Source organism: Ruegeria aquimaris (genome assembly GCF_025751555.1).
Lineage (GTDB): Bacteria > Pseudomonadota > Alphaproteobacteria > Rhodobacterales > Rhodobacteraceae > Ruegeria_B > Ruegeria_B aquimaris.
In genome coordinates this window covers 111313-224611 of sequence record NZ_JAOWLB010000001.1, presented here as the reverse complement: position 1 = coordinate 224611, position 113299 = coordinate 111313, and the positions used below count along the sequence as shown (strand labels likewise).

111 protein-coding genes, 1 tRNA gene and 1 other RNA gene (2 of these 113 running past the window's edge) are annotated in these 113299 nt (G+C 61.8%); 61 read left to right on the top strand and 52 right to left on the bottom strand.

The genetic code is table 11. The features are described 5' to 3' along the window. From ccmE to OE747_RS01090, 7 genes are all read left to right on the top strand, one after another. Positions 1-30 carry the 3' portion of a cytochrome c maturation protein CcmE gene (gene ccmE, locus OE747_RS01120; protein WP_263826769.1) on the top strand. It extends 414 nt beyond the left edge of the window, so the window shows 30 of its 444 coding nt (coding positions 415-444); its start codon lies beyond the left edge, outside the window; it ends in the stop codon at positions 28-30. Positions 31-162: 132 nt separating this feature from the next. Beyond that, a complete protein-coding gene (locus tag OE747_RS01115; RefSeq protein WP_263826768.1) occupies positions 163-774 on the top strand; it encodes a holin-associated N-acetylmuramidase in 612 nt (203 codons plus the stop codon). Continuing rightward, on the top strand, positions 765-1343 hold the full coding sequence (locus tag OE747_RS01110; RefSeq protein ID WP_263826767.1) for a holin family protein: 579 nt from the start codon (positions 765-767) through the stop codon (positions 1341-1343). Before OE747_RS01115 ends, OE747_RS01110 begins: the two co-directional genes overlap by 10 nt. 75 nt (positions 1344-1418) lie before the next feature. After that, entirely contained in the window at positions 1419-3383 is a 1965-nt protein-coding gene (locus OE747_RS01105) for a heme lyase CcmF/NrfE family subunit (protein WP_263826766.1), read from the top strand. Further along, positions 3380-3832 carry a cytochrome c-type biogenesis protein gene (locus OE747_RS01100; protein WP_263826765.1) on the top strand — a complete coding sequence of 151 codons (453 nt, stop codon included), beginning with the start codon at positions 3380-3382 and terminating at the stop codon, positions 3830-3832. Before OE747_RS01105 ends, OE747_RS01100 begins: the two co-directional genes overlap by 4 nt. A gap of 76 nt (positions 3833-3908) precedes the next feature. After that, positions 3909-4685, top strand: a complete 777-nt coding sequence (locus OE747_RS01095; RefSeq protein WP_263826764.1) for an enoyl-CoA hydratase-related protein — start codon at positions 3909-3911, stop codon at positions 4683-4685. A gap of 49 nt (positions 4686-4734) precedes the next feature. Continuing rightward, positions 4735-6288, top strand: coding sequence for a S1 family peptidase (locus tag OE747_RS01090; RefSeq protein WP_263826763.1), 1554 nt, complete (start codon positions 4735-4737; stop codon positions 6286-6288). A gap of 2 nt (positions 6289-6290) precedes the next feature. Here the strand turns inward: OE747_RS01090 and bmt are convergent, their stop codons facing one another. Both bmt and OE747_RS01080 read right to left on the bottom strand, forming a co-directional pair. After that, on the bottom strand, positions 6291-7307 hold the full coding sequence (bmt, locus tag OE747_RS01085) for a betaine--homocysteine S-methyltransferase (RefSeq protein ID WP_263826762.1): 1017 nt from the start codon (positions 7305-7307) through the stop codon (positions 6291-6293). A gap of 246 nt (positions 7308-7553) precedes the next feature. Further along, a complete protein-coding gene (locus tag OE747_RS01080; protein ID WP_263826761.1) occupies positions 7554-7874 on the bottom strand; it encodes a DUF1476 domain-containing protein in 321 nt (106 codons plus the stop codon). Positions 7875-8034: 160 nt separating this feature from the next. Here OE747_RS01080 and purC point away from each other — a divergent pair, with 160 nt between their 5' ends. The 6 genes from purC (at position 8035) to OE747_RS01050 (ending at position 13993) form a co-directional block, all read left to right on the top strand. Further along, on the top strand, positions 8035-8793 hold the full coding sequence (gene purC / locus OE747_RS01075) for a phosphoribosylaminoimidazolesuccinocarboxamide synthase (RefSeq protein ID WP_263826760.1): 759 nt from the start codon (positions 8035-8037) through the stop codon (positions 8791-8793). An 84-nt stretch (positions 8794-8877) separates the two neighbouring features. Continuing rightward, positions 8878-9108, top strand: coding sequence for a phosphoribosylformylglycinamidine synthase subunit PurS (gene purS / locus OE747_RS01070; protein ID WP_263826759.1), 231 nt, complete (start codon positions 8878-8880; stop codon positions 9106-9108). 3 nt (positions 9109-9111) lie between these two features. Then, positions 9112-10155 carry a zinc-dependent alcohol dehydrogenase family protein gene (locus OE747_RS01065; RefSeq protein WP_263826758.1) on the top strand — a complete coding sequence of 348 codons (1044 nt, stop codon included), beginning with the start codon at positions 9112-9114 and terminating at the stop codon, positions 10153-10155. A 12-nt stretch (positions 10156-10167) separates the two neighbouring features. Then, a complete protein-coding gene (purQ, locus tag OE747_RS01060; protein WP_263826757.1) occupies positions 10168-10836 on the top strand; it encodes a phosphoribosylformylglycinamidine synthase subunit PurQ in 669 nt (222 codons plus the stop codon). 36 nt (positions 10837-10872) lie between these two features. Next, positions 10873-12645 (top strand): sensor histidine kinase, encoded by a 1773-nt coding sequence (locus OE747_RS01055; protein ID WP_263826756.1) that lies wholly within the window; start codon positions 10873-10875, stop codon positions 12643-12645. 13 nt (positions 12646-12658) lie between these two features. Further along, entirely contained in the window at positions 12659-13993 is a 1335-nt protein-coding gene (locus tag OE747_RS01050; protein ID WP_263826755.1) for a sigma-54-dependent transcriptional regulator, read from the top strand. Here OE747_RS01050 and OE747_RS01045 read toward each other — a convergent pair. Beyond that, positions 13984-14727 (bottom strand): alpha/beta hydrolase, encoded by a 744-nt coding sequence (locus tag OE747_RS01045; RefSeq protein WP_263826754.1) that lies wholly within the window; start codon positions 14725-14727, stop codon positions 13984-13986. The genes OE747_RS01050 and OE747_RS01045 overlap by 10 nt on opposite strands. Before the next feature lie 462 nt (positions 14728-15189). On the opposite strand from OE747_RS01045, the gene OE747_RS01040 reads away from it, so the two are divergent. Further along, positions 15190-18021, top strand: coding sequence for an Rne/Rng family ribonuclease (locus OE747_RS01040; RefSeq protein WP_263826753.1), 2832 nt, complete (start codon positions 15190-15192; stop codon positions 18019-18021). 33 nt (positions 18022-18054) lie between these two features. On the opposite strand, the gene OE747_RS01035 is transcribed toward OE747_RS01040, so the two are convergent. After that, positions 18055-18288, bottom strand: a complete 234-nt coding sequence (locus OE747_RS01035; protein ID WP_263826752.1) for a sulfurtransferase TusA family protein — start codon at positions 18286-18288, stop codon at positions 18055-18057. A 125-nt stretch (positions 18289-18413) separates the two neighbouring features. Here OE747_RS01035 and OE747_RS01030 point away from each other — a divergent pair, with 125 nt between their 5' ends. From OE747_RS01030 to OE747_RS01015, 4 genes are all read left to right on the top strand, one after another. After that, positions 18414-19166, top strand: a complete 753-nt coding sequence (locus tag OE747_RS01030) for a cytochrome c biogenesis CcdA family protein (protein ID WP_234136592.1) — start codon at positions 18414-18416, stop codon at positions 19164-19166. A gap of 154 nt (positions 19167-19320) precedes the next feature. Continuing rightward, positions 19321-20553, top strand: a complete 1233-nt coding sequence (locus tag OE747_RS01025) for a hypothetical protein (RefSeq protein ID WP_263826751.1) — start codon at positions 19321-19323, stop codon at positions 20551-20553. Further along, the gene (locus tag OE747_RS01020) at positions 20550-21902 is read left to right on the top strand and encodes a cytochrome P450 (protein ID WP_263826750.1); all 1353 of its coding nucleotides are present in this window, start codon (positions 20550-20552) and stop codon (positions 21900-21902) included. The genes OE747_RS01025 and OE747_RS01020 overlap by 4 nt, the downstream gene beginning before the upstream one ends. A 68-nt stretch (positions 21903-21970) precedes the next feature. Further along, positions 21971-22852, top strand: coding sequence for a fructose bisphosphate aldolase (locus tag OE747_RS01015; RefSeq protein WP_263826749.1), 882 nt, complete (start codon positions 21971-21973; stop codon positions 22850-22852). A gap of 45 nt (positions 22853-22897) precedes the next feature. Here OE747_RS01015 and OE747_RS01010 read toward each other — a convergent pair whose 3' ends face one another. The 6 genes from OE747_RS01010 to fumC form a co-directional block, all read right to left on the bottom strand. Beyond that, a complete protein-coding gene (locus OE747_RS01010; RefSeq protein ID WP_263826748.1) occupies positions 22898-23506 on the bottom strand; it encodes a DNA-3-methyladenine glycosylase I in 609 nt (202 codons plus the stop codon). Next, the gene (locus OE747_RS01005) at positions 23503-23802 is read right to left on the bottom strand and encodes a YciI family protein (protein ID WP_263826747.1); all 300 of its coding nucleotides are present in this window, start codon (positions 23800-23802) and stop codon (positions 23503-23505) included. The genes OE747_RS01010 and OE747_RS01005 overlap by 4 nt, the downstream gene beginning before the upstream one ends. A gap of 12 nt (positions 23803-23814) precedes the next feature. Further along, positions 23815-24390 (bottom strand): TetR/AcrR family transcriptional regulator, encoded by a 576-nt coding sequence (locus OE747_RS01000; protein WP_263826746.1) that lies wholly within the window; start codon positions 24388-24390, stop codon positions 23815-23817. A 66-nt stretch (positions 24391-24456) separates the two neighbouring features. Further along, on the bottom strand, positions 24457-24678 hold the full coding sequence (locus tag OE747_RS00995; RefSeq protein ID WP_263826745.1) for a ribbon-helix-helix domain-containing protein: 222 nt from the start codon (positions 24676-24678) through the stop codon (positions 24457-24459). Continuing rightward, positions 24675-24851, bottom strand: coding sequence for a DUF4169 family protein (locus OE747_RS00990; protein ID WP_263826744.1), 177 nt, complete (start codon positions 24849-24851; stop codon positions 24675-24677). The genes OE747_RS00995 and OE747_RS00990 overlap by 4 nt, the downstream gene beginning before the upstream one ends. After that, a complete protein-coding gene (gene fumC / locus OE747_RS00985; protein ID WP_263826743.1) occupies positions 24851-26245 on the bottom strand; it encodes a class II fumarate hydratase in 1395 nt (464 codons plus the stop codon). Before fumC ends, OE747_RS00990 begins: the two co-directional genes overlap by 1 nt. Positions 26246-26420: 175 nt before the next feature. Here fumC and OE747_RS00980 point away from each other — a divergent pair, with 175 nt between their 5' ends. Then, the gene (locus tag OE747_RS00980; protein ID WP_263826742.1) at positions 26421-26984 is read left to right on the top strand and encodes a hypothetical protein; all 564 of its coding nucleotides are present in this window, start codon (positions 26421-26423) and stop codon (positions 26982-26984) included. A gap of 60 nt (positions 26985-27044) precedes the next feature. On the opposite strand, the gene OE747_RS00975 is transcribed toward OE747_RS00980, so the two are convergent. The 6 genes from OE747_RS00975 to OE747_RS00950 all read right to left on the bottom strand — a co-directional run bounded on the left by OE747_RS00975 (position 27045) and on the right by OE747_RS00950 (position 31460). Beyond that, positions 27045-27500, bottom strand: a complete 456-nt coding sequence (locus OE747_RS00975) for an SspB family protein (protein WP_263827083.1) — start codon at positions 27498-27500, stop codon at positions 27045-27047. Positions 27501-27580: 80 nt separating this feature from the next. Next, entirely contained in the window at positions 27581-28828 is a 1248-nt protein-coding gene (gene chrA, locus OE747_RS00970; RefSeq protein WP_263826741.1) for a chromate efflux transporter, read from the bottom strand. Beyond that, the gene (locus OE747_RS00965) at positions 28825-29640 is read right to left on the bottom strand and encodes a sulfurtransferase/chromate resistance protein (RefSeq protein ID WP_263826740.1); all 816 of its coding nucleotides are present in this window, start codon (positions 29638-29640) and stop codon (positions 28825-28827) included. The genes chrA and OE747_RS00965 overlap by 4 nt, the downstream gene beginning before the upstream one ends. Positions 29641-29780: 140 nt before the next feature. Continuing rightward, positions 29781-30212: an ester cyclase gene (locus OE747_RS00960; protein WP_263826739.1), complete on the bottom strand. Its 432-nt coding sequence runs from the start codon at positions 30210-30212 to the stop codon at positions 29781-29783. Positions 30213-30313: 101 nt separating this feature from the next. Beyond that, positions 30314-30663, bottom strand: a transfer-messenger RNA (tmRNA) gene (ssrA, locus tag OE747_RS00955). Positions 30664-30713: 50 nt separating this feature from the next. Then, entirely contained in the window at positions 30714-31460 is a 747-nt protein-coding gene (locus tag OE747_RS00950) for a FadR/GntR family transcriptional regulator (protein ID WP_263826738.1), read from the bottom strand. Between the two features lie 126 nt (positions 31461-31586). On the opposite strand from OE747_RS00950, the gene OE747_RS00945 reads away from it, so the two are divergent. The 4 genes from OE747_RS00945 (at position 31587) to acuI (ending at position 35369) form a co-directional block, all read left to right on the top strand. Then, entirely contained in the window at positions 31587-32357 is a 771-nt protein-coding gene (locus OE747_RS00945) for a DUF2182 domain-containing protein (protein ID WP_263826737.1), read from the top strand. A gap of 18 nt (positions 32358-32375) precedes the next feature. Then, the gene (locus OE747_RS00940; protein WP_164132512.1) at positions 32376-33008 is read left to right on the top strand and encodes a DUF1326 domain-containing protein; all 633 of its coding nucleotides are present in this window, start codon (positions 32376-32378) and stop codon (positions 33006-33008) included. A 163-nt stretch (positions 33009-33171) separates the two neighbouring features. Continuing rightward, positions 33172-34275 (top strand): dimethylsulfoniopropionate demethylase, encoded by a 1104-nt coding sequence (locus OE747_RS00935; RefSeq protein WP_263826736.1) that lies wholly within the window; start codon positions 33172-33174, stop codon positions 34273-34275. 101 nt (positions 34276-34376) lie between these two features. Next, positions 34377-35369, top strand: a complete 993-nt coding sequence (gene acuI / locus OE747_RS00930; protein ID WP_263826735.1) for an acryloyl-CoA reductase — start codon at positions 34377-34379, stop codon at positions 35367-35369. Positions 35370-35419: 50 nt separating this feature from the next. Here acuI and OE747_RS00925 read toward each other — a convergent pair whose 3' ends face one another. Beyond that, a complete protein-coding gene (locus OE747_RS00925; RefSeq protein ID WP_263826734.1) occupies positions 35420-35803 on the bottom strand; it encodes a VOC family protein in 384 nt (127 codons plus the stop codon). A 128-nt stretch (positions 35804-35931) separates the two neighbouring features. Between OE747_RS00925 and OE747_RS00920 the strand changes: the two genes are divergently transcribed. The 11 genes from OE747_RS00920 (at position 35932) to OE747_RS00870 (ending at position 47604) form a co-directional block, all read left to right on the top strand. Continuing rightward, complete coding sequence (locus OE747_RS00920; protein WP_263826733.1) at positions 35932-37155, top strand: aminotransferase class V-fold PLP-dependent enzyme; 1224 nt, start codon at positions 35932-35934, stop codon at positions 37153-37155. Between the two features lie 47 nt (positions 37156-37202). Next, the gene (locus OE747_RS00915; RefSeq protein ID WP_263826732.1) at positions 37203-38651 is read left to right on the top strand and encodes a cryptochrome/photolyase family protein; all 1449 of its coding nucleotides are present in this window, start codon (positions 37203-37205) and stop codon (positions 38649-38651) included. 50 nt (positions 38652-38701) lie between these two features. Further along, positions 38702-39916, top strand: a complete 1215-nt coding sequence (locus OE747_RS00910; protein ID WP_263826731.1) for an SAM-dependent methyltransferase — start codon at positions 38702-38704, stop codon at positions 39914-39916. Positions 39917-39928: 12 nt separating this feature from the next. Beyond that, positions 39929-40369: a TrgA family protein gene (locus tag OE747_RS00905; RefSeq protein WP_263826730.1), complete on the top strand. Its 441-nt coding sequence runs from the start codon at positions 39929-39931 to the stop codon at positions 40367-40369. 30 nt (positions 40370-40399) lie between these two features. After that, positions 40400-41515, top strand: a complete 1116-nt coding sequence (locus tag OE747_RS00900) for an NUDIX domain-containing protein (protein ID WP_263826729.1) — start codon at positions 40400-40402, stop codon at positions 41513-41515. A 74-nt stretch (positions 41516-41589) separates the two neighbouring features. After that, positions 41590-42624 (top strand): cysteine synthase A, encoded by a 1035-nt coding sequence (locus tag OE747_RS00895; protein WP_263826728.1) that lies wholly within the window; start codon positions 41590-41592, stop codon positions 42622-42624. A 3-nt stretch (positions 42625-42627) separates the two neighbouring features. Continuing rightward, a complete protein-coding gene (locus OE747_RS00890) occupies positions 42628-45048 on the top strand; it encodes a DUF3772 domain-containing protein (RefSeq protein WP_263826727.1) in 2421 nt (806 codons plus the stop codon). Further along, positions 45038-45760: an alanyl-tRNA editing protein gene (locus tag OE747_RS00885; RefSeq protein ID WP_263826726.1), complete on the top strand. Its 723-nt coding sequence runs from the start codon at positions 45038-45040 to the stop codon at positions 45758-45760. Before OE747_RS00890 ends, OE747_RS00885 begins: the two co-directional genes overlap by 11 nt. A 58-nt stretch (positions 45761-45818) precedes the next feature. Further along, positions 45819-45908, top strand: a tRNA-Ser gene (locus OE747_RS00880). A gap of 123 nt (positions 45909-46031) precedes the next feature. After that, complete coding sequence (locus tag OE747_RS00875) at positions 46032-46736, top strand: IS6 family transposase (RefSeq protein WP_263826725.1); 705 nt, start codon at positions 46032-46034, stop codon at positions 46734-46736. 337 nt (positions 46737-47073) lie between these two features. After that, positions 47074-47604: a PQQ-dependent catabolism-associated CXXCW motif protein gene (locus OE747_RS00870; RefSeq protein WP_404818285.1), complete on the top strand. Its 531-nt coding sequence runs from the start codon at positions 47074-47076 to the stop codon at positions 47602-47604. Positions 47605-47610: 6 nt separating this feature from the next. Here the strand turns inward: OE747_RS00870 and OE747_RS00865 are convergent, their stop codons facing one another. The 5 genes from OE747_RS00865 to OE747_RS00845 form a co-directional block, all read right to left on the bottom strand. Next, the gene (locus OE747_RS00865; protein WP_263826723.1) at positions 47611-48564 is read right to left on the bottom strand and encodes a quinoprotein relay system zinc metallohydrolase 1; all 954 of its coding nucleotides are present in this window, start codon (positions 48562-48564) and stop codon (positions 47611-47613) included. After that, positions 48564-49346, bottom strand: a complete 783-nt coding sequence (locus OE747_RS00860) for a quinoprotein dehydrogenase-associated SoxYZ-like carrier (RefSeq protein ID WP_263826722.1) — start codon at positions 49344-49346, stop codon at positions 48564-48566. The genes OE747_RS00865 and OE747_RS00860 overlap by 1 nt, the downstream gene beginning before the upstream one ends. A 75-nt stretch (positions 49347-49421) precedes the next feature. Then, entirely contained in the window at positions 49422-52634 is a 3213-nt protein-coding gene (locus tag OE747_RS00855) for an efflux RND transporter permease subunit (RefSeq protein ID WP_263826721.1), read from the bottom strand. Then, positions 52627-53610: an efflux RND transporter periplasmic adaptor subunit gene (locus OE747_RS00850; RefSeq protein WP_263826720.1), complete on the bottom strand. Its 984-nt coding sequence runs from the start codon at positions 53608-53610 to the stop codon at positions 52627-52629. Before OE747_RS00850 ends, OE747_RS00855 begins: the two co-directional genes overlap by 8 nt. Positions 53611-53762: 152 nt before the next feature. Continuing rightward, complete coding sequence (locus tag OE747_RS00845) at positions 53763-55505, bottom strand: GMC oxidoreductase (RefSeq protein WP_263826719.1); 1743 nt, start codon at positions 55503-55505, stop codon at positions 53763-53765. Between the two features lie 107 nt (positions 55506-55612). Between OE747_RS00845 and OE747_RS00840 the strand changes: the two genes are divergently transcribed. Further along, positions 55613-56743, top strand: coding sequence for a DegT/DnrJ/EryC1/StrS family aminotransferase (locus OE747_RS00840; protein ID WP_263826718.1), 1131 nt, complete (start codon positions 55613-55615; stop codon positions 56741-56743). Positions 56744-56750: 7 nt separating this feature from the next. Here the strand turns inward: OE747_RS00840 and OE747_RS00835 are convergent, their stop codons facing one another. The 6 genes from OE747_RS00835 to OE747_RS00810 all read right to left on the bottom strand — a co-directional run bounded on the left by OE747_RS00835 (position 56751) and on the right by OE747_RS00810 (position 64229). Further along, on the bottom strand, positions 56751-57536 hold the full coding sequence (locus OE747_RS00835; RefSeq protein ID WP_263826717.1) for a sulfotransferase family protein: 786 nt from the start codon (positions 57534-57536) through the stop codon (positions 56751-56753). Between the two features lie 69 nt (positions 57537-57605). Next, entirely contained in the window at positions 57606-58877 is a 1272-nt protein-coding gene (locus tag OE747_RS00830; protein ID WP_263826716.1) for a lipopolysaccharide biosynthesis protein, read from the bottom strand. A gap of 13 nt (positions 58878-58890) precedes the next feature. Continuing rightward, positions 58891-59790 carry a glycosyltransferase family 2 protein gene (locus OE747_RS00825; protein WP_263826715.1) on the bottom strand — a complete coding sequence of 300 codons (900 nt, stop codon included), beginning with the start codon at positions 59788-59790 and terminating at the stop codon, positions 58891-58893. A 160-nt stretch (positions 59791-59950) separates the two neighbouring features. Further along, positions 59951-61300: an O-antigen ligase family protein gene (locus OE747_RS00820; protein ID WP_263826714.1), complete on the bottom strand. Its 1350-nt coding sequence runs from the start codon at positions 61298-61300 to the stop codon at positions 59951-59953. Further along, positions 61297-63576, bottom strand: coding sequence for a GumC family protein (locus tag OE747_RS00815; RefSeq protein WP_263826713.1), 2280 nt, complete (start codon positions 63574-63576; stop codon positions 61297-61299). The genes OE747_RS00820 and OE747_RS00815 overlap by 4 nt, the downstream gene beginning before the upstream one ends. Next, positions 63543-64229, bottom strand: coding sequence for a sugar transferase (locus tag OE747_RS00810; RefSeq protein WP_263826712.1), 687 nt, complete (start codon positions 64227-64229; stop codon positions 63543-63545). The genes OE747_RS00815 and OE747_RS00810 overlap by 34 nt, the downstream gene beginning before the upstream one ends. A gap of 178 nt (positions 64230-64407) precedes the next feature. Between OE747_RS00810 and OE747_RS00805 the strand changes: the two genes are divergently transcribed. Further along, positions 64408-65631 (top strand): glycosyltransferase family 4 protein, encoded by a 1224-nt coding sequence (locus OE747_RS00805; RefSeq protein ID WP_263826711.1) that lies wholly within the window; start codon positions 64408-64410, stop codon positions 65629-65631. Between the two features lie 14 nt (positions 65632-65645). Next, positions 65646-66530, top strand: a complete 885-nt coding sequence (locus OE747_RS00800) for a sulfotransferase family protein (protein ID WP_263826710.1) — start codon at positions 65646-65648, stop codon at positions 66528-66530. Here the strand turns inward: OE747_RS00800 and OE747_RS00795 are convergent, their stop codons facing one another. Further along, a complete protein-coding gene (locus OE747_RS00795) occupies positions 66531-67736 on the bottom strand; it encodes a glycosyltransferase family 4 protein (RefSeq protein WP_263826709.1) in 1206 nt (401 codons plus the stop codon). Positions 67737-67886: 150 nt separating this feature from the next. Between OE747_RS00795 and OE747_RS00790 the strand changes: the two genes are divergently transcribed. Together OE747_RS00790 and OE747_RS00785 are read left to right on the top strand one after the other, a co-directional pair. Continuing rightward, positions 67887-68249 carry a hypothetical protein gene (locus OE747_RS00790; RefSeq protein ID WP_263826708.1) on the top strand — a complete coding sequence of 121 codons (363 nt, stop codon included), beginning with the start codon at positions 67887-67889 and terminating at the stop codon, positions 68247-68249. A 146-nt stretch (positions 68250-68395) separates the two neighbouring features. Continuing rightward, positions 68396-69541, top strand: a complete 1146-nt coding sequence (locus tag OE747_RS00785) for an acyl-CoA dehydrogenase family protein (protein WP_263826707.1) — start codon at positions 68396-68398, stop codon at positions 69539-69541. Positions 69542-69560: 19 nt separating this feature from the next. Here OE747_RS00785 and OE747_RS00780 read toward each other — a convergent pair whose 3' ends face one another. The 16 genes from OE747_RS00780 to OE747_RS00705 all read right to left on the bottom strand — a co-directional run bounded on the left by OE747_RS00780 (position 69561) and on the right by OE747_RS00705 (position 86086). Continuing rightward, entirely contained in the window at positions 69561-70718 is a 1158-nt protein-coding gene (locus tag OE747_RS00780; protein ID WP_263826706.1) for a BamA/TamA family outer membrane protein, read from the bottom strand. A gap of 163 nt (positions 70719-70881) precedes the next feature. Next, the gene (locus OE747_RS00775; RefSeq protein WP_263826705.1) at positions 70882-72009 is read right to left on the bottom strand and encodes a mandelate racemase/muconate lactonizing enzyme family protein; all 1128 of its coding nucleotides are present in this window, start codon (positions 72007-72009) and stop codon (positions 70882-70884) included. Continuing rightward, entirely contained in the window at positions 72006-72611 is a 606-nt protein-coding gene (locus tag OE747_RS00770; protein ID WP_263826704.1) for a LysE family translocator, read from the bottom strand. The genes OE747_RS00775 and OE747_RS00770 overlap by 4 nt, the downstream gene beginning before the upstream one ends. After that, positions 72605-73603: a Gfo/Idh/MocA family protein gene (locus OE747_RS00765; protein WP_263826703.1), complete on the bottom strand. Its 999-nt coding sequence runs from the start codon at positions 73601-73603 to the stop codon at positions 72605-72607. The genes OE747_RS00770 and OE747_RS00765 overlap by 7 nt, the downstream gene beginning before the upstream one ends. Further along, entirely contained in the window at positions 73596-74633 is a 1038-nt protein-coding gene (locus tag OE747_RS00760; protein WP_263826702.1) for a Gfo/Idh/MocA family protein, read from the bottom strand. Before OE747_RS00760 ends, OE747_RS00765 begins: the two co-directional genes overlap by 8 nt. After that, on the bottom strand, positions 74630-75532 hold the full coding sequence (locus OE747_RS00755; protein WP_263826701.1) for a sugar kinase: 903 nt from the start codon (positions 75530-75532) through the stop codon (positions 74630-74632). The genes OE747_RS00760 and OE747_RS00755 overlap by 4 nt, the downstream gene beginning before the upstream one ends. Beyond that, entirely contained in the window at positions 75529-76422 is an 894-nt protein-coding gene (locus tag OE747_RS00750) for a DMT family transporter (protein ID WP_263826700.1), read from the bottom strand. Before OE747_RS00750 ends, OE747_RS00755 begins: the two co-directional genes overlap by 4 nt. A gap of 3 nt (positions 76423-76425) precedes the next feature. Next, positions 76426-77313: an NAD(P)-dependent oxidoreductase gene (locus tag OE747_RS00745; protein WP_263826699.1), complete on the bottom strand. Its 888-nt coding sequence runs from the start codon at positions 77311-77313 to the stop codon at positions 76426-76428. A gap of 1 nt (position 77314) precedes the next feature. Then, the gene (locus tag OE747_RS00740; RefSeq protein WP_263826698.1) at positions 77315-78208 is read right to left on the bottom strand and encodes a phytanoyl-CoA dioxygenase family protein; all 894 of its coding nucleotides are present in this window, start codon (positions 78206-78208) and stop codon (positions 77315-77317) included. Continuing rightward, entirely contained in the window at positions 78208-79047 is an 840-nt protein-coding gene (locus tag OE747_RS00735; protein WP_263826697.1) for a shikimate dehydrogenase family protein, read from the bottom strand. The genes OE747_RS00740 and OE747_RS00735 overlap by 1 nt, the downstream gene beginning before the upstream one ends. Continuing rightward, the gene (locus OE747_RS00730; protein WP_263826696.1) at positions 79044-80045 is read right to left on the bottom strand and encodes a Gfo/Idh/MocA family protein; all 1002 of its coding nucleotides are present in this window, start codon (positions 80043-80045) and stop codon (positions 79044-79046) included. Before OE747_RS00730 ends, OE747_RS00735 begins: the two co-directional genes overlap by 4 nt. After that, a complete protein-coding gene (locus OE747_RS00725; RefSeq protein WP_263826695.1) occupies positions 80042-81547 on the bottom strand; it encodes a UxaA family hydrolase in 1506 nt (501 codons plus the stop codon). Before OE747_RS00725 ends, OE747_RS00730 begins: the two co-directional genes overlap by 4 nt. 14 nt (positions 81548-81561) lie before the next feature. After that, entirely contained in the window at positions 81562-82497 is a 936-nt protein-coding gene (locus tag OE747_RS00720) for a phytanoyl-CoA dioxygenase family protein (protein WP_263826694.1), read from the bottom strand. Between the two features lie 11 nt (positions 82498-82508). Next, entirely contained in the window at positions 82509-84131 is a 1623-nt protein-coding gene (locus OE747_RS00715; RefSeq protein WP_263826693.1) for a TRAP transporter large permease, read from the bottom strand. Next, the gene (locus OE747_RS00710) at positions 84131-84976 is read right to left on the bottom strand and encodes a TRAP transporter small permease subunit (RefSeq protein WP_263826692.1); all 846 of its coding nucleotides are present in this window, start codon (positions 84974-84976) and stop codon (positions 84131-84133) included. The genes OE747_RS00715 and OE747_RS00710 overlap by 1 nt, the downstream gene beginning before the upstream one ends. Before the next feature lie 93 nt (positions 84977-85069). Next, positions 85070-86086, bottom strand: a complete 1017-nt coding sequence (locus OE747_RS00705) for a TRAP transporter substrate-binding protein (protein ID WP_263826691.1) — start codon at positions 86084-86086, stop codon at positions 85070-85072. 269 nt (positions 86087-86355) lie between these two features. Between OE747_RS00705 and OE747_RS00700 the strand changes: the two genes are divergently transcribed. Further along, a complete protein-coding gene (locus OE747_RS00700) occupies positions 86356-86994 on the top strand; it encodes a GntR family transcriptional regulator (RefSeq protein WP_263826690.1) in 639 nt (212 codons plus the stop codon). Here the strand turns inward: OE747_RS00700 and denD are convergent. From denD to OE747_RS00685, 3 genes are read right to left on the bottom strand one after another with little or no spacing between them, the layout of a single operon-like run. Continuing rightward, positions 86991-87962 (bottom strand): D-erythronate dehydrogenase, encoded by a 972-nt coding sequence (gene denD / locus OE747_RS00695; RefSeq protein WP_263826689.1) that lies wholly within the window; start codon positions 87960-87962, stop codon positions 86991-86993. The genes OE747_RS00700 and denD overlap by 4 nt on opposite strands. After that, a complete protein-coding gene (locus OE747_RS00690; protein WP_263826688.1) occupies positions 87959-88840 on the bottom strand; it encodes an NAD(P)-dependent oxidoreductase in 882 nt (293 codons plus the stop codon). The genes denD and OE747_RS00690 overlap by 4 nt, the downstream gene beginning before the upstream one ends. A gap of 13 nt (positions 88841-88853) precedes the next feature. Beyond that, positions 88854-89615: an SDR family oxidoreductase gene (locus OE747_RS00685; protein ID WP_263826687.1), complete on the bottom strand. Its 762-nt coding sequence runs from the start codon at positions 89613-89615 to the stop codon at positions 88854-88856. 95 nt (positions 89616-89710) lie between these two features. Here OE747_RS00685 and OE747_RS00680 point away from each other — a divergent pair, with 95 nt between their 5' ends. From OE747_RS00680 to OE747_RS00645, 8 genes are read left to right on the top strand one after another with little or no spacing between them, the layout of a single operon-like run. After that, the gene (locus tag OE747_RS00680) at positions 89711-90742 is read left to right on the top strand and encodes an L-idonate 5-dehydrogenase (protein WP_263826686.1); all 1032 of its coding nucleotides are present in this window, start codon (positions 89711-89713) and stop codon (positions 90740-90742) included. Next, a complete protein-coding gene (locus OE747_RS00675; protein WP_263826685.1) occupies positions 90739-91482 on the top strand; it encodes an SDR family oxidoreductase in 744 nt (247 codons plus the stop codon). Before OE747_RS00680 ends, OE747_RS00675 begins: the two co-directional genes overlap by 4 nt. Before the next feature lie 17 nt (positions 91483-91499). Continuing rightward, positions 91500-93281, top strand: coding sequence for an IlvD/Edd family dehydratase (locus OE747_RS00670; RefSeq protein WP_263826684.1), 1782 nt, complete (start codon positions 91500-91502; stop codon positions 93279-93281). 15 nt (positions 93282-93296) lie between these two features. After that, positions 93297-94142 (top strand): fumarylacetoacetate hydrolase family protein, encoded by an 846-nt coding sequence (locus tag OE747_RS00665; protein WP_263826683.1) that lies wholly within the window; start codon positions 93297-93299, stop codon positions 94140-94142. After that, positions 94135-95097 carry a 2-hydroxyacid dehydrogenase gene (locus OE747_RS00660; RefSeq protein ID WP_263826682.1) on the top strand — a complete coding sequence of 321 codons (963 nt, stop codon included), beginning with the start codon at positions 94135-94137 and terminating at the stop codon, positions 95095-95097. Before OE747_RS00665 ends, OE747_RS00660 begins: the two co-directional genes overlap by 8 nt. Then, complete coding sequence (locus tag OE747_RS00655; protein ID WP_263826681.1) at positions 95094-96185, top strand: mandelate racemase/muconate lactonizing enzyme family protein; 1092 nt, start codon at positions 95094-95096, stop codon at positions 96183-96185. The genes OE747_RS00660 and OE747_RS00655 overlap by 4 nt, the downstream gene beginning before the upstream one ends. Positions 96186-96213: 28 nt before the next feature. Next, complete coding sequence (locus OE747_RS00650) at positions 96214-97032, top strand: HpcH/HpaI aldolase family protein (protein ID WP_263826680.1); 819 nt, start codon at positions 96214-96216, stop codon at positions 97030-97032. Positions 97033-97043: 11 nt separating this feature from the next. Then, complete coding sequence (locus OE747_RS00645; protein WP_263826679.1) at positions 97044-97847, top strand: NAD-dependent epimerase/dehydratase family protein; 804 nt, start codon at positions 97044-97046, stop codon at positions 97845-97847. 4 nt (positions 97848-97851) lie between these two features. On the opposite strand, the gene OE747_RS00640 is transcribed toward OE747_RS00645, so the two are convergent. Continuing rightward, positions 97852-98763, bottom strand: coding sequence for a LysR substrate-binding domain-containing protein (locus OE747_RS00640; RefSeq protein WP_263826678.1), 912 nt, complete (start codon positions 98761-98763; stop codon positions 97852-97854). Between the two features lie 111 nt (positions 98764-98874). Between OE747_RS00640 and OE747_RS00635 the strand changes: the two genes are divergently transcribed. The 12 genes from OE747_RS00635 to OE747_RS00580 all read left to right on the top strand — a co-directional run bounded on the left by OE747_RS00635 (position 98875) and on the right by OE747_RS00580 (position 110211). Further along, positions 98875-99933, top strand: coding sequence for a dipeptidase (locus OE747_RS00635; protein WP_263826677.1), 1059 nt, complete (start codon positions 98875-98877; stop codon positions 99931-99933). 50 nt (positions 99934-99983) lie between these two features. Continuing rightward, positions 99984-101588, top strand: a complete 1605-nt coding sequence (locus tag OE747_RS00630) for an ABC transporter substrate-binding protein (RefSeq protein ID WP_263826676.1) — start codon at positions 99984-99986, stop codon at positions 101586-101588. After that, positions 101589-102647 (top strand): ABC transporter permease, encoded by a 1059-nt coding sequence (locus OE747_RS00625; RefSeq protein WP_263826675.1) that lies wholly within the window; start codon positions 101589-101591, stop codon positions 102645-102647. It begins immediately after the preceding gene. Next, the gene (gene nikC, locus OE747_RS00620) at positions 102644-103558 is read left to right on the top strand and encodes a nickel transporter permease (RefSeq protein ID WP_263826674.1); all 915 of its coding nucleotides are present in this window, start codon (positions 102644-102646) and stop codon (positions 103556-103558) included. The genes OE747_RS00625 and nikC overlap by 4 nt, the downstream gene beginning before the upstream one ends. Further along, a complete protein-coding gene (locus OE747_RS00615; RefSeq protein ID WP_263826673.1) occupies positions 103555-104409 on the top strand; it encodes an ABC transporter ATP-binding protein in 855 nt (284 codons plus the stop codon). Before nikC ends, OE747_RS00615 begins: the two co-directional genes overlap by 4 nt. Further along, positions 104406-105170 carry an ABC transporter ATP-binding protein gene (locus tag OE747_RS00610; RefSeq protein WP_263826672.1) on the top strand — a complete coding sequence of 255 codons (765 nt, stop codon included), beginning with the start codon at positions 104406-104408 and terminating at the stop codon, positions 105168-105170. The genes OE747_RS00615 and OE747_RS00610 overlap by 4 nt, the downstream gene beginning before the upstream one ends. Positions 105171-105295: 125 nt before the next feature. Beyond that, positions 105296-105526 carry a hypothetical protein gene (locus OE747_RS00605; protein ID WP_263826671.1) on the top strand — a complete coding sequence of 77 codons (231 nt, stop codon included), beginning with the start codon at positions 105296-105298 and terminating at the stop codon, positions 105524-105526. Beyond that, positions 105523-106617, top strand: coding sequence for a TRAP transporter substrate-binding protein (locus tag OE747_RS00600; RefSeq protein WP_263826670.1), 1095 nt, complete (start codon positions 105523-105525; stop codon positions 106615-106617). Before OE747_RS00605 ends, OE747_RS00600 begins: the two co-directional genes overlap by 4 nt. Positions 106618-106695: 78 nt before the next feature. Further along, entirely contained in the window at positions 106696-107304 is a 609-nt protein-coding gene (locus tag OE747_RS00595) for a TRAP transporter small permease subunit (RefSeq protein ID WP_263390045.1), read from the top strand. Next, positions 107297-108658, top strand: coding sequence for a TRAP transporter large permease (locus tag OE747_RS00590; RefSeq protein ID WP_263826669.1), 1362 nt, complete (start codon positions 107297-107299; stop codon positions 108656-108658). The genes OE747_RS00595 and OE747_RS00590 overlap by 8 nt, the downstream gene beginning before the upstream one ends. 1 nt (position 108659) lies before the next feature. Continuing rightward, entirely contained in the window at positions 108660-110015 is a 1356-nt protein-coding gene (locus OE747_RS00585) for an amidase (protein ID WP_263826668.1), read from the top strand. 1 nt (position 110016) lies between these two features. Then, positions 110017-110211: a DUF2244 domain-containing protein gene (locus tag OE747_RS00580; RefSeq protein WP_164126987.1), complete on the top strand. Its 195-nt coding sequence runs from the start codon at positions 110017-110019 to the stop codon at positions 110209-110211. A 4-nt stretch (positions 110212-110215) separates the two neighbouring features. On the opposite strand, the gene OE747_RS00575 is transcribed toward OE747_RS00580, so the two are convergent. After that, positions 110216-111232: a hypothetical protein gene (locus OE747_RS00575; protein WP_263826667.1), complete on the bottom strand. Its 1017-nt coding sequence runs from the start codon at positions 111230-111232 to the stop codon at positions 110216-110218. A 118-nt stretch (positions 111233-111350) separates the two neighbouring features. Between OE747_RS00575 and OE747_RS00570 the strand changes: the two genes are divergently transcribed. After that, the gene (locus OE747_RS00570; protein ID WP_263826666.1) at positions 111351-111911 is read left to right on the top strand and encodes a hypothetical protein; all 561 of its coding nucleotides are present in this window, start codon (positions 111351-111353) and stop codon (positions 111909-111911) included. A gap of 25 nt (positions 111912-111936) precedes the next feature. Here the strand turns inward: OE747_RS00570 and OE747_RS00565 are convergent, their stop codons facing one another. Together OE747_RS00565 and OE747_RS00560 are read right to left on the bottom strand one after the other, a co-directional pair. Next, entirely contained in the window at positions 111937-113196 is a 1260-nt protein-coding gene (locus tag OE747_RS00565) for a TRAP transporter large permease (protein ID WP_263826665.1), read from the bottom strand. After that, positions 113193-113299: the final stretch of a TRAP transporter small permease gene (locus OE747_RS00560; protein WP_263826664.1), read on the bottom strand. 436 nt of this gene lie beyond the right edge of the window; 107 of the gene's 543 nt are visible here — the last part of the coding sequence; its start codon lies beyond the right edge, outside the window; the stop codon is at positions 113193-113195. Before OE747_RS00560 ends, OE747_RS00565 begins: the two co-directional genes overlap by 4 nt.

Sequence of the window (113299 nt, the reverse complement as noted above, 5' to 3'; positions counted from 1 at the left end):
CAGGGCGTCTATCAGGCGCCGGAAAGCTGAACGCGCGCCTCCGGCGGGAGTATTTGAAGCGAAATGAAGACAGGGGCGTTGCGCAAGCGGCGCCCTTTGGTGTTTCGCAGGCTTAATTCTTTTGTCGCCTCATCAGGACGGTTCTGATGGAGGTCGAGGCCAATGCAGACGGTACGACAGATCGCCCAGGAGATCGTGGCGCGTGAAGGAGGGTTCGTGAACGATCCCGATGACCCGGGCGGGGCGACCAATTTTGGGGTGACGATCCACACGATGCGGCGGTTGGGCCTGGATGTGACTGGTGACGGCGCCGTGGATGTGGCGGATGTGCGGGGGCTGAGCCGGGAGCAGGCGGTCGAGATTTTCCTGACCCACTACTATGCCCGCCCGCGGATCGGCGACATGCCCGAGGCCGTGCAGGCGTCGCTGTTCGATATGTATGTGAACGCGGGCGGCAATGCTGTGAAGATCCTGCAACGGCTCTTGCGCGACATGGGCTATGATGTGGCGGTGGATGGCGCAATCGGGCCGCAGACCCTGCGCGCGGCGCAGGATGCGGCGGTTCCGCGTCCCGAGGCGCTGCGCGATGCCTATGGGGTGGCGCGGCGGAACTACTACTTCCGTCTGGCCGACCGGCGCCCGGCCAGCCGCAAGTACGCTCGCAGCCGCAAAGGGGGCAAGGGTGGCTGGATCATCCGGGCGGAGGAATTCATCTCGCCGACCTATCACATGAGCGAAGCCGAGTTTCAGCGGAGGGTATCGGGATGGGTCTGATCGGTGGGTTGATCGAGCTGTTGTTCGGTGGCGGGCGCAATGTGGTGCGCGAGACCGCAGAAGTATTTCGCGAGAATGCCGAGGCCGGGGCCGAACGGGCGCGCGATGTGCAGATGGGCGCGCTGGACCAGTTTGCGGCTGAGTTTACCGTGTCCCGGCGGGGCGGGTTCGACCGGTTCATGGATGGGCTGAACCGGCTGCCGCGCCCGGCGCTGGCCTTGGGGACGCTGGGCCTGTTCGTCGCGGCGATGACCGACCCGATCTGGTTTGCCGAGCGGATGCAGGGCCTCGCCCTGGTGCCGGAACCGCTTTGGTGGCTGTTGGGGGTCGTCGTGTCGTTCTATTTTGGTGCCCGGCATCAGGCCAAAGCGCAGGACTTCCAGCGTGACCTGGCCAGCACCATGGCTCGTGTCCCGCAGGCGGTCGAGAACATCCGCGCCCTGCGCGCGCTGCGCCACGACAGCCCTGGTGTTGCGGATGTTGGACCCGACGCGCGGCTGGCGCTGGCCGCGGCCACGCCCGAGGCAAACCCCGCGCTGGAGGCGTGGCGCAGCCTGAAGCGGGCCTGACGGCGCGACACTATGCGCCGCCGATCCGACCAAAAGGGATTGGCGGTGCCGGGACCGGGGTCTATATCTCGGACCATGATTACGGAACTCGGTCACTTTGCCCTCATCCTCGCCTTCATGGTTGCCATCGTACAGATGGTGGTGCCTTTGGTTGGCGCTCAGAAACGCTGGACTTCGTGGATGGCGGTTGCCGAACCGGCTGCGGGAATCCAGTTCCTGCTGACTGCTTTTGCGTTCGCCGCGCTGGTCTGGTCTTTTGCGACCTCGGATTTTTCGCTTCGCGTAGTGACCCTGAACAGCCATTCGGCGAAACCGATGCTGTACAAGATCAGTGGTACATGGGGCAATCACGAAGGCTCGATGCTGCTCTGGGTGCTGATCGTCACCCTCTTTGGCGCCATGGCGGCCTGGTTCGGCGGCGGATTGCCGCCCGCGCTCAAGGCCCGGGTATTGGCGGTGCAATCGGCCATCGCCGTCGCGTTTTTCGCCTTCATCCTGTTCACATCCAACCCGTTCCTGCGGCTGGCCGTGCCGCCGTTTGACGGGCAGGATCTGAACCCGCTGTTGCAGGATCCGGGCCTCGCATTCCATCCGCCCTTCCTCTATCTCGGTTATGTTGGCCTCAGCATGGCGTTCTCCTTTGCCGTGGCCGCCCTGATCGAGGGGCGCGTCGACGCCGCCTGGGGGCGCTGGGTGCGGCCCTGGACGCTGGCGGCGTGGATTTTCCTGACCATCGGCATCGCGCTGGGGTCCTGGTGGGCCTATTACGAACTGGGCTGGGGCGGCTTCTGGTTCTGGGATCCGGTGGAAAATGCCTCGTTCATGCCCTGGTTGCTGGCTGCGGCGCTATTGCATTCGTCCATTGTGGTGGAAAAGCGCGAGGCGTTGAAAAGCTGGACCATCCTGCTGGCGATCCTGGCCTTTGGTTTCTCGCTGATCGGGACCTTCATCGTGCGCTCCGGCCTTTTGACCAGCGTGCACGCCTTTGCAAACGACCCCGAGCGGGGGGTTTTCATCCTGATCATCCTCGGCGTGTTTACCGGCGGGGCGCTGACGCTCTTTGCCGCGCGGGCGCAAGTGATGGAGGCCAAGGGCGTGTTCTCGGTCGTCAGCCGCGAAAGCGCGCTGGTCCTGAACAATATCCTGCTGGCGGTCGGGTCGTTCGTGGTGTTCTTTGGGACCCTCTGGCCGATCGTCGCCGAGATGTTCTTTGATCGCAAACTCTCGGTTGGCGCGCCGTTCTTCAATGCGGCCTTTACACCCTTCATGGTGGTTCTGGGGCTGGCGCTGCCTATTGGCGCCATCCTGCCGTGGAAGCGTGGCAAGCTGGCGCGTGCGGCTTACAGCCTGAGGTTCGCCTTCTTTCTGGCACTTGCGCTGGCCATGCTGGTCTGGGCGATGCAGACGGGGCGCAGCGCCTTGGGGCCCGTGGGTCTGTTCCTGGGAGCGTGGATTACGTTCGGAGCCTTTGTCGACCTGTGGAGTCGCACCGGGCGAACCGGCAAGTTTGCCAGGGTTCTGCGGCTTCCTCGCGCGGATTGGGGCAAGGCGGTTGCCCATACCGGTCTCGGCGTCACGATGTTCGCCATTGCCGGGCTGATGGCCTGGGAAGTCGAAGACATTCGCGTCACGCGCATCGGCGAGTCGTTCCAGGTGGGCGGGTTCACATTGACGCTGGACGCGGTCGAGCGGGTGCCCGGGCCCAATTACTTCTCGACCATGGCCACCGTCCGACTGGAGAAGGATGGCCGCCAGGTGGCGCTCCTGCATCCTGAGAAGCGCGAGTATCCGGTGTCCCGGATGCCCACGACCGAGGCTGCTATCGACTACCGTTTCCTGCGGGATGTCTATGTGGTGATCGGCGATCGTCAGGATGACGGCGGTTGGACCATGCGGACCTATATCAAACCCTTTGCGAACTGGATCTGGGCCGGGTCGCTGTTGATGGCAATCGGTGGGCTGCTTAGCCTCAGCGACCGGCGGTTCCGGGTGGCCGCAGGCGCGCGCAAGGCACCCACAGGCGGAGTGCCGGCAGAATGAAGCGGCTGATTGTGATCCTGTCGCTATTTGCGGCCCCACTCTGGGCGGTGCAACCCGACGAAGTGCTGGATGACCCGGCGCTGGAATCGCGGGCACGGGAACTGAGCAAGGAGTTGCGCTGTCTGGTTTGCCGAAACGAGAGCATCGACGAATCGAATGCCGACCTCGCCCGTGACCTGCGGCTGCTGCTGCGCGAGCGTCTGGTGGCCGGGGATAGTGATACGCAGGCCATTGACTATATCGTCGACCGGTATGGCGAGTATGTGCTGCTGAAACCCACGACATCTGGCGCGAACTGGCTGTTGTGGCTGGCCGGGCCCTTGATGTTGCTGACGGCTGCCGGCATGGGCTGGGCCTTTGTGCGGAACAGATCGACCGCGACGACCTCCGCCGAAGAGGCGCTGAGCACCGACGAACAGGAGCGTCTGCGTCGTATTCTCGGCGAGTGACGCGCGGTTTCCCTTTTCGAGCGGTCCGAGATACGCCAGTTTGCCGATATTGAAGCTGCGACCGAGGGCCACGGAAATGGAATACGATACGATAAAATTGGACATCGCCGATGGCCTTGCGGTCTTGACCCTGAATCGCCCGGACAAGATGAACGCCTTGACCGGTCGGATGCGGGCGGAAATCACTTTTGCCATGCGGGCGGCGGCAAAAGAGGCACGCGCCGTCGTGCTGACCGGATCGGGGCGTGCCTTCTGTACCGGGCAGGACCTGGGCGATGCCGCCAGTTCGGGCAAGATCGACCTGGAACGGACCCTGCGCGACGAATACAACCCCATGCTGGAGGCGATCTATGATTGCCCGGTGCCGACCATCGCTGCGGTCAACGGCCCGGCGGCGGGGGCGGGGGCCAACCTTGCGCTGTGCGCCGACGTGGTGATCGCGACCGAAAGCGCCTATTTCTTGCAAGCCTTTGCACGGATCGGCCTGATGCCCGATGCCGGTGGCACCTGGTTCCTGCCACGGCAGATGGGACTGGCCAAGGCGATGGGGGCGGCTCTGTTTGCCGACAAGATCACCGCGCGTCAGGCCGAAAGCTGGGGCATGATCTGGGAAGCGGTCGCCGATGACGAGTTCGACGCCCATTGGCGCAAGCGCGCGGCCTATCTGGCCGACGGGCCGACTGCGGCGTTTGCCAATATCAAAAAGGCGATCCGGTCGAGCTTTGGCAAGTCGCTGCCGGATCAACTCGCGTCCGAGGCGCATTTGCAAGGCGAGTGCGGACGCACGCGCGACTTTCAGGAAGGCGTGGTTGCCTTCATGGAGAAGCGTGCCGCGAAGTTTGAAGGCCGGTGACCAATCGCCGAGTTGACAAGACAGGGGCGTGAGGCGGCATCATGTCAGCATGAGCGCGCCAACCCAACACCCGGATGCTGCCGTCCTTGAACATCTGACAGGACGCAATCGGGGACTGTATTCCTGGATCACCTCGGATGCGGTCGATATCATGCTGGATGACGACGGGATCTTACGCGCGCTGGCCGCGGGCGATATCCGGGTCTCGGGACAGGTCGTCGCCCGCATTCTGAGGCAAAAGAACGGGTTTCATCTGGTCGCGGCACCCGGTGCCCGGATCTGGGTCAACCGGCAGCAGGTCGAGGCCGTCGACCTGAGCCAGGGCGACGTCATAGAGTTCGAGGAACACGGACCGCTTTCGCGCATTCGCATCTACGATGCCCAGCACCATCGGCAAATCTCTCTGAACGATATCCTGGGCGACGCCGCAAGCTATCTGCGGACCAGTCGGCGCCCGCTCTTGCGCCGACTGTCCCGGGCCGCTGGAATGACGCTTAGCCGCGCCCTCGGCAGCCCGTCAATCCTGTTCCGCATCGGGGTTCTGATCACGCTTGGCGTCCTCGCGGTATCGGCTGGGTGGCAGTACGTTTCGGGTCGAGCCTTGCAGGAGCAGATCGAAGGCGGGCGCCTTCAGGTCGATGCTTTGGCCTCGGCCCTGGAAAAAGCCCAACGAGAGGCGATCCGGCCCGGCGATCTGAACGCGCTTCAGGACGAGATCGGGGTTCGCCTGCGCCTGAACGCAGAACGGATCGACACGCTCGAGGATCAATCCACCGCCGGGACGCGGGTCGTCTCTCTGGCAACCGGATCGGTGGTGTTCCTGCAAGGTGGATATGGGCTGCGGGTGCGGGAGACCGGGCAGATGCTGCGGCATGTCCTGGGCCGGGACGGAAACCGGTTGATTTACCCCAATGGCCAGCCTGTGCTTTCGCCGGACGGCGAGGGCCCGGTGGCCGAGGCCCAGGTGACCGGGACCGGCTTTGTCCTGCGCGGGGCAGGGGTGATTGTAACCAACCGGCATGTCGCCGCCCCGTGGGAGCAGAATTCGGCGCTTCAGTTTGGTGGTGATACGTTGGAGCCGGTGCTGACCCGGTTTATCGGCTATATGCCCGGCCGACCTGACGCGATCAATCTTTCCATACTCGCGCTCAGCGACACTGCGGATCTGGCCCTGGTGGTGCCCACGGACGTGTCGTCCTTGCCCGATGGGTTGGATCTGGCCGGAACGCTGCCGGTGCCGGGTCAGGAAGTGCTGGTGATGGGTTATCCGACCGGGCTGATGTCGATGCTCGCGCGGTCCGGCGAGCAATTTGTCGAGGAAATGCGCCTCTCCGGGCGGACGGGGTTCTGGGAAGTGGCCGAGCAACTGGCGGCCGCCGGTCTGATGTGGCCGTTGTCGAGCCGGGGGATCGTTGGGCAGATAACCCAGGCCTCGGTCGTATATGACGCCGAAACCACGCATGGTGGCAGCGGCGGACCGGTCCTGAACCTGCAAGGGCAGGTGGTGGCGGTCAACACGGCCATACTGCCGGATTTCGGCGGCTCGAACCTGGGCGTGCCGGTGGCCGAGGTGAGGGTGCTGTTGACAGCGCCCTCTCGATAAGCTCAGGCGCGGCGGCGGCGTCCGCCGCGGGCGCGTCGTTCGCCACCATCATCGCCGGTGCCGTCCGAGGCGGAGGTGAAGGCGCCCAGCGCTTCGACAATCTGCTCCAGCGTGGGCCGCTCGCCGCGCGGGGTTGAATCAAGCGCGGCCCGCATCTTGACCAGATGCTCGGGCATGGTGCCACAGCAGCCGCCGATGATCTTGGCCCCGGCATCGCGGGCCATGGTGGCATAGACCGCCATCAGATCCGGCGTGCCGTCATAGTGAATATGGCCATCAACATATTTTGGGATGCCTGCGTTGCCCTTGGAAATGATCGGCCGCTCGGTCCCCTGGGCCGCGAACCCCAGAACGGTGCGCAGGATGTCTGACGCCCCGGTGCCACAATTCGCACCAAAGGCCAGCGGCGGGTTGGGGAGACTTTCAACCAACTGGACCATATCGGCCGAGGTTACGCCCATCATGGTGCGGCCGGCGGTGTCGAAACTCATCGTGCCGCACCAGGGCATGTCCGCCAGCGCAAAGGCCTCGGCCGCGGCGCGGTATTCCTCGGGGGCGGAAATCGTTTCCAGCCACAGGACATCGACACCGCCTTCTTTCAAGCCTTCGGCCTGCTCGTGAAACATCTCGACCGCTGCGGCATGGCTCAGGTTGCCGACGGGCTGCATGATCTCGCCGGTGGGGCCGACCGAACCGGCAACGATCACCTTGCGGCCCGCCTTGTCCGCGATCTCGCGGCCCAGTTCCGCTCCGGCCCGGTTAAGTTCGCGCACACGCCCCTGCGCATCGTGCAGCTTGAGCCGCGCCGCCGTTCCGCCAAAGGTATTGGTCAGGAACAGGTCGCTGCCTGCGTCGACAGAGCCCTTGTACAGCGCGCGGATCTTGTCCTGTTCCGTTGTGTTCCACAACTCAGGCGCGTCACCCGATTGCAAACCCATCTTGAACAGGTTCGTGCCGGTGGCCCCGTCGGCGAGGATCACGTCATGGCTGGAGAGCATTGCAGAAAAGGCGTTGGTCATGTCGTTCAAGTTCCATTTCCACGGCGCCGGCGCGGCGCGATCAGACAGGAACCTGTGTCACGAATGCGTGAAAGAGGCAAACGCAAACTTCTCATCATGATGATGAAACGGGTTCAGCCCGCTGTGTTGCACCCACCATCCTGCTGGCGTGCGGTGCCGTTTCACGGACGCCTGCGCAATGCGCAAAAAGGAAAACCCGCAAAGGTCTGTCCGCGGGTTTTCTGTCAATCGGCCATGTGAGGCGATTCAGTTGCCGGCTTCGCTCATGATCTGGGCCTTGGCCGCGGGCAGCAGCTCGGCCATCTTGGCGCGAACGGTATCGGCATCCACCACGCCCTCAAGATCCTTTGCGACCTTGCGCACCACGTCTTCGTGGCCAGCTTCCTCGAAATCTGCCAGAACCACGGATTTGGCATATTCCGCGGCTTCCGCTTCGGACTTGCCCATCAGGCCCGCAGCCCAGAGGCCGAGCATCTTGTTGCAGCGGGCTTGCGCCTTGAACTGCATTTCCTCGTCATGAGCGAATTTGGCTTCGAATGCGTGTTCGCGATCGTCGAAGGTGGTCATGGGTTGCGTCCCCTGCATGAAGTGTCGTTCTTTTCTGATATGCCGCCCGACCGCCGGAACCGCAAGAGGCAGTGGTATGCTTGCGACACTGCGGCGCTTGCCTTATGAGGGCGCCATGAGGGGGGACTCATTCCCCCGTCCCAGCCTGGAAAGGTCGCACATGGCGCGTCGCAACAAGATTTACGAGGGCAAGGCCAAGATCCTCTACGAAGGCCCCGAGCCGGGTACCATCGTCCAGTATTTCAAGGATGACGCCACCGCCTTCAACGCCCAGAAGAAGGATGTGATCGAAGGCAAGGGCGTGTTGAACAACCGCCTCAGCGAGTTTTTCATGACCGGTCTGAACCAGATCGGTGTGCCGACCCATTTCATTCGCCGCCTCAACATGCGCGAGCAACTGGTGCGTGCCTGCGAGATCATTCCGCTGGAAATCATCGTGCGCAATTTTGCCGCGGGCTCGATGTCCAAGCGCCTGGGAATCGAAGAAGGCACCCAATTGCCGCGTCCGATCGTCGAGTACTGTTTCAAGAACGACGAACTGGGCGACCCGCTGGTGACCGAAGAGCATATCGCCGCCTTTGGCTGGGCCAGCCAGCAGGATATGGACGATATCCTCAGCCTGGCGCTGCGCGTAAACGACTATATGTCGGGGCTGATGTATGGCGTCGGCATCAAGCTGATCGACTTCAAGATCGAGATCGGCCGGGTCTATGAAAACGACTATCCCCGCCTGATCGTCGCCGACGAGATCAGCCCGGACAGCTGCCGTCTGTGGGATATCGAGACCGGACAGAAGCTGGACAAGGACGTGTTCCGCCGCGATCTGGGCAGCCTGACGGATGCCTATTCCGAAGTGGCACGCAGGCTCGGGGTGATCCCCAAGACCGCCAACGTGATCAAGCCGACGCTGATCAATTGAAATCACCGCCCGGGATCTGGGCTGGTTCTACCTTTCATACGCCGGGCGGGTGGTCCGGCACGCAACACCGGGGAATAGGACGAGATGAAGGCACGCGTGCATGTGATGCTCAAGAACGGGGTTCTCGATCCGCAAGGCGAGGCGGTGCGCCACGCGTTGGGGGCGATGGGGTTCGACAAGGTGACAGGTGTACGGCAGGGAAAGGTGATTGACCTTGAACTGGCAGACGGCGCAACCGAGGCCGACGTGACCGAAATGTGCGAGAAGCTTCTCGCCAACACTGTCATCGAACGTTACGAGATCGAGCTGGTCTGACCGATGCGCGCCGCGCAGCTGACCGCATGGCGCCAGCCGCTGGCGCTGACCACGCTTCCCGACCCGACGCCGGGCAAGGGCGAGGTCGTGTTGCGCGTTCTGGCCTGCGGCGTCTGTCGGTCGGACTGGCATGCCTGGACGGGTTCGGATCCCGATGTGGTATTGCCGATGGTGCCGGGGCATGAGTTCTGCGGCGAGGTGGTTGCAACGGGCACCGATGTCACGCGCTGGCGCTTGGGGGACCGGGTGATCGCCCCCTTCATCCTGGCCTGTGGCCGCTGCGGTGACTGCGCGGCGGGGCATCAGACCATCTGCGCCAATCAGCAGGTTCCGGGGTTCACCCGCGACGGTGCCTTTGCCGAGTTCATCGCGGTTCCCTTTGCCGATACCAACCTCACCGCACTGCCCGACAGCTTGCTGCCCCATGTTGCCGCGGGCCTCGGGTGTCGCGTCACCACCGCCTGGCAAGCGCTGGTGGGCCGGGCGGAGTTGCGTCCGGGCGAATGGCTGGCGGTGTTTGGTGCGGGCGGTGTCGGGATTTCGGCATTGCTTCTGGGCCGCGCACTTGGTGCGCGTGTCGCGATGGTCGACGTGGTACCCGAGAAGCTGGCCTATGCCAGCGCTCTGGGCGCGGATGCCGTGATCAACGCGTCGGACGTCGACGCCGCGCAGGCGGTGCGCGACCTGACCGGCGGCGGCGCCCATGTCGCCATCGAGGCGCTGGGGATCGCCGCCACCATGACCGGCGCCATGCGGGCCCTGCGCAAGCTGGGCCGGCTGGTGATGATCGGCATGCCGGCCGGCGAGCATACGGCCATGACCCTGCCGATGGATGTGCTCTATTCCGGGCAACTGACCCTGCAAGGCACCCGCGGCATGCCGGCCTGGCGCTATCCCTCGCTGCTCTCTTTGATTGAGGGCGGTCATCTGGATCTGTCACCGCTGGTGACCCGCACCATCACCTTGTCCCAGGCAAGCGACGAGCTTGCCGCCTTTGACCGTCCCGCCCCGCCGGGCGTTGCGGTCATTACCGATTTTCAGACCTAGGAGGTCCCGCTCATGCGTGCTGCTGTTGTCGTTTTCCCCGGATCGAACTGTGACCGGGACTTGGCCGTGGCCTTTGAACAGGCCGGATTCGATGTCACCATGGTGTGGCATAAGGATGCCAGCCTTCCGGCGGGGCTCGATATCGTCGGGGTGCCCGGCGGTTTCAGCTATGGCGACTATCTGCGTTGCGGTGCCATCGCGGCCCAATCTCCGATCTGCAAGGCCGTTGTCGAGCATACCGAACGTGGCGGTTACGCCATCGGCGTCTGCAACGGTTTCCAGATCCTGACCGAGACGGGCATCCTGCCGGGTGCTTTGCTGCGTAATGCTGGCCTGAAATACATCTGCAAGACTGTCGGGCTGAAAGTCGCGACCTCGGACAGTGCGTTCACTCAGGGCTACAATGCGGGCGACGTAATCGGTATTCCGATCGCACATCATGACGGCAACTATTATGCTGACGACAAGACGTTGGCGATGCTGCGCGATCAGGATCGCGTAGCGTTTACCTATGCCGAGAACCCCAATGGCTCGCGCGGGGATATCGCCGGTATCCTGTCCGAAAACCGCCGGGTGCTGGGAATGATGCCGCATCCCGAACGGGCGGCGGATGTCGGCCACGGTGGCACGGACGGAGCGGCGCTCTTCCGCGCACTGGCAGGCGTGCTCACGCCCGCATGACTTGAGATGCGCCCCGTGCAGGCGTAGCTTGGGCATATGAACAAGCCACACCGTCCAAATGGTGACAACACCAGCTGGATTCGCTCCGGTCAGCTTAGCTGGCGGGTTCGGCTTGCATTGGTGTTTCTGCTGGTGTCCGCCACTGCTACGGTTTGGGTCACCAACCGGCTGTTGACCGACCGTTTTACCGAAAGCACCCGCAATCGGGCCGAACTGCGACTTGCGCTCTATTCAGGCAACCTGCTGAGCGAATTGCGCCGCAACGCCATCGTGCCCCAGCTGCTGGCGCGAGATCCGACGCTGATCTCGGCGCTGCAATCCAGCAATTACTCGCAGTCCACACAGCGCCTGATTTCCTTTGTCGAGGAGATCGGTGCCGCTTCGTTGATGCTTCTCGACCGGGACGGGCGCGCGGTTGCCGCCACCGACCGCAACCGGTTGGGAGAACTGCATCGCTCCGCTGCCTATTTTGTTGAGCCGGTGCGCTCGAACGCGACGGTTTTTACCGCCTATCAACACGAGGCGGGAGGATACCGGTTCACCTATTCCCGCAGGCTCGAAGACAGTTCCGAAGTTCTTGGTGTCATCGTCGTTGAAGTGGACCTGCAAAAATTCGAGCGCGCCTGGTCCGGGATTTCGGACGCGGTGTTTGTGACCAATACCGAAGGCACCATCATCCTGTCCACCGAACCCCGCTGGCGTGGCCTGAAAGAGACCGAGGCGCTGCGCCGCCAGACGCCGGAGAATGCAATCGAGCGGGCGATACGGGTTACGGCGGATTGGACCGCGCTGCCGCCCGATGCCTATCTGCGCGGCGAGGCGGTGATGCGGATGGACAGCCGTATTCCATTTCGGGGCTGGCAGATGACGTCGTTTTCGACCTACTCGTCGATCCGGGAGCGGGTGAACGGCGTGCTGGCGCTTGAGATCATGGGATTCGCGATTCTTCTGGCGCTCAGCTTCTATGCACTCAGTCGCCGCACCGCGTTTCGCATGGCGCTGTTCCAGCGCGAGTCGGCGGAGCTTCGCGCGCTTAATGCGCGGCTACAGCGGGAAATCGCCGAGCGCGAACGAGTGCAAAAGACACTGGAAGTCGCCGAGCAGACGCTGGCACAAAGTTCGAAACTGGCGGCCCTGGGTGAGATGTCGGCGGCGGTCAGCCACGAGTTGAACCAACCGCTGGCGGCGATGAAAACCTATCTGGCGGGTGCCCGCCTGCTGCTGCGCCGCAACCGGCCTGAGGAAGCCCTGGCCAGCTTTGGCCGCATCGACGACCTGATCGAGCGCATGGGCGCGATCACCCGGCAATTGAAGTCATACGCGCGCAAGGGGCAGGAAGCGTTTTCGCCAATAAACATGGGTGAGGCATTGACCACATCGCTGTCGATGATGGAACCGCAGCTCCGCCAGAGACAGGTGCAGATCACCCAGATCCTGCCGGATCGCCCTGTGCTGGTCATGGGGGATCGGATGCGGATCGAACAGGTGATGGTGAACCTCTTGCGGAACGCTCTGGATGCCACCAAATCGGTTCGTAATCCCGAGGTCGAGATCATTCTGGCCGCAGGTGAAACCGCGACCCTGACGGTGCGGGACAATGGCGATGGCATCAAGGATTTCGAAAATATTTTCGAGCCGTTCTACACGACCAAGCAGCCGGGCGACGGAGTCGGTCTGGGGCTTGCAATCTCTTCGGGGATCGTCAACGACCTTGGTGGCCGACTGACGGCGCGCAACGGGCAGCATGGGGGCGCGGTTTTCGAAATGCAGCTCCCGATCCTGGAAGACGGTCTCGAGGCCGCAGAATGACGAGGTAACAGCGATGGCACAGGCCATGAAGATTGCGATTGTCGATGACGAGCAGGATATGCGCCAGTCGATCAGCCAGTGGCTGGCCCTGTCGGGATACGACACCGAAACCTTTGCCAGCGCCGAAGAGGCGCTGAAGATTCTTGGTCCGGATTATCCGGGGATCGTGATCTCGGACATCAAGATGCCCGGGATGGACGGGATGCAGTTCCTGCGCAAGCTGATGGGCGCCGACAGCTCGCTGCCGGTCATCATGATCACCGGTCACGGCGATGTTCCGATGGCGGTCGAGGCGATGCGCGTGGGCGCGTTCGATTTTCTGGAAAAACCGTTCAATCCGGATCGGATGTCGGACCTGGCCAAGCGCGCCAGCAATGCCCGTCGGCTGACACTGGACAACCGGGCACTGCGGCGAGAGCTGAGCGACGGGTCCCAGATCATCAAGAAGCTGATCGGGACCAGCCCCGTGATGGAGCGTCTGCGCGAGGATATCCTGGACCTGGGGCAGGCTGATGGCCATGTGCTGATCGACGGCGAGACCGGGACCGGCAAGACGCTGGTGGCCCATGCGCTGCATGCCGTGGGCAGCCGGGCGGGCAAGAAATTCGTTCTGGTTTCCTGTGCTGCTCTCGAAGAAGAGGCATTGGCAAAGCGGCTGTTCGGCCCGATGAACCCGGAGGACGCGCAATTGCCGGCGATCGAGGAAGCGCGCGGTGGAACGCTGGTGCTGGAAGACGTGGAATCCTTGAGCGATACGCTTCAGGCTAAGCTCTTGTCGGTGATGAACGAGCAAGGGACCCCCGCCGAGACACGGATCATCGCGATTTCGAACCTGCAAGAGGCCGGAAAGACCAGCGAGGATGTGTTGCGTCCGGATCTGTTCTACCGGCTTGCGGCGCTGCGCCTGACGATGCCGCCGCTGCGCCAGCGGGGCGAGGATATCCTGACGCTATTCACCCGGCTCAGCGAGCAGTTCGCCGAGGAATACGGCTGTGACGCGCCGCAGGTCAGCGCGCAGGAGGCCGCGCAGCTGTTGCAGGCCCCCTGGCCGGGTAACGTGCGCCAGCTGATCAACATCGCGGAACGTGCTGTGTTGCAGGCGCGGCGTGGCTCGGGGACAATCGCCTCGCTTCTGATGTCCGATCACGAGGACATGCAGCCGGTGATGACGACGGAGGGCAAGCCGCTCAAGGAGTATGTTGAGGCCTTCGAGCGCATGCTGATCGACAATACGATGCGCCGCCACAAGGGCTCGATCGCGGCGGTGATGGACGAATTGTGCCTGCCGCGCCGGACGCTGAACGAAAAGATGGCGAAATACGGTTTGCAGCGGTCAGACTACCTCTGACCAGCGCCTTCGGCGACGGCTTCAAGGAGGTCAGTCAGAGCATCCGGGGCGCTGTTCGCCACATCATGGGTGCCCGGCAGAGTCAGATGGGTCCAACCAGCAATCCCCTGGGCGTTGCGCGCCAGTCCCGCCAGCGGGCTGTCGCTCATTGATACCGCGTAGCGCGCCGGTTCGGGCGGGAGGGCGCCGTTGATCAAAACGACGGCCCCCGTGAGACTGGCCAGGCTTTGCGGCCGGATCCGGTCGCCATAGCGGTTGCGCAACGCCGCCGGGGCGGGCCACAGACCGGCGTCGACGATACCCGGGGCGTTGACGACCAGGTACTCCAGCGTTTGCGTATCGGCCGGGATCACCTTGGGTGGCGAGGCAATCGGCAACGGCCCCTCGATCATGACGACCGAACGGACAGTGGCGCGCGTCCGGTCCCAGGCTGCGGTTGCGATGCGCACCCCGGCGCTATGGGCCGCCAGAACAACCGGCCCGCCGGCAGCCTTGATGACCCGCGCCAGTCGATCCGCCAAAGCGTCAACGCCGATTGCAGCATCTGTCGCCGGTAGATCCGGGGCATGGGTGGCGATCCCGCGCGCGTTCAGGCGTGCCTCTACCGGTTGCCAGTACCAACCGCCAACCCAGGCGCCGTGGACAAGAACAATCTCGACGGGCGCCATTGCGCGAGGCAGGCGCGGCAGGACCAGCGCGGCGGCCCCGGTAACAATAACCGATCTTCGGTCCATCGCCCCATGCTTGTCCGAGAGTCTGCCCGGGTCAAGCGGGCGTCGATGCAAAGATGCACTTTGCCCATTGTCTTTTCCACAGCTCTGCTTTTAATGTGGTCGGACGGGCCGGGCGCTTTGAGACCACGCGCCCGCACCCTGAGAGTTTCGCTGCTCTGCCCCCGTTGGCACAGATCCCGGAGACAAAGCAGACCGATTGGCCCCGTGAAGGGGCGTGCAAATACCTTCGCCCAGAAATCGGGTGACGGGAATTAACGGGCGGGTCTGGAATGTTCCGGCCTGTCGGAGAAGAACCGCGATGACGCGCGCGCGAAGAGTCAATGGACCAGCAGGGGGCCTCACGGCAATACCTTGCCGCGCGCGGTCGCTTATCGCCCAGACAAGACACCCCTCAGACATTGTTCGCTTGGCAACCGCAAGGCCGCCCGGGCGTTCAGTTGTGACCGGGTGCATCAAGGACACATGGCAAAGAAGATGCTTATCGATGCCACCCACTCGGAAGAGACCCGGGTTGTGGTGGTTGATGGAAACAAGGTCGAAGAGTTCGATTTTGAATCCGAAAACAAACGTCAGCTAGCTGGCAATATCTATCTGGCAAAAGTAACGCGGGTCGAACCCTCGCTTCAGGCCGCATTTGTAGACTATGGCGGAAATCGCCATGGCTTTCTGGCCTTCTCTGAAATCCATCCTGACTACTATCAGATTCCGGTCGCCGACCGTCAGGCCCTGATGGAAGAGGAGCGCGCCTATGCCGAGGCGCAGCGCGCCCGCGACGAGGACGAGGACAAGCCCAAGCGCAGCCGCAGCCGGTCGCGCAGCAAGGCCGCTGCTGTAAAATCCGACGACCCGGTCGAGGTCATGGAACTGGCCGAGGCCGAAATCAGCGGCATGGAAACCATCGACCTGAGCGACGAGGGCACCGACGAGATCGACGTGCCCGAGGGCGAGTCGCCGATGGAGCGTGTGGCAGAAACCCCGGTCGAGGAACCGGAAGACGCTGGCGCCGATGCGCGCGACGTCGAAGACACCGAGGACGATCACGATGCCGACGAGGGCCAGGCCCCGTCGGACGCCGCCTCAAAGGATGACAGCATCGAATCCATCGCGGAAGAGGATGATGTCGAAGACCTGCGCCCGCCGCGCAAACCGCGCCCGCGCAAGTACAAGATTCAGGAAGTGATCAAGGTCCGCCAGGTCATGCTGGTACAGGTGGTCAAGGAAGAGCGCGGAAACAAGGGTGCCGCGCTGACGACATACCTGTCTTTGGCAGGCCGCTATTGCGTCCTGATGCCGAACACGGCGCGCGGCGGCGGGATCAGCCGCAAGATCACCAATGCCGTTGATCGCAAGAAACTGAAAGAGATCGCCGCCGAGATGGACGTGCCCCAGGGCGCGGGCCTGATCGTGCGGACCGCGGGCGCCAAGCGCACCAAGGCCGAGATCAAGCGTGATTATGAATACCTTCAGCGGATGTGGGAACAGATCCGCGAACTGACGCTGAAATCCATTGCGCCCGCCAAGATCTATGAAGAGGGCGACCTGATCAAGCGTTCGATCCGCGACCTTTACAACCGCGATATCGACGAGGTTCTGGTCGAGGGCGAAGGCGGCTACCGCATCGCCAAGGACTTCATGAAGATGATCATGCCGAGCCACGCCAAGAACGTGCAGCGGTACGAGGATCAGTTGCCGCTGTTCGCGCGCTTCCAGGTGGAAAGCTACCTGAACTCGATGTTCAACCCGACGGTGCAGTTGAAATCCGGTGGCTATATCGTGATCGGCGTGACCGAGGCGCTGGTGGCGATTGACGTCAACTCTGGCCGGGCCACCAAGGAGGGTTCGATCGAGGAGACCGCGCTCAAGACCAACCTGGAGGCTGCTGACGAAGTGGCCCGCCAATTGCGCCTGCGCGATCTGGCCGGTCTGATCGTGATCGACTTCATCGACATGGACGAGCGCAAGAACAACGCCGCCGTCGAAAAGCGCCTGAAGGACAAGCTTAAATCCGACCGTGCCCGCATTCAGGTGGGCCGGATATCGGGCTTTGGTCTCTTGGAGATGAGCCGCCAGCGTCTGCGCCCCGGCATGATCGAGGCCACGACGCAGCCGTGCCCTTCGTGTCACGGCACCGGACTGATCCGTTCCGACGACAATATGGCGCTGAGCATTCTGCGTCAGATCGAAGAGGAAGGCACCCGCCGCCGCTCGCGCGAGGTGCTGGTGCGTTGCCCCGTTGGCATTGCCAACTTCCTGATGAACCAGAAGCGCGAGCATATTGCGCAGATCGAGGCGCGCTATGGCATGTCCGTGCGCATCGAAGGCGATCCGCATCTGGTCAGTCCGGATTTCAGCCTTGAGAAGTTCAAGACCGCGACCCGGGCGGTACCACAGGTGCAGGCGCCGGTCGTTTCGGTCGATACCAGGCTGATGGAGCAGATCGACGCGGACGAGGCCGCCGAGGACGAGGACGACAACGACGAAGTGCGGACCGAAACACCGGGCGAAGGGGACAGCGAAGGCAAACCCAAGCGCAAACGGCGTCGGCGGCGTCGGCGCAAGAGCGGTGGCAACGGGAATGAAGACAGCACTTCCGAAACAGAAAACGGTGACGACGAGAGCGAGGACGTAGGTGCAAGCTCTGAGATTGAGGCCGAAGGCGAAGCGGCTGAAGCAGAGACCGGGTTGGATGCCACATCGGGCACAGACGACACCGTCGAAAGCAAGACCACGGCGCCGCGCAAACGTACCCGCAGCCGCAAGAAATCGACCAAGGCCGAAGCAGCGGTTGACGAGGCAGTGACGGAGGAGGCCGCGATCGCGGCAAATACCGAGGTCGAAGAGGAGGCCGCGCCCAAGCCTGCGAAGAAACCCGCCAAGCCGCGCAAACCACGCAGCAGCAAGAAGGCAGAGACCCCGGCGGGAGCCGATGATGCAGACGCGGCGGTTGAGGCCCCCGTGGAACCGGCGTCGGTCGAACAGAATGCCGTGGTCGAAACCCCAGCGGGCGAGACCGAGGCCGATGAACCGCCGGTTGTCGAGGCCGCGTTGGAACCGACCGCGTCCGGGACCGAAACTGTCGAGGCAACCTCCGCGCCGGAACCCGTTGCGGCTCCTGCCGAAGTTCTGGCGGAAGATGTATCACAGCCTACCGGAGACGCTCCGGCGGCATCTGCCGAACCGGTCATCGCGAAAGAGGAACAGGCTGAGCCGGAGCTGGTTGCGGCCGAAGCTGAAGCTGAACCCGAGAGCCCGCCGAAACCCAAACGGCGTGGGTGGTGGTCTCTGGGCCAATAAGACTGCAAAGGCGGGCTCTCGGGCCCGCCTTTTTCATTCCGCCCGGCGGATCAGATATACTTGGTGACCGGAAGACTCGTCCTGTGCGATCAGCACATGACCCGCTTCGGTGCAGAAATGCGGCACGTCGATCACCGCAGCCGGGTCGTCGGCCAACAGCCGCAGCACCGCGCCCGGCGCCATGGATTTCAGCCGCTTGCGGGCCTTGAGCACGGGCAGGGGGCAGAGCAACCCGAGCGCGTCGAGGGTCTCGATTTCTTCGGTCATGCTTAGCAGATACGCCCGGCCCGCGCGCCTGTCCAGCGCCGGGTGTTAAGCTGAAACATATTGGCCACGAGGATGTGACCGCATGGCCCCGTGACGTGGCGCGCGCGATACCTTATGTGCAGATCATGTTTGGAATAGAGATCATCGATGCGGGGCTATTGCCCGCCATGTTCGTGGCGCTCCTTGGCGGGATCGTCAGCTTTCTCAGCCCCTGTGTGCTGCCCATCGTGCCGCCCTATCTGGCCTATATGAGCGGGGTAAGCCTGGGCGAGATTCAGGATCAGGCTGCCGCCCGGCGCAAGGCGACGCTGGCGGCGCTGTTCTTTGTGTTGGGCCTGTCGACCGTCTTTCTGCTCTTGGGGTTCACGGCTTCGGCCTTTGGTGCCTTTGTGCTGTCCAATCAGGAACTGTTCGCAAAGGTCTCGGGCGTGGTGGTCATCGTCTTTGGCCTGCACTTCCTGAGTGTCTTTCGCATTCCGTTGCTGGATCGCGAAGCGCGGATGCAGACCGGCGATGCCGGTGGTTCGGTGTTTGGGGCCTATGTGCTGGGTCTTGCCTTTGCCTTTGGCTGGACCCCCTGTATCGGGCCGCAGCTGGGCGCGATCCTGTCGCTGGCGGCGTCCGAGGCCTCGGTGGCGCGCGGCACGCTGTTGCTGGGTGTTTATGCGGCGGGGCTGGGGGTGCCATTCTTGCTGGCGGCCATGTTCCTCAGCCGCTCAATGGCGGTGATGAACCGGATCAAGCCGCATATGGGGCTGATCGAAAAGGTGATGGGCGGGCTGTTGCTGTTTGTCGGCATCATGCTGGTCACGGGCCTCTTCACCCAGTTCAGCTGGTGGCTACTGGAGACCTTTCCGGCGTTGGCGGTGCTGGGCTGAGCGGGGCCGGGGGGCTGTCTGCCCCCCGCCGTCGGGCCGTTGGCCCGCCGCCCCCCGAGAGTACTTGCAACCAGAAAGAAGCAGCAGGATTGTCACCGCGTGGGCTTAATCTTGCCCCAGTGATCGGCTAGGCTCGGACCAAAGAGGTCGAGCCATGAGCAGTGTTCCATCCGCAGGTCAGGTGCGCCGACGCCGGGTGTTCTATATCCCCGGCTACGATCCGATTCATCCCCGCCGTTATCGCGAGCTCTATCGCAAGGAAAGCGCCGAGCAGGCGCGGATCTCGGGTTATTCCGTGACGCTGAAGCCCAAGACCACCAAGGGTCCTTATGGCTGGCATGTCAGCTCCGAACAGGAGGGTGGGGCGGTTGAGGCGGATGTGGAGGTGCTGGTCTGGTCCGATATCGTGCGGGGCAGCATGTCGAACTCGATCCCGGCCACCTATGCGCAGCTGGCCCGCACCGCTTGGACCTATATCGCCTCGGGCGTGCTGTGGCGGTTGATGCGGCTGCGGAAGGGGCCGGTGATTGCCGCGCTTTACCCGGTCGGGATGCTCTTGGCGCAGCTACTGGCGGCGCTGCTGCTGGTCTGGCTGGGTTGGCGGCTGGGCGGGGTGACCGGATGGCCGTTTGCCGCACTGGCCGGTATGGCAGCTGGCGCGGGCGCGGGGGTCTACCTGCTGCGCTGGTTTCGATCCAAGGACGGCACCTTCTTTGCCTATTACCTGATGCATGACTATGCCTATTCGGCGCGCTGGCGCGGTGCCAACCCGCCCGAACTGGAGGCGCGGATCGGTGATTTCGCCGAGCGGATCGCCGGGGCGCTGGCCAGCGATGTGGACGAGGTGCTGGTGGTGGGTCATTCCTCGGGCGCGCATGTGGGCGTGTCGGTGCTGGCCGATCTGATCCGCGCGGGAAGGGTGCCCGCGGACGGTCCGGCGCTGGGGTTTCTGACCCTGGGGCAGGTGGTGCCGATGGTGTCGTTCCTGCCCGAGGCGCAGCGGCTGCGCGCCGATCTGCACTTTCTCTGCACCCGCGACGAGCTGGCCTGGGTCGATGTCTCGGCCCCGGGCGATGGTTGTGCATTCGCGCTGTGTGATCCGGTTGCGGTCAGCGGCGTTGCCCCGGTAACGGGCAAGCGCTGGCCGCTGGTGCTGTCGGCGGCCTTTACTCAGACGCTCAGCCCGGCCCGTTGGTCCGAGCTGCGCTGGCGCTTTTTCCGGCTGCATTTTCAGTATCTCTGCGCCTTTGACCGGGTTGGGGATTACGACTATTTCCGCATCACCGCCGGGCCGGAGACTTTGGCCACGCGCTATCGCAACCGGGCGCCGTCGAAATCGCTGATCGACCGGGCGGTGAGCAAGTATACCGATATGGGCGCCGCATGATCCCGCCCAAACCCCCCGCGCGTCCGGACAAGGTGTCGCTCTGGCGGTACCTGAAACTGTTCCGCCAGGACCTGTTGTCGGCGCAGCCCGCGCGGCTTTACCGCGCCTGGATGGCCGAGTTCCGCACTCCCTTCTTTCGCTCGTATCTGGTGAACCAGCCCGATCTGGTGGACACGGTGCTGAAGGGGCGGCCTGACGATTTTCCCAAATCCAACCGCATCAGCGAAGGGTTGCGGCCGCTGTTGGGCAATTCGGTCTTTCTGACCAATGGCGCGACCTGGAAACGCCAGCGGCGCATCATCGACCCGGCATTTGAGGGCGGGCGCCTGCGCGATACCTTTCCCGCTATGTGGGCGGCGTCCGAGGCGGCGGTGAACCGGCTGGCGGAACAAGCCGGACAGGAGACCGAGATCGAAGAGGTCACCAGCCACGCGGCGGCGGATGTGATTTTCCGCACCCTGTTCTCGATCCCGATCGAACATGAGGTGGCGGCGCAGGTGTTCACCCGGTTTCGGGCCTATCAGCGGGCGCAGCCGCTGCTGAACCTTGCGGCCTTTGTGCCGGTACCGCGCTGGGTGCCCCGGTTCCATTCGCGAGAGACCCGACGGAACGCGGCGGTGATCCGGGGGCTGATCCGGCAGTTGACCGATACCCGGATGGAGGAGATCCACGCCGGTACCGCGCCCGACGATCTGGCCACCAAGATCATGACCACAACCGATCCGCAGACCGGCGACCGGTTCGACACGGACGAGATGGTCGATCAGGTGGCGATCTTTTTCCTGGCCGGGCATGAAACCAGCGCCTCGGCGCTTGCCTGGACGCTGTACCTGATGGCGCTTTACCCTGACTGGCAGGAGAAACTGGCGGAGGAGGCGCGGGTACTGGACGGCGCGCCGGATTTCAGCGTGATGTCGAAACTGCGCCTCAGCCGCGATGTGTTCCGGGAGGCGCTGCGCCTGTATCCGCCGGTGCCGATGATGGTGCGCGAGACGACTTGCGCTGAGCACTTTCGTGACCGCGATGTGCCCAAGGGCGCGCAGATCGTGCTCAGCCCCTGGCACCTGCACCGGCATGAGCGCCTGTGGGAGCGGCCCGACGACTTCGACCCCACCCGCTGGCAGACCGAGAATGGCAAGACCTGCCAGCGCACTGCCTATATGCCGTTTTCGGCCGGGCCGCGTGTCTGCACCGGGGCGGGGTTTGCCATGGTCGAGGGGCCGTTGATCCTGTCGATGCTGCTCAGCCGGTTCCGGTTCGAGCGGATCGCGGGGCGCGAGCCGGTTCCGGTGGCGCATCTGACCGTGCGGGCCGCGGATGGTATCTGGCTGCGCGTCCTTGAGCGCTAACATCCTACCATCCGTCAGAACCATGATATATGCCGTGCCAAACGGAATCATTTAGACGGGAAAGACATATGTCCAAGGCACAAATGCACGAACAGATGGCAAACGGTGCGGGTTTTATCGCGGCCCTGGATCAGAGCGGCGGATCGACCCCCAAGGCGCTGGCGCTTTATGGTGTGGACGCGGCGCAATACGGATCCGAGGAAGAGATGTTCGCCGAGATCCAGCGCATGCGCGCCCGGATCATCCTGGCCGACGATTTCACCAGCAAGAAGGTGATCGGCGCGATCCTGTTCGAACGCACCCTGGGCGAGAGCATCGAGGGCCGTAAGGTTGCCGATTACCTGTGGAACGTCAAAGGTGTCGTGCCCTTCCTCAAGATCGACAAGGGGCTTGAGGACGAGGCCAACGGCGTGCAGCTGATGAAGCCGATCCCGGGTCTGGCCGCGACCCTGGCCAAGGCCGAAGGCGTATTCGGCACCAAGGAACGCTCGGTCATCCACGAGGCCAATGCCGAAGGCATCGCCGCCGTGGTGGCGCAGCAGTTCGACGTGGCGCGTGAGGTGATCGCCGCCGGCATGGTGCCGATTGTCGAGCCCGAGGTGAACATTCACTCGACCACCAAGGCGCAGGCCGAGGAGATGCTGAAGGAGGAAATCCTGAAACATCTCGATACGCTCGCCGAAGGGCAGGACGTGATGCTGAAGCTGACCATTCCCAGCACCGCCAACCTGTATGACGCGCTGGCCGATCATCCCCGTGTTGTGCGGGTGGTGGCGCTGTCCGGCGGCTATTCCACCGATCAGGCCTGCGACCTGCTCAGCCGGAACGGCAAGATGATCGCCTCCTTCTCGCGCGCGCTGACCGAAGGCCTCTCGAAACAGCAGTCGGATGCCGAGTTCAACGCGGCCCTGGGCAGCAATATCGACAAGATCTATCGCGCCTCGCTGTAAGAGCCGCGAAATACGGGAACCGGGCCGCGACATCGCGGCCCGTTTTCATTTGGGCGGCGTGAATTCGGCCCGCATCCGCGCCGCCTTGTCCCGCATGACGCAGCCGCTCGCATGGTCGTTGACCAGCCCCATGGCCTGCATGAAGGCGAACACCGTGGTGGGGCCCACGAATTTCCAGCCGCGTTTCTTCAGGTCCTTTGACAATGCGGTCGAGGCGGGGATGATGCTGGCTGTCTGCGGCTCGGGCAGGTCCTCGGGCGCAGGCTCATAGGACCAGACATAGGCCGCCAGACTGCCATGTTCGGCCAGCAGATCGCCCATCCGGCGGGCATTGTTGATCACCGCCTCGATCTTGCCGCGATGACGGATGATACCGGCATTGCCCAGCAGCCGGGTGATATCCGTGTCGTCATAGGCGGCGATGCGGGTCCAGTCGAACCCGTCGAACGCGGCGCGGAAATTCTCGCGCTTGGCGAGGATGGTGCGCCAACTGAGGCCGGATTGAAAGCTTTCAAGGCAGAGCTTTTCGAACAGGCGCTGGTCTTCACCCACCGGATAGCCCCATTCGCGGTCGTGATAGTCGAAGAATTCCGGCGCCGCATTGCACCAGCGACAGCGCGGCTGCCCGTCAGGGCCGGGGATGGTGGTGCTCATGCCGCCGCACCGGGCAGCAGAAAGGCAAAATCGGCGCTGGTGCGTGACGGGGTGAGTTCGAGGATCTCGGCACTCACCACATCCTCGATTACAAACGGATCGGCGGCGACGCGGGCCTCGACCTCGGCCCGCGAGGCGGCACGGGCAAGGATGCCGCCGCCCAGTTGCGGCTGAAGGCTGCCCGCAATGTCAAAGACGCCGTTGTCAAACCCCTGTTTCAGCCAGTCCACATGGCCTGCGATGAACTCGGGTGCGCGGGATTTGTTGGTCGAGAATTTCATAAATATCATAAACATCTGGTCATTTCCTCAAGTTTTCCTGGAAAGCGTGTTGTCGAGCCAGCGGTGCATTTCGTCCACCTCGGCGCGCAGGAACCCCTCGTCATGAAAGCTCTGCGCCAGCGTGGCGGCACCCTGGCTGCGCGCCAGCAGATGCATCGCCAGCGCGGGTGCCTCTGTGCTGTGGCCGGCCTCGGCGAACTGGCGCTGCAACCAGTTGCGAAACAGGGTGAACAGCCCGTTGGCCTGCCCCTGCGCGGAATGGTCAAGCTTGCTGAGTTCGGTGCAGAGCGAGCCCACTGGACAGCCGTAACGGGTGATCTTGGCCTGGTTCATGATCATCAGGTCGATGAAACTGGCGATGCGGGCGCGGGGGCTGTCACCATCGCCCTGCCAATTTTCCAGCATCTGCGCGGTGCGGGCCAGTCGCAACTGGATCACCTCGGCCAGAATCTCGTCCTTGGTCTTGAAGTGATAATAGAAATTGCCGCGCGAGATAGCCACCGCTGCTGCGATATCGGCGAATGAGGTCTGCGCAAAACCCTGCCGGTAGAACAGATCATCGGCGGCGGCGACGATCTGTTCGCGGGTCTGTGCCTGTGCCATATCCAACCTCTAGGATGCGTGTCCTAGAGGTTGTAGGGCGAGCGTCCTAATCTTGTCAACCCGTGTTCAGCACCGGCTTTGATACCAGGTCAGGACATAGACGCGGATGGCCGAGGCAAGGCCGGTCTCGGGGTCACGCGCGGCATCAATATCGCCTGCCAGAACGTTGATTGGTATATCTTTTTCTTTTGCAATTTCGCGAAACGCCCGCCAGAACGCATCCTCGAGCGAGACCGAGGTGCGGTGCCCTCTCAGCGTCAGCGAGCGTTTGACGGGGCGGCCGCTCATTCCTCGACCTCGTGGCCGTCGTGATCGCGCCGGGCCTTGTCGGCACGGGCGCGGTCCAACTGTTTGGCGGCCTTGCTGCGGCCGAATTTCGCGGCGTTCTCGTCCGCACGCGCCTTTTTCTCGGCGCGCGCCTTCTGTTTGCGGAACTGGTTGAGGTTGACCGGCTTGCCCATCAGTCGCGCGGGCCGATCATCTGTTCGGGGCGTACCACCCGGTCAAAGGTCTCAGCGTCGACAAAGCCCAGCCGCACCGCCTCTTCGCGCAGGGTGGTGCCGTTCTTGTGCGCGGTCTTGGCGACCGTGGTGGCGTTGTCATAGCCGATGGTCGGCGCCAGCGCGGTGACCAGCATCAGGCTTTCGCGCATCAACTGGTCGATCCGGGCGGTGTTGGCGCGGATGCCCAGTAGCATCCTCTGGGTGAAACTGTCCGTCGCATCGCCTAGAAGTTGCATGGATTGCAACAGATTATAGGCCATCATTGGATTATAGACATTGAGTTCGAAATGCCCCTGCGAGCCTGCGAACTTGATTGCCGCGTCATTGCCCATCACATGGGCAGCGACCTGGGTTAGCGCCTCGGCCTGGGTCGGGTTGACCTTGCCGGGCATGATCGAACTGCCGGGTTCGTTTTCCGGCAGGACCAATTCCCCCAGGCCCGAGCGGGGGCCGGAACCCAGAAAGCGGATATCGTTGGCGATCTTGTAGCAGCTTCCCGCCACCGTCGCGAGCGCGCCGGACAGAAAGACCATCGCGTCATGGGCGGCCAGCGCCTCGAACTTGTTGGGCGCGGTGACCAGCGGCAGGCCGGTGATCCGGGCCATGTTGGCGGCGACCGCCTCGGCCCAGCCCGCGTGTGTGTTCAGGCCGGTGCCCACGGCGGTGCCGCCCTGGGCCAGCTCGTAAATGCCGGGCAGGGCCAATTCGATCCTGGCCAGCCCCATGCGGAGCTGGTGGGCATAGCCCGAAAACTCCTGTCCCAGGGTCAGCGGCGTTGCGTCCTGGGTATGAGTGCGGCCGATCTTGATGATATCGCCGAATTCTTCGGCCTTCTGTTCGAGCCCGGCCAACAGGGCGCGCAACCCCGGCAGCAGGATGTCGCGCGCGGTCATCGCCACCGCCACATGCATTGCGGTGGGAAAGGTGTCGTTCGACGATTGCCCCATGTTCACATGGTCGTTCGGGTGCACCGGATCCTTGCTGCCCAGCTGGCCGCCCAAGAGTTCGATGGCGCGGTTGGCGATCACCTCGTTGGCGTTCATGTTCGACTGGGTGCCGGAACCGGTCTGCCAGACCACAAGCGGAAAATGGTTGTCCAGCTTGCCCTCGATCACTTCGCTCGCCGCGGCGATGATCGCATCCGCGAGGTCCGGGGCCAAAGCGCCGGTTTCGCGGTTGCGCAGGGCGCAGGCCTGTTTCACCACACCCAGCGCCCGGATGATAGCGACGGGCTGACGCTCCCACCCGATGGGAAAATTCTGGATCGAGCGCTGGGTCTGCGCCCCCCAATACCGGTCGGCCGGCACCTCAAGCGGGCCAAAACTGTCTGTTTCTATTCGCGTTCCCGTCATGTGTGCCTCCGATCTGGGGTTCGCTTCAGATTTCACCGGTCTCTGCCTGGGTGCAAGAGAGATAGGGTTACCATCAGGGATCGAAACAGGTTTTTTCCGACTGCGCAGACTCATGCGTTGTTCCCTGCTCAGAGCGCGCTAATATGAGATGATCTGTCAGCCGTAGGAGGCAACAATGCGCGCCGTGAGCCTTAGCCTACCATTCCGCAGGATATGGCTGCTTTCGTTTTTAGCACTGTCCGTATTGCTTGTGCCCGATCCGGTCAGGGCAGCCGAAATAGAACAATTCGTCGGTGAGTACGAAGGCAATGCGGACCTGATCCGCGCCGATGGCAGTATCGAACCCCGAGACATGAGCGTTTCCATTCAAGAGACCAAGGACGGATTTAACGTCAGTTGGTCGACGACGATCCAGAAACCGGACGGCAGGATCAAGGAGAGCGACTATTCGGTCGATTTCCTGCCCAGTTCCAGAGAGGGCATTTATTCAGCGGCCATGACCCGGAACGTGTTCGGCCATGCCGTGCAACTCGACCCGATGAAGGGCGAACCCTATGTCTGGGGGCGGATCGTCGGTGACACCATGACAGTCTATTCGCTTTTCGTAGCGGATGACGGTGGTTACGAGATGCAGCAGTTCGACAGGACGTTGGCTGATGGAGGATTGATGCTCAAGTTTTCACGGCTGAAGAACGGCGTCATGGAGCGCTCTGTCGAAACTTTTCTGCAAAAGCAATAGCGGCTGATCGGTGCGGCAAGCATTGGCCGGGGCAATACATGTACCGGCTATATGCAGTGATCAGTGCTTGCGGAAACTGTCCAGAGAAACCACTTCGGCATCCGAATGGCGTTCTTCGTCGTCATCCTGCTCGTCTTCATCCATCTCATCGGAGTCGTCCGCGTCCGGGCTTTCAAAACGCAAACCGAACTCGACCGATGGATCAACAAAGGTCTTGATCGCGTCGTAAGGAATGTAAAGCGGTTCGGGGGTATCCCCGAAGTTCAGCGTGATCGAGAACCCGTCGTCGTCGACATGGAGGTTTTCGTACCAGTGCTGCACCACGATCGTCATCTCGCCGGGATAGCGATCGGATAGCCAGTCTGCCAGACCGGCATCGGGATGCCGGGTATCGAAGGTGATGAAAAAATGATGAGCCCCGGGAAGCCCTTTGTGTTCCACGTCGCTCAGGACTGTTTTGATCAGCCCGCGCATGGCGGTATGCATCAGATTGCCGTAGTCGATGCCTCGCGACATGTTGTGTCCCCATTCAAAATCGAGCTTCAGCATAAAAGATTCGGACGGAAACAAAAGAGACTGCACGCGGCTATTTTCGATCACACGAGATAGCTGGCCATGCCTGCCGCAGTCATGAGTATCAAGGTCTCTCCGATTCCTCGTTTGAAGAGGAACATCAATGTCGCGGCGAACACCGACAACAAGGCCGCCAGAAAGTCGAAACTCGCCCAGACCGGAGACCAGAACGATGCCGGGCCAAGGCTTGACAACGTGACCTCAGCGAAAATCACATGCATGCCGAACCACAAGGAGAGGTTCAGGATGACCCCGACCACGGCGGAGGTAATGGCTTTCAGCGCAGCTGCGGGTTTGGGCCGGTCGGCGATCTGGTCGAGGATGGGCGCGGTGGAAAAGATCCAGAGAAAGCAGGGTACAAATGTTGCCCAAAGGGCGACAATACCGGCGGCCAGCGCCATTGCCGGGCCGTCAGCCATGTAGCCGGCAAGCATGGCAACGAACTGTGTGACCAGTATCAAAGGCCCCGGTGTGGTTTCGGCCAGTCCCAGGGCGTCGATCATCTGTGTCGTCGAAATCCATTGATGGTGGTCGACGACCGTCTGCGTCATATATGCCAAGACCGCATAAGCGCCGCCAAAAGTAACCACCGCAAGCTTCACGAAAAACCAACCAAGATCGGCCAACAAGGTCGGGCCAAGGAATGTCAGCGCAACAATGGGGCCCAGCCACAGCACCAGCCAGGTGACCAGTGTTCCGGTCGCGGGGTACTGCCATTCGGATCGGGGGCGGGGGATGTCGGCAGGTTTGGCGCTCAGGTAACCCCAGAGGCCAGCGGCGCCGACAATCAGGGGGAATGGCAGAGAAAGCGCAAAGATCGAGAAGAATGAAAGGCCCGCGATAACCCATGCAGAACGGCTTGTCAGCGCTTTGGAACTGAGTTTGCGCAATGCCTGCACGACGATGACGATCACGGCAGCCTTGATTCCCAGAAAAGCCGACTGAACCAGAGGCAGATCGCCGAAGGATACGTAAAGCGCCACAAGCGCCGAGATCACAACGGCACCCGGCAAAACGAAAAGTCCGCCCGAGATCAGGCCGCCTGGTACGCCTCTCATCCGCCAACCGGCATAGGTGGCAAGCTGCATCGCCTCTGGCCCCGGCAGCAGCATGCACAGCGAAAGCGCGCGCAGGAACGTCTTTTCATCCAGCCAGGGTCGCGTTTCAACCAATTCCCGGTGCATGAGGGCGATTTGTGCGGCTGGTCCGCCAAAGGACAGCAAACCGATCCGCCCAAAGACCCGGACAAGCTCCGACCACGACGGCGTCATGACCGGCGGTCCGCGGGCCAGTCGTGGCCTTCGTTATGCCCATCGCGCGCCCAGCGATAGAGCGCGTCATAAAGCACCATACCGGCGGCCAATTGGTCGTGATCGTCGCGGAATTGACGCGACAATCCGACCGAAATCGCAAGCAGTCCTGCCGCCTGCGGTGAGATTTGGTGCCGGTCGGTGTCGGCGCCGCGCACAACTCGCGATAGCCGGTCAAGCGCCGCGGTTCGCAATCCGAATTCATCGAGCATGGTGTCGAAGCTGCATCTGTCGTCCCGGTGTGACCAGAAGACGTTTTCCACGTCGAACGGTGTTGCGCCGTAGCGGTCCGCGACGCCCAGGACCTGGTCGGGCGAGACGAACAGAAACCTCGCCGCAGGGTCCACGAAACGCCGGATCAACCAGGGGCAGGCAATCCGGTCGACCTTGGGCCGGTGGCGGGTGACCCAGAGCGTGGCGCCCTCTGCTGGTGCAGGGATCGCTGTTGCGGGGATACGGGGAGCGCCATGATTGTCGCGCCAGCCATGGTTGCCGCCCTGAAGGTACTCGGCCGAATGCCCGTCGTCGCGCAGGCGCGCGACCAGACCTTGGCTGAGCTTGATGCCCTGCTGGCAGATGACAACGCAGCGCCGTCCGGCGAGACGCGAGACGAGACCGGCATAGTCTGTGTGCGGATGGCGGAAGGCGCCCGGAATCAGGAGCGGATCCTCGGTGAAATCCGCATCTATGGAGATATCCACCAGAACCGGACAATCCGGCGTGCCTATCAGGCGCAGCAATTGGGGGACGGTGATTTCACTTGGCGCAGCCATGGCATGCTCCTCTCGTCAAAGGATACATGCGAAACTTGGGCCGAGGCCTCACGGGGCGTTCGCAAGCGACCCCATGAGCCTATCGCTAGTGCAACTCGGCAGGGGATGTCAATGCACCTGCCAAGTGCCGCCGCAGCAGTCTATGCCCACTCCAGGCGCTGACCCGTCATGCAGATCGGTAGTGTGTCGGCCGGCATCTGACCCAGTTGTTCGAACAGCGAGATCAGGTCGAACTGGTTGTATGCTTCGACAATCTTGCCGTCTTTGTACCGGACCATGACCTGACCGGTGACCTCGATTGGCGCTCCGTTGTCGGCCCTTGACGTGTGGACATGCAAGATCGCACTGGCCCAATCGCCGTTCTCGATGATCTTTGGGATATCCACGCGAATTTCGCCCAGATGATATTTAAAGGCGGAAACGAAATCCCTGAAATCGTCGGCGCCAACCTGCATCTCGGGAATCAAGCCGTCGGCCATCGTGTCGGCCGCGAAAAACTCATCAATCGCGTCGATGTTTCCCTGCTCCCAAACCTGGGAATACCATTCCTTCAACAACTCGGACTTGTCCATCTGATCCTCCATCGCTGACAGCTACAGCATTGGGGGAAATGATGAATGAAAACTGAACAATAGTCGGATAAGTGGCCAAAAGTACAAACATATAAACAGAAAATGCAGGTTTCTGTTGCCAGGTACCTGCGAACCCCGCCTTACGCTGCTAGGCGCAAGGGCTTAAGTTTCGGTGTTTCGGACTGCTTACGCAGCCAGAGCAACCGGAGCACGATTGTCGTTGGCAATTATGCTTTACGGACCGATAACGGTGGTACCCCGCCGAGACAAAGCAAACCCCTTTAGACGTCCGTCGATCCTATTTCGGCCCCATTGTCCCCCAACGAGGGTTCTTGGTGGAGCCGCCGGGTACCGCCCCCGGGTCCGATCCGCGTATTACGAGCGCGTTTATGTCCATAGTTCCCGAGGGAACATGCCGAATATAGTCGCTTGGTGCGCAAGTGCAACGGGATCCCGACTTGCCCAGGCGGAAATCATGCCTCGGCGATTAAACAGGGGGGATCAGCCGCTCAGGGTTCCGCGTGCCGCCGCACGCGCGGCCATGACGCTGTCCTTGAGGGTCATTGTATAAGTGGTCAGTTCGACCAGGGCCGCATCGGCGACCGCGGCATCGCGGGCCTCGATCGCGTCGGCAATCCGCGTATGCAGCCCCACGATCACTTCGCGCGAGCGGGCGGTGAAGGTGATCATGTTCATCAGCGGCTGCATGGCCTCGACGGCTCCGGCCAGCTGGTAGGACAGCACCGGGTTTCCGGCCCCGTCCACCAGCGCCCGATGAAAGGTGACGTCCGAGGCGCAGAAACTCTCGTCACTCAGCCCCGGCTGGCTCTGGCGTACGATCTCGGCCCGCATGGTGGCCAGGTGATCCGGGCTGCGCCGTTGTGCCGACAAGGGCGCGCAGGCGCGCTCCAGCGCAAAGCGCGCCTCGCAGGCGGTGTCGAAGCTGACCGCGTTCATCGAGAGGAGCAGGGTCGAAGTGGTGATCTGCTGGGAATAGGCATCCTCGAAACTGATCCGGTTGACAAAGGCCCCGCCAAACGCACCGCGCTGGGTCCGGATCAGCGATTGCGCCGCCAGCCGCTTGAGCGCTTCGCGCACAGTGGGGCGTGAGACCTGGAACTGGTCAGCCAGTTCCGCCTCCGAAGGCAGGCGCTCGTCCACGATCAACCGACCCTCGACGATGGCATCCTTGATCGCCTGGGCAATCTGCGCCGAGAGATCGGCGGAACTGTTGGGGTCGATTTTCATGGCGCGTTCCTGGTGTTCTGGCTAGGCGGATCTTCGCGGTCGGAACATTTTATTTGTCTGACATTTAAAAGTCTGACATTTAGGTGTCAACGCGCGAGTCGCCTAAGCTGATAGCTGGAGTGCGGAATGAAAGCCATCGTTGCCGAACGGATCAGATCGATGACAGGAGGGCACTGGGTTTTCCTGTTCGCTCTTGTCCTAGCCGCATGGTCGGTTCTGTTCCTGATGGCGATTCCTGCCGAAATGCGGGCTGCGGATGCTGTCTATGGCGCGGATTTCTGGCGCGACCTCTGCACTCTGACGCCCGACGCGGCCGGGTTTGGGCGAATGGTTGTCATGTGGGCGCTTATGTCCGCTGCGATGATGGCCCCCACTGCGCTGCCTGCGCTGGCCATTTACGAGGATCTGTCCCATTCCGCCCCGGGCACGCGGTTCGGCGCGCTGGTTTGCGGTTATCTGCTGGTCTGGCTGGGGTTTTCTGTATTGGCGGCCGGGATTCAGTTCGCCTTGTTCAGTGCCGGACTGCTGGGCGGTTTTGGCGACAGCCGGTCGGCGCTTTTGTCGGCGGGCCTGCTGATTGGCGCGGGTACCTATCAATTCACGGCAATCAAGGCTGCCTGTCTCAGCAAGTGTCGGCAACCGCTGACCTTCTTCATGCAGTATTGGGACGAGGGACCGTTGCGCAACGGTATTCGGTTGGGTCTGGTTTGCCTTGGCTGTTGCTGGGCGCTGATGCTGCTGGCTTTTGTCGGCGGGGTCATGAACCTCGCCTTCATGGGCTTGGCCACCGTGATCATGGTGCTGGAGAAGCTGCCCGATGTTGGCCGCCATGTAACACGGCCACTGGGATATGGCCTGTTCGCCTGGGCAGGTTGGATCATCTGGATGACGATATAGGGAAAAGGGAGATATCACATGGCTTTGGACGAATTGGGCACGGTGCCCTGGACGGTCAAGGGAGAGCTGATCCTGAACTGCAACTGCACGGTGTTCTGTCCCTGCGTGATCAGCCTGGGCAAACATCCCCCGACCGAGGGGCACTGCCAGACCTGGGGCGGTGTGCGTATCGACCAAGGTGCTTATGGCGACATTGACCTCAGCGGTCTGAACATCGGTCTGATGATCGAAATCCCGGGTATGATGAGCCGTGGCAACTGGAAGGTTGGGTTGTTCATCGACGACCGTTCCACGGATGCGCAATACGACGCGCTGGTCGCGATCTTCTCGGGTGCGGCCAAAGGGACAACAGGCCTGTTCCAGATCCTCGTCGGTGAAATCCTGGGGCACGAGCGTCAACCGGTGACCTACGAGACCGAGGGCAAGACGCGTCACATTACCGTTGGCCGCAAGATCCAGGGTGTCGTAGCTCCGGTTGCTGGAAAGGATCCCGAAACGGATCTGGTCGTGACCAACACCCAGTACTGGATGGGGCCGGACATCACGGTAGCCACTGCCTCCAAGGGCAAGCTGCGCGCCTATGGTCGCGTGTGGGATTTCGATGGTCGCTCCGCCGAAATCTGCCAGATCGACTGGCACGGCCCGCGTTGATGTTTTGAACGACCCGGTTGGGCGCAGCTGCGCCTGACCAAGCTTTGCCTGGCGAACAGACGGCAATCCTTTGCAGGAGGCAGCACAAGCCGGGTTCTGATATTGTCCAACCGGTTCCGACCGTTGGATCAAGAAACGAAACTTATGCCGGAGGACGCCTAATATGGCGATGATCTCTCCCTCGCGCCGGGTCAGGCGCACCCCCTTTTCCGACGGTGTCGAAGCCGCCGGTGTCAAAGGCTACACGGTTTACAACCGGATGCTACTGCCGACGGTTTTTGAAAGCGTCGAAGCGGATTACCACCACTTGAAGAAATCGGTGCAAGTCTGGGACGTTGCCTGTGAACGGCAGGTGGAGTTGCGCGGACCAGATGCTGCGCGGCTGATGCAGATGCTGACCCCGCGCGACCTGCGCGGCATGTTGCCGGGGCAGTGCTATTACGTTCCGATCGTCGACGAAACCGGCGGCATGCTGAACGATCCCGTCGCCGTCAAGCTGGCCGAAGACCGCTGGTGGATCTCGATTGCGGACAGCGACCTGCTGCTCTGGGTCAAGGGCATTGCCAATGGCTACCGGTTGGATGTTCTGGTGGACGAACCGGATGTTTCGCCCCTGGCCGTGCAGGGGCCAAAATCTGATGACCTGATGGCGCGTGTATTCGGCGACAGAGTGCGCGATGTCCGCTTCTTCCGGTTTGGCATGTTCACTTTCGAGGGGCGCGATATGGCTATTGCACGGTCGGGCTATTCCAAGCAGGGCGGTTTCGAGATCTATGTCGAAGGTGGCGACATGGGAATGCCGCTTTGGAATGCCTTGATGGCGGCGGGTGAGGATCTGGACGTGCGCGCGGGCTGTCCCAACCTGATTGAGAGGATCGAAGGTGGTCTGTTGTCCTATGGCAATGACATGACTGACGACAATACCCCGCATGAATGCGGGCTGGGCCGGTTTTGCAACACGCATACCGCAATTGGCTGTATCGGCCGGGATGCGCTGTTGCGCGTGGCCAAGGAAGGCCCGGTTCAGCAGATCCGCGCTATCGACATTGGCGGTGATCGCGTCCCGGGATGTGACAGGGTTTGGCCGTGCTACGCCGATGGCCAGCGGGTGGGTCAGGTGACCTCGGCCGCGTGGTCGCCCGATTTTCAGACAAATGTTGCCATCGGTATGATCCGGCTCAGCCATTGGGCCGACGGAACACGTCTGGAAGTCGAGACGCCGGCCGGCATGCGTCCGGCAACGGTACAGGAGAAATTCTGGGCCTGAACGGGCAGGGCGCGGCGCTGTCGCGCGCTGATCGCTGCGCCTGCGGCCTATTGTGGTTATGAAATCGATGGCCCTGATTTGGGTCGCGGAAGGAGAAAGAGATGTTCAACGCACTGGTGGTCGAAAAGGACGAAGAAAGCGGCAAGACTCAGGCTCAGGTCAAACAGCTCGGGCTGGATGATTTGCCACAAGCCGAGGTCACGGTCGCGGTCGAGTATTCGACAGTGAACTACAAGGATGGTCTGTGCATCGGTCCCGGCGGCGGGCTGGTGCGCAAGTATCCTCATATTCCCGGTATCGACTTTGCCGGAACCGTCGAGGCCTCGTCGGATACCCGGTACAAGCCCGGCGACAAGGTCGTTCTGACCGGCTGGCGTGTGGGCGAGGCCCATTGGGGAGGATACTCCCAAAAGGCGCGGGTCAAGGCGGATTGGCTGGTGCCGCTGCCAAAGGGGCTCGATACCCGGCAGGCGATGGCGGTGGGGACCGCGGGCTTTACAGCGATGTTGGCCGTCATGGCGCTGGAGGATCACGGCCTGAAACCGGGACATGGACCGGTGCTGGTGACTGGCGCTGCGGGCGGCGTCGGTTCTGTGGCGACCGCCATTCTGGCCAACCTGGGTTACGAAGTTGCGGGTGTAACCGGGCGCCCGGAAACCGCCGACTATCTCAAGTCGCTTGGTGCGACCATCATCGTGCCGCGCGAAGAGCTGAACGAAACGGTCAAACGTCCGCTCGAGTCCGAGACCTGGGCCGGATGCGTGGATGCCGTGGGCGGCGCCATGCTCGCGCGGGTTCTGGGCCAGATGAAATATGGCGCCTCGGTCGCTGCGGTTGGTCTGGCCGGTGGTGCCGGCCTGCCGGCGACCGTGGTTCCCTTCCTGCTGCGCGGCGTCAACCTGTTGGGTATCGACAGCGTGATGCAGCCCTATGACAACAGGCAGCGCGCGTGGGAGCGTATTGCCAAGGATCTGCCGATGGACAAGCTAGAGGCGATGATCCAGCCCGCAACCCTGTTGGACCTGCCAAAGCTTGGCAGTGATATCCTGAAGGGGCAGGTCAAGGGCCGCGTCGTCGTAGACGTCAACGCCTGATCCGGTCGAAATTGGTCCGGCCCCCGGCAGAGCGCCGGGGGCCGTTTCCGTCAACTGGCTCGGGTTTCAAAAAAACCGACGGAGTTCCCGTCGGGATCCTTGGCGTAGAAGAACCGTCCGGCCGGGATGGTGACGACGGGTGAGATCACTTCGCCCCCGGCCTGCGTTACGCGGGACATGGTGTCTTCCAGTGCACCTTCGGCTGCCAGGTGCAAGGTCGGCCCACGCCCGTCGCCCGCCGGTGTGCCGGGATACAGATGCAGGGCAACGCCGGTTTCGACCGCTGCGGGGTTGAATACCGCCATCGGGTTCGGGCCGCCGGTGTCTATTGTCAGTTTGGCACCGGTGACCTTGGCATAGAACGCGACGCTGCGATTCATGTCGGTCACGGGCAATTCTCCCCAGACCAGAAAATGTTCGGGCTGATAGCTCATCTGGTTACCTCGTTGTGTTCGATGGGGACTGTATCACCGACGTTGATGACAAATTCTGTCATCAGCCTGAGACCTTGACCCGCGCTCCGCCAGCGGGCATCCATTTGCCAACAGATACGAGGGTCAAGATGGCGTTGGATATCGACTTTGTTCGCAAACAGTTTCCCGCATTCGCCGAAGCATCGCTGCACGGCCAGGCGTTCTTTGAGAACGCCGGCGGATCCTATACGTGTCAGCCGGTGATCGACCGCCTGACCCGGTTCTACACCCAGCGCAAGGTACAGCCCTATGCACCTTACGAGGCAAGCCAGCTCGCCGGCGCCGAGATGGATGAAGCGCGGGCGCGGATGGCGGCGATCCTGGGGGTGGAGACCGACGAGGTGAGCTTTGGCCCTTCGACTTCGCAGAACACTTATGTTCTGGCGCAGGCGTTCCGGCAGTGGATGCAACCAGGGCAGGCAATTATCGTCACCAATCAGGATCACGAGGCCAACTCGGGCCCCTGGCGGCGGCTGGCCGAAGCGGGGATCGAGATACGCGAATGGCAGATCGACCCGGATACGGGGCATCTGAATCCCGGGGAACTGGAGAGTCTGCTGGACGAGAACGTGCGGCTGGTCTGCTTCCCGCATTGTTCCAATGTGGTGGGCGAGATCAACCCTGTGACCGAGATCACCGCCATCGCCCATGCCGCCGGTGCCTTTGTTTGCGTCGATGGCGTGTCCTATGCGCCGCATGGCTTTCCGAATGTCGGAGAACTGGGACCGGACATCTACCTGTTCTCGGCCTACAAGACCTATGGCCCGCATCAGGGCGTGATGGTGATCCGGCGTGCGCTGGGCAACATGCTGCCGAACCAGGGGCACTATTTTAACGGTGACGTTCTCTACAAGCGGTTTACCCCGGCAGGTCCCGATCACGCCCAGGTGGCCGCAAGCGCGGGCATGGCCGACTATGTCGATCTCTTGGCGGCGCACCATGGGTGCAAGGCTGCTGATGCGACGGCCCGGGCGTCCTTTGTCCATGACCTGATGCGAGCGCAAGAAGTGGAACTGCTGCAACCGTTGCTCGACGCAGTCGCGGACCGCAATTCGGTCCGTCTTCTCGGGCCAGACAAGGCCGAGCTTCGCGCGCCGACGGTGGCGCTGGCGCTGAACCGTCCGGCAGAGCCGGTCGCCGCCGAGTTGGCGAAGTACGGCGTGATGGCGGGTGGCGGGGATTTCTACGCCGTGCGGGCCTTGCAGGGGATGGGGGTCGATCCGGATCAGGGTGTTCTCCGGCTCAGCTTTACCCACTACACCGCAAAATCAGAAATCGACCAGCTTTTGCAGGCTCTTGACCGGGTATTGTGATCCAGGAACAGGCCAGCCTCGTAATCTGAAAAAGACCGGGGCAGCCTATGACCAATTCAGACAGTCCGATTATCTTCTGGTTTCGCCGTGATCTGAGGATCACAGACCATCCCGGCTTTCACGCGGCTTGCGCGACCGGCCGCCCGGTGATCCCCGTATTCCTTCATGACGAAGGGGTCGAGCGGCTTGGTGCCGCGCCCAAGTTTCGACTTGGTCTGGGGCTCGCGGCTTTTGCTGCCGAACTGGAGAGGCTGGGAAGCGCGCTGATCCTTCGTCGCGGACCCGCCTTACAGTCGCTTCAGGCGTTGGTCGAAGAAACGGGCGCCGGAGCTGTCTGGTGGACGCGCGGGTATGACAGTGTGACCATTGATCGTGATACCGGCGTGAAGACATGGTTCAATAGCAATGACATCGACGCCCGGTCGTTTCCGGGGCATCTGCTGTTCGAACCCTGGAAGGTGACGACGGTCACTGGAGGCTACTACAAAGTCTATTCGCCTTTCTGGCGGGCAGTATGCCAGCGGGATGTTGGCCCTGCTTTGCCGGCTCCTTCGCGGTTCGTGAAACCGGCATTTTGGCCCGAGACCGAGGCGTTGAGTTCATGGCAGATGGACGCGCCCGTCAATCGTGCGGCCCCAATCTTGAGAAGACATCAGTCACCCGGCGAAGTTGCCGCTCTGGCCAAACTGGATCGATTCATCGGTGACCGCATCGGCAGCTACAAGAACAACCGGGATTTTCCGGCCCTGGATGCCACTTCGGAACTGTCCGACCATTTCAGCCTCGGCGAGCTTAGCCCACGGATCGCCTGGCATCGAGCGCAAGAGGCGATGCGCGCGGGGTCTGCGGGCGCGGAGCACTTTCTAAAGGAACTGGTTTGGCGTGAGTTTGCCTATCACCTGATGTTCAACAGCCCTCGTATTCTCGATCGGAACTGGCGGGAGGAATGGGATAACTTTCCGTGGTCCGAAGACCCAGAAAATCCAGGCTTTGTGCGTTGGTGCCGGGGACAGACTGGTGTCCCGATGGTCGATGCCGCCATGCGCGAGATGTATGTGACCGGACGCATGCACAACAGGGCGCGGATGATCGCGGCAAGTTATCTGACCAAGCACTTGATGATACACTGGAAACTTGGGATGGACTGGTTCGCGGAATGCCTGACCGACTGGGATCCGGCTTCGAATGCCATGGGGTGGCAGTGGGTTGCGGGATCTGGCCCCGATGCGGCACCCTACTTTCGGGTGTTCAACCCTGAAACCCAGGCCGCGAAGTTCGATCCTGACGGCGCCTATGTAAATCGTTGGGTCGCCGAAGGACAGGCGCGCCCTGCGGCAACGGCTTTGGAATTCTTCGATGCCATCCCACGCGGTTGGGGCCTGAGCCCGGAGGGGACTTATCCAATACCCGGAATTGCACTGGATGCGGGCAGAAAGCGGGCGCTTGCAGCGTATTCTACCGCGTTCCCTCCGAGAAACGACGCAAAACTTGCCTGAATTAAGGTCTCGAACTAGCCTGTTTGGCAAACCGCAATGGGGAGAAGCGGATGATTTTGACATCAACAGATGGTCAGGAGAACCTGCCGCGGTATTTTCCGCAAGTCATGAAGATGCTGACCAAGATGGAGGCAGGTCGTCTCGACATTCGCCTGCCCGACGGACGTCTGTTCCGCTCCGAAGGTCCGAAGCCCGGGCCAGTGGCGCAGGTCGACATTCACGATCCCGATGTCTTCGCGCGCCTGATCCGCGAGGGTGAGCTGGGCTTTTGCGATGCCTATCTTGAACAGGACTGGAGCACTCCGGACCTCCGGGCTTTCATGGATTTGGTGCATCAGGGTGATGAAACCGTCTACGACGGTTTTCCCGGGCAGTTTCTGGCGCGCGCCTATGAACAGCTACGGTTCTGGTTGCAACGTAATCACAAGGAGCAAGCGAAGAAGAACATTTCGTACCACTACGATCTGGGTAACGATTTCTATGCTCTCTGGCTGGACGAGACCATGACTTATTCCAGCGCGCTGTTCGAAACCGGACAGGAAAGTTTGGAAAAGGCACAAATCACCAAATACGCAAGCCTGATCGACGAAATGGGGGCCAAACCCGGCGATCACGTTCTGGAGATCGGATGCGGTTGGGGGGGCTTCGCGGAGTATGCGGCACAACAAAGAGGATTGCGTGTGACCGGCCTTACCATCAGTAAGGAACAGTTAAAGTTCGCGCGGGAGAGAATTGAAAAAGCAGGACTTTCTGAACTTGTCGAGTTCAAGTTGCAGGACTATCGAGACGAGCGCGGCAGCTATGACGGCATTGCTTCAATCGAGATGTTCGAAGCCGTCGGCCAAAAATACTGGCCGACTTACTTCAACACGGTGCGCGACAGGCTGAAACCGGGCGCCCGCGCCACGTTGCAGATCATCACTGTGGCTGACAAGAGGTGGGACGTGTACCGCAATGGCGTGGACTTCATTCAGAAGTACATCTTCCCCGGTGGGATGTTGCCCGCCCCCAAGATCCTGCGAGAGCAGTTTTCGCGCGCGGGTCTGGAATTCGTGAACTCAAAGGAGTTCGGAAAGAGTTACGACCTGACGCTCAGACGCTGGTACGAGACCTTCAATGAGAAATGGGACCAGATCGCGGAAATGGGGTTCGATGATCGATTCCGCCGCATGTGGAATTTCTATCTCACCTCGTGTGGCGCTGCCTTTGACTCAGGCACCTGCGATGTGACACAGGTAACAGTGGCAAGACCACAACAAAGCTGAGTTCACCTGCCCATGCCCACAGCAGCCCGTCTCGTCGCCGCGATTTGCCTTGGCATCCTTGCATATCTGGTTTCAGAGATGATCAAGCCCCGCATGCCCGAGGGCACCGATTTTGGCTATTTCAACATGGTCAATGCAGGGTTGGGAATTCTATGCGGGTGGTTTGTCATGGGGCCAAGGGCGGGCAGGGGGCTGTCGGCGGCGGTCACCAATGGTTTGACCGGGGTTGCCGCGCTCGTTTTCTGGGGGCTCTTCGTGCAGGGCTGCTACGAGATGTTCCGATTGGCGATGCGCAACCGCTATGATGGCCCTTTCGAAGCGGTGCTGGCGATTTTCGAGAAGAGTGTCGAATTCGGCGCTGTGCTGCTCGCGGTAAATATCATCTCGACATTGCTCGTAGGAGCGGTGATATCCGGTCTGGCTACCGAAAGCGCCTGGCGCAGATGGCGTTAGTTTCCCTTTTGCGATGGATACCTACCCGCAGTGAGCAATCTTTTCTTCTATGGTACGCTGCGGTATCGGCCGCTATTGGAACTGGTGCTATGCGAGGCTGGTGTCTCGCTTGACATGGTTCCGGCCGAATTGCCCGAGCACCAGGTGTACGGGGTTCAGGATCAACCCTTTCCGATGATCATGCCCGCACCGGGTCAGTCTGCAAACGGCGTGCTGGTGCGTGGCTTGAGCACTGACCAAATCGAGCGCCTCAACTTTTATGAAGGCGGATTTGACTACGACCTGCGGCCTATGACATTGCGAGTTTCCGGTGGTCAGACCATAGAAGCGCTGGTTTACTTCCCCCGGGAAGGGACGTGGACGCCCGGCGATATCTGGAACCTTGAAGGCTGGGCGCAGGAGTGGGGGGAATTGACCCTGCACGCGGCGGCCGAAGTAATGGCGTTCTACGGTCGTCTTACCCCTGTCGAGATCGCGGCAAACTTTCGTCCCATACGCATAAGGGCCGCGGCCAGGATTGCGGCCGCGGCCCGTGCTCCTGATCCGGATCACGACCTGACGCGGGATGTTGTGGTTGAGAAGCATAATCGCGGCTATCTCAACCACTTTGCGATGGACGATATGGTTTTGCGTCATCGCCGCTATGACGGCACAATGAGCGACAGTCTCAGCCGTGCCGGGCTTATGACAGGTCAGGCTTCTGTCATCCTTCCCTATGACCCGCGGCGAGATCAGGTGCTGATTGTCGAACAGTTCCGCGCACCCGTTTACATGATCGGTGATCCTGCACCTTGGATGTGGGAGGCGGTGGCTGGTATGATCGACCCAGGCGAGACACCGGAACAGGCCGCCTTGCGCGAACTTCGCGAAGAGGCGCATCTGGAGGCACGCGCGCTCGAACCCGCTGGCAAGGCCTATTCCTCGAGCGGGTCCTCGACGGAGTTTGTCCATCTTTTCGTGGCTTTGGCGGACATCATCAAAGAAACCTCCGCAGGTGGTTTGGCGTGCGAGGGCGAGGATATCCGCAGCCGGATCCTTTCCTTCGATGCGCTGATGGCGTTGGTCGACGCTCAGGAGATCAAGGACCTCCCGTTGCTGTCTCTGGCAAATTGGCTGGCCCGGCACCGCGCGCGTTTGCGCGGCTGACTATGGTTCCTTGCTTGAGCTTGAGCCCTCGCAGGGCTACATCAAATCAAACAAGATAACCTTGCGAGGACATTATGCGCATTGCACGCGACTTGGCTGACGCCGTAGGACACACACCGCTGATCCGGCTGCGCCGTGTCAGCGAAATGACCGGATGCGAGATCCTCGGCAAGGCAGAGTTCATGAACCCCGGCCAATCGGTCAAGGACCGGGCGGCGCTCTATATCATCAAGGACGCGATTGCCCGCGGCGATCTCAAGCCCGGTGGCACGATTGTCGAAGGCACGGCGGGAAACACCGGCATCGGCCTGGCGTTGGTCGGTGCTTCGATGGGTTTCAAGACGGTCATCGTGATCCCCGAGACCCAATCCGAGGAAAAAAAGGACATGTTGCGCCTCGCGGGCGCGGAGCTGGTTCAGGTTCCGGCGGCACCGTATCGCAACCCGAACAACTTCGTGCACTACTCGCGCCGGTTGGCAGAAGAGCTGAACAAGTCGCTGCCAAACGGAGCCGTTTGGGCGAACCAGTTCGACAATACCGCCAACAAGCAGGCCCATATCGAGACCACGGGCCCCGAGATTTGGGAGCAGACCGAGAGCAAGGTAGATGGGTTCATCTGTGCTGTTGGGTCGGGCGGGACGCTGGCCGGTGTCGCTGAGGCGCTCCAGCCCAAGGGCGTAAAAATCGGTCTGGCGGATCCGATGGGGGCGGCTCTCTACAGCTACTACACCACGGGAGAACTGGCCATGGAGGGCGGTTCGATCGCAGAAGGCATCGGTCAGGTCCGCATCACCAAGAACCTTGAAGGCTTTACACCCGATTTCGCCTGCCAGGTGCCCGATGGCGAGGCACTGCCCTATATCTTTGACCTGCTGCGCGATGAAGGGTTGGTTATGGGCGGCTCGACGGCGATCAACATCGCAGGTGCCGTGCGCATGGCGCGCGACCTGGGACCGGGTCATACGATCGTCACCATGCTCTGTGACTATGGCACCCGCTATCAGTCGAAGCTCTTCAATCCCGAGTTCCTGCGGGAAAAGGGCCTGCCGGTCCCCGATTGGATGACGCGCGGGCCCAGCTCCATTCCCGGCGTGTTCGAGGACGTCTGAGAAATGCAATATCCTCGCCTAATCCGCAGCCTGTTGGCGGTCATTCTGATTGCTTTTGCCAGCATGACGGTCGCCCAGCTGAGCGACGAGGGGCGGGCCTACTACGAACGCTGGCAGGCGACTGCGGAGCGAGCCGAAGAGGTCATCGAAGTGAATCGCGCTTCGGATGTCGCCTTCGAACAGTTGCGGGCGGAGTTGGCCGGGTACAGGGATATCTTCAACCGCGTTCGAGGCGAGAACTCGGACCGCATCAAGACGCTGCAAAGCCAGCTAGCGGCCCTAGGACCAGCACCCGAGGAAAGCAGTGCCGAGCCGGAAGACATTGCCAAGCTGCGTGCACATCTGGAAGACCAGCTCTCGCAACTGACAGTTCCGAGGATCGTGTCGGAAGAAGCCTTTAGCCGGGCAAACGGTCTGATCGCCGAAATCGACCGGATTCTGAGAAGCCGACAGAAAAAAGAGCTGCTCGCCAGAGGGCCATCGCCGCTGAACCCAAGCTATTGGCCAGACGCTTGGAGCGATATCAACCGCGCGCTTTCGGCGTTGGTCAACGAGTTGGCCTTCAGCATCCGCTCCGATGTCGTGCGCGAGCAGCTACGCCACAAAGGGCCCGCCATTCTGTTTCTGACGTTTGTCGGCGTTGTGTTTCTGATACGGGGGCGGCGCTGGTCCGAAAGGGCCGGGGACTATCTGCGCGCACTCGGCGGGATCGGTAGCGGCGTATGGACCTTCATCGTGTCCTTGTTGCGGATTCTGGTGCCTTGGATCGGTGTCATCTTGCTGGTCAGTGCTCTGTCGATGACAAGCATTGCGGGCGTTCGTGGAACTTTGCTTCTTGAACAGGTTCCTTATTGGGCTGCCGCGATCCTTTACTTCAACTGGATCGGCAGGCAGTTCTACCTGGCCAGCGCTGCAAACGGGTTTAGACGGGTTTCTCAGTCGCGTGTAAAAGAAATCCGGCTTTACATAGATTTGCTTGCCGTTTCGCTTGTCTTGTTCGAACTGGTCACTCTGTTTGCACGTGTCGAAAACGTGTCGGCCGAAACGCGTTCGGTTGTTGGATTCCCCATAGTCGCGCTTGCCTCGCTGCTGTTGTTGCGCTTGCGCCGAGCCCGTGAAACGTCGCAGGACTCTACGGTTACTACCACGGGAGAGCCTGTGCGTTCCGCCGGTTTCAGCCGTTTGGTCGAAGGTATCCGGAAAGGACTCTACCTGCTTGGCATAGCTTCCCCATTGCTGGCGATCATGGGGTACAACAATGCGGCAGAGGCGCTGATCTATCCGGCGATCAAGACACTCGCGCTTATTGCGGCATTAGTCATTCTGCAAAGGTTCATTAGCAACTTGTATGGATTGATTACCGGGCAAGGTGGCGATGCTGAAGACTCGTTGTTCTCAGTCATTGTCGGGTTCGTTCTGGCGATTCTGGCCCTGCCTTTCCTGGCGCTCTATTGGGGCGCGCGGGAGTCGGACCTGACGGAAATCTGGGCAAGGATTATCCAAGGATTCGACATTGGCGGCGTAACCATATCCCCGTCCAACTTCCTGACATTCGTGGTGATTTTCACTGTCGGATACACGATGACCAAACTCTTGCAGGGCGGGTTGCGCAACTCGCTCTTGCCCAAGACGCGCATTGATGCCGGTGGTCAGAATGCGATCGTGGCGGGAACCGGGTATATCGGGCTGTTTCTGGCGTCTCTGGTGGCGATAACGGGGGCTGGGTTTGACTTGTCTTCCCTTGCGATTGTCGCGGGCGCGCTCTCGGTTGGTATCGGTTTTGGTCTACAGACCATCGTGTCGAACTTTGTCTCGGGCATCATCCTGCTGATCGAGCGGCCGATCTCCAAGGGGGACTGGATCGACGTCAACGGGCAGATGGGCTATGTGCGGGACATTTCGGTTCGCTCGACCCGGATTGAAACCTTTGACCGCACCGATGTCATCATCCCGAACTCGGACCTGATCAGCGGTAGTGTCACCAACTATACGCGCGGTAACACCGTGGGCCGGGTGATCGTGCCGGTCGGCGTGGCCTATGGTACCGATACACGCAGGGTTGAGGCGATCCTGCGCGAGATTGCCGAGGCGCATCCCATGGTGCTCGCCAACCCGGCGCCCAATGTGGTGTTCCAGCGTTTTGGGGCGGATTCGCTCGATTTCGAGATCCGGGCCATCCTGCGTGATGTGAACTGGGCGTTATCGGTGAAATCCGACATGAACCACGAGATCAACCGGCGGTTCGCCGAAGAAGGGATCGAAATACCCTTTGCCCAACGTGACGTGTGGTTGCGCAATCCCGAGATGTTGACCGGGGCGGCGGCGACCGCGAGCGTGGCGGCGACCGAAGCGGAGGTTGATGCATCGTCCCCAGTGACGCTGACCGAAGCCGATATGGATGAAGGAACGGAAGATGAGCACTGAACCCCTCTTCATGCTTGATGCCTATTGCCGCCAGGCGCCGGCCCGGGTGTCTGCCCACACGGCCGAAGGCGGCGTGATCCTGGATCGGTCGTTGTTCTATGCCACTGGCGGCGGTCAACCCGGTGATAGTGGGCGGCTGAACTGGGACGGGGGTGAAATGATCGTGACGACCACGCTCAAGGTCGGCGAGGGCGCAATTGCCGTTATCCCCGGCGAAGGTGCGACGCTGCCGGAGGTCGGCACAGAGGTGATGCAGCATCTCGACTGGGACCGGCGCTATGCCCATATGCGGGTCCATACCGCGCTTCATTTGTTGTCGGTCGTGATCCCGCTTGAGGTTTCGGGGGGCGCTATTGCGACCGACAAGGGGCGGCTCGATTTCAACATGCCCGAAGCGCCCGAGGACAAGGCAGCCCTGGAACAGGCGTTGCAAGCGTTGATCGACCGCGATCTGCCGGTCACCGAAGACTGGATCACCGATGCCGAACTCGAGGCCAATCCGGCCCTAGTCAAAACCATGTCTGTTTCGCCACCGCGCGGCAGCGGCCGGGTGCGGCTGGTGCGGATCGGACAGGGTGCAGATCAAGTCGACCTGCAACCCTGTGGCGGCACCCATGTCGCCCGCACTGGCGAGATCGGGCGCGTCCGGCTGGGCAAGGTCGAGAAGAAAGGCCGTCAAAACCGCCGTGTCTATATGCATCTGGACGGGTAGAGATAAAGGGAAAAACCCCCTTGCAAATCTTAGCGTGATAGTCGAAACACCCCGTCACGGACAGTTGGCCGAGTGGTCGAAGGCGCACGCCTGGAAAGTGTGTAGGCGGGGAACCGTCTCGAGGGTTCGAATCCCTCACTGTCCGCCATATATCATTGATAATATTAGATAATTTCAGGGTGAATTGAGTTTACCCGCCAAAAAGCCCGCCAACGGTACTGTCAGAGCAAACCAGCTTGAGATGGGTAGGGCGGTTTTGTAGCTTTGCCGGATGACCAAACCTGATCCATTTCGTTATTTCAAAACGAGCCGGGAGATCATCCGCCTGGCGGTTATGATGTACGTTCGTTTCCCTCTGTCCCTTCGCAATGTGGAAGATTTGCTCCACGAACGTGGCATCGATGTCAGTCATGAAGCTGTGAGATTTTGGTGGCATCGGTTCGGTCCACTGTTCGCAGCCGAGATCCGAAAGCGCCGAATTGCAAGCATGAAATCCAGCCGATGGCGCTGGCATCTGGACGAGATGTTCGTGAAGATCAACGGCGAGAAACACTATCTTTGGCGGGCCGTGGACCACGAAGGTGAGGTTCTCGAAAGCTTTGTGACGAAGAGACGGGACAAGAAGGCCGCCTTGAAATTCTTAAAGAAAGCAATGCGTAAACATGGCTGCCCGGAAGAATTTGTCACGGATCTGCTGCGCTCCTACAGCGCGGCGTTGAAAGACATCGGCTTGGCCAACAGACAGGAAACCGGCCGTTGGTTGAACAACCGGGCGGAGAACTCGCATTTGCCATTTCGACGACGGGAGAGGGCGATGCTTCGCTTCCGGCGCATGCGAAGTTTGCAGAAATTCGCCTCCGTCCACGCCTCAGTTTACAACCTCTTCAACTCGGAAAGAAGCCTTTACTCACGACCCAATTTCAAACTCAAACGTGCCGCCGCGCTTGCTGAATGGCGCGGTCTCGGCACGGCATAACGGACAGTTCCACTGTCCTTGTGGAGACTGGTTCGAATTCGTCTGACACCACCGCAAGGTTTGACAAAGGGTTCGATCTGCGCCGGGATCAGAAATTTCGCTCTGGCCGCCGTCGAGAGGCAAATCGTGATCAGGCAGAAGAGCAATGCGCGCAGGGTCGAAAGCTAGCCAAAGCCGCGAACCGGCGACATTGGACAAAGGTCTAATCCGACACCTTGCAGCTTGACAGGTCGTCCCGCCGGGTCACCAAAATGGGCCGGAAACCCCGGAGGAAATGGTAATGCGCGTGATCGCTGCCGTGATTGGTCTTTTGCTCGTATGGCTGGCCGAAGTTGGCGTGGCGGAGAGCTACGGCGACATTCGCGAACGGCGGTCCGATCTGTTCCATCCCGAGACCGGATACAGGATCGCCCGCCACCGGGCACCTGTGCCGGATGATATTCCGATGCCTGTGCGCCGGGTTTCGGCTCTCCGGGCAAAGATGCTCCTGGACCGTGGGGCGCTGGCGCTGGATGTGTACGGGGCGTCCCAGTCCCGGTTTGACGAACTGGATGGCACCTGGCTGGTATCCGAGCCGCGCATGAGCCTGCCGGGGGCGGTCTGGCTGCCCGAGGTTGGGCGCGGCGTGCTTGAACCGGTGATCGAACACTACTTGCAACTGGAACTGGAGCGGGCGACCGGCGGCAAGAAGGCCCATGCAGTTGTTGTTTTCTGTGTGGCCGATTGCTGGATGAGCTGGAACGCGGCTCAGAGGATCGCGGCCCTGGGGTACTCGCGGGTTCATTGGTACCCGCACGGCACCGATGGTTGGGCGGACCTCGGTTGGCGTTTGGACCCGGTTGAGCCGGTTCCTGTCGGGGTCCAATGACGCCGCTCAGTTCGCGCGCGGCAGGATCATCCGTTCGATCTCGGGATACAGATGGCTGATCGAACGGTGAAACTCTTGCGGCTGCGCCCCCATGGAGGCGAACTGGTCGGGTAGGGGTGATTCCATGATCTCGATCATGTCGAGGCCCATGCCAGCAGCCGCGACCAGCCTGTCATTCAGCCAGGTCAGATACGCGCTGGTCTGCCGGATCGCGATGCCCGCGCGGTCGAGCGGGCCATGGCCGGGAAGGACTGCCGGTGCCTGTACCGCCGCAAGCGTTGTCAGCGCATCCTGCCAGCGTTCCAGATCGGCATGTGGCGTTGTGGGCGCGCGGTCGAGAAACACCAGATCGCCCGTGATCAGCAGGCCGGTTTCGGCGTCGATCAAGGCAAGATCGCTGGCGGTATGGCCGCCAAGGGGCAGGGCGGTCAGGCGACGGCCGTCCACGACGATGTCACCGGTTCCGATCTCGACGCTCGGGGGCACCGGTTCGGTGCCGCGCATCCAATCGCCCAGCAGCCGATACATGTTGTCCGAAAATCCGTCTTGCTCGGTGCGGGCGGCGGCAATGGTGTCGGCAAGCGCCAGGATCGGCTTGTCGGCAAAGACCTGATTGCCAAAGTAATGGTCCGGGTGGTGATGGGTGTTGATCACTGTCGAGACGCCGCGCAGGTCCAGTTTGCGCAGTGCCAGATTCAGTGCTTCGCCGTATCGGCGGGATGAACCGCTGTCGATCAGGATCAGCCCGCTCTTGCCTTGCAGGATAGCGCAATTGACGATGGCGCCGCCATTGTCGCGGGAAAAATACTCGGTCGCGCCCTCGATCATCCAGACCCCGGAGAGAATGGGAACTGGGCGCAGGTCATAGCTGTGTCGCGCCTCCGCCCAGAGCGGCGAGGTCTGGGCGACATGCGCCACACCGCCCGCCAACAGTCCAAGCGCCGCCCGGCGGGTGGTCATCAGTTCACTTCCTCATCGGTCAGGATGCCTTCGATCTCGTTGCCATTGTTGTCGCGGCCGCGCACATGCAGCAGGGACGGCATGGTTTCGGGATCGAAATAGAGGGTAAAGGCAGGATCCTCGTTCACCGGTTCACTCAATGCGATGCGGGCAACTTCATGGCCATCGTCGGTGCTGAAGGTGAGATCGCGGATGATGAAGACCGGAATGCCATCGGCCAGCCCGGTGTCCATCGGGTGATCGACAATCACCCTGGCGCGCCCCGAGGAGCGCCACAGCCTGCCATGCATCTCGCCCAGCTTCTCCTCCCAATCGTCGGAGGCATAGGCCAGCGCCGGTGCGGTGCAGCCGCCGCCTGCCGCATCGATCAGCGTGCCGCCGACGTGCCAGCCGTCCGTCCGGGTGCGGACCGAGGCCCGGATCGCGGTCGCCTGATCGATCTTGAACCGCAACGCAAGTTTTGGTTCGGCATCGCCAGGGAAAAAGCTGAGGATCTTGGGGATGGGGCCATAGTCTACCGAAATCACGATCTCTTCCACATCGCTCAGCGCGGTAGCATCGACCAGCAGCGGCACGTTGAACGCGTCCTCGGCCGTGTCTGGTGCAATGACCCGAACACGGTCATCGAACCGGATCTTCGCCGGGTCGCCCAAGAGTGCCTCCTGGTGATAGTCCCACATTCCCGATGAAAAGGGATCCTCCAGTTGCACCTGTGGCGCACCAGAGACCGATCCGGCCACCAGGCTAATGGCGACGGCAAGTGCACTGCTGCGTGTGAACATCGGCTCCTCCTCCGTCTCGCATTGGGCCATGCGCGACGGAGGAGGGCAATTGCACTTTGGTCTATGCCCGCGTGCTCAGGTCTTGAACACGCGATAGATCGCCGGGATCACCAGCACCGTCAGCAAGGTCGAGCTGAGCAGGCCAAAGAGCAGCGACAGCGCCAGACCCTGAAAGATCGGATCGGTCAGAATAACCGCGGCGCCGATCATCGCCGCAACGGCTGTCAGCAGGATTGGTTTGAATCGGATCGCGCCTGCCTCGATCAAGGTCTCGATCTTGTCGAGCGCGGGGTCGGCATGGCGGATGAAATCCACCAACAGGATCGAGTTTCGCACGATGATGCCTGCAAGCGCGATGAACCCGATCATCGACGGCGCCGAGAAGGGTGCACTAAACAGCCAGTGCCCGGCAATGATACCGAGGAATGTCAATGGCACCGGGGTCAGCACGACCAGCGGCAAGCGGAACGACCCGAACTGCGCCACCACCAGGATGTAAATGCCCAAGAGCGCCACGGCAAAGGCCGCACCCATGTCGCGGAAGGTGATCCAGGTCACCTCCCATTCGCCATCCCAGAGAAGCGTGATCTTGCTTTCATCCTCGGGCTGTCCGTTCAGGCGGATCTCGGGTTTCTCGCCTTCGGGCCACTCCATCTGCTCCAAGGCGTCGGCCACCGCCAGCATGCCGTAAAGCGGTGCTTCGAATTCGCCCGCAAGCTCGGCCATCACCATTTCGGCAGCACGACCGTTGTGACGGAAGACCGGGAAAGAGGCATGTTCCTCGCGCATTTCGATCACGTTGCCCAGTTCGACAACACCGCGCGCACCCGGAAGCACATTGGCGGGCACCGGGGTGGAGAGGAAGCGCTCGTCGACCACGCGGTTGGCCTGGTCCCGTTCAACCCGGATCGGGATCGGATAGCGGCCTTCGCCCCGGTGCGAGTAACCGACTGTTTGACCGGCATTCAGGATCGCCAGCGTGGTGAACACATCCTGTTCCTCGACGCCGAAGAAATCGAGCTGGTCGGTCGAGACGGTCGCACGCAAGCGGCGCGGCTGGGTGCCGAAACTGTCGTCGACATCGACGATATAGGGCACGGATTCGAACGCTTCACGGATGCGGGTTGCCGCGGCGCGGCGGCTTTCGCCATCGGGGCCATAGACCTCGGCCAAGAGCGTGGCGATGACCGGCGGGCCCGGTGGCGGTTCGACCGTCTTCAGACTGGTGCCCGCAGGCACGTCAATCTCTGCGATCCGTTGCCGGATCTCCAGGGCGATGTCGTGGCTGGTGCGGTCGCGCTCTCCCTTTGGGGTCAGGTTGATCTGAACGTCGCCCATCTCTGGCCGCGCGCGCAGGTAGTAGTGACGCACAAGGCCGTTGAAATTGAACGGTGCCGCATCGCCCGCATGGGTCTGGGCCGAGATCACTTCGGGCAGCTCCAGAACTGCGGTCGCCACAGCCTGCGCCACGGCATCCGTGGCCTCGACCGAGGATCCCTCGGGCAGGTCGATGACCACTGAAAGCTCGGATTTGTTATCGAACGGTAGCAGCTTGACCGTCACGTCGCGGGTGTAGAGCGCGCCGAGAGAGCCAAAGGAAAGCACCGCCGCCAGTAGCAGGAACAGCCCGCTGCCGCCCTTGGTCCGCAAAAGCGGACGCGCCACAGCGCGATATAGCCGCCCCAGCGCCCCGCCGTGTTCGGCATCGTGCCCGCCGCCATGGCCATGGGCCGGGGCGCGACCGGCGATCTTGGCCATCAGCCAGGGGGTGATGATCACGGCGACAAAGAAGGAAAAGATCATCGCGGCAGAGGCGTTGGCTGGGATCGGGCTCATATAGGGGCCCATCAGCCCCGAGACAAAAAGCATCGGCAATAGCGCTGCCACCACGGTGAGCGTGGCGACGATGGTGGGGTTACCCACCTCGGCCACGGCACGGATCGCCTTTTGCGACCGGCTGGCCTCGTCCGGCATTGCCCAGTGGCGGGCAATGTTCTCGATCACAACGATAGCGTCATCGACCAGAATGCCGATGGAGAAGATCAGCGCAAAAAGCGACACCCGGTTCAGCGTGTAGCCCATGATCCAAGCCGCAAAAAGCGTCAGCAGAATGGTGACCGGGATGACAACGGCGACGACGATGCTTTCCCGCCAGCCAATGGAAAACAGGACCAGAACCACGATGGACACCGTGGCAAGGCCGAGGTGAAACAGCAACTCATTGGCCTTTTCATTTGCGGTCTCGCCATAGTCGCGGGTGACCGTAACCTTGACGCTATCGGGGATCAGGCTGTCTTCGAGCGCATGGACCTTGTGCAGGATTTCCTCGGCTACGATCACGGCGTTCGCGCCCGCCCGCTTGGCGATGGCCAGAGTGACGGCAGGGGTCCGTTCGATGGTGCCATCCGGTCCACGGGTCACATTGGCGACGATCCGGTCCGAGGTATCGGGTACAAAACTGACATCCGCCACATCGCGCACATAGACGGGCCGGTTGTCGCGGGTGGTCAGCAAAAGATTGGCGATTTCAGCGGGCGCTTGCAGGGTTTCCCCTGCAACCAGCGCGATTTGTTCGCCCCTGTCGCGGACATAACCGGTCGCCAGCGCGCGGTTCGCGCCCTGCACCTTTCCGGCCAGTTGTTGCAGGGTCACGCCATAGAGCGCCAGCCGTTCGGGATCGGGGGCGATGCGGATCGCCTCGGGGGCTTCGCCCACCAGATAGGTCAATCCGACATCGGCGATCTTGGCCACCTGCACCTGCAATTCACGTGCAATCCGCGTCAGGTCATTGGCGGCAATCCCGCTTGCGGGGTCCTTTGGGCTGAGCGTCAGCGAGACAATTGCCACATCGTCGATACCGCGTCCGACGATCAGTGGTTCGGGTATGCCGACCGGGATGCGGTCGATATTGGCGCGAACCTTGTCATGTACCCGCAGGATGGCGTTGTCTGCTGGCGTGCCAACCAGGAAACGGGCCGTGACCATCGCATAGTCGTCGCTGGTCTGGGAGTAGACATGTTCTACCCCGTTGATGCCTTTGACGATGGTTTCCATCGGCTCGGTCACCAGCTTGACCGCGTCCTCGGCCCTCAGCCCGGGGGCCTGGATGTGGATATCGACCAGCGGTACCGAGATCTGCGGTTCTTCCTCGCGTGGCAGGCTGATCAGGGCGACCAAGCCCATGGCAAGGGCGGCCAGAATCATCAGTGGCGTCAGAGCCGAGCCGATAAAGGCCCGGGTCAGCCCGCCGGCAATGCCGAGGCCGCCTGGCGTCTTGGGATCATTCATGACCGGTCACCAGCGTTTCGCCGACACGAAGGCCGGACAGGACCTCGAACATTCTGGTTCCAGCGACATCGAACGGTTCGCCGACCATCACGACCCTTTCGGATGCCTCGCCGTTGGCAGAGGTCACACGGACGAAATCGAGCCCCATCCGGGTTTCAACTGCATCCACCGGGATCGCGATGGTTTCGGATTGGCCGACCGGCAGCCGCACCAAGACCCGGCGCCCGATGAAATCTGCCGAGAGGTTTGCCACCTCAACATCGGCAATCACCCGTCCGTTTTCGATTTGCGGGTAAAGCTTGGCCAGGGTCCCGGTTTCAGTGCCCTCAGTACCGCCGATCTGGATTGTGTCTCCTTCGTTGAGGAAATCCGCATGCCTTTCAGGAACCGCCAGGCGCAGAAAGAAGCCGCCGCCACCGATGGCCGCGATCATCTCGCCAGGGAGCACAACCGAACCTGCGGTTACCGGCACCGAGATCACGGTGCCGGAGATGGGGGCGAGGATCCGGCCTTCGTCCGTGCGTTGCAGCAACACGTCCTTTTGCGCCGCAGTCGCACCGATCCGGCCCTGGATCACTTCGACCTTGGTGCGCAGGCCGTCAACATTCTGCTCGGTCGTTACACCGCGTTCCAGCAGGTTCAGACCGCGCGCAAGCTCTGCCTGGGCATTGGTCAGTTCCGAGTTCAGGGACATCAACTGCGCATCAATGGCGCGCAGTTCCAGCACCAGTTTTTCGTCAACCGTGGTGCCGATGTGCTGACCTTGAGTGACTTGCGATCCCTCGACAACCGAAATCTCTTCGAGTGTCCCGCCCAAGCGCGAGCGTGCAGGGATGTTGTTGCGCGCCTCCACCTTGGCGAACACCGCCTTCCATTCTGTTTTTGTCACGTGCTCCACAGTCGCCTCGGCGGCGGCTGTGAATTCGGCATTTAACGCGAGAAGACAGGTCGCGGCGGCGAAGACAATCGGTTTCATGGGGCACCTTTCGGGTCGCATTCCAACAGGACCGCGTCTCATGCGCAGCCCGGCATCTTATATATTCAATATTTTGATTGTGTTTGCAATGGCCATTCCGCAGATTGGTCGATGGCGCGCCAATCTGCCGCTTGTTGGCATGGCCCGACCGCTTAGTCCTGTCTCTTTTTCAGGTGTTCCGCCAGGCGCAGCGACAAGGCCAGCATGGTAAGAGTGGGATTGGCATGACCCGAGGTTGGAAAGACCGAGCCTCCGGCGATGAAAAGCCCAGAGACGTCATGCACCTCGCAATTTCTGTCGACAACACCGGTCGCAGGGTCGTCGGACATCCTGGTCGTTCCCAGAGAGTGACCCAGGTCCATGACCGTGGCGTCACCCGGCAAGCCCTGACTGATCCAGGGGGCGGGGGCCAGGGGCGGCAAGCCGGCTGAGTCAAAGCTGTCACAGAGGTGTCTGCCGATCCGCAACAGGTTGCTGCGGGCTTCGGCGCCCGGTGTCCAGATCGCGCGGGGAACCGGAAGCCCGAAGGGATCGCGCCGGTCCGACAGAATGATCCGGTTTTGAGGGCAGGGGGGCTGTTCGGTCGTTGCTTCGAACCGCAAACCCGCCAGTTTGACCGGCAGTCGCCCGTTGCTGAAATCGCGCGCCACCGTGTTGGGGAAAAACCGCAGTGCCGTGTCGGCAAGCATCTTCGCCACGGGTTCGGGAATGTATCCGCGATCCAGTGCGCGTGTCACCGACCCACGGGCCAAGAGCACCGGGTTTCTCAGCACCAGGCTTGCATCGGACAGGCGGGATTTGCTCTGCCGTCGAAGCAAACGCCGGAGGGCGGCAAACGGGTCGTCCGGCATGCGCTCCTCGGTGACAAAAACGGCGCCGTTCAGGGTGTGTTCAGCTTTTTGAAACCCCTCGGTCAGGGCGACACCGTACATGTGAACATGTATGCGCCCTCCCTCGCGATGCCCAAAAAGACCGAACCTTGCCGCCAGTTCCTTTGCCTGCCCCGGCGCGGCATGGGCAACCGTTGCCGTCGGATGATCCATCAGATAGCGCCCGACCTGATCGCGGGCGTTGCCAACGCCGTTGGCATGCCGGTCGCGCGACATCAACAGCAGGCGGGCGTTCTCGATAGCGCCGGCTGCAAGAACGCAAATGGGGGCGTGCAGGGTGGCCTTTCGCCCCAACAAGCTCTGTGTCTCGACGCCGGTTATCGCCCGGCCATTTTCCGTACACAGCAGGTTTGTCACTGTCGCATTCAGGAGCACCTTGACATCCGGTGGCGGGTTGGCGCGAAAATCGGAACCGAACCGCATCATGTCGGTCTGCCGATATCGAGAGCGCGCGAACTGCCAGAAAATGGTGCGAAACACCTCTCCTTCTATGCGAGGAGAAGGGATACGCCGTCCAAGCATCTCCCAGACACGTTCATCAAAGACCGGTTGTCCTAGGTTCAAGAGTTTGGCCGCCGCTTCGACATAAGGTTGCAATTCCACAGCCGCAAATGGCCAGCCGGAATAGGGAATCCAATCCCGTTTCTGGTAGTCCAGCGAATCCAACGGCACTGACTTTCCGGCCCAGGCCTGTGTCGAACCGCCCAAGCCCCTACATCGGACGCCATACCCCTGGTTTTCGCCCGCCCAAAGACCTGTCAGGTTCGCATGATACCGTTCCCGCATCGACAACTCGGCGCTGGACCAGCCATCCATCTCCACCCTGTTCAAGGCTTCATGATCAGCGTCCTCGGCCCATCCGCCACTTTCCAGCAGGATGATCCGCTTGCCCTGTCCCGACAAGGTACGGGCGAGGGTCAACCCACACGCACCACCGCCGACGATCAGAAGGTCGGCACTCAACCGGCTGCCGTTTTCGAGTTCATTGAGACTTTGAAAGGGCATGGAAAATTTGCTTAGATGCTTCATGATGCGACAACGAGTGTCACATTAACCAAACCGTGCGGCAACCGGTTGTTGACCGGATTCCCGGTTTACAGGATGGGGGCCGAATGTCTCGTCTAGGGGTGCGTGAATGGCTTGCGGTCGGTCGGGTTTTTGCCAACGGGACCTTGCTGCGGACCGATGACGGGCTGCATACCTGTCTGAATTTCGAGAAGGAACTTGCGGTCTACACCGGCGCCGGCCAGGCGCTGGCCGTGAGCAGCGGAACGGCGGCATTGATTTGCGCCTTGCAGGCTTGTGGCATCGGTCCTGGTGACGAGGTGCTGGTGCCTGCGTACACGTGGATGGCAAGCGCCGGGGCTGTCTTGCTGGTGGGCGCGGTTCCGGTGTTGGTCGAAGTGGACGACACGTTGTGCATGGATCCCGACGATCTTGTCGCCAAAATTACGCCGCGCTGCCGCGCTGTCATTCCTGTCCATATGCTCAACCGCCCCTGCGACATGGAACGCATTATGCCGGTCGCCCAGCAGTACGGTTTGCAGGTGATCGAGGATGCATGTCAGGCGGTGGGTGTCCGGTACAAGGGCCGTTTTTGTGGCACTATCGGGGATATCGGAACCTTCAGCTTCAACCAGCACAAGAACATGACGTGCGGCGAAGGCGGGGCGGTCTTGTCTAACACCAGCGGCCTGATGGCCCGGGCGCGCAACGCGCATGACATGGGTATCGGCTTTCGGACTGCGGGCGTGCCGGACCGCGATGCCATTTTTCTTGGCAGTAACTATCGTATCAGTGAAATCCAGGGAGCGATCCTGCGGGTGCAGCTAAAGAAACTTCCCCGTCGACTGAGCAAGACGCGATCCCGGGTGGCCATATTGACGAAAGCGCTGAAAAAGGCGGGATATCCGGTCGCGCCCCACAACGACCCCGACGAGGTTGCCGGGTTGGTACTGACCTTTGACACCGAGGCAGAGGCTGTCAAGTTCGCCGCGCGCCGGGGCGCAAGACGGATCTTCGACAACTCGAAACATGTTTACACCGAGTGGGGGCCAATCCTGAACAGGCGAATGGCGCATCCGGGGTTTTCGCCCTGGGAGTGGATTGGCGGCTCGAACGGCCCGGCGCCTGACAGCTGTCCGAAATCTCTGGATCTGCTAAGGCGCAGTTGTGCGGTAAACGCCATGACAGACGCCCCCCTGCCGCTTGTCAGGTATCTGGCGCGCAAGCTGGCTGCATAGGTCTTGTTCAATTGGGGCCGAACAGCGCGTTCCAGACCGCGATATCCGGCGCGCAAATCTCACAGATCTTTTCAAGCTGCTCGGGGCCAATATCCCTGGCTGTGACTTGCGCATCGCCTAGGGTCTTGTTTGCATGGCCGATTTTCACCCGAACGCCCAGGGCCGTGTGGATATCCCTTGCAAATCCTTCCAGATCGTCCAGACGCCCTATGACATCGAACTTTGCCAGATTGGAGGTCGCCATTTCGACAGCATCCGCGGTGCGAATATCCGCCGAGTTCGGCAGATCTGCGAACATCTCGACATACTCCGCCCCCATCCGCTGGGCGCGGTCGGAGTCCAGAAATTCGTTGAAATCCTCCTCGATGAACCCGTGGGAACCGGGGCGGCGGCTGCTCCAATTGTAGTGAGAGATGAACCGCGCGACCGGTTCGCGCAGAATGGTTATGAACTTGTAGGTCTGGTGAAACTCGCGATATGCGGCGCTGGAAAAGGGCGCATGCAGTGAAACGCACCGCACGTCGTCATAGAGCAGATACAGCATCATCTGCTTACGCAGGTCGTTCGCGTCGAGCAGCATTTGTTCGGTGTCGGTTCGACCTGAAAAAGCCTTGTAGGCTTGGAAGCTAGGTTCGGGTTTAACCGTGGCCTGACTGGTCAAGTACCGCATCCGGAGCGCGCGCCCGACCGAAGTACCTCCGCATTTGGGAACGTGATGAAAGACGAACCGCTGCTTCGCGAACCTGTCAAGAAATGAATTGTTCAGTCGCCGAACGCGATCAATCAGGTTCATATCAGAGCTTGCTCCTCATAGTACTTCGACTGCCCAAACACGGGATTACCGGGATTTTGCCCTATGTGCTCATGGATTGCTCATCGGTCGAAACACATGCGTCTTGACCGCGCGAACCAGCATGAGCAGAAACACGGTAAGGGCAGTGCACATTCCAATGGCAACCCCCACAAGGCCACCAAGAATCCCGCCAAGAGTACAGGCTGACAGCATTACCGCCATGGATACCATCCGCATTTGCAGCACGATCGAAAACGCGCGCCCGGCCATCAGGCTCCCCTGGAGAACCAGAGTGGACGCGCGCAGTAATCCGGCAAGAACGCAAACCGCCAAGAGTGCCCCAAGATCCACGTAGTCAGGTCCGAACACGGTTTGGACCAGCCAGTCGCCAATCAGGACCGACACACCGACACAGACGAGCCCTATCAGGGTCAGACCGGCAAACAGGCGGATGAAGGTCTTTGTCAAAGCGTGGCGGCGCGATGCCGCGATATACTCGCGAAAACGGGCCACCAGTGACTGGACTGCGGCCATTGTCACCGTTGTGATCGCCTGCATGGCATAGGCAACGGCCGTGAACTGCCCCAGTGCCGCTGTTCCCAGAAGCCATGCGATCACATATCGGGGCATGTTTCCCTGCAAAGCGGACAGCAATCCATTTGCGGCCAGCGGGATTGATTCCCTGGCCAGCCTGTAAACCCTGTCCGAGCGATGTGAGCTGGTATCCTGATTTGCCCGGGAAAGTGTTGTTGCAACCCGCAGGTCGAGCAGCAAGGCGACTGTTGACCAGACAAGAAGCTGTGCCGAGAACGCCCAGACTACGGGCAGGCCCGAAACAAGAAGCGCGACAAACAGCGCGGTTCCGGCGGCGCTTCGCAAAACGATCGAACCTGCGACGAGGTTCATCCGGTCGTATCGCTGGAAAACCCCGTAGCAGAGTTCAGACAGGCACTCGGCGGATTTGGTCGCTGCCAGGATGAGCAAGATCAGAAGTTGACTACCGCTGAACGAGAGCACACCGATAGCCGAAACCAATGCCAGCCCGGCTGCCAGCGAGACCGATAGAAGAAACAGGAAATCGCGAAACGCGTAATCCGATTGCAGCGACGACGCGACGTTGACCCGCATGCCGAGACCAAAGAAGAAGAAGACTGGTATCACAATCGCCGAGGCAAGCCCGAACATGCCGACTTCCGAGACTGTCGCGAACCGGGTCAATCCAATCAGTGTCACGAACTGGCAGGCGACGTAGATCAGTTGCGCTGAAACTCCCCAGCCCATCAGGGAACGAATACGCATTCGGGGGCCGCTTTGGGGCTGCTGCACAGTCTTATCCGTCATCGGCGCATCCGGGTCATTTCTCATACCGGAAATCCAGGATACGGGTCGGCGAGGATCGTCCTTGGGCGAGGTCGGCGAGAGCGATGAAGTTTCCATGCAAACGGCCCCGACGGTCGACCCATGGCGCCGGCCGAAGCGAGCCGACGAGATTGGCCAGGATATTCCGGGTCATCAATCGCAAGGCATGTGGCCAGCCAACGGTTCCCTTGCGACACAGATAGATCGGGTTGGCGATTTGTGAGTAACCCAGCATCTTGCCTTTGGTGCGACCGATCTTTGTTCCCAGGTGGACGCCGACCAGCGTATCGGCGCGGATAACCCGACCGCGTCGCGCCACCCGCCGCGAGAAGTCAAGATCTTCAAGCCAGCCGTACAGGGGCAGGGTCTCATCGAACAGCTCTACCGGTTCGCCTGAAACCGGCAGGCGCAGCGCCATGTTGCAGCCGTAGGCCGATCTGACATCGCTGATCATGTTGCCGCCAATCTCGGTAGATGCGCTGCGAAGGATGCGCAGACCTTCGGAGAAATCCAACCCGGGGCCTCGGGCGCCATCTTCGACTACACGACCGGTGGCAAGAACGACATTGCTGTGTTCGGTGAAAAGTTGGCGCAATTCCGTCAGAAAACCATCGGCGATCAGATAATCATCGTCCAGAAACAAGACGATGTCCCGGTCTCTCTCGTGTTTCAGGATCGCGTTCCGCTGCGCGCAGGACCCCTTTTCCGAGCGTATGACCTCAAGTTGAAAGGGAACCTCCGGGAAGGACGTGGGGTCGACGTCTTTGGCGTCCGAGATCGAGAGCATGACGCGATCCGGTGCATCGGACAAGGATGCGAGATAGCGGATCAACTCAGCCACCACCTGAGGACGGTTCGCTGTTGCTACACCAACCGTGACCGTCGGCGATGGCATTGTTCTCCCCTCTTTCATTGCCGATCCAGTGTCTTTCCCAGTGTGGCGCTGCCTCTTTGCCGCCGATCGGGTGTGGAGGATCTCTGGTCCTTTTCACGTTGTCTACTTTGCTGAGACAGGCGCGCGGCGAATGCGCTGCCCGGTGTATTGGCAATCACTGTCATGTCACCACGAGGTTGATGCCGGACGGCCGTTTAGCATTTCGGGAAGAGGCGTTTTGGGCCAGTCGATTGGCCGCGACGAGTCCAAAAAACGCGCCCAGCGCGATCCACTCGCCAAATCCAGGGTGCCCTGCGTCTCCGGCCACCCACACCCTGAACAAGGGAAGCATGGGAAGAATGGCCACCCATTCGGCACGAAGCGGCAGAACCCAGAGTGCTGGCCGGAAAACGATAGCCGCCACAAATCTAAGCCATGACAAGACGATCAGCAGATAGGTGGAGACGACAAGAAGAAAGGGCGCAAGTCCGGCGTGCAGCCACGCGCCCAGGAATAGATTGTGGACGAGTTGTCCTTTGAGTTCGATCAGGCCGGACCCGAGCAGCGGATTTCGCTCGATCTGGGACAAGGCCCAACTGTATTGTGAGAGCCTGCCTTCGGTCGAATTGTCATTGAATGACAATCGCGCTTCCAATTCATCCATCGCGGCCGATCCGGCCGATAGCAACAGGATCAGCACTATTAACAGAGCCAGGATGGCGAAGGATTTGATGTAGAATTCGCCCGGATTACGAACGCCTTCGCGCAATAGCCTGATCCAGGCAGCGGTCGGAATGCCTAGGGCCGAGATCATGAGTACCGAGCGGGTGTTGAATACCACCAGGACACCGAGAAGGAACAGTGTCAACGCGATGCCGAGAATATCGGGCTTGGCGCTTGTATGCCCCGATCTGAACAAGATGAGGGCAGTAAACACGCATACTGCAACAATGTTTTTCTCAGAGGCCGGGACCTCGACTCCGGCAGGGGCCACCGTTTGGAAGATCTCCCGCAGGAAATGATAGAAAATGTAGTCCAGATCTCCGGTTGTCGCGAAGCGGATTATGGCGGTGATCCAGCTTAAACCGATTTGGCGTGCCAGGTATTCGGTTACCACAAAGAAAGAAACGATCGCCAATGCGCCGCCGCGCCGCAAGATGCGATTATCGGCCGTGGCAGCGACCAAACTCACCGCGAAGGTCAATCCGCAAATCACAAAAAAAACCTGTCGCAGCACGATCCCCTTGGATGGGGCGCCGGCGAGGTTGATCGACAGAAGGGCCAAGTAGATCATGTAGACAATTAGCCAGGGGAACACTGCTGGCAGCAACGCGTTGAGTCCGGTCGCAAAACGGCTCGGAGAGCCGCACAGCACGATCCCCAGAGCTATGGTGGCAACATAGGGAACCTTGAGTTGAAAGCCTGCGGCGGATGCCACCTGTATCCAGGTCAATGACAGCGTAGCCAACAGAACCGTGGTCGCCCAAAGCAACATCCGGGGCGTTGTTGCCCTGGGTGTTGCGGACGTCATGCCCTTCGCCCCCAATCCGCAATCGAGGTCACTTTCCCGGTACGTGGTTTCTTGGACGTGGCATGTGGCCGGTCATAAAGGCGATAGGTTTCACCGAGCCAAGGGTCATCGTCCAACTCGCTGAAGTTAATCACCGCGCCGACGATTTTCCGGCGGGAGAGACGAGTCAAAGCCCGTTCCGCCGCCGAGAACTCGGTCTGCCCCCAGCGTACGACAAACACTACCTTGTCGCTGTTCTGGGACAGGATAGCTGAGTCGGCGGCATTGGCCGCCGGTGGGCCGTCGATGATGATCATGTCGTAGTCGCGGCGAGCTCGGTCGAGCAACTCGCCCAGTCGGGGCGACTCCAAGGCATTGATCGGCATGTCCGTGAGGATTCCGGCAGGCAAGATGTCCAGAACCCCATCGGTGCCAGATGGTGCCGACTTCCACTCGCTGCCTTGCAAGATGTCGGCAAGACCAACTTCATCTTCCAGGCCGAACTGTGCCGAAAGACCGGCGCGCCGAAGGTCCCCGTCGATCAGGAGCACGCGTTGCCCTGTAACGCTGCCCGAGGTGGCCATGGCCGCGGCGATAGAGGTTTTTCCCTCTTGTGGGGTGGTCGACGCAAGGCAGATGACCGGGGCAAGGTTATCGCCCGAGCGATCATTGCGAAGCGAATAGCGCAGCGCCGCAATTCTCTCGGTATATGGGGCGAGCGGTTCCTGCTCGATGATATCGGGAATGCGCTGTGTTTTCGAAAGCTTGGGCAATTGCACCAACACCTTGAGGCCCAGAACGCTTTCGACCTGTGCCGAGGTCTTGAACGTGGTGTCAAGCGCCTCACGGGCCAGTCCCCACAGAATGCCAGCGATATTGCCCAGCATGAAGCTGAGGATCACAAAGACCTTCACCGGCGGGTATACAGGCTCCAGCGGGACAGTCGCCGAAGTCACCACCTGTGTGCCGCTGGTCGAGAAAGAGGTGATTTCCTCGGCAAGGCCCGCATTGTTCAGGTAGCGCTCATATCTGATCCGGTAGGCTTCGGCCACGCGCTCAAGCTGTTGCAGGTCGACATTGTTGCGGATTTCGATGCTGGATTGACCGCCGACCAGGCTAAGCGCGTCGGTCAGAAGCTTCACATGGTTCTCGGCCGTTTCGACCTCGTTGGCAAGAACGCCGATCATGCGGTTTACCTGATCGCCAATCTGCCTTTCGATGGCCGCCTTTTGTTCGCGTACTTGTTGCAGCCTTGTATTGTTGCTGCCTGATGTCGCGCTCAGATCGCGTTCGCGCAACTCGATTTCCAGAAGCTGTAGCCGCAGTTCCGTCAAGATTTCCGAGGTCTGAACCTCGGGAAGGTTCAGGATATCGCCACCCTGCTGCTGCAAGGCACGTGCCCGCTCCAAAGCGGCTTGCTTGAGCGCCAGATTGGCATTGGCCGCCACCAGTTCGGCATTCAACTCGGTCATTTGCTGGTTGCTCAGCGTGACGCCACCGGCCTCGCCGATCAGCCCGTGCTTGACCCGGAAATCGGTTACGGCTTGTTCGGCGCGGGACACCTCCTGCCTGAGTTCCTCGGCCCGGGCATCAATCCACTTGCTGATCTGTCTTGCGTCCTCGCGTCGTTGATCCAGACGCAGTTCGACATAGGTCGCCGCGACCGCTTCGGCCACCCGGCGCGACAGAGAGGGGGAGTTTGCACGGATATCAATGGTGATGACGTTGGTTTCGCCCTCGCGGCTGACAGTCAGGGCCTCGGACAGCTTGTTCTTGGCGTTGAGGGTTGGTCGGTCCGGTGCGCCCTCGGGCAATGCCTTTTCGTTTTCCTCCCTTGCCAGCAGCAGTGATTTCAGCGCCGCGATGCCTTGATCCAGAATTCCGGGGGGCTGCGACTGAAAGAATGGTTCCGAGGTCAAATCCGCGTCCCGCACGACCTTGATCAAGGTATCATCCGCTTCGATCAGCAGGATCTGACTATCGACGTAGCCGGTACCGGTCGTCGGAAAAGTGGGGTTCTCCGCTTCGATCGGATTGGTTGCGGGACGTTCTATCAAAAGTTGGGCGGAGCTCTTGTACAGGCGCTCCATCTGCTGAACCGCAAGGATCATAAGCGCAGCGCAAACAAACCCCAAAAAGAGAATGCGAACGGCATGTCGCCTCAAGAAGGCGAATGATTGCCGAAAGATATCGGCCAGTGATACCTCGCCGTTCATGGACCCATTCCTTTGCTTGCGGGTCGTGCTAGTTGCGTTGTCTTCATTTACCGACCACGACACTGAAACACCACCAAGCATGTCTTGAGCATCAAACCCAGATCTCCAAGAAAGCTTAGCCCGTAGAAATAAGCCGCGTCCATCTTCACGCGCTCTTCATATGAAACCCGTCCCCGCCCGTTTACTTGCCACAACCCGGTAACACCGGGACGCAGGGCGAGGTATTTGGGCAGGTGGGCACCGTAACGTCCAAGCTCTTCGTCGGTCACCGGCCTCGGCCCGACAAAGCTCATATCGCCGGAAATCACGTTCAGCAGTTGTGGGAGTTCGTCCAGGCTGGTACGGCGCAGAAACCGGCCAATCGAGGTGACCCTCGGGTCTTTGGAAAGCTTGTGATGCTCTTCCCATTCCTTTCGCGCCGCCGGATTATCGGCCAGGTACTCTTTGAGTGCCACGTCGGCATCAACACGCATTGTTCTGAATTTCAAACACTTGAACCGCTGGTGGCCCTTGCCGACACGTTCATGAGCGAACACCGGAGGTCCCCCATCCAACATCGTGATGATCATCAGCAACAGCATAATCGGCAACATCGCTACCAGTATCAGAATGCTCAAACTTACATCAAAACCGCGCTTTCCGACACTCCGATAGAACCCTGTTCGCTCTGGAAGTACGATGGCCTCCATGCACCGGCTGTCGGTCAGCGGCAGCTGAACCTTTCCCAACTTCATTCGGAGCCCCCCAGCCCAAAAAAACCCTACGAAACTCAAAAAAGATATCCACGAAACTTAGAGGTACCACATTCATATGGATTTTCGCATAATTTGAGACAGTCGGCTAAGTTCCAACCTGGAAACAGTCTGTTTCTGTTAAATGTTTGGCAACAGTTGCAACCTGAGAAGCCGAATCTTGCGTGATTTCGGAACAGTATCGTTGAGCAAGACAAATATGGTTAACCAAAGAAGCGAGAATCATCCGGGGGACGCGGTAGGAAAGGGGAGAACAGCGGGCGTTTCGGGCGGTGTTGAAAAGCCGGGCGACGCGACGACCAGGATCTTGAGTGTCTGCGAAACCGCTCAGGGCGGCGTCGGCCGTTACCAGGACCTGCTGGAGTCACTGGTGCCTTTCGGATTCTCGCTTTCGGTTCTGTTACCCGAATCCGACAAGGGAATTCTGCGCGACGCCACGCGCGCCATCACTTTTGCAAGAAACCGGCGCGGACCGGTGGCGATGTGGAACCTTGTGCGCGCCTTCTGGCGGCAAAAAAGACTGTTGCGCCCCGAACTCTACTTCTTCCACAGCACGTTCTCGCTATTGCCTCTGACGCTTCTGCGTTTGTCAGGAGATAGAACGCCCGCGGTGTATTGTGCTCATTGCTGGGCAGCGAATACGCTACAAACCGATGGTTGGAAGTCACGCATCATTCGGTTTGTAGAGGGCAACCTGTGCGGACTGGCGGATCTGGTTGTCAACGTTTCTGCCTCGGATGCTGACACTGCTCAGAGGTTTGCCTATCGCGGGCGTCACGTCATTGTCGAAAATGCGGTGGATCCTCCTGAACCAGAGGCTCGGGCGGATCGGTTCGAAACGCCTGGATCGAGCCGTGTGAATCTCTTGTTTGTCGGCAGGTTCGATCATCAAAAAGGGTTGGATCTGCTCCTGCCAGCATACGATCTTGCCCGATCCAGCAACAGCGACTTGCGCTTGCACATTGTCGGGGCTCCGGTGCGAGGCTCTGAACTACCGGTGTTTGGAGAAGGTGTAACCTATCACGGCTGGGTCGGGCCGGGTGAGATCGACAGTTACTATCGATCTGCCGATGCCCTCGTGGTCCCGTCCCGTTGGGAAGGATTGCCGCTGGTGGTTCCCGAGGCCTACCGGAACGGTACGCCGGTGATCGTCGCGCGGCGAAGCGGAATGCACGAACTGGTTGACGAAGGTAGAACTGGCTGGTCCTTCCCGCTGGAAATCGAGGCGCTGGCGGATCTGTTGTCGCGCGTTGGCCGAGAGGATCTGGCCAAGATGAGACCTCTGGCGGAAGAGACGTACAGGGAGCGCTTTTCTCGAGGGCGTTTTGCAGAAGAGATGGCAGAGAACCTGCGCGCGCTGTTGGGCGGAAAGCGGGCCGGATGAAAACGGATCAACGAATGCCGGATCTGATCATTGCGGGGGTCCCAAAGGCCGGGACTTCCTCGTTCTTCGACTGGCTTGACGATCATCCAATGGCGCAGGGTTCGACGCCAAAGGAAACCTGCTTCTTCATGGATCCCGACAGTCACGCCTTTCGTTCCGATTTCAATTTCAGCCTCGGCCTCCAGCACTATCACAAGGCGTTTGCGCCTTCTGATCGACCTGTTCGCCTGCTGTTCGAGGCGACGCCAGCGTACATCTACAGCCAGACAGCGCTGGCGGAGATCCCAAGGCTGGAAAACGCGCCCAAGTGCCTGTTTGTCTTGAGGGAACCTGCATCGCAGATCCGGTCCGTCTATCACTATTTCAGCAACAATTGGGCCTATATCCCGGCCGAGATGAGCTTTGCCGACTTTCTCGAGGCTGCGGAGCGCGGCACTCACGATTTCGGCGGCAACGAATTGGCGCGCCATGCGCTGGACTTTGCAGATTACTTGCCATGGCTGCGACGGTGGCGCGACCGGCTGGGGGACGAGCGGATGAAGATCTGCCTGTTCGAAGACCTGAAGCGCGACCCCGCCGCGTTCATGTCCGGGATTGCCACCTGGTGCGGCATCGATCCGCGTTTCTACGATGACTACGCATTCGAGGCGAGCAACGAAAGCTATGAGGTGGTCAACCGCCGCCTTCACCGATTGAACATGGCGATCAGAGATCGCCTTCCCAAAGGGCCGACATATGAACTCGTGCGGGGGATTTACCGCCGCTTCAATACGCGTCCGGCGAAGAAGGGTCAGACAGATGACGTATTCCTTCGTCTGCGGGAAAAGTTCGAGGCCACTTATGATCCGCTCGAAAGTGAATTCGGGTTGGATTTGTCTGCCTGGCGGGAGCGGGGGTAATCAACGCCGCCGTTGTAACATTTCCTCGTATATCGAGAGTAACCGGGACAAGTGATTTTCCGGGGATACCTGGCGCTCCAGATCGGAGGTATCAAAATCTCCGATAGAGAGAACCTTTCTGAGGCTATCGGCCAGTGTTTCAACGTCTCTGGTATCGTGCAGAACTCCGTTCACACCGTGTTTGACCACTTCCGAAGCGGCGGTCCACCTGCCACACACCACCGGAACACCGCGGAGCAGCGCCTCGATCGGCACAAGCGGCTGACATTCGTACCATTGGCTGGGAAACACCAGCGCACGCGCTTTTTCCAGGCACTTCTGTACCTCTTCGGGGGTGACCCATCCAGTGATCTCCGCCTCGGGGTATGCTTCTCTGATGCTTTGCGCTTCTGGCCCGTCGCCGACAAAGAGCGCGGGGAAACCTGCCATCTTTGCTGCCTTGGCAAACAACAATCCGCCTTTCTCAGGGGACAGCCGTCCGACAAAGACGAATGTGTCGTTGCGGGTCGAGGCAATCTTGGCGCCGCCTGTTGCCACTGGATTGGGAAGCGCGTGCAAATTCACGTCGTCGGCAAGGTAGGGCCGCATCGCTCTCAACTGGGTTTCAGAAATATAAGCGATATCGCGCAAGTGGCGCGGAATGCGCCCGGGCCCCCTAGCTATTGCAGAACGGGCGACACGCCAGACCTTGTGGTTGACGTGGCGAGCGTCGCAGTTTGTCGTCAGGCAGGTGGCAGAAAGCGGCTTTCGCGTGCAGATTTCGTTGGCGCGGTAATCGTAAAATCCGCCGTTCGGGCAGGCCAGAAAGTACTCGTGCATCGTATAGAGCACGGGCAGCCGTCCGTCGGTCAAAGCCCGGCCGACAGACGGGGACAGCGCTTTGGCCCAGCCATGACAATGTAGAACTGTCGTCGCCGGGTCATGTCTGCGCATTTCTTCTCGCAGTGCGTTGAGCGCATCGAAGTTCCACAAACCGGTGGTCATCGCATTGAGTCTGCTGGGATTGTCGGCCAGCGTTTTCTGATCAAGGCAGATGGTCCGGATGTTGGGATGCTCCAAAAGCGTACTGACAGGCCCGGAAGCGGCAAAAAAGCTGACCTGAATACCGGCATCGGCCAACAGGCGGGCGCTGTCTATGGCGACCTTGGCCTGACCGCCGTTGACCTCGGCAAAATCTCCAACGATGAGTGTGTTCCGTATAGGCATCCGTTTTTCCCCGGGACAGGCTGTTCAACAACCTAGGGCGGGGAACATGGTTGTTTCAACGATGTTTCTTCGATCGAGGATGGTGGTGACTTTGGCGCGGGTCCTCCCCGACCATCCTGCTCGGGCAACGCCGTTCCAGGGGCTCGGGGCGTGATGGTTGCCGCCCGGGGGCTGGACGGTCTGTTACATCGAACGATCCGCGGTCGAGGTAAAGCAATCCGGTACCGGTTTGCTGTCACCTTGCCGGAAGGCCAGACATTTGGCTTCGATCAAGTCACCCCCGAGAGCGGTCGGCTGGTTTTCGAGGCGAATGGGATATGGCATGATAACGGCGTGACGGCGGATGAGAGCGGAATGACGATGGCGCCTGAACACCGATTCCCGGTGGCCGTTCTGCCATTCGAACGCGCCTTGCTCGACCGCCCGGCTCGGGGTGATGAAGCCGCCACCGAGGTCCGTGCGTTGGTGCCGGGCCTTGTTGTCGAGGGCTGCACCCCAAGAGTGCCCACCTGAAGCGGGGCGAACCGGCCGCGCTGCCGGAAGCAATGAAACTGAGGCAGACTGTGAGTGCACCGTGTGACCGAGAACTGGCCAGCGCACCCGGCGACCGCCAAGACACATACGCTGTTGGCTGCCATGACCCGCGAGGAGGAGAGCCCATGACCCGACACCTGTTTCTGGAACCCGAGCACGAGTTGCTGCGTGACCAGATCCGCCGATTTGTCGCCGAGCGGGTGCATCCCGAAGCGGACCGGTGGGAAGAGGAGGGGGCTGTTCCCCGCAAGATCCTGCGCGAAATGGGCGATCTGGGCTTTCTCGGTATCCGCTATCCCGAGGAGTATGGGGGCAGCGCGATGGACACCCGGGCCACGGCCGTTCTGGCCGAGGAACTGGGGCGGTCGACCTATTCGGGTTTTGCCATCACGGTGCTGGTGCATACCGACATGGCCTCGGTCCATCTGTACAATGCCGGCACTCCAGAGCAGCGGGCCGCGTGGATGCCGGACATCATCGCCGGACGCAAGATCGTCGCCGTCGCCGTGACCGAGCCCGACGCCGGGTCGGACGTGAAAGGCATCCGCACCAGCGCGCGGCGGGAAGGGGACTCCTATGTTCTCAACGGCTCCAAGATGTTCATCACCAACGGGGTGCATGCCGACCTTTACTGTGTGGCGGCCAAGACCGACTCTGGCGGAGCGGCCAGCCAGTCGGTCACGATGTTTCTGGTTGAGAAGGGCGCGCCAGGCTTCACTGTTTCGCGAGCGCTGGACAAGCACGGCTGGCGGTCATCTGACACGGCCGAACTGTCATTTTCCGAATGCCGGGTGCCCGCCGTCAATGTTCTGGGCCAAGAAGGGCGCGGCTTCTATTCGATCATGAAGAATTTTCAGAACGAACGGATCGTGCTCGGTGCGATGGCGATGGGCGAGGCGCAGGCGGCGCTGGATCTGACGCTCGACTATGTTAAGACGCGTCAGGCATTCGGCGCACCGCTCTGGTCGAAACAGGCGATCCGTCAGCGGTTGTCGATGTTGTCTGCACGGGTCGCTGCCGCGCGCCAGTTCGTCTATGCCACCGCCGCCCGCGACGCGGCGGGCGAGGAAGTGGTGCGCGAGGTGTCGATGCTCAAGGCGCTGTGCGGTGAACTGGTCAATGAGGTGATGTACGATTGCGTCCAGTTCCACGGCGGCATGGGATACATGCGCGAAAGCACGATCGAACGAATGGCGCGCGATGCGCGGGTTCAGTCCATCGGTGGCGGAGCGACCGAGGTGATGCTGGAAGAGGTCGCCAAGCGGCTTTGAGGTTCGCTCGGCCAGATGGTCAGAACCGCTGCCCGAGAGAGACGTATAGAAAATGATCTCCGGCGTTGTTCATGGCGGCGTCGAGGGCATAGTCCAGACCGAATTTTTTGGAGAGCCTGAACCGCAATCCGGCACCGACGGCGGCCCCACCTGCATTGTCCGACATGCTACCCAGATCGCTGCCGCCAATTCCGTAGCCGCCAAAGAGAACATAGCCAAACCGGCTCTGCCCGAAACGGGCACGGTACTCGGCCTGGATCGAGGCCGAGTAATCGCGGATGTTGTCAGTCGCTGGGAAACCGCGCATACCATCCACCATCCCGACGCCGCAGGAATCGAAGAAGGGCGCGGATTTGGATGCGCCGCAGACCACGCTGCGCGCCGCGATCACCGCATCGTTGCCAAGCTGCCAGTAGTGTGACGCCGACAGAACGGTTTTGGAGTAGAGCCGGTTCGAGGTCGTCAATTGGCCTCCGAACAGGCTATCTACGTCGCGCGCGTGGCTCAACGACAGGCTCGCCACGCCCCCTCTTGTCGGGTAGAACGTGTCGTCGCGATCATCCCACTTGAATTTAAGGCCGATTATCCCGACCGCGACGCCAAGATCCGGCAAGAGCGCCGGCGGTATCGTGGTCGAATTGAACGTGATATCCGAATCGAGATGGGTGAACGATCCTGTCACCGAGAACTCGGGCGAGAAATTGTAGCCGACTTCCATAACTGCGATCTTGGCCGTTTGCGCCAGCGGCAGCCGAAAGGCTCCGACGACCGGTAGAGTGGCCGGAAGATCGTAATTCAAATCCGCATCGCCATAAAGAAGGCCGAGAGTCCAGCGGCCGTCGGCGAAATTGACGACTCCGCCAAACCCGTAGCCCTCGCTGCCATTGCTGGTCTTCATCTTTGCCGCCCCGAAGCCCGACGGGCGCGATCCGGGCAACGTAAAGAGATACCCCGCCCCAAGTGTCAGGCCGCTTTCGAGGACCGGGTTGGAGAATGGGATGGGGGCAACGATAAAAGACCCTGCCTTGACGCCGGTCTCGGTGCTCACGACATCCGAGACCGTGCCTCTTTCCAGGCCGCTGATCGTGTTGGCCTGGGCCACGGATGACGTGGCTGCCGTCCAGAGGAAGAAGAGCGTAGTCGCAACCCTTGCCGAAAGAACCCTCAATACTGTCATGCCGGTTGCCTATCGGTTGCCCAGAAGCCATATCCTGAACACTTCAGGATGCAGTATATCAGAGAACGCCGGTTGATGAAGGGGCACGTGGTTCAAGAAAGGACAGGTGAGGACCCTATGACATCGAAGGCCAATAGTTCCGGACAGCGTCAGAGTGGCGGATTCAAGCGCGGAAAGCCATCAGGGCGTCGCGGTCGACCTCTATCCCCAGGCCGGGGCCGTCGGGCACCGTCAGCACACCCTGCACTGCTTCCAGCGGGCGGGTCAGGATCGCCTGACGGAACGGCATCTCGGTGCGGTCGAATTCCAGCATGGGCGCGCGCGGTTCAGGGCGGGGCGGGTTTGGCGGCAAGGCAGCGATATAGTGCAGCGAGGCGGCCAGTTGTACGCCGGTGCCCCAGACATGCGGCACAAGGCGTATCCCGTGCAGGGCGCACATGTCGGCGATGCGGCGACCTTCGGTAAAGCCGCCGGTGCCGCAGATGTCGGGTTGCAGGATATCGACGCAGCGGCGTTCGACGGGATCCTTCATGCCCCAGCGCCCATGCCATGTTTCGCCGCCCGCGACCGGGATCGGCTGGCCGTTGCGGACATCAGCATAGGCGTCGAGTTGTTCGGGCAGGACGGGTTCTTCGAACCAGTCGATGTCATAGGGTTCGGCCAGACGGCCCAGCCGGATCGCCTCGATCATGTCATAGCCGTGATTGGCGTCGATCATCAGGCGCATCTCAGGGCCTATGGCGTCCCGGCAGGCGGCGATGACCTCGAGATCCTCGTCCACGTCGAAACCGATCTTGATCTTTGCGGCTTTGAACCCGTCCGCCTTGTAGCGCGCTACCTCGGCCGCGATATCTGTCACACGGTCGCGGCCAGGCTTGCGGAAACCGCCAGTGGCATAGGCGGTCACCTGTTCGCGGAACCGCCCGCCCAACAGGGTCGAGATGGGCGCGTTCCAGGCCTTGCCCTTGATATCCCACAGCGCGATATCGATGCCAGACAGCGCAGTGATCGTCAGGCCACGCTGACCCTGATCGCGCAAAGCGTGATAGACCTCGATCCAGCGTCTCTCGGTCTCCAGCGGGTTTTGCCCGATCAGCAGCGGCGCCATACCCTGGACCAAAGCGGCGTTCAGCCGGGCCGGGCCAAGGCATTCGCCCCAGCCAGTCAGCCCGGCGTCGGTGGTTACTTCGACCAGCAGATGGGAGCGCCGGTCGAAGCCCGACGAGGCGCTTTCGAAACGCTGCTCCAGCTTGTGGTCGAGCAGGTGGGTGGTGATTGCGCTGATCTTCATGGCCGTATACCGGTGAACTGATAAGTGAGCGCCAATGCCACAACGATCAGCATCGAAGCGCTCATGCCGATGTTGATGGCCCGGTGGGCGCGATGGCCGAGGTCGAGCCGGCGCAAGGTGATGCCCAGCCAAAGCCACAGGAAGTGGATGGGAATCCAGATCGCGTTGACGATCAGGAACTTGAGGAGGGTTTCCGCCAACAGGCTGTTCCCGCCAAAGGCAAAGCCGGAGAACAGGGTTGTGTTCACCGCATAGGCCTTGGGGTTGATCATTTGCAGTGCGATCCCGTCCAGAACGCCGGGCGGGCGGGCGGCCTCGATAAAGGCGATCCGGCTTCCCGCTGTGGCGATCCGAAGGGCGAGGTACAAGAGATACGCGGTCGAGGCCACAAACAGCAGGGTGCGGATGCGTGGATCGGCCAGCAGTATGGCGGCGAGGCCCGAGACCACCGCCAGCGCCACCATGTTGGTGCCGATGAAAAGTCCCAGCACATAGCGCGTGCCGGGCCGCGCGCCGAAGGCCGAACCGACACCGGCGGTCGAGAGCACGCCGGGTCCGGGTGTGATGATCAGGAAAAAGACAGCGGCGGCGAAGATCAGCATTCGGCCATCCCCTGTGCCTGAATGGCCAGATCGCAGACGGTAAACACGCGTTCCTGTGGCATGGCGGTTTCCGTCCGGTGACGGATGTCATGCGCGAGTGCGGCAAAGAAGGTCAGACCAGCGTCGGAGGCTTGCTGCTTGTCGCAGACCTCGCCGTTGACCAGGATCAGGTGGTCGGTCCCTGGCGTGCCGCCCGGATCGACATATTTGCGCAACTCGATGGTGCCGGTGGTCCCGGTCACAAAAAGCCGCCCGTCACCCCAGTTGGGTAGCGCATCGGGCGTGTACCAGTCGACCCGGATATAACCGCGTGCGCGCCCGGCCTGGAGAACGATTTCGCCAAAGTCCTGAAACCCCGGTTCGCGAAGACAGGCGGCATGGGCCATGACCACATCTGCTGTCTCCTGTCTAGTCAGGGCCAGAAACTGGTCGATCTGGTGTGACCCGATATCGGCCAGAATGCCGCCGTTGCGGTCACGGTCCCAGAACCAGTCGGGCCGGGTGGCAGCGTTCAGGCGATGCGGGCCAAGGCCGACAGTGCCGATCACCCCACCAATCGCACCCTCCGCGATCAACTCCAGCGCGCGGGTCATCGCAGGCACTTCGAACCGTTCCGAGAAATCCACCGCCCAGATGCGCCCGGTCTCGTCAACCGTTCGGCGCAGTTCGGCCACGTCGAGCGCATGCAGCGCGCCGGGCTTGTCGCTGAGCACGTCTTTGCCTGCCCGCATCGCCCGAACGGAAATACCCGCGCGGTCCGAAGGCACGGCGGCGGTCAGGATCAGGTCGATTTCGGGGTCGTCGATCACATCCTCGGCTCGGTCCCGTCGCGGCGCGTCGGGAAAGCGCGCCAAGAACCCATCCAGAGTGTTCGGCGCGCCATCGGTCTGCCAACCCGTCAGCACGCAGCCCGCCGCCAGCATGTGTTCGGTCATCGTATAGATATGGCGGTGGTCGATGCCCACGACGCCCATCCGGATCGGTTCAGCCATCAACCACCTCCTGCCGTTGCCCGGTTCTTGCCGAGCGTTCGATTGCCGCGATCAGTGCTTGCACCGGCAGGGCCGAGCGCCCGGTGATTGCGGGTTGCCTGCCATTGCGCAGTGCCTCGGCGAAATCGGCGATCACCGCTCGGTGCCAGTCGTGCGAGAAGGCCATCGGATCGGCGCCGCCGCCGGTGCCGGATAATGCGCCGATCTCTTCTGCCGGGTACCCGTGCCGATGGATTAACAGCCGGTTTGCCGCCAGATACGCCGACCCAGCGGAGCCGTTCAGGATGATTTCCTCGGCGCCGCCGGGGTAGTGGGTGACCGAGGCCATGACCGATCCCACCGCGCCCGAGCGAAAGCGCAGGGCGGCGGCGGTGAAATCCTCGGCCTCCATCCGATGCAGGGGCGAGGTGGCAGTGACGGCCTGCACATCGGCCACCGGGCCGCAGAACTGTAGCATCAAGTCGAGGCTGTGAATTGCCTGGGTGATCAGCACACCGCCGCCATCGCGGGCGCGGGTGCCGCGCCCGGGCGTGTCATAATAGCTCTGGTCACGCCACCAGGGCACACGCAGTTCGACGGTGGCGATCTCGCCCAGCTCGCCTTGCGCAAGGCGGTCTTGCAATGCCAGCGCAGCGGGGCGCATTCGGTGTTGCAGCAGAGCCCCCAGGGGCAGGCCCGCCGCCTCGCAGGTTTCGACAAGCGCGCGTGCCTCGCCGACTGTCCGGGCCAGCGGTTTCTCGGTCAGGACAGGCAGGCCACGGCGCGCAAAGGTCGTGATGTATGGCGCGCGCGCATCCGGCGGGGTGGCCAGGATTGCGAAATCAAGTGTCCTATCAGCGACGATCTCGTCCAGAGATGTCATAACCCGTGGTCCACCGTGCCGGTTGGCAAAGGCACGGGCCCGCTCGGGATTGCGGCCATAGACCGCGGCAAGGCGTACCTCTCCATCGGTGGCCGCAATCGCAGTGGCGTGCAAGTCGGCAACCATTCCCAGACCTATCAGCACCGCATGCATCGGTTTTCCCGTCATGCATTTTCTCGTGGCAATATGGCGCCCCGATGGCCAATCACCCGGAGCGCCAAGTCGTGCCCCGCCCGCATTGCGGTGTCCTGGTCATGCCCTTCCAGCAGGGCGGCCAGATAACCTGCGTTGAAGCTGTCACCTGCGGCCGTGCTGTCGACGACGTCAGTCGCCGGATCGACCACAAGCGGCGGTGCGCCGTCCAGCGGCAGGGGGCCGCGCGCGCCGCGCTTCAGAACGCCTTCGACAAGTCCATGAGCACGCAGGCGCGCAAGCACTGCCACCTCATCCGGATCGGCAAACAGCGCCATCTCGTCGTCGAGACTTGGCAGGCCGATATCGGCAAGCCGCCAGGCGTCGGTCACGGTTTCCTGCGCGGTGCCCTGATCCGACCAAAGGGCCGGGCGATAGTTGCTGTCAAAGGCCACGCGGCCACCGGCATCGCGGTAATGCCTGAGCCACCCCATCAAGCGCGCCCGTCCCGCCGGGGGAAGAATGGCCAGCGATATCGCCGACAAGTAAACCAGATCGAACCCGGAAAGATCCGTTTCCTCCAGCCCTGGGGGCTCCATCAACCGCCGCGCGGCCGAGTTGTCACGCCAATAGGTGAAAGTCCGCTCACCCGTGTCGTCGGTGCTGATGGCATAGAGACCCGGCACGCGAGTATCGCTACGCCGGATCAGACCGGTATCGAGTCCTTCGGCGCTCATCATGGCGATCATTCGTTCCGACAGCCCATCATGTCCCAGTTTGGTTCCATAGGCCACGTTCAGGGCGGGTGCGGCGCGCTTGAGGTAGATTGCGGTGTTCAGTGTGTCACCGGCAAAACCCAGCCCGGCGCTGTCGGGCCGGTCCGGCGCCAGCGAGATCTCGACCATCGCCTCGCCAATACACAGAACGGATGTCATGTCGCGCCTCCCGGTCGGTTCTCTCGCCACCAGATGATCAGCCCCGAAACCACGATAATGCCAGCGCCCACCAGAGTCATCCCATCGGGCAGGGCACCGAATAGCAACCAGCCCGCGCCTGCCATATACACCAGGTAACTGTAGGAAAACGGCATCAAGAGGCTCACGTCGGCATAGCGATGAGCACGGGCAAAAATCTCGTGCCCGGTCCAGGCGAAGGCGCCGATGGCCAGATAGAGCGCCCAAGTGAGCGTGCCCGAGATCGGCTGCCAGGACCAGATCGCCAGGGGAAGCAGCACCAGTGTCCCCATCGCACCGGCCCAGATCTGCATGACCTGGGTTGCCACCTCGCCCGACAGTTTGCGGGTGATGATGGAAAACAGCGCCAAGGCGGTGGCGTTATAGACAATCAGCGCCGAGGCCCAGTGAAACCCGGCCCCGAACGGGCGCACCACGCACAGCACGCCGACAAAGCCCAGGCCGATGGCGAACCAGCGCCAGGGCCCTATTTTCTCGCCCAAGAGTGGCACCGCCAGCGCAGACACGATGATCGGGGACGAAAACATGATGGCGGCGGTCATGGTAAGGGACAGATAGCGCAGCGCATAGAAATTGCTGAGCGTCGAGGTGACGAGCAAGGCCGCGCGGATCAGCAACAGATGGATCTGGCGCGGGGTCAGCCGGGTACCGCGAAAGGCGCGGTGGCGCATCGAGATGACCGAGAGGATCAGCGCCACGCCATAGCGGGCAAAGGCCAGCTGGAACGCGCCCAGCCCGCCCAGGACCAGCCATTTGACCGAACTGTCGGTGCAGGCGAACATGAACCATGCCGCCAGCATCATCACCATGCCCAATCCCGCGCGGTCCTGCCGTCCTGCCAGTGCTTCCATGACCTAGCCGCCGAACCGGGCGGCGTAAAACTCGACCATCTGCGGCACCAGATCGTCGCCGCGTCCTTCGTCGATCGCCTCGGCCAGGGCGCGGCGGGCACAGGCCGACATCAGGCTCTCGGCGTTCATGTCCTGCGCCATCTGCGCATAATAGCCGACGTCCTTCGATGCATTGCGGATGGAAAAGGCCAGTTTCTGCGCGTCGCCGTCGATGGCATAGGCCTTGACGAAATCCATCATCCCCGAATGCAGGGGGCCCGCGCTCATCACGTCGTATAGCGCCTGCCGGGGCACGCCCGCCTTGTCGGCCATGGCAAAGGCCTCGCTCAACGCGTTGGCGGTGGTCATGGCGAAGAAGTTGTTGATCAGCTTGATCGTATGGCCGGTGCCGAGCGGCCCGAGGTGAAAGACGTTTTCCCCAAGATCGTCCAGCACCGAGCGCACTTTGTCAAAGGCGGCCCTGTCACCCGCGCCCATGATGTTGAGCTTGCCCTCGCGCCCGTGGCTGGGGGTGCGGCCCAGTGGTGCGTCCAGCATGGTGCCACCTTCGGCGGCGACCATTTCGCCCAGCATCCGGGTGGAACCGGGCAGGGAGGTGCCGAAGTCGATCACCACCGTGCCGGGTCTCAATCCCGCGATGACGCCATCGGTCCCTTGCATCCGCGCCTCGACCTGCTGGGACGTGCCCATGCAGAGCATCACGATATCGCTTGCGCGGGCCAGTTGGGCAGGAGAGGCGGCTTCGACCGCACCGCGCGCGGTGGCCTCTTCGATACCGCTGCGGTCGCGGTTGCCAAGCACTGAGACGGCATAGCCGCAGTCCTGAAGTCGCGCCACCATGGCACGGCCCATCAGCCCCAGCCCGATGAATCCGATTGTCGGTTTGTCCATCTCATCCCTCCGTTATCCTGTCAAAGGCGCGGGCGGTCAGCCCGGCCTGTATCTCGTAGATGCTGCCCGCCACTGGCGGGGGCGGCAGCGGAATTCGGACTGGCACCGGCGCCAGCCTTGGCGTGATCGTGGGCTGACCGCACAGCATCCGGCTGTCATAGTCGTCGAGATTGTCGAAACGGGTCATCGAGCCCATGACGGGAAAGGCGTCGGCGGCCATGATCTCATAGAACAGCATCCGCCGGTCGCGGGACGAGCGATTCAGTGCCGAGCCATGTACCGTTCGCGCGTGATGGATAGAGATCGAGCCCGCCGGTCCCGTCAGCGTCACCGCGTCGCGCGCGTCGAAACCACAAGCTGCAAGGTCCATCGCACCGACGAAGTGGCCGTTTGCGTGGTGATTGTGGATTGGACCGCGATGGCTGCCGGGAAAGATCATGAGCGGGCCGTTGTCCGCTGCCATGTCGTCGATCATAACGCCGACGGCCAGCACATCGTCATTGGTATGAGGGTAAAAGGCCCAGTCCTGATGCCATTCGACCGCCGCGCCGAAGCCTGCCGATTTCATGTTGAGCTTGGTGGTATGCAGGCGCAAATCCGGTCCGATCAGATCGCGCACGGGGGCAAGAATAGTGTCGGAATAGAGCAGGTCTCGCATCACCGGGCTGATTTTGTGGGGTAGCTTGATTCGGCGCAGGCGCGGCGCGCCGGGGCGGTGGCTGTCCTCCAGATCAAGCCGGTCGTTCGAGGATGTCATACCGCGCGCCTCGTCCGTGAATCGGGCGATCTCAGCACGGATCGCGGCGATGACCGGCGGCGGCACCCGGTTTTCCAACACGAGGTAGCCGGTTTCGCGATAGCGGGCGATCTGTGCAGGCGACAGAACTTCGGGCATCAGGCGATCTCCTTGGGGCGGAGCGGATCCAGCAATGTGGCGAGCGCGGGGTCGGCGGCATGGCCTGACAGCGCGGCGAAACTGCCGATGGCCATGAAGCGGAAAAGGTCAAAGCCAGTCAGGCTGATGAGGCCGGCAGGTGCAGCGTTTTGCAAAAACGGGGTTTCGACGGGTGTGTAAACCGCGTCAAAGGCCCATTCCTGCTTGCCGATCCAGCTCGGTGCAAAGGCGCTGCGCGTATCCGTCCCCATTCCGAGAGCCGTGGCGTTGACCAATCCATGTGCCCCGCGCGCGGTGTGCTCTGCCGCATCCATGGCGACCGCGCGTGCAGGAGGACCGAGCAACTTGGCCAGCGCCGCTGCACGGCTCGGTACCGGGTCCCAGAGCGCGATGTCCTCGGCCCCCAGCGCGATCAGGGCACCGCCAAGTGCTCCGGCGACGCCACCCGCGCCCGCCATGGCGACACGGCCCGGTTGGCGGTCGCCGAAACTGTTGCGCCAGGCACCCAGGAAGCCGGTGAAGTCAGTGTTGTGGCCGCAGAGCCGCTGGCCAAAGGTTATCAGGTTGCAGGCCCCCAGCCCCGCAATCTCGGGTCGCATCGCTTCGCTAGCCCAAAGGGCCGCCTCGGGCTTGAACGGATGGGTGACAGAAACCCCGCTCCAGCCATCGTCGCGACAGCGTGAAAGGGTTGCAGGTAGATCGAAATCCGGCAAACCCTCGGTGTCGATCAGGGTGTAATCGACTGTCAGACCATATTCCTGCCCCAGAAGGGCCAGCGCCGCACCAAACCGCGAGCGGGACAGACCCGCCCCGATCAGACCGCAGCGCAGGGCGGTCATTGTCTGACCCCGGCGGGCAGGGTGGCATCCTCGATCCGGAGGGTGACGTCCAGCGCGCGCAACCCGTCCTCGGCACTGACCCGGGGTTCGGCGCGGCCCGCGATCACCTCGGCAAAATGCTCCAGTTGCCGGATCAGCGGCACGCCTTCGGCGACGTCAAGCACTTGGGGTTCAGGTCTGTCATGCCAGCTTTGCGCGCCGGTCCATGTGGTCAGCGAAGGAAACTCGATCGCGCCGCCTGTGCAGGCGATGCGCAGGCTGTCCTGCGCGGTGTGGGGGATGGCAGGGCTCTCGCCGGTTCCGGCCTCGAACCCCCATGGCGTCGGCGTGGTGTCGGCAAAGGCGATGGTGACGATCACACCCGAGGCAAAGCGCAGCACCGCGCCGCCGTGCTCGGTGCGCGCAGCACCTCGGACGGGGTTGCCGCCAAGACCCACGACGTCCTCGACCGGGCCGAAAAGCCAGCACAAAGTGTCGACATCATGGATCAGGTTCTGCTTGACGGGAGCACCGTTCATGCCCGCGCGCCAGCCAATGTCGAAGTAATTCTCGGGTTTGCGCATATACCACATCAACGAGCCGCCGATGGGTTGGCCAAGCTGGCCGCTGGCGATCACCTCTTTCAGCTTTTCCACGCGCGGGTGGTGGCGGCGATGATGGCCCACCAGCACCTTGCGGCCGGTTTCGCGGGTGGTATCGATGATGGATTGCGCGGCTTCGCGCGTTTCGGCCAACGGCTTCTCGACCAGCACATCCCAGCCCCTGCGCATGGCCGCGATGGCCAGCGGCGCATGGGTTTCGGTGGGGGTGGCGATGACCAGCCCGTCGGCCTCTGTATCGACCGCGTCGATATCCGCCCAGCCTGGCGCGGTGACATGCGCGCGGCGGGTTGGGTCGGGGTCGATGATTCCGGCCAAAGTCAGGTCCGGATGGGCCTCGATATGGGCCATGTGGCGATGGCCGATCAGGCCGGTGCCTGCGATAAGAAGACGGGTCACATCACCGCTCCGATCTGCCAGGGGACGAATTCGTAATCGCCCAGACCTTGCGCCTCTGACTTGGACATCTCGCCCGACGCCACGCGCAGAAACATCTCGTAGATCTCGCGCCCCTTGCTTTCGACCGTGGCCGCGCCGGACAGGATGGGGCCAGCGTCAACATCCATGTCTTCCGGCATACGGTCGTAGAGCGTGCTGTTGGTGGCAACCTTGATCGTGGGGGCTGGTTTCGATCCGAAGGCCGAGCCGCGTCCGGTTGTGAAACAGACAAGGTTGCAGCCGCCCGCGATCTGGCCGGTGACGCTGGCCGGGTCGTAGCCGGGGCTGTCCATGAAGGTGAAGCCGCGCGCCCGCACCGGTTCGGCATACTTGTAGACACCGGTCAGCGGCGTGGTGCCGCCCTTGGCGGCCGCCCCCAACGATTTTTCCAGGATCGTGGTCAGCCCGCCCTTCTTGTTGCCGGGGCTGGGATTGTTGTCCATCGAGCCGCGGTTGCGCGCGGTGTAATCCTCCCACCAGTGGATCAGGCCCACCAGCTTCTCACCTGTTGCGCGGTCGGCGGCACGCCGTGTCAGCAGATGTTCCGCTCCATAGATTTCAGGCGTTTCCGCCAGCACCCCAGTGCCGCCCTGCGCCACCAGCAGGTCACAGGCATAGCCCAGCGCCGGATTGGCGGTGATGCCCGACCAGGCGTCCGAGCCGCCGCATTGCAGCGCCACCTTCAGTTCCGACGCGGGGCAGGGTGTGCGTTGCGCCATATTGGCGAGGGGCAGCATGGCGCGCACCTTCTCGATGCCGGTCTCGATGGTGCGCCGCAGACCCGCCACGTTCTGGATGTTCATGGTCTGGAACAGCGGCCCCTGCTTCAGACCATAGGCTTCGAGCAACCAGTCGATCTGGTTCATCTCGCAACCGAGGCCCACCATCAGCACGCCCGCATGATTGGGGTGGCGCGCATAGCCCCACATTACCCGTTGGAGGGCCTCGAACCCGTCGCCCGAGCCCGCCATGCCGCAGCCGGTGCCGTGGACAAAGGCCACGACACCATCGACATTTGGATAGGCGGCCAGTTCCTCGGGGCCGAATGCGTCGGCGATGCGCCGGGCGGCGGTGGCCGAGCAGTTCACCGAGGTCACCACGGCGATATAGTTGCGGGTGCCGACCGAGCCGTTCTCGCGCCGGTATCCCAAGAAAGTGTCGGGCTCGTCTGCCGGAGATACGGGGCGCAAGTCGGTGCCATATTCATACGCCACATCCGTATTGCGGAACTCCACGTTGTGGGTGTGAACATGATCGCCTGGCGCGATATCGGTCGCGGCATAGCCGATCAGCTGCGCGTATTTGCGCACCTCGGTGCCCTTTGGCATCGGGCACATGGCGACCTTGTGGCCCGTAGGGATCTGCGTGAGAACAGTGATCCCTTCGATCTGGGTATCGGCCTCCAGCGGGCGGGTGGCGGTAACGACCGTGTCAGAGGGATCAAGGCGGACATAGGGCTTCATTTGGAACTGCTCTTTCAGGCGCAGAGTGGGCTGTCGCCCTGCCAGCGGTGGATTTGGATATGTGGTTCGGTGGCCAGCCGCGCGCGCGTGTCCACCCACATTTGCCGCCAGCGCCGCCAATCGCGCAGTTCGGTGTGGGGTTCACTACGGCTGCGGGCGACGAATGCGGGGAAATGGCTGCGCCCCGTGGGCTGGCCGCTGCGAGAGTAGCGCAGGTCAAAGCTCCAACGGATGCCGTCGGTGAGATTGGGCAGCGAGGCATGCGGGATCAGCGGGTCGAGCACCACGATGCCGCCCGCCCGCACCGGAACGGGCAGCGCTTGTTCAGGGTCGATCAGCCCCGGCGCGATGGTGGTCTGGCGCATCGGGCAATGGGTGAGCATCCGATCAGCGGCGCGCGGCAGCACCTGAAGGCAGCCGTTTTCCGGCGTTGCGTCGGTGACCGCGATCCAGATCGTCACCATGTCGGTCTGGTCCGCCTCGGCATGGGCAACGGCGCGGTCCTGGTGCCAGTCCGTGCCGCCCACATGGGCGCGCAACTCGTCGCGGGCCAGATCACGGGCGGGCGGCTTGATGCGCACGTGCTGGATCGGGCAGGAGGTGATCTCGGGTCCGATCACCGCCTCGACCAGGTCCAGCAGGCGCGGCGCGGTGATCATATCGAATACCGCCGGGCCGAAATGAATCGGCGTATCTGCGCGGATCCGGTCGCCGGGCAAGGAGATGTCCATCGGTTGGAACCAATCGAGCCCCAGCAAATAGGTCGCCTTGATCTGCTCGGCAAAGTCCAGCCCACCGATCCGCTGCGACAGGTTCCAGTCCTGCAAAAGCCTGTCCATGATCGCCTGATACTCGGCGCGCACCGGGTCCAGCACCCCTGGCCCCAACACGTTCTCCACGATCAGGTACCCGTTGCGGCGGAACTTGGCGATTTCACCGGCGCTCAGCATCCCGCAACTCCCTAGAGCAGAAGCTCGACGATCGGCGGCCAGATGAGCAGCACGCTCAGCGCCAGGATCTGAATGCCGATGAAGGGCAGGAACCCCTTGAAGATATCGGTCAGCGAGATATGCGGCGGCGCCACCGATTTCAGGTAAAACGCGGCTGGGCCAAAGGGCGGTGACAGGAAACTGACCTGCATGTTCATACAGAACAGCACTCCGAACCAGATCGACACGTTACGCGGATTAAGCTCGCCGATCAGGCCGATCTCCTCGACCGGAAGGCGTTGTACAATGGGCAGGAATACCGGGATGATCAGCAGCACGATACCGACCCAGTCCATGAAGGCGCCCATGAAGAGCAGGATCAGCATCATGACAAGCAGGATCAGCATGCTGGGCATCTCTGAGCCCACGATCATGTCGGCCACAAAGCGGGGGCCGCCGGCGATGGTGTAAGCGCCAGCCAATGCCGCCGCCCCAATGGTGACCCAGATGATGGTGCCCGTCGACTTCAACGTGCGCATCAGGCTTTCCCAGACCAGGTCGAACGAGGCTTCTCCCCGGAAGATCGCCAGCACCAGCACCGCCAGCGCGCCCATCCCGGCGGCCTCGGTAATGCCGGTGATGCCGCCATAGATCGAGCCGAGCACCACGCCGATCACCACGATGGGGGGAACCAGGCCCTTGCCCATCGCCCAGCCGGTGGCGGTGCGGGCGCGACCGAAGACGAGAAAGATCAGCACCAGCATCAGCACAGTGGTACCGCCGAACCACGGCAGGTAGTCGGCGGTGCCATAAGTGATCGGATCGCCCGTTTGGGCAGCGTTCTGGCCGGAGAGTTCAAAGAACAGCGCCCTCAGGAACAATGCGCTCGAAAAGCCCGCGATCAATACCGACAGGAACGCGCCGAACAGCATGGATTTTTCCAGTCCCTGCGGCTCGCCCGGGACGGGGTCGGGCAGGGGGGCATGGTCCGGGTTCAATTGGGTGCGGATGATGATGTAGAGGATGATGAGCGAGGCCAGCATAAAACCGGGGATAAAGGCCGCAGTGAACAGCGCCTTGATCGAGGTTTCGGTGATCAGCCCATAGATGATCAGCACGATCGAGGGCGGGATCATGGTGCCCAGCGAACCCGAGGCGCAGATCGTACCGATGGCGAGGTTCTGATTGTAACCCAGCCGCAGCATCTGTGGCAAGGCGATCAGGCCCAGCAGCACAACCTCACCGCCGATGATACCCGACATCGCGGCCATGATCACCGCCATGATCGATGTCACGATGGCGATGCCGCCACGGGTGCGGTTCAGCCAGACGTTCAGGCTGTCATACATCGACTTGGCAATGCCGGACCGTTCCAGCAGGGCCGCCATGAAGATGAAGAGCGGGATGGAAATGAGCACGTAATCCGTTAACAGCCCATATATTTTCTGGGCCAGAATATTGAGTGGGCCCGAGCCAGGGCGGCCAGTGAGAATGCCGTCGCCAAAGGTCCAGGGCGCCCAGAGAAGCTCGGGCTCGAACTTCATCACCAGTACCAGCACGGCAAGGATGGCCGACGCCATGCCAAGCGGCATGCCGATGGCAAGCAGCACGATCAGGCCCATCATGAGGACCAGAGAAATGGTTCCGATATCCATCAGTTGTTCCCCACCTGGCGTTTCAGGGCCTCAAGCTCTTCGGCGTCGATATCGTCGGCGGCAGTGTGAATGACCGCTTCGGCATTCCAGTCGCTGACGAGGTTGATGATGGCCTGCACCGCGACAAGGACGACAACCACCAGCACCATTGGCTTGATCGTGGCGGGTATCGGCGGATCGAACGCTGTGCCGAAGGTTTCCCACCGATAGAGTTTGTCCAGCGCCTCGCCATACCCCCCGTAGACAAGGAAAAAGGCAAAGGTGACGATCAGCACGGTCGAGATCGTGTCACAGACCCGTTGCAAGGATCGGGGCAACATGTCGTACAGCAGGAAAATGCGGATATGGCTGCGCTGCTGCATCGCATAGAGACCGGCGCAGAGGAACACGAACCCCGCAAGCCAGAGCGACAGCTCGTTGGCCCAAAGGGTGGCCGCGTTCAGCACGTAGCGAACGAAGACCTCGTAAAGCATGACGCAGCAGAGCACCACGATCAGCATCATGGTGACCCGGCCAATAAAGACCGACAGCCGGTCGAGCGGGCCCCAGGCCTCGAACTCCATCGGCGCGCGACGAACGGTGAGAACGCCAGCGACAAGCGTCACGGGCAGCAATAGCAGGGCCAGCCAGTCGAAAATGTCGGCAAACCCGCCGAACAGGCCGGGCATGTCGGGCGTGACATCGTTGCGTTTGAAAAGGGCGCTCAGCTTGTCGAACTGCGATGGATCCTGCGGTGGCAGGAAGTCCAGAATGAAGGCGGGCAGATGCCAGGCCAGCCAGCCCGCGCAGACGATGAACGCCAAGGGTACCAGCCATTCCACGAGACTGCCGGATCGTTGCTGCATCCGAACCTCCGCGATTGAGATTTTCTGGGATGACCGGCGGACCCGGTACGCGGCGAGCAGGGGGCGGGGTCGCAGAGACCCCGCCCGCAAGCGTTACTGCTGCACCAGACCCAGTTGGGTCAGATAGGCGATGTGGCTTTCCACCAGCGCCTTGGCCTCCGGCGTGTCGGCGAATTCCGGCCAGGTGGCCTGTGCCGCGTTGCGGAATTTCTGAAGCTCTTCCGGCGCCCATTCGCTGAGCGTCACGCCGTCGGCGCGCAGTTTTGCAGCGGCTTCAGCGTTGGCCTTTTCAAAGGTCAGCGCGGTGCGCAGGGCCAGGGCTTCCATGGCCACTTTCATGATCTTCTGGTGATGCGCGGGCATCGCGTCGAAGACGGCCTTGTTGCAGGCCAGGTGGTCCGACGGCATCGAGTGGAAGCCGGGGAAGTTGGCGTATTTCACGATGTCATAGAGACCCAGACCGACGTTGTTGGCCAGGCCCGACGCATCGGCGCCGTCGATGATCCCGGTTTCAAGCGCGGTGAAGATCTCGGTGAAATCCATCACGATCGGCTTGGCGCCCAGTTTCTCGAAGATCTTGGTTTCCATGCCCGGGGGTGAGCGGAATTTCCAATCCTTGAAGTCGTCGACCTTGGAAATGGGCTTGGACGAAGCAAAGCTCTCCTGCCCGTAGACCCACCAGCCGATCAGTTCCATTCCGTACTTGTTGTAGAGCGGTGCCGCCGCTTCGAGACCGCCGCCGAAATACAGCCAGCTGAGCTGTTGATAGGGGGTCGAATAGCCGCCCATGATATCGCCGACGAACTGGAATGCCGAGTTCTTGCCGGTTTGATAGCCGCCGCCGGTCATGTCGCAGTCGAGAATCCCGGTGGCCGCCGCGTCAAAGGTTTCGACCGATTTCACCACTGAAGACGAGTAGAACATCTCGACTTCGATCTCGCCGTTGGACATGGTCTGGATGTCTTCGACATAGCGGGCCGCCAGTTTGCCCGACACCGTTTCCGGCGCATAGTGGGTCTGGATGCGCAGCTTGGTCGTATCGGCCGATGCAGCACCCGCGAAAAGCGCCAAGGTACTGGCGGCCACGGCCGCCATGCGAATGAGTTTCATGTTTCTCCTCCCGTTGCACGAATAGACCCCGCCGGGCGCATTTTCTGTCTTCGCCGAGGGGTGTCGCACCGCAAAGCCTAGCAATCGCGTGCCCGCATGCCAACAACAATTTCGGAAATCGGAAAAATTTTGAAAATCCTTGAAACTTCCAATAATGCGACGCATCATGATTTTGATTTGCAAACGGGCCGGGACAGGGCGCGCAGATGCAGTTAGATACAGCCGAACGACACAGAAACGGGTCCGGGGCATCCGGCATGAATCAGAAAATGAAGATAGAAACGGCTGACATTTACGATGATCTGCATCGCAAGCTTATGACGGCTGTCATCAAGCCGGGCGAGCGGCTCAAGCCCGCGGACCTTCAAGGATTATACGGTGTTTCCGCCAATACGGTGCGGGATGTTCTGATGCGCCTGCTGCCCACTGGATTGGTCGAGTTCGAGGAGCAGCGCGGTTTCCGCGCCTCGCCATCCTCGTCCGAACGGCGCAGCGACGTGACGCGATTCCGGATCCTGCTGGAGCATGAGGGCGCCGAGCGCTCCATTCGGATGGGAGGGCTGGAGTGGGAGGCGTCGTTGTCCGCGGCGCATCACAAGTTGAGCCATATCGAAAGCCAGATCGCCCATGTCACGGACGTGTCGCCCTACATGGACGTCTGGTCCGACGCCGAGATCGGGTTTCATACCATGCTTATCTCGGCCTGCGGGTCTCCCATCCTGATGGAGACCTATGACCGGATCTATACGCTGTTCCGGCAGCAGGTCGTCGGCGCCGAGCGGGATTTTGGAGCCAACTACTTCGAGGCCATCATCCGAGAGCACAAGGCTATCGTCGACGCGGCGCTGGCCCGGGATGTCAATCGCTGCAAGGCGGCCATTGTCGATCACTTGGCCAGATCGCTCTAGCCCCGATGCAGATCGTCCTCCAGATAGATGCGGATGATCTCGGCAAAGTCGCTTTCGGCGGCGAATCCCAGTTTCCGGGCGCGTGCGGCGTCAAAGTCGCGTGGCCAGCCCTGGACGATGCGCTGCACTGTTTCGTCCGGTTCCGATCGGATCAGAGACACAACGTTGTTTCCAGCGATGGCGCGCAGAGCTTCGATCTGCTCGGCGACGGTGCAGGAGACACCCGGCATGCTGAGCGCGCGGCGGTCGTGCAACCGGCCCAGATCCATGGTGGAGGCATGGCGCAGGAAGCCTACGGCCGAGCGTGGCGATGCGTGCCAGTGGCGCACTGTGTCGGGCACGGGCAGGATCGCTTCCAGCCCGTTCAACGGTTCACGGATGATGCCCGAGAAAAAGGACGAGGCGGCCTTGTTCGCCTTGCCGGGGCGCACGCAAATGGTCGGCAACCTGATCGAGATCCCATCGACGTACCCCTTGCGCGAGAAATCGGTCAGCATGAGCTCGTTGCAGGCCTTCTGCGCGCCATAAGACGTCAGCGGCGCGCTGAGGAATTCGTCGCCGATCTTGTCGGGGTAGGGGCCGCCAAATACCGCGATGGACGAGGTAAAGACGAAACGGGGGCGATAGTTGCCGCTCGAGGTCAGGTGTTCGGCGCGCAGAGCTTCCAGCAGGGTCCAGAAGCTTTGCATATTGGTGAGCCAGCCCAGCTCGAAATCGGCCTCGGCCTCTCCCGAAACGATGGAAGCGAGGTGAAAGATCACCTCTGGCCGCGCGGCGGCGAGACGACGCATGGCAAGCGGGTCGGTGACCGAGCCGCGAATCTGCTGCCCCGGCGCACCGGTTTCGGGGAAACCGATATCGAACAGGGTGACGGGCGCGCCTTCATGTCCTGTCAGGCCGTGATCGGCAAGAGAATGGGCCAGTTTCTGCCCGACCATTCCCCCGCCACCAAGGATCAGAATACTCATCTGCCGGTCTCCAACTGGTTGAGGTTGCAAAGCTCCATGAACAGAGCGGAGTGGTCAAGTTCTCCACCTGCCATATCGTCGCGCAGCCGGGCAAAGCGGCGCCGGGTTTCCTGGGTCGCGGGCAGGGTCAGGCCCAGGCTTGCGGCCTCGCCCAGTACATTGTCGAGATCCTTGATCTGGAGCCGGGTAAACCCGCCCGGCGCGAAGTCACGCGCGCTCATGCGGGCGCCATGCTGTTGCAGAATGGTGCTGTCTGCGAACCCGCCCTTCAGCGCGTCACGCACCGCCGCCGGATCGGCGCCGCCCTGTTCCAAGAGCAGCATCGCCTCGGCCACGGCGGAAATCGTGATGGCGACCACCGCCTGGTTGGCAAGCTTGGCCAATTGGCCCGATCCGCTGGGGCCGACCAGCACCGGGCGGCCCATCGCCTCCAGCGCCGGGCGCGCGCGGTCGAAGGTCTCCGCCGCGCCACCCACCATGATGGCCAGCGTACCTGCCTCGGCCCCGCGTGTCCCGCCCGAAACGGGCGCGTCCAGATGTGCAACGCCCAGCGTTGCAAGGTCATGCGCATGGGCGCGGGATTCCTCTGGCTTTGCCGAGGACATGTCGACCCAGGTCGAGCCGGGGGGCAGCGCCTGCCGCAGGGTGGGGTCCGACAGGATCGCCTCGGTCGCGGGGCCATCGGCCAGCATCGAGATCACCATCTCGGCCCCGACCACGGCCCGGTCGGGCGAAGCGGCGACGGTTGCACCGTCTGCCGCCAGTACCTCGGCCTTGGCGGCGGTGCGGTTCCACACGGTGACGATATGGCCCGCCTTGAGCAGGTTGCGCACCATATGCGCGCCCATCAGACCGGTGCCCAGGAACCCTATCTGCATCTCTCATTCTCCCCTACAGCGACGCGGTGATGCCGCCATCGACGAACAGTGTGTGGCCGTTGACGAAGCTTGCGGCGTCCGAGGACAGGAAGACCGCCGCTCCCACGAGTTCTTCGACATTGCCCCAGCGGCCCGCCGGGGTGCGTTTGGCCAGCCATTCGGAAAAGGCCGGATCGTCGACCAGCGCCTGGTTGAGCGGGGTCTTGAAGTACCCGGGCGCGATGGCGTTGACTTGAAGCCCGTGTTTCGCCCAGTCGGTGGCCATGCCGCGCGTCAGGTTGCGGATTGCACCCTTGGTGGCGGTATAGGGGGCAATACCGGGGCGGGCGAGTTCGCTTTGCACCGAGGCGATGTTGATGATGCGCCCACGCCCCCGTGCGATCATGGGATGGGCAACCGCCTGGCCGACCAGAAAGGCGCTTTTGACATTGGTGGAGAACAGGGCATCCCATCGCTCTTCGGGAAAATCCTCGAGCGGCGCGCGATGCTGCATCCCGGCGTTGTTGATCAGGATGTCGAGCGGGGCTTGTGCTTCGATCTGCGCGATGGCGGCGGTCACGGCGTCCTTATCGGTGACGTCAAACGCGGCGGTGGCCACCTCATGCCCTTCGGCGCGCAACGCCCCGGCGACGTCTTCCAGCCGCGCAGCGTTGCGCGCGTTGAGCACGACAGAGGCGCCGTGTTGCGCCAGCCCGCGCGCCAATGCCAGGCCGATGCCCATGCTGGACCCTGTGACCAAGGCCCGGCGGCCCGTAAGGTCGAACAATCCGCTCATTCCGTTTCCTCCCCTGTTCGGGGTCACTCTAGGAGCGTGTTTGCGGAAACACTAGCCCGCCCGTCGCCGACCGGGCGAGCAAGGGAGTATCTGCAATGAGAGCCGTCGTTCTGCATGCACCGCACGATCTGCGGGTGGAAACCCGCACCGCGCCGGACCCAATCGAAGGGATGGTTCAGGTGCGTATCGAGGCCGGCGGCATCTGCGGCTCGGACCTGCATTATTATCAGCATGGCGGGTTCGGCTCTGTGCGGATGATCGAACCGATGATCCTGGGTCATGAGGTGGCGGGCCGGGTGTTGTCGGCCCCGGGCGAATGCGGTCTGGAGGAGGGTGATCTGGTCGCCGTCTCGCCCAGCCGCAATTGCGGCACCTGTCAGTATTGCCGCGCCGCGCTGGAGATGCATTGCGAAAATATGCGGTTCTATGGCTCGGCGATGCCGGTACCGCATATCCAGGGCGCGTTCCGGGACGTGATCCTGGCGCGGCCCGATCAGTGTCACAAGCTGCCCGCATATGTTCCTCCGACCCACGCCGCCTGCGCTGAACCGCTGGCGGTGGTACTGCATGCGCTGGAACGCGCCGGTCCACTGGAGGGGCGGCGCGTGCTGGTCACCGGCTGCGGCCCGATTGGCGCGCTGGTGCTGCTGGCGGCAAAGGCAGCGGGAGCGGCCGAAGTGGTGGTGACCGATGTCATGACCGTGGCGCTGGAGCGGGCCCGCACGATGGGCGCGGATCGGGCGCTGGACGCCACGCAACCTGGTTGGAACGCCGAGTTTGCCAAGGGCAAGGGTTGTTTTGACGTGATGTTCGAGGCGACCGGCGTTGCCAGCGCCTTCAACGACGGATTGGCCTGCCTGCGCCCGCGCGGGGTGATGGTGATGCTGGGTCTCGGCGGCGAGATCGGCTTCAACCGGAACCTGGCCATCGCCCGCGAAATCGACCTGCGCGGCTCGTTCCGGTTCCACCACGCCTTTGGCGACGCGGTCTCGGCCATCGCCAGTGGCCGGATCGACGTGACACCGATCCTCAGCGGTAGCTTTCCTTTGTCAAAGGCGCGCGAAGCCTTTGACCTGGCCGGCGACCGTACCCAATCAATGAAAGTGCATCTGGATTTTTCGACATGACACAAAGACTAGCTGGTAAGACGGCGCTGGTGACGGCGGCCGGACAGGGGATCGGACGAGCCACGGCACTGGCCATGGCCGCCGAGGGCGCCAAGGTGTTGGCGACCGATATCAATGCCGAGATGCTTTCGGCGCTGAAATCGGACGCGGTGGGAGATCTGGAGGTGACGAGGCTTGACGTGCGCGACAACGCGCAGGTGGCCGAGATTGTGGGTGGAGCGAACCCCGACATCCTGTTCAATTGCGCGGGCTTCGTGCATCACGGCACCATCCTGGATGCTACGGACGAGGACTGGGATTTCGCCTTTGACCTCAACGTGCGGTCGATGTTCCGCACCATGCGGGCAGCGCTGCCGGGGATGCTGGCGCGCGGTAAAGGCTCGATCATCAACATGTCCTCGGCGGCCTCGTCGATCATCGGGGCGCCGAACCGGTTCGTCTATGGCGCCACCAAGGCGGCGGTCATCGGCATGACCAAGGCTGTGGCCAAGGACTACATCACCCAAGGGGTGCGCTGTAACGCGATCTGCCCGGGCACGGTGGAAAGCCCCTCGCTGCATGACCGGCTGCGCGCCACGGGTGACTACGAGGCGGCGATGAAAGCTTTTGTCGCACGCCAGCCTATGGGCCGGATCGGCAAGGCCGAAGAGATTGCCGCGCTTGCGGTCTATCTCGCCTCGGATGAAAGTGCGTTCACGACGGGGCAGGCGCATATCATCGACGGCGGCTGGGCCGGTTGAACGGGGAGAGGAAAGACATGACCAAACGGCGTCTGCGTTCGCAATTCTGGTTCGACAACCCGGACAATCGCGAGATGACCGCGCTCTATCTCGAGCGCTATCTGAATTATGGGTTGACGCGGGAGGAGTTGCAGTCGGGCAAGCCGATCATCGCCATCGCGCAAACCGGATCCGACCTGAGCCCCTGCAACCGTCACCATGTGGAATTGTCCAAGCGGGTCCGCGACGGGATCATATCGGCGGGTGGCACGGTGATCGAGGTTCCGGTGCACCCGATCCAGGAGACCGGCAAGCGGCCCACCGCAATGCTGGATCGCAACCTAGCCTACCTGAGCCTGGTGGAAACGTTGTTCGGCTATCCGCTGGACGGGGTGGTGCTCAACATCGGCTGCGACAAGACCACACCGGCGCTCTTGATGGCTGCGGCGACGGTGAACATCCCGGCCATCGCCTTTTCGGTGGGACCGATGCTGAATGGTTGGTTCCGGGGCGAGCGTACCGGGTCGGGCACCATCGTCTGGAAGGCGCGCGAGTTGCTGGCGGCGGGCGAGATCGACGATGCGGGCTTCATGGAACTGGTAGCCTCTTCGGCGCCTTCCGTGGGGTACTGCAACACGATGGGCACCGCCAGCACGATGAACAGCCTGGCCGAGGCGCTGGGCATGCAGCTGCCCGGTTCCGCGGCGATCCCCGCGCCCTATCGTGAGCGCGGGCAGATGGCCTATGAGACCGGGCGGCGGATCGTCGAGATGGTTCACGAGGACCTGAAGCCGTCCGATATCATGACCCGGGCGGCCTTCGAGAACGCGATCGTGGTGAACTCGGCCATTGGCGGGTCGACCAACGCGCCGATCCACCTGAACGGCATTGCCCGGCATCTGGGTGTGTCGCTGGACAATGATGACTGGCAGCGCCTTGGCCACAAGGTGCCGCTGCTGGTCAACCTTCAGCCAGCGGGCGAATACCTGGCCGAGGATTATCACCGTGCGGGCGGCGTGCCTGCGGTGGTGGGCGAATTGCTGGCCGAGGGGCTGCTGCCACATCCGGGTGCCGTTACGGTTAACGGGCGGGGCATCGGCGAGAATTGCGAGGGCCGCCGCAGCGAGAACCCGGCGGTGATCAAGTCCGTTGCCGCGCCGATGAAACGCGATGCGGGGTTCATCAACCTCAAGGGCAATCTGTTCGACAGCGCGATCATGAAGACCAGCGTGATCAGCCCGGAGTTCCAGCAGCGATATCTGGATAACCCCGATGATCCGAACGCCTTTGAAGGCAGGGCCATCGTTTTCGACGGCCCCGAGGACTTTCACGCCCGGATCGACGACGAAGCCCTTGGCATTGACGCCCATTGCATCCTGATCATGCGCGGATCAGGCCCCATCGGATACCCCGGCGGGGCCGAGGTGGTGAACATGCGGCCGCCCTCCTACCTGTTGAAACAGGGGATCCACGCGCTGCCCTGCATCGGCGATGGGCGGCAGTCGGGTACCTCTGGATCTCCCTCGATCCTGAACGCCTCGCCCGAGGCGGCCGAAGGCGGAGGGCTGGCGCTGGTGCGTACCGGCGACATGCTTCGGATCGACCTCAACGCCTGCACCGCCAATATGCTGGTCAGCGACGAGGAACTGGTCGCGCGCCGTGCCGCGCTGCCCGACCATCCCTTTACCCCGCCCAGCCAGTCGCCCTGGCAGGAGATTTTCCGCGAGCGGGTACGCCCGTTCTCGGAGGGGATGACATTGCGCGGGGCCGACGCCTATCGCGACATCGGAAACAGCGCGCTGCCGCGCGACAATCACTGAGAAGGACGAGATGACATGAAACTTCTGCGATATGGGGCTGTCGGCGCCGAAAAGCCGGGTCTGCTGGACGCCGACGGCAATATCCGGGACCTGAGCGCACATGTAGCCGACATCAGTGGTGCGATGCTGGACGATGCAAGCCTGAACCGTCTACGTGCGCTTGATCCGAGCAGCCTGCCATTGGTATCTGGAAACCCGCGCCTAGGCGCCTGTGTCACCGGGTTTACCAAGTTCATGTGCATCGGGCTCAACTATTCCGATCACGCCGACGAGATGAACCTGCCATACCCCGAGCATCCTGTCCTGTTCATGAAGGCCAATTCGGCCGTTGTCGGCCCCAACGACGACGTGGTGATGCCGCGCGGCTCGACCACGACCGACTGGGAATGCGAACTGGGCGTGGTGATCGGCAAGGCCGCGAAATACGTCAGCGAAGAGGAGGCGCTGGACCATGTCGCGGGCTATTGCATCTGCAACGACGTGTCCGAGCGGACATTCCAGAACAAGCTGAGCGGGCAATGGACCAAGGGCAAGAGCTGCGACACTTTCGGGCCGACCGGGCCCTGGCTGGTGACCCGCGACGAGATCGCCGATCCGCAGGCGCTGGCGATGTCACTGGAGGTGAACGGCAAACGGATGCAGACCGGTAACACGGCGACGATGATCTTTACCGTGCGCCAGATCATTTCGCATCTGAGCCAACTCTTCACCCTGCATCCGGGCGACGTGATCTCGACCGGGACGCCGCCGGGCGTGGGCGGCGGCATGAAGCCGCCGACATTCCTGAAAGCGGGCGATGTGATGGAGTTGCGGATCGAGGGACTGGGTATCCAGCGGCAGGAGGTGCGGGCCGATGACTAAGCCACATCTTCTCCAGATCGGCAACGTGACCGAGCGGATGCGCGCCCGGTTCGAGGCCGAGTTCGAGGTCACCCGCCTGTTCGACACCCCCGAGGCAGAGCGTGCCGCGATGCTGGCGGCGCGCGGGTCCGATATTGTGGCGGTTGCGACGGATGGGCATTGGGGGGTTCCGCCCTATGTCATGATGGCGCTGCCGAATCTCAAGGTGGTCTCCTCCTATGGCGTCGGCTACGACGCCATCGACGCAACCGGGGCGGCGGCGCGCGGCATTCTGGTGTCGCACACGCCTGATGTGCTGAACGACGAGGTCGCAGATACCGCCATCCTGCTGTGGCTGGCGGTCTATCGGCGGCTGGTGCCGGCCGACCGCTGGGTGCGCAAGGGCGGGTGGGAGGAAAAGGGCGCCTTTCCCCTGACCCGCTCGGTCAAGGGAACAACCGTGGGCGTCGTCGGCCTTGGCCGGATCGGGCAGACCATCGCCGACCGGGTACAGGCCTTCGGCGCGAAGGTGACTTATCACAGCCGTACCCCAAAACCGGTGGACTATCCCTATTTCGACAATCTCGAAGCGATGGCGGCGGAATGCGATGCGCTGGTCTGCATCACTCCGGGCGGACCCGGGACACGCCATATCGTCAATGCGGCGGTCCTTGCCGCGCTGGGCGCCGAGGGCGTGCTGATCAACGTCTCGCGCGGTTCGGTCGTGGATGAACTGGCGCTGGTTGCGGCATTGGAAGGCGGCGCCTTGGGCGGCGCGGGCCTGGATGTGTTCGAGGCTGAACCCAAGGTGCCCGATGCGCTGAAGCGGATGGAGAACGTGGTGCTGACGCCGCATGTCGGCTCGGCCACAGTGGAAACGCGGCAGGCGATGGGCGATCTGACCTGCGACAACCTCTCGCAATTCCTCAAGGATGGCACCGTGCTGACCCCGGTGCCGGAGTGCCGTGGTCTATGAGCCGTATCGTCTCGGTCGAACCGCGCCTGTATCATGTTCCGCTGGACGAGGTGCTGGTGGACGCCAAACACGGCGATCACACGCATTTCGAACTGGTAACCGCGACAGTGACGCTGAGCGATGGTTCGACAGGCACCGGATATACCTATACCGGAGGCAAGGGCGGTCACGCGATCCACGCGATGATCACCCATGACCTTGCGCCGTTCCTGCGCGGGCAGGCGGCGGAGCCGGTCGAGGCGCTTTACGAGGCGATGCAATGGCATGTGCATTATGTCGCCCGGGGCGGCATCGCCAGCTTCGCCATCTCGGCGGTCGACATCGCCTTGTGGGACCTGCGCGGGAAAACCCTTGGCAAATCGCTTGTGAGGATGGCGGGCGGCGCATCGGACCGTTGCCGTGCCTATTGCGGCGGCATCGACCTTGGCTTTGACCTGCCCAAGCTGCTGGAAAGCATTCGCGGCTATCTCGACGCCGGGTTCGACGGGGTCAAGATCAAGATCGGTCAGCCGACGCTGGACGAAGACCTGGCGCGCATCGCCGCCGTTCGCCAACTGATCGGCCCGGATATCGCGTTTGCCGTTGACGCCAATTACTCGATGTCCGAGGCACAGGCGACCGAGGCGGCGCAGGTTTTTGCGCCATTCGACCTGCTGTGGTTCGAGGAACCGATGATCCCGGACGACTACGACGCCTATGGGCGCCTGTCCAAGGTCAGCCCGGTGCCGCTGGCGATGGGCGAGAACCTGCACACGATCCACGAGTTCGAATATGCCGTGGACCGGGCCGGGCTGTCGTTCCTGCAACCCGATGCGTCGAATTGCGGCGGCATCACCGGCTGGTTGCAAGTGGCCGCGCTGGCACGCAAAGCGGGCTTACCGATCTGTTCGCACGGGATGCAGGAACTGCATGTCAGCCTTGTATCCGCACAGCCCCATGCCGGATTGATCGAGGTGCATTCCTTCCCGATCGACCGCTATACCAAACGCCCTCTGAGGGTGGAAAACCACATGGCGCTGGCCCCGGACGAACCGGGCACCGGTGTCATCTTCGATTGGGACCTGCTGGCCCCGTACCGCGTCGCGTGACGTTTTGCAGAGAGGAAAGGTAGCATCCATGATCCCCAACGCAGTCAAACAGGCCTGGTCCGAGGGCCGCCCCACACTCAACGGCTGGCTTGGCATCGGCAATCCATTCACCGCCGAGATCATGGCCGCGGCTGGGTTCGACAGCCTGACCATCGACCTGCAACACGGCTTCCTTGACTATTCCGACGCCAAGGCGATGTTGCAGGCGATGCGCGCCAGCGGGGTAACGCCAATCGCGCGCGCGCCGTGGCGCGAACCGGGGATTATCATGAAACTGCTCGATGCCGGGGCCTATGGCATCATCTGTCCGATGGTCAACACCGCCGAAGAGGCGGCCGACCTGGTGTCGATGGTGCGCTATCCGCCGCGCGGCAACCGCAGCTTTGGCCCGACACGGGTCAGCTTCTCGGCCGGGGCGAACTATCCAGCGGAAGCGAATGACCAGGTGATGGTGTTGGCGATGATCGAAACTGGCGAGGCATTCACCAATGTGGATGCGATCTGTGCCACGCCGGGGCTGGACGGTATCTATATCGGGCCATCCGACCTGACGTTGGGGGTGACGAATGGCCGGTTGCCTGCGGGCGTGGACCGGACCGAGCCCGAGATGATCGACACGATCAAGGACATTCTGGCGGCAGCCAAGCGCGCGGGCATCGCCGCAGGGCTGCATTGCGGGACCCCGGCCTATGCGGCGCAGGCGGTTGGCTGGGGATTTGACATGGTGACGATTGCGGCTGACTCTGCGCTGCTGGCGTCCGGCTCGCGCGGTGCCGTCACCGAGGCGCGCGCGTTGTTGGGCGGCGGTGCCGGTGCGGGTTCCGGCGACAAGCCCAGCGGCTACTGACGGAGGCGAATATGGCAAAGTTGAAACGCCTGTTGATCACCGGCGCCGCGGGGGCGTTGGGAACTCAGGCCCGCAGCCATCTTGCGGACCTAGCCGAAGAGATCCGTCTGAGCGACATGGTGCCGGTAGCGGGAGTGAACGGGAACGAGGAGTTCATTCAGGCCGACTTGGGCGATGCTGCCGCAGTGCGGAACCTGGTCGATGGTTGCGACGCGGTGGCCCATTTTGGTGGAGTGAGTACCGAGAAGACTTTCGAACTGATCGAGCGGGGCAACATCCGGGGGGTCTATAACCTCTATGAGGCGGCACGGGTCACGGGAAAACCGCGGATCTTCTTCGCCTCGTCCAACCACACGATCGGGTTCTACCGCACCGATGAACAGCTTGATGCATTTACCCCGCCGATGGCGGACGGGCTCTATGGGGCTTCCAAAGTCTATGGCGAGCAATTGGCGTTGGTCTATTGGAAAAAGTTCGGCATCGAAACGGCGCGGGTTCGGATCGGATCCTGCTTCCCCAAACCACGCAATCGGCGGATGCTGTCCACCTGGCTCAGCTATCGCGATCTGTTCTCGCTGGTCGAGCGCTGTTTTGTCATACCGCGGCTAGGATGTCCGGTGATTTACGGAGTGTCGCGGACGCGCTCTGGCTGGTGGGACAATTCGCACGTCCGGTATCTGGGTTGGGGGCCGCAGGATACGTCCGAGATCTGGCGCGCGGAACTGGAAACAAGCGAGCCGCAAGGGCCGGTCGACGCGCCTGACGCGCTGTACCAGGGTGGTGGGTTCACCGCCGAGCCAATTCACCAGGAATGACGGGTCAGGCCTTGCGCGAAAACGGGTCAGGCGGCGTGTTCAGCCGCAAGTGCCGCATGAAGGCGCGGGCAGGGCGGGTCATCGGCCGTGTTTCGGAGACCAGGAAATAGCTACGGTATTCCAGGTCTGAGACAAAGGGCACAAAGGCCAGATCCCCGGCGCGGTAATGGTAGATCGGAAAGGGGTTGATCACGGTCAGCCCCAAACCCTCCCTTGCCAGGTCGGCGGCAGCGAAAGAGGTCGAAACCTCGGCCACGATGCGCGGCGTGGCACGGGCCTGATGCAGCAGCCGTTCCAGTTGCCCGCGCCGAACGTGGCGGCGGGTCAGTGCGATCATGTCCTGCCCGTGAAGATCGGCGGGCCCGACCCGGTCACGCGTTGCCAGCGGGTGATCGGTTGGCATGGCACAGACCGCGCCCGACACGCGATAGGGCATGGTCTTGACGCCCGCGCGGCTCTGCTCGACCCCGCTGATGCCCAGGTCAAAGCGGTCGTCCAAAATGCCGCGTGTCACTTCGTCTGAGGTATTGACCTCGAAGCTGACGAAAAACGCCGGGTTCATGTCCAGGAAACTGCTGATCTGTGCCACCAGGAAACGGTGCGCGTATGAGGGCGGCGCGATCAGGCGCAGCGTCTCGCGCACCGGCTCGGTCTGTCCGTCGATCCGGTCGAGCGCTTCGAACAGCGGGTCGAGGCGCAGGTTCAGCCGCACCGCCTCTTGCGTCGGGCGCAACCGGCCCGCCTCGCGTTCGAATAGAGCCGTGCCCAGCCGGTTTTCCAGACTGGCGACCGAGCGGCTGACCGCCGATTGCGACAGGCCCAGCTGATGCGCGGCACCGGTGGTGGTACCGGTCTGCATCAGCGCACGCAGGGCGAAATACTCGGGCAGCGAGTGCCAGGTCTTGGGCTTGGCCATGGTGCTCTCAAGTTCAGACTAGATGTATGAGTATAAATCATACAGTTTTGACTCTGCCATGCAAATTTCTTCTTCTACTATCCGGGCAACCGCCAACGGGGGAGGCTCACCATGCCGGCAACGCATCCGGCGATCATCGACGGGCATAACGATGTCCTGCTCAAGCTGTATCGCGCGGGCGGGATGGCGCAGGCGGGCACCTTCCTGACCGGGCGCGACGGCGCAATTGACCTGCCCAAGGCGCAGGCGGGTGGCTTTGGCGGCGGCTTCTTTGCGGTCTACGTGCCCTCGCCAATGGATCGCGAGGCCCGCGATGCTGAGATGACCAATGCCAGCTATGACCTGCCGCTTCCCGAACCGATCGACTGGGAGGACGCGCTGCCGGTGGTGCTGAGCCAGGCCGCGATCCTGTTCGAGCTTGAGCGTCAAGGCGCGCTAAGCGTCTGTCGTAGTGTGGCTGAGATGCGCGCGGCGCTGGCGTCGGGGCGGATCGCCGCCATCTTCCACATCGAAGGGGCCGAGGGGATCGACCCCGACCTGCATATGCTGGATGTGCTGCACGCCGCCGGGCTGCGCTCGCTGGGACCAGTCTGGAGCCGCAACACGATCTTTGGCTATGGGGTGCCGTTCCGCTTTCCCTCGGGGCCCGATATCGGGCCGGGGCTGACCGATCACGGCATCCGGCTGGTGCGGCGCTGCAATCAGCTGGGCATTCTGATCGACCTGTCGCACATGAATGAAGCAGGCTTCTGGGATGTTGCCCGTCATTCGGACAAACCGCTGGTGGCAACCCATTCCAACGCCCACGCGCTCTGTCCCATCTCGCGCAACCTGACCGATGATCAGCTGCGCGCGATTGCCGAAAGCGACGGGATGGTGGGGTTGAATTTCGCGGTGGCCTTTCTGCGCGAAGACGGGCGCAAGCTGAGCGATGTGCCGCTCGAGACCATGTTGCGCCATCTCGATCACATGATGGGAGTTCTGGGCGAGGACGGCGTCGGCCTCGGCTCGGACTATGACGGCGCCATCGTGCCCGAGGCGCTGACCACGGTGGCCGATCTGCCGGTGCTGCGTCAGGCCATGGCCGACCATGGCTATGGCGCGGCGCTGATCGACAAGCTGTGCCGTGACAACTGGCTGCGCGTGCTGGAACGCACCTGGGGCGCGTGACCACCGCAAGAATTGACCAAGACCAAGACAACAGGAGAGGAAAAGACAAAATGAATGCTTTGAACCGACTTCTATCGACCGCCGTGCTGGGCGCGGCCGTCGTGATGACCGCTCCGGTGCCGATGGCACAGGCCGAGACGCCGCCCAACATGTTGGTGATCGCGAACCGGATCGACGATATCACCACGCTGGACCCGGCGGAGAGCTTTGAATTCGCAGGCTCGGATGTCAGCCGCAATGTCTATATGAAGCTGGTCAACTTCGACCCGACCGACCTGAAGGCGGGTTATCAGCCCGAGATCGCCGAAAGCTGGACGGTGAGCGAGGACAAGCGCTCGATCACCTTTACCATTCGCGAGGGACTGAAGTTCCATTCCGGCAACCCGGTGCGTGCCGAGGATGTGGAATTCTCGTTACGACGGGCGGTGATCCTGAACAAGACGCCGGCCTTTATCCTGACCCAGTTCGGCTTTACCGCCGAAAACGTGGCCGAAACCATCAAGGCCGACGGCAACACGGTCACCATCACCACCGACAAACCCTATGCGACCTCGTTTGTGCTGAACTGTCTGACGGCGACCATCGGCGGCATTGTCGACAAGGAAGTCGTCATGGCCAACGAGCAGGACGGCGACATGGGCAATACCTGGCTCAAGACCAACACCGCCGGGTCGGGCGCCTATTCGCTGGTCAGCTGGAAGCCGAATGAAAGCGTGACCATCCAGTCGAACCCCGATTATTACCGCGGTGCTCCGGCGATGGAGCGCGTGATCGTGCGCCACGTGCAGGAAAGCGCCAGCCAGCGCCTGCTGCTGGAGCGCGGCGATATCGACATCGCCCGCAACCTCAACCCCGAGGATATCGCGGGCGTGCGCAGCGCTGAGGGCGTCAAGGTCGAGGAAGAGCTGAAGGGACGGCTGATGTATGTCTCGCTCAGCCAGAAGCACCCCGAACTCAGCAAGCCGCAGGTGCGGCAGGCCTTCAAGTACCTGATCGACTATGAGGGGATGAAGAACAGCTTCCTCAGCGGTCAGTACACCATCCACCAGAACTTCCTGCCACAGACCTATCTGGGGGCCTCGGACGCCGCGCCGTTCACCTATGACGTGGAAAAGGCCAAGGCGCTCTTGGCCGAGGCGGGTATCCCCGAAGGCATGGAGATCGAGGTCGGCGTGCGCGAGGCGCAGGAACGCATCGAGATCGCCCAGTCGCTGCAAAACGCGCTGGGGCAGGTGGGGATCAAGATGAACATCACCATCGGTACGGCCAAGCAGATCCTCGGGCGCTACCGCGCGCGGGAACTGGATGTCTATCTGGGCGCCTGGGGGCCGGACTATCCCGATCCGCACACCAATGCGGGTACCTTTGCCTATAACCCGGACAATTCCGACGCGGCCCAGGCCACCGGTCTGTTGGCATGGCGCAATAGCTGGGACACCGGCGGGCTGACCGAAAAGACCGCCGCGGCGGTGATCGAGAACGACCGCGACATCCGCGCCAAGATGTATGACGAGATCCAGGCCGAGTTCCGCGAAACCTCGCCCTTTGTCATCATGTTTCAGCAGATCGAGCAATCGGCGCAGCGCGACAACGTGATGAACTTCTCGACCGGGCAGGCCATCACCTCGGCGTCCTACTGGCAAGTCACCAAGTAAATGGCGCTGACGGAAAACACTCGCGAGAGGCGCGTTCGCGCGTCTCTCGCCCCGTGGCTCAAAGGGGTGCTGGTGGCATTGGGGTCGGTCTCGATCACCATGCTGGGGTTGCTCTTCGTCACCTTCGTTATCGGTCGGGTGATGCCGATCGACCCGGTGCTGGCGATCGTGGGCGAGCGCGCCAGCCAATCCACCTATGACGCGGTTTACGAGCAGCTTGGCCTCGACAAGCCGCTGTTGGTGCAGTTTCTCTATTACCTCTGGGATGTGCTGCATGGCGATTTCGGCATGTCGCTGCTGAACGCGCGCCCGGTCTCCGAGGATATCGCCCGCGTCTTTCCCGCCACGCTGGAGCTGGCCACGCTGGGCACGCTGATCGGCGTGTTGCTGGGGGTGCCGCTGGGCGTCATCGCCGCCGTGCGCCGGGGCAGCTGGATCGACCAGATCGCCCGCGTGGTGGCGCTGGTGGGCTATTCGATGCCGATCTTCTGGCTGGGCCTGATGGGCCTGCTGGTGTTTTACGGCGTGCTGGGCTGGGTCGGCGGGCCGGGGCGGCTCGATATCTTCTATCAGGACATCGTGCCCTCGCGTACCGGCATGATCCTGATCGACAGTGCCATCGCCGGCGACTGGGGCGTGTTCCGGAACGCCTTCTCACATATCATCCTGCCTGCAACGCTGCTGGGCTATTACTCGCTGGCCTATATCAGCCGCATGACACGGTCCTTCATGCTGGAACAGATGTCGGCAGAGTATGTCACCACCGCCCGCGTCAAGGGCATGTCCGAGCGGCAGGTGATCTGGGGTCATGCCTTTCGCAACATCCGCGTGCAGTTGATCACGGTGATCGCGCTGAGCTATGCCAACCTGCTCGAAGGCTCGGTGCTGACCGAGATCATCTTCAGTTGGCCGGGGATCGGCAGCTATATCACCACCGCGCTCCTCAGCGCTGACATGAACGCCGTGCTGGGTGGTACCGTCGTGGTGGGGCTGATCTTCATCTGTCTCAATCTGTTTTCCGACCTGCTGTACCGGGTCTTCGATCCGAGGTCGAAATGAGCGAAACACTCACCCTGCGGCAATGGCTCTTGACCGACGAGCCAACCTCGCGCCGTCATGCGCGGCTGGCCAGCCTTTACAAGGGCTGGCTGACCCTGCGCGGCAATACCATGGCGATGTTCGGGCTGGGCATCCTGGTGGCGCTGGTGCTGATGGCGCTGTTTGCGCCGCTCATCGCCCCGCATGACCCCTATGTGCAGAACCTGGGCAACCGGTTGCAGCCGCTGGGCAGCCCTGGCCACCCGTTCGGCACCGACAGTCTGGGCCGCGATATCCTGAGCCGGCTGATCTATGGCAGCCGTATCACCCTCTATATCGTCACGCTGGTGGCGCTGATCGCACCGGTGGCGGGGCTGTTGGTGGGCACAGTGGCGGGCTATGTCGGCGGTTGGGTCGATGTGATCCTAATGCGGGTCACCGATATCTTTCTGGCCTTTCCCCGGCTGGTGCTGGCGCTGGCCTTTGTGGCGGCGCTGGGCGCGGGGATCGAAAACGCGGTGCTGGCGATCTCGCTGACCGCCTGGCCGCCCTATGCGCGCATGGCGCGGGCCGAGACGCTGACCATCCGCGCCTCGGACTATATCAGCGCGGTGCGCCTGCAAGGGGCCAGCCCCGTGCGGATCATCACCCGGCATATCTGGCCGCTTTGCATCTCGTCGCTGATCGTGCGGGTGACGCTGGACATGGCGGGGATCATCCTGGCCGCCGCCGGCCTTGGCTTTCTCGGCCTTGGCGCGCAGCCGCCCAGCCCGGAATGGGGGGCGATGATTTCCGAGGGGCGCCGCTTCATCCTGGATCACTGGTGGGTGGCCACCATGCCGGGGTTGGCGATCTTTACCGTCAGCTTGGCCTTCAACCTGCTGGGCGATGGGTTGCGCGATGTGCTCGACCCCAAGGAGGGCAGCCAATGAACCTCTTGGACGTTGAAAACCTGTGGGTCAAGTTCCCCACCCGTCAGGGCGTGGTCGAGGCGGTGCGCGGCATCTCGTTCTCGCTGGGGCGCGAGCGGCTGGGCATCGTGGGCGAAAGCGGTTCGGGCAAGTCGATGACCGGCCGCGCCATCCTGCGGCTGATCCGCCCGCCGGGGATGATCGAGGCCGACCGGATCGCGCTGGAGGGGCAGAACCTGCTGGACCTGAGCGAAAAGGACATGCGCACGGTGCGCGGCGAACGCATCTCGATGGTGATGCAGGACCCCAAGTTCTCGCTGAACCCCGTGATGCGCGTGGGCGACCAGATCATGGAGGCCTATCTGCTACATAACAAGGTGGGCAAGGCCGAGGCGCGTAAACGCTCGCTGGAGATGCTTGACGCGGTGTCGATCCGTGATCCCGAACGGGTGATGCGGGCCTATCCGCACGAGGTTTCGGGCGGCATGGGCCAGCGCATCATGATCGCGATGATGCTGATCCCCAACCCGCAGATCCTGATCGCGGACGAACCGACCTCGGCGCTGGATGTGTCGGTGCAGCGGCAGGTGCTGAACATCATGGACGATCTGGTGAAACAGCGCGGGATGGGGCTGATATTCATCAGTCACGACCTGAACCTGGTGTCCGAATTCTGCGACCGGGTGCTGATCATGTATGCGGGCCGCATCGTCGAGGTCTGTGATGCCGACAAGCTGCATCAGGCGACGCATCCCTATACGCGGGGCCTGTTGAACTCGCTGCCGCGGCTGGACCAGCCGCGCGCCAAGCTGGAAGTGCTGAGCCGCGATCCCGCCTGGTCCGAGGCGCCAAGCGTCGGAGGCCGGGCATGAGCATGATCGAGATCGAGGGGCTGAACGTCTGGTTCGGCCATGGCCCCGACCGGGTCGACGCGGTGCGCGGCGCCAGTTTCTCGGTGGCGCGCGGCGAGAGCTTTGGCCTGGTGGGTGAAAGCGGTTCGGGCAAGTCCACCATCCTGCGGGCGATCACCGGGCTGGCGCCGGACTGGTCGGGCCGGGTCGATATCGACGGGCAGGCGCTGGCGGGCGGCAAACGTGACCGCGCCTTCTTCCGCAAGGTGCAGATGGTGTTTCAAGACCCTTACGCCTCGCTGCATCCGCGCCATTCGGTGGATCAGGTTCTGTCGGAAACGCTGCATCTGCATGGCATCCCCGATATCGACGCCCGGGTCCGCAGCCTGTTGGACGATGTGGGGCTGGGCGGGCGGTTCCGCTTTCGCTATCCACACCAGCTCTCGGGCGGTCAGCGGCAGCGGGTGGCGATTGCCCGCGCGCTGGCGGGCGAGCCCGAGATCCTGCTTTTGGACGAGCCGACCTCGGCGCTGGACGTCTCGGTGCAAGCCGAGATCCTGAACCTGCTGACCGATCTTCGTGCGGAACACGGTCTGACTTACCTTATGGTCAGCCACGATTTGCCGGTCATCGGTCACATGTGTGACCGTCTCGCGGTAATGAAGAGCGGCGAGATTGTCGAGGTGATGGATGTCGGTGCGCTGCGTGCCATGCGCGCGGAACACGAATATACCCGCGATTTGCTGGCGGCGTCAGTTGCCCCGGGGCCACATTCGGCCTGAACGTGCCGGTTAACCAGCTGCGAACAGAACGTCGCTTTCAGAATCTGACCAAAGCCTTCTGGCCAGATCGGGATGCCGCTTGTCAGCACCCGTGCGATGTACCTGCAAGGGACTGACCACTGGATATGCCCATGCGTGGTGTGTGGATATCAACTTCAGGTTGGGAATTGAGCCAAAACTGCGCGCCGATGGTGCGCACCCTCCCTTTCTGGAAAAGAAATATTACCAATTCCGGCAAAAAACGCAGAAAAGAAATTGAATGTTTGCGCTCTGTGGCTATCGTTGAAGGGTCTGCCTTTGGTGGACAGGGCTTGGTTCGCTCGGACCTCGCAGCCCGGAAATGGGAGGAGAAATGACTGAAATGATGAATCGCAGAAACTTTCTGCGCGGATCGGCTGTTGCCGGCGCGGGTGTTCTGGCGGCTCCGGCTGTCCATGCACAGGAAGGTGTTACATTGAAGATGCAGGCCGCTTGGGGCGGCGGTATCTTTCTTGAGAATGCGCAATCCTACGTGAACCGCGTGAACGAAATGTCGGGCGGCCGCCTGACCATTGACCTGCTGCCGGTGGACTCGGTCGTCAAGACCAGCCAGATGCAGGATGCCGTGCACCGCGGCGTGCTGGATGCGGCCCACTACGTGCCAGCCTACTGGTACTCCAAGTCCAAGGCTGCCTCGCTGTTTGGAACCGGCCCGTGCTTTGGCTGGTCGAGCCAGGAAGTCCTGGGCTGGGTCCATTACGGCGGCGGCATGGAGCTCTTTAACGAGCTGATGGAAAGCCTTGGCCTGAACGTGGTGTCCTTCTTCAACTCGCCGATGCCCGCCCAGCCGCTGGGCTGGTTCAAGGAGCAGATCACCGACGCAGCCCAGATGAAGGGGCTGAAGTATCGCACCGTGGGCCTTGCGGCAGACGTTCTGCTCGAGATGGGCATGTCGGTAGTGCAGCTGCCGGGCGGCGAGATCCAGCCTGCAATGAAGTCGGGCCTGATCGACGCGGCCGAATTCAACAACCCGACCTCGGACCGCGACTTCGGCATGCAGGACGTGTCCAAGCACTATCACCTGGCCTCTTTCCACCAGAGCCAGGAATTCTTCGAGGTCACGTTCAACAAGAAGAAGTACGAGGCCCTGGCGCCCGAGCTTCAGGCGATCCTGAAATATGCGTCCGAGGCCGAGAACTCGAACTTCTATTGGCACAATACCAAGCGTTATGCCGACGACCTTGTGAAACTCCAGACCGAGCAGGGTGTCAATGTCTACCGCACGCCGGACGGCGTGATGGCCGATCAGCTCAAGGCCTGGGACATTGTGGTCGAGAGGATTTCGGGCGAGGATCCGTTCTTTGCCAAGGTTGTGGAAAGCCAGAAGGCCTATGCCAAGAACGTGATGAACTACCTCAACCTGAACCAGCCCGACTACAAACTGGCCTACGGCCACTATTTCGGCTGAACCAAAGGTTCGAACTGACAAGAGCGGCGGCCGCGACGGCGGCCCCGCCCCTTGTGGCGCGATGATGGGGGACAGACCTTGATCAAGACCATCCATGCCATCGAAGGGCTGAGCCAATGGGTTGGCAAGGCCTTCGGGTGGTGCATTCTCATTCTGACGCTTTCGGTGTCTTATGAAGTTTTCGTGCGTTACGTGCTGAATTCGCCGACGGTCTGGGCCTTTGACATGATGGTGCAGATGTACGGGGCGCTGTTCCTGATGTCGGGCGCCTATGCGCTGGCGCAGGATACGCATGTCCGCGGCGATGTTCTGTATCGTCTGTTTCCGGTGCGCTGGCAGGCGCGCGTGGATTTCGTGCTGTATATCCTATTCTTCTTTCCCGGCATGTTCGCGCTGTTCTGGTACGGCTGGGAAATCGCCTCGGACAGCTGGCGGTACAAGGAAGTGAGCTGGAACAGCCCGGCCCGCATCCAGATTTACTTCTTCAAGACCCTGATCCCGGTCGCAGGCGCGCTGCTGATGTTGCAGGGGCTGGCCGAAATGGCCCGGTGCTGGCTGGCCATGCGCAGCGGCGAATGGCTGCCGCGTATCGACGACGTGAAAGAGACCGAAGACATGCTGATGCACATGCAGGAAGACCACCCCGAGATGTTCCGGGCGCAGGCAGGAGGCCGTGGCAATGAGTGATCCTCAGATCGCAATCGTCATGCTCTGCATGTTCATCGTTCTGGTGCTTCTGGGCTTTCCGATCGCCTTTACGCTGCTCGCGATGGGGGTCGGTTTTGGCTACTACGCCTATTATCACAGCCCCCAGTCGATTTCCGAGATCTTCGACAACAACATCTTTTACCTGCTGAACCAGAACACCTATTCCGTGATGGAGAACGACACGCTGGTCGCCATCCCGTTATTCCTGTTCATGGGATATGTGGTTGAACGTGCCAATATCGTCGACCGGCTGTTCTTTTCCCTCTACATGGCGGCGCGTAACTTGCCGGGATCGCTGGCGATTGCGGCGCTGCTGACCTGTGCGGTCTTCTCTACTGCTTCGGGCATCGTTGGTGCGGTGGTCACTTTGATGGGGCTCTTGGCCTATCCGGCAATGAACAAGGCGGGCTACAACCAAAGCTTTGCCGCCGGGGTGATTTGCGCCGGCGGGACGTTGGGCATTCTCATACCGCCGTCGATCATGCTGATCGTCTATGCAGCGATTGCCGAACTCTCGCCTTTGCGGCTCTATGCGGCGGCGGTGTTCCCGGGTCTGTTGCTGGCGGGCCTCTACATCGTCTATGTGATGATCCGGGTCAGCATTAATCCGGCGCTGGCACCCAAGCCACAGCTTGAAGATGTGCCGCCAAAGCGGGAAATCTACATGAACCTGCTGGTGTCCTTCGTGCCGCTCACGGTTCTGATCTTCCTTGTGCTGGGGTCGATCCTGGGCGGGTTGGCCACACCGGCCGAAGCGGCGGCCATGGGCGCCCTGGGTGGTCTGGTTCTGGCCATGCTCTACCGGTCTCTGACCTGGGGCAAGGTCAAGGAAAGCGTCTTCCTGACAGCCAAGGCAACCGCAATGGTGTGCTGGCTGTTCGTGGGGTCCTGGACCTTCGCCTCCGTCTTTTCCTATCTCGGTGGACATGATGTGATCGAACACTGGGTGGTGGGCATGAACCTGCAACCCTGGCAGTTCCTGGTCCTGGCGCAGCTGATCATCTTTCTGCTGGGCTGGCCGCTGGAATGGTCGGAGATTCTGATCATCTTCGTGCCGATCTTCCTGCCGATGCTGGATACGTTCGGGGTGAACCCGTATTTCTTTGCCATGCTGGTGGCGCTGAACCTTCAGACATCTTTCCTGACCCCGCCCATGGCGATGTCGGCCTATTATCTGAAGGGCGTATTGAAGTCGCAGATCGAGCTGATCCAGATCTTCAAGGGGCTGATGCCCTACCTGTTCATCGTGATCCTGTGCATGGTGCTGATGTACCAGTTCCCCGGGATTGCGCTCTGGTTCCCGGACTACCTGTTTGGTGTATGGGTCCCCTGATATGCGGATGGATCCGACTTTGATGTCAGCAACTCAGGCGGCAGAGGCCATCAGGGCAGGCCGCCTGAGTTCAGAGAACTTGGTACAAGCTTGTTTGGCGCGGATCGCCGAGACTGAGCCTGTAGTGCAAGCATGGGAACATCTGGACGCGGCTTACGCGCTGGACCAGGCAAAGGAGCTTGACCGCATCAGGCGGGCAGGGCGGGCAACCGGCGCGTTGCACGGCGTTCCGGTGGCGCTCAAGGATATCGTGGATACCGTCGATATGCCCACCCAGCGGGGCAGCGAGATCTTTGCCGGGCGCAAGTCCGGCCGCGATGCGCGTCTGGTCGAGCGTCTGCGCGAGGCTGGTGCGGTAATCATGGGCAAGACCCGGACCACCGAACTTGCCTATCTGCATCCCACGGTGACAACCAACCCGCATGACCCAACCCGCACCCCGGGCGGATCGTCAAGCGGGTCCTCCGCAGCTGTGGCGGCACGGCACGTGCCGCTTGCGGTGGGCACACAGACGGGCGGATCGGTGATCCGGCCAGCCTCGTTTTGCGGTGTATACGGTTTCAAGCCGACGCGTGGTATCGTACCGCGCAGCGGCGTGTTCCGCACCTCGGTCACGCTCGATCAGATCGGCGGTTTTGCAAACACACTGGAAGATATGGCGCTGCTGATTGATGCCATCGGATGTTACGATCAGGACGATCCGGCGAGTTTCTCGTGGCCGCGGCCCAGCAATCTGGACGGCGTTCGGGCTGATGTCCCTGTCGAGCCAGATATCGCCTGGTTCGACATGCCCTATCATGACCGGCTGGACGCCGATGCGCGGTCCGGGCTCGAGGCGGTTCTGGATGTGCTGGGCGACCGGATCGAACGGTTCCCCGCCGCACCGCAGTTGGTCGGGCTGACCGATGTGCACAAGACCATTTATGATTTCGAAATTGCCCGCAACATGCAGGAACTCGCCGCCGCGCATGTCGGCAAGTTGAGCGACGAGATGCTGGCCGCACTGGACCGCGCAAAGTCGATCAGCGCCGCGCAATACGAGGAAGCGATCGAGGTAAAGGCGTCGGCGGAGGCGTTTTTTGTGGATCATTTCAACGATTTCGATGCCATTCTCGCACCCTCCGCCTCGGGTCAGGCGCTGCCGTTATCAGCGGGCAATACTGGCGATGCGGTCTATTGCACCATCTGGACATTGGCAGGTCTGCCTTGCCTGACCATGCCCGTTCTGGTGGGGGCAGAGGACTTGCCCATCGGTGTGCAACTGATCGGGGCACGGGAACAGGACGACCGCCTGATGCGAACGGCGGCATGGATGCAAGCTGCGCTGACGGGTTCAGCCGCGCGAGAGGAGAATTGAGATGTCGAAACTGGTCAATTTCATCACGGCCACCATCGGGTTGGGCCTGATGATCACCTTTGTGGTCGGGCTGTCGTACAGCATCTCGACCGGGTTTGCCGGGTTCTGGGGCGGATTGCCCTTCGCCTTCATCGCAGGCTTCGTGATCCTGTTGGCGCTTTACAACTATTGGGAAGAAGTTTTCGGCAAGAAATAGGCCGTCACCTGAGCCAGAGGCCCTTGGATTTTATCCGGTTTCGAATGGCCTGTTCCTTGTGTGGCAGGTCCGCGCGGTCAAACATTGCGCGGATTTTCTCTCCCTTACCCTGATAGACGATCTTCTTCAGCGGCTCATAGTTCTTCAGCACCTTCTTGATCCGGTTCGGGGCACAGACCTCTTCCAGCACGTTGACCACGTGATCGGCCTCGCGCGCGTAGAGAAGGGGGAAGAGGCGGTAATGGCAAGTGACTGAGCCGTCGAGGAGGCCGTCAGGCAGGGTGTCGCGTCCCCCGCCGAAAGAATGGATCACCAGCGGCAGCGCCACCTGATCGAGCCAGGGATCCAGGCTCTGACATGCCAGTTCCCGCAACGGCGTGTCGCGGATCGAGCGGGCATAGGTCAGGAACCGGTGCCCGAACTTGTGCGGGCATTTGTAAAAGAAGAAGCCCGCGTTGAAATAGAGATAGCGTTTCCAGTACTCATCGGGCTGGTCGAAATCCAGCGTGCTTTCGAAATCCAGTCCGAACCGGGCGTAGAGTGCCCGCCATATATCACCGTAGCCCGGGCCATAGAGGGTGGGCTGCGGCCAGGTTCCCTCGCGTTTGAGCGAGGCGGTGGGGCGGCTGAAGTCAAAGGGCACCGACATCAGGTCGCCGGTGACCAGGGTATCGGTGTCGAAAAAGACAAAAGGTTCGCCCTCGGGGAGGGCCAGCAGCGCCTCGATCTTGTTGCCATGCGGATAGGTCTGGCCAAACACCTTGTTCTCAAACGGCAAAAGCTCGGCCCCCAGCATGTCGAGCGCGGCGCGCACTTCGTCGCTCTGGATACTCGGGTCTTCGTCCCATTTCGGGCCCGGTTGCGGATGAGCAACGAACAGGCGTCCGTCGAAATGGGGGGTCGAATGGCGCAGCGAGGCGGCAAACAACACCGCCTCGTATTGCAGGCGGTTGTTCTGGCCCACCACCACGATGTTAAAGGGCTTGTGCCCCGTCGTTTTCCCGACCTGTTGTTTTGCCATCTCTGCCCGCCGCCGGATTTGGTGATGCGGCGCCCCTGTTTTGACGTAGTATAGGGGCAGGGGCCGGGCGTCAAAAGCCCGGATTTCCCGCCGACTGATTTTGAAAGGCCCGTTCCAGATGCTCGATATTCTGCTTTTCCTCATCGCCGCTGCGGCGCAGTCGTCCCAGGGCGAGGGCAGGACGCCCGCGCCAACCGAAAGCGCTGCGGCGGAGACCCCTGCGGCGCCCGCGTTCCTGAATCAGGCGCCCTCAGCCGAAGCGCCCGCCGCGCCCGCCTTCTTGTCGCCCGCGCCGCAACTTGTGGCCGAGCCGCAGGTGCCCAGCGGCAAGTTCACCACCGCGACCGAAGTGAAGCCGATCCTGAATGCCACGCGCGGCAACTGGGTGGCGCTGCGTGATTACAACGGGCAGGACCTGCTTTATGTCACGCATCTGTGGTCCTGGCGTTGCGGGCTGGCGCAGATGACGGTTTCGATCAACGGGGCTGTGCCCGAGATCTGGCCCTTGCCGCCTTGCCACGCGGAGACCGCCGCGCCCAATGCGATCATCGAGAGCGACGGGCTGCCGTTCCGCAGTTTCCCTGCGGGCTCGGTCGCGCAGATAGAGGTTGAACTGATCTATGACGATCTGAGTACCGACAGTGCCATTTTTGCGCGTTCACAGGTGCTGATGCCCTGAGGTGGGGTGTCCATTCTGGCAACGGTCAGATCAACGCGGTGCTGAGGATCGGGAAATAGCTCAGCAAGATTAGTACCGCCGTGACCGCCAGCAAAAAAGGCCAGAGCGCGGTGAAGATGGTGAAGGGGCGCACGCCGGACATGGCGGACGCAATGTAAAGGCCGACCCCCACCGGTGGCGTCAGCAGGCCAAGTACCAGGTTTAGGCTGACAACAACTCCAAACTGATAGGGGCTGATGCCATAGCTGTTCATCGCGATCGGCAGCAGGATCGGCGTGATCAGGATCAGCGCGGCAATCCCATCTATCAGCATGCCGACGAACAGCAGGCACAGGTTGACGATCAGCAGGAAGCTGAACGGGTCCGAGGTCACGGTGGTCAGGAAACCTGCCAGCTTCTGTGGCAGTTCCTCGTAGATTACCACCCAGCCAAACACATTCGCTGCCGCGATCATGAAGATCACCAGCGAGGAATTGGTGGCGGTGCGGGCGAACATGGCGCCCAGATCGCGGATATGGATCTCCCGATAGACCAGCCAGCCGACGGCAAACGCGATGAGCGAGGCGACAGCGGCACTTTCGGTGGGCGTGGCGATGCCAAAGAGGATTCCGCCGACAATAGCCAGCGGAATCAGAAAGGCGGGCAGGGCGTCGCGCAGGGCGCGCAGCGCCTGCGGCATGGTCATCCAGTCGCCCTTGGGGAACTCCTGCCAAAGCCCGATCAGGGCCACAACGACAAAGAACGATGCGGCCATAATCAGGCCGGGGATGATGCCCGCGATGAACAGATCACCAATGGGCAATTGCGCCAGCACGCCATAGATCACGAACAGCATCGAGGGTGGAATGACCGGTGCCAGCAGTCCGCCCGCGGCGGTGGTGGCGGCGGCAAAACCGGGGTCATAGCCCTCTTCCTTCATCGCGGGCACCATGGCCCGGCTCATCACCGCGATCTGGCTGGCCGCCGAGCCGATGATGGCAGCCATGAACATGTTGGCCAGCAGGTTGATATAGGCCAGACCACCGCGAAACCCGCCAACAAAGACGCGCGCGGCGCGCACCAGGCGCTGGGTCATACCGCCTTCGTTCATCAACTCTCCGGTCAGGATGAACAAGGGAATGGCAAGCAGCCCGTAATTCTCGACGCCCGCGAACATCTGCTGGGCGAAACTGTCATACAGCACCAGATTGCCGCTGTCATAGATGTACCAGAGCGCGGTCAGCGCCAGCACCAGCGCTATCGGCACCGAGCCGAACAGGAGCAGGGCGAAAAGAACGGGTGTCACTTCTGGTTCTCCTGCTGGGTATCCGGGTCCGAATGGAAGAGGTTCGCAAAAGAATGCAGAAGCATTCCGAACGTGAAGAACGGGATCACCAGCCAGACCCAGA

Coding starts and splice junctions, on each gene's coding strand:
- OE747_RS01115 (WP_263826768.1), top strand. CDS start 163: ATGCAGACGGTACGACAGATCGCCCAGGAGATCGTGGCGCGTGAAGGA.
- OE747_RS01110 (WP_263826767.1), top strand. CDS start 765: ATGGGTCTGATCGGTGGGTTGATCGAGCTGTTGTTCGGTGGCGGGCGC.
- OE747_RS01105 (WP_263826766.1), top strand. CDS start 1,419: ATGATTACGGAACTCGGTCACTTTGCCCTCATCCTCGCCTTCATGGTT.
- OE747_RS01100 (WP_263826765.1), top strand. CDS start 3,380: ATGAAGCGGCTGATTGTGATCCTGTCGCTATTTGCGGCCCCACTCTGG.
- OE747_RS01095 (WP_263826764.1), top strand. CDS start 3,909: ATGGAATACGATACGATAAAATTGGACATCGCCGATGGCCTTGCGGTC.
- OE747_RS01090 (WP_263826763.1), top strand. CDS start 4,735: ATGAGCGCGCCAACCCAACACCCGGATGCTGCCGTCCTTGAACATCTG.
- bmt (WP_263826762.1), bottom strand. CDS start 7,307: ATGACCAACGCCTTTTCTGCAATGCTCTCCAGCCATGACGTGATCCTC.
- OE747_RS01080 (WP_263826761.1), bottom strand. CDS start 7,874: ATGACCACCTTCGACGATCGCGAACACGCATTCGAAGCCAAATTCGCT.
- purC (WP_263826760.1), top strand. CDS start 8,035: ATGGCGCGTCGCAACAAGATTTACGAGGGCAAGGCCAAGATCCTCTAC.
- purS (WP_263826759.1), top strand. CDS start 8,878: ATGAAGGCACGCGTGCATGTGATGCTCAAGAACGGGGTTCTCGATCCG.
- OE747_RS01065 (WP_263826758.1), top strand. CDS start 9,112: ATGCGCGCCGCGCAGCTGACCGCATGGCGCCAGCCGCTGGCGCTGACC.
- purQ (WP_263826757.1), top strand. CDS start 10,168: ATGCGTGCTGCTGTTGTCGTTTTCCCCGGATCGAACTGTGACCGGGAC.
- OE747_RS01055 (WP_263826756.1), top strand. CDS start 10,873: ATGAACAAGCCACACCGTCCAAATGGTGACAACACCAGCTGGATTCGC.
- OE747_RS01050 (WP_263826755.1), top strand. CDS start 12,659: ATGGCACAGGCCATGAAGATTGCGATTGTCGATGACGAGCAGGATATG.
- OE747_RS01045 (WP_263826754.1), bottom strand. CDS start 14,727: ATGGACCGAAGATCGGTTATTGTTACCGGGGCCGCCGCGCTGGTCCTG.
- OE747_RS01040 (WP_263826753.1), top strand. CDS start 15,190: ATGGCAAAGAAGATGCTTATCGATGCCACCCACTCGGAAGAGACCCGG.
- OE747_RS01035 (WP_263826752.1), bottom strand. CDS start 18,288: ATGACCGAAGAAATCGAGACCCTCGACGCGCTCGGGTTGCTCTGCCCC.
- OE747_RS01030 (WP_234136592.1), top strand. CDS start 18,414: ATGTTTGGAATAGAGATCATCGATGCGGGGCTATTGCCCGCCATGTTC.
- OE747_RS01025 (WP_263826751.1), top strand. CDS start 19,321: ATGAGCAGTGTTCCATCCGCAGGTCAGGTGCGCCGACGCCGGGTGTTC.
- OE747_RS01020 (WP_263826750.1), top strand. CDS start 20,550: ATGATCCCGCCCAAACCCCCCGCGCGTCCGGACAAGGTGTCGCTCTGG.
- OE747_RS01015 (WP_263826749.1), top strand. CDS start 21,971: ATGTCCAAGGCACAAATGCACGAACAGATGGCAAACGGTGCGGGTTTT.
- OE747_RS01010 (WP_263826748.1), bottom strand. CDS start 23,506: ATGAGCACCACCATCCCCGGCCCTGACGGGCAGCCGCGCTGTCGCTGG.
- OE747_RS01005 (WP_263826747.1), bottom strand. CDS start 23,802: ATGTTTATGATATTTATGAAATTCTCGACCAACAAATCCCGCGCACCC.
- OE747_RS01000 (WP_263826746.1), bottom strand. CDS start 24,390: ATGGCACAGGCACAGACCCGCGAACAGATCGTCGCCGCCGCCGATGAT.
- OE747_RS00995 (WP_263826745.1), bottom strand. CDS start 24,678: ATGAGCGGCCGCCCCGTCAAACGCTCGCTGACGCTGAGAGGGCACCGC.
- OE747_RS00990 (WP_263826744.1), bottom strand. CDS start 24,851: ATGGGCAAGCCGGTCAACCTCAACCAGTTCCGCAAACAGAAGGCGCGC.
- fumC (WP_263826743.1), bottom strand. CDS start 26,245: ATGACGGGAACGCGAATAGAAACAGACAGTTTTGGCCCGCTTGAGGTG.
- OE747_RS00980 (WP_263826742.1), top strand. CDS start 26,421: ATGCGCGCCGTGAGCCTTAGCCTACCATTCCGCAGGATATGGCTGCTT.
- OE747_RS00975 (WP_263827083.1), bottom strand. CDS start 27,500: ATGTCGCGAGGCATCGACTACGGCAATCTGATGCATACCGCCATGCGC.
- chrA (WP_263826741.1), bottom strand. CDS start 28,828: ATGACGCCGTCGTGGTCGGAGCTTGTCCGGGTCTTTGGGCGGATCGGT.
- OE747_RS00965 (WP_263826740.1), bottom strand. CDS start 29,640: ATGGCTGCGCCAAGTGAAATCACCGTCCCCCAATTGCTGCGCCTGATA.
- OE747_RS00960 (WP_263826739.1), bottom strand. CDS start 30,212: ATGGACAAGTCCGAGTTGTTGAAGGAATGGTATTCCCAGGTTTGGGAG.
- OE747_RS00950 (WP_263826738.1), bottom strand. CDS start 31,460: ATGAAAATCGACCCCAACAGTTCCGCCGATCTCTCGGCGCAGATTGCC.
- OE747_RS00945 (WP_263826737.1), top strand. CDS start 31,587: ATGAAAGCCATCGTTGCCGAACGGATCAGATCGATGACAGGAGGGCAC.
- OE747_RS00940 (WP_164132512.1), top strand. CDS start 32,376: ATGGCTTTGGACGAATTGGGCACGGTGCCCTGGACGGTCAAGGGAGAG.
- OE747_RS00935 (WP_263826736.1), top strand. CDS start 33,172: ATGGCGATGATCTCTCCCTCGCGCCGGGTCAGGCGCACCCCCTTTTCC.
- acuI (WP_263826735.1), top strand. CDS start 34,377: ATGTTCAACGCACTGGTGGTCGAAAAGGACGAAGAAAGCGGCAAGACT.
- OE747_RS00925 (WP_263826734.1), bottom strand. CDS start 35,803: ATGAGCTATCAGCCCGAACATTTTCTGGTCTGGGGAGAATTGCCCGTG.
- OE747_RS00920 (WP_263826733.1), top strand. CDS start 35,932: ATGGCGTTGGATATCGACTTTGTTCGCAAACAGTTTCCCGCATTCGCC.
- OE747_RS00915 (WP_263826732.1), top strand. CDS start 37,203: ATGACCAATTCAGACAGTCCGATTATCTTCTGGTTTCGCCGTGATCTG.
- OE747_RS00910 (WP_263826731.1), top strand. CDS start 38,702: ATGATTTTGACATCAACAGATGGTCAGGAGAACCTGCCGCGGTATTTT.
- OE747_RS00905 (WP_263826730.1), top strand. CDS start 39,929: ATGCCCACAGCAGCCCGTCTCGTCGCCGCGATTTGCCTTGGCATCCTT.
- OE747_RS00895 (WP_263826728.1), top strand. CDS start 41,590: ATGCGCATTGCACGCGACTTGGCTGACGCCGTAGGACACACACCGCTG.
- OE747_RS00890 (WP_263826727.1), top strand. CDS start 42,628: ATGCAATATCCTCGCCTAATCCGCAGCCTGTTGGCGGTCATTCTGATT.
- OE747_RS00885 (WP_263826726.1), top strand. CDS start 45,038: ATGAGCACTGAACCCCTCTTCATGCTTGATGCCTATTGCCGCCAGGCG.
- OE747_RS00875 (WP_263826725.1), top strand. CDS start 46,032: ATGACCAAACCTGATCCATTTCGTTATTTCAAAACGAGCCGGGAGATC.
- OE747_RS00865 (WP_263826723.1), bottom strand. CDS start 48,564: ATGACCACCCGCCGGGCGGCGCTTGGACTGTTGGCGGGCGGTGTGGCG.
- OE747_RS00860 (WP_263826722.1), bottom strand. CDS start 49,346: ATGTTCACACGCAGCAGTGCACTTGCCGTCGCCATTAGCCTGGTGGCC.
- OE747_RS00855 (WP_263826721.1), bottom strand. CDS start 52,634: ATGAATGATCCCAAGACGCCAGGCGGCCTCGGCATTGCCGGCGGGCTG.
- OE747_RS00850 (WP_263826720.1), bottom strand. CDS start 53,610: ATGAAACCGATTGTCTTCGCCGCCGCGACCTGTCTTCTCGCGTTAAAT.
- OE747_RS00845 (WP_263826719.1), bottom strand. CDS start 55,505: ATGCCCTTTCAAAGTCTCAATGAACTCGAAAACGGCAGCCGGTTGAGT.
- OE747_RS00840 (WP_263826718.1), top strand. CDS start 55,613: ATGTCTCGTCTAGGGGTGCGTGAATGGCTTGCGGTCGGTCGGGTTTTT.
- OE747_RS00835 (WP_263826717.1), bottom strand. CDS start 57,536: ATGAACCTGATTGATCGCGTTCGGCGACTGAACAATTCATTTCTTGAC.
- OE747_RS00830 (WP_263826716.1), bottom strand. CDS start 58,877: ATGACGGATAAGACTGTGCAGCAGCCCCAAAGCGGCCCCCGAATGCGT.
- OE747_RS00825 (WP_263826715.1), bottom strand. CDS start 59,790: ATGCCATCGCCGACGGTCACGGTTGGTGTAGCAACAGCGAACCGTCCT.
- OE747_RS00820 (WP_263826714.1), bottom strand. CDS start 61,300: ATGACGTCCGCAACACCCAGGGCAACAACGCCCCGGATGTTGCTTTGG.
- OE747_RS00815 (WP_263826713.1), bottom strand. CDS start 63,576: ATGCTTGGTGGTGTTTCAGTGTCGTGGTCGGTAAATGAAGACAACGCA.
- OE747_RS00810 (WP_263826712.1), bottom strand. CDS start 64,229: ATGAAGTTGGGAAAGGTTCAGCTGCCGCTGACCGACAGCCGGTGCATG.
- OE747_RS00800 (WP_263826710.1), top strand. CDS start 65,646: ATGCCGGATCTGATCATTGCGGGGGTCCCAAAGGCCGGGACTTCCTCG.
- OE747_RS00795 (WP_263826709.1), bottom strand. CDS start 67,736: ATGCCTATACGGAACACACTCATCGTTGGAGATTTTGCCGAGGTCAAC.
- OE747_RS00785 (WP_263826707.1), top strand. CDS start 68,396: ATGACCCGACACCTGTTTCTGGAACCCGAGCACGAGTTGCTGCGTGAC.
- OE747_RS00780 (WP_263826706.1), bottom strand. CDS start 70,718: ATGACAGTATTGAGGGTTCTTTCGGCAAGGGTTGCGACTACGCTCTTC.
- OE747_RS00775 (WP_263826705.1), bottom strand. CDS start 72,009: ATGAAGATCAGCGCAATCACCACCCACCTGCTCGACCACAAGCTGGAG.
- OE747_RS00770 (WP_263826704.1), bottom strand. CDS start 72,611: ATGCTGATCTTCGCCGCCGCTGTCTTTTTCCTGATCATCACACCCGGA.
- OE747_RS00765 (WP_263826703.1), bottom strand. CDS start 73,603: ATGGCTGAACCGATCCGGATGGGCGTCGTGGGCATCGACCACCGCCAT.
- OE747_RS00760 (WP_263826702.1), bottom strand. CDS start 74,633: ATGACGGGAAAACCGATGCATGCGGTGCTGATAGGTCTGGGAATGGTT.
- OE747_RS00755 (WP_263826701.1), bottom strand. CDS start 75,532: ATGACATCCGTTCTGTGTATTGGCGAGGCGATGGTCGAGATCTCGCTG.
- OE747_RS00750 (WP_263826700.1), bottom strand. CDS start 76,422: ATGGAAGCACTGGCAGGACGGCAGGACCGCGCGGGATTGGGCATGGTG.
- OE747_RS00745 (WP_263826699.1), bottom strand. CDS start 77,313: ATGGACAAACCGACAATCGGATTCATCGGGCTGGGGCTGATGGGCCGT.
- OE747_RS00740 (WP_263826698.1), bottom strand. CDS start 78,208: ATGCCCGAAGTTCTGTCGCCTGCACAGATCGCCCGCTATCGCGAAACC.
- OE747_RS00735 (WP_263826697.1), bottom strand. CDS start 79,047: ATGACCGCCCTGCGCTGCGGTCTGATCGGGGCGGGTCTGTCCCGCTCG.
- OE747_RS00725 (WP_263826695.1), bottom strand. CDS start 81,547: ATGAAGCCCTATGTCCGCCTTGATCCCTCTGACACGGTCGTTACCGCC.
- OE747_RS00720 (WP_263826694.1), bottom strand. CDS start 82,497: ATGCTGAGCGCCGGTGAAATCGCCAAGTTCCGCCGCAACGGGTACCTG.
- OE747_RS00715 (WP_263826693.1), bottom strand. CDS start 84,131: ATGGATATCGGAACCATTTCTCTGGTCCTCATGATGGGCCTGATCGTG.
- OE747_RS00710 (WP_263826692.1), bottom strand. CDS start 84,976: ATGCAGCAACGATCCGGCAGTCTCGTGGAATGGCTGGTACCCTTGGCG.
- OE747_RS00705 (WP_263826691.1), bottom strand. CDS start 86,086: ATGAAACTCATTCGCATGGCGGCCGTGGCCGCCAGTACCTTGGCGCTT.
- OE747_RS00700 (WP_263826690.1), top strand. CDS start 86,356: ATGAAGATAGAAACGGCTGACATTTACGATGATCTGCATCGCAAGCTT.
- denD (WP_263826689.1), bottom strand. CDS start 87,962: ATGAGTATTCTGATCCTTGGTGGCGGGGGAATGGTCGGGCAGAAACTG.
- OE747_RS00690 (WP_263826688.1), bottom strand. CDS start 88,840: ATGCAGATAGGGTTCCTGGGCACCGGTCTGATGGGCGCGCATATGGTG.
- OE747_RS00685 (WP_263826687.1), bottom strand. CDS start 89,615: ATGAGCGGATTGTTCGACCTTACGGGCCGCCGGGCCTTGGTCACAGGG.
- OE747_RS00680 (WP_263826686.1), top strand. CDS start 89,711: ATGAGAGCCGTCGTTCTGCATGCACCGCACGATCTGCGGGTGGAAACC.
- OE747_RS00675 (WP_263826685.1), top strand. CDS start 90,739: ATGACACAAAGACTAGCTGGTAAGACGGCGCTGGTGACGGCGGCCGGA.
- OE747_RS00670 (WP_263826684.1), top strand. CDS start 91,500: ATGACCAAACGGCGTCTGCGTTCGCAATTCTGGTTCGACAACCCGGAC.
- OE747_RS00665 (WP_263826683.1), top strand. CDS start 93,297: ATGAAACTTCTGCGATATGGGGCTGTCGGCGCCGAAAAGCCGGGTCTG.
- OE747_RS00660 (WP_263826682.1), top strand. CDS start 94,135: ATGACTAAGCCACATCTTCTCCAGATCGGCAACGTGACCGAGCGGATG.
- OE747_RS00655 (WP_263826681.1), top strand. CDS start 95,094: ATGAGCCGTATCGTCTCGGTCGAACCGCGCCTGTATCATGTTCCGCTG.
- OE747_RS00650 (WP_263826680.1), top strand. CDS start 96,214: ATGATCCCCAACGCAGTCAAACAGGCCTGGTCCGAGGGCCGCCCCACA.
- OE747_RS00645 (WP_263826679.1), top strand. CDS start 97,044: ATGGCAAAGTTGAAACGCCTGTTGATCACCGGCGCCGCGGGGGCGTTG.
- OE747_RS00640 (WP_263826678.1), bottom strand. CDS start 98,763: ATGGCCAAGCCCAAGACCTGGCACTCGCTGCCCGAGTATTTCGCCCTG.
- OE747_RS00635 (WP_263826677.1), top strand. CDS start 98,875: ATGCCGGCAACGCATCCGGCGATCATCGACGGGCATAACGATGTCCTG.
- OE747_RS00630 (WP_263826676.1), top strand. CDS start 99,984: ATGAATGCTTTGAACCGACTTCTATCGACCGCCGTGCTGGGCGCGGCC.
- OE747_RS00625 (WP_263826675.1), top strand. CDS start 101,589: ATGGCGCTGACGGAAAACACTCGCGAGAGGCGCGTTCGCGCGTCTCTC.
- nikC (WP_263826674.1), top strand. CDS start 102,644: ATGAGCGAAACACTCACCCTGCGGCAATGGCTCTTGACCGACGAGCCA.
- OE747_RS00615 (WP_263826673.1), top strand. CDS start 103,555: ATGAACCTCTTGGACGTTGAAAACCTGTGGGTCAAGTTCCCCACCCGT.
- OE747_RS00610 (WP_263826672.1), top strand. CDS start 104,406: ATGAGCATGATCGAGATCGAGGGGCTGAACGTCTGGTTCGGCCATGGC.
- OE747_RS00605 (WP_263826671.1), top strand. CDS start 105,296: ATGCCCATGCGTGGTGTGTGGATATCAACTTCAGGTTGGGAATTGAGC.
- OE747_RS00600 (WP_263826670.1), top strand. CDS start 105,523: ATGACTGAAATGATGAATCGCAGAAACTTTCTGCGCGGATCGGCTGTT.
- OE747_RS00590 (WP_263826669.1), top strand. CDS start 107,297: ATGAGTGATCCTCAGATCGCAATCGTCATGCTCTGCATGTTCATCGTT.
- OE747_RS00585 (WP_263826668.1), top strand. CDS start 108,660: ATGCGGATGGATCCGACTTTGATGTCAGCAACTCAGGCGGCAGAGGCC.
- OE747_RS00580 (WP_164126987.1), top strand. CDS start 110,017: ATGTCGAAACTGGTCAATTTCATCACGGCCACCATCGGGTTGGGCCTG.
- OE747_RS00575 (WP_263826667.1), bottom strand. CDS start 111,232: ATGGCAAAACAACAGGTCGGGAAAACGACGGGGCACAAGCCCTTTAAC.
- OE747_RS00570 (WP_263826666.1), top strand. CDS start 111,351: ATGCTCGATATTCTGCTTTTCCTCATCGCCGCTGCGGCGCAGTCGTCC.